The organism is Nonomuraea sp. NPDC050783 (genome assembly GCF_040802095.1).
Classification (GTDB): Bacteria; Actinomycetota; Actinomycetes; order Streptosporangiales; family Streptosporangiaceae; genus Nonomuraea.
Genome location: NZ_JBFAHK010000001.1, coordinates 392496 through 504817, shown reverse-complemented (window position 1 = coordinate 504817; position 112322 = coordinate 392496). Strand labels below are relative to the sequence as shown.

General features: G+C 72.2%; 107 protein-coding genes and 1 other RNA gene (2 of these 108 cut by a window edge). 56 read left to right on the top strand and 52 right to left on the bottom strand.

Going from position 1 to position 112322, the window contains the following annotated elements; genetic code table 11:
• Both AB0H75_RS02345 and AB0H75_RS02340 read left to right on the top strand, forming a co-directional pair.
• A protein-coding gene (locus AB0H75_RS02345; RefSeq protein ID WP_367788464.1) for an NAD(P)-dependent oxidoreductase crosses the window boundary here: on the top strand, positions 1 to 326 show its final stretch. It extends 550 nt beyond the left edge of the window; only the last 326 of its 876 coding nucleotides appear in the window; its start codon lies beyond the left edge, outside the window; it ends in the stop codon at positions 324 to 326.
• The gene (locus AB0H75_RS02340; protein WP_367788462.1) at positions 323 to 1804 is read left to right on the top strand and encodes a peptide MFS transporter; all 1482 of its coding nucleotides are present in this window, start codon (positions 323 to 325) and stop codon (positions 1802 to 1804) included. Before AB0H75_RS02345 ends, AB0H75_RS02340 begins: the two co-directional genes overlap by 4 nt.
• A 126-nt stretch (positions 1805 to 1930) precedes the next feature.
• Here AB0H75_RS02340 and AB0H75_RS02335 read toward each other — a convergent pair whose 3' ends face one another.
• Positions 1931 to 2797 (bottom strand): PEP/pyruvate-binding domain-containing protein, encoded by an 867-nt coding sequence (locus tag AB0H75_RS02335; RefSeq protein WP_367788460.1) that lies wholly within the window; start codon positions 2795 to 2797, stop codon positions 1931 to 1933.
• A gap of 931 nt (positions 2798 to 3728) precedes the next feature.
• On the opposite strand from AB0H75_RS02335, the gene AB0H75_RS02330 reads away from it, so the two are divergent.
• The 4 genes from AB0H75_RS02330 (at position 3729) to AB0H75_RS02315 (ending at position 7720) form a co-directional block, all read left to right on the top strand.
• Positions 3729 to 4505: a BTAD domain-containing putative transcriptional regulator gene (locus AB0H75_RS02330; protein WP_367788458.1), complete on the top strand. Its 777-nt coding sequence runs from the start codon at positions 3729 to 3731 to the stop codon at positions 4503 to 4505.
• A 181-nt stretch (positions 4506 to 4686) separates the two neighbouring features.
• Entirely contained in the window at positions 4687 to 5919 is a 1233-nt protein-coding gene (locus tag AB0H75_RS02325; protein WP_367788456.1) for a cytochrome P450, read from the top strand.
• Positions 5920 to 5927: 8 nt separating this feature from the next.
• Entirely contained in the window at positions 5928 to 6935 is a 1008-nt protein-coding gene (locus tag AB0H75_RS02320; protein WP_367788454.1) for a beta-ketoacyl-ACP synthase 3, read from the top strand.
• Between the two features lie 119 nt (positions 6936 to 7054).
• The gene (locus AB0H75_RS02315; protein WP_367788452.1) at positions 7055 to 7720 is read left to right on the top strand and encodes a DUF1579 family protein; all 666 of its coding nucleotides are present in this window, start codon (positions 7055 to 7057) and stop codon (positions 7718 to 7720) included.
• Positions 7721 to 7781: 61 nt separating this feature from the next.
• On the opposite strand, the gene AB0H75_RS02310 is transcribed toward AB0H75_RS02315, so the two are convergent.
• Both AB0H75_RS02310 and AB0H75_RS02305 read right to left on the bottom strand, forming a co-directional pair.
• Positions 7782 to 8480, bottom strand: coding sequence for an N-acyl homoserine lactonase family protein (locus AB0H75_RS02310; protein WP_367788450.1), 699 nt, complete (start codon positions 8478 to 8480; stop codon positions 7782 to 7784).
• Positions 8481 to 8506: 26 nt separating this feature from the next.
• A complete protein-coding gene (locus AB0H75_RS02305; RefSeq protein ID WP_367788448.1) occupies positions 8507 to 10117 on the bottom strand; it encodes an FAD-dependent monooxygenase in 1611 nt (536 codons plus the stop codon).
• 172 nt (positions 10118 to 10289) lie between these two features.
• Here AB0H75_RS02305 and fabI point away from each other — a divergent pair, with 172 nt between their 5' ends.
• The 6 genes from fabI to AB0H75_RS02275 all read left to right on the top strand — a co-directional run bounded on the left by fabI (position 10290) and on the right by AB0H75_RS02275 (position 15760).
• The gene (gene fabI / locus AB0H75_RS02300; protein WP_367788446.1) at positions 10290 to 11054 is read left to right on the top strand and encodes an enoyl-ACP reductase FabI; all 765 of its coding nucleotides are present in this window, start codon (positions 10290 to 10292) and stop codon (positions 11052 to 11054) included.
• 7 nt (positions 11055 to 11061) lie between these two features.
• Complete coding sequence (locus AB0H75_RS02295) at positions 11062 to 11820, top strand: polyprenol monophosphomannose synthase (RefSeq protein WP_367788444.1); 759 nt, start codon at positions 11062 to 11064, stop codon at positions 11818 to 11820.
• A gap of 162 nt (positions 11821 to 11982) precedes the next feature.
• Complete coding sequence (locus AB0H75_RS02290; RefSeq protein WP_367788442.1) at positions 11983 to 12207, top strand: hypothetical protein; 225 nt, start codon at positions 11983 to 11985, stop codon at positions 12205 to 12207.
• A gap of 64 nt (positions 12208 to 12271) precedes the next feature.
• Positions 12272 to 13792: a multicopper oxidase family protein gene (locus AB0H75_RS02285; protein ID WP_367788440.1), complete on the top strand. Its 1521-nt coding sequence runs from the start codon at positions 12272 to 12274 to the stop codon at positions 13790 to 13792.
• Between the two features lie 89 nt (positions 13793 to 13881).
• Entirely contained in the window at positions 13882 to 15069 is a 1188-nt protein-coding gene (locus AB0H75_RS02280; RefSeq protein WP_367788438.1) for a sensor histidine kinase, read from the top strand.
• Positions 15070 to 15085: 16 nt separating this feature from the next.
• On the top strand, positions 15086 to 15760 hold the full coding sequence (locus tag AB0H75_RS02275) for a response regulator (RefSeq protein WP_367788436.1): 675 nt from the start codon (positions 15086 to 15088) through the stop codon (positions 15758 to 15760).
• Here AB0H75_RS02275 and AB0H75_RS02270 read toward each other — a convergent pair.
• From AB0H75_RS02270 to AB0H75_RS02245, 6 genes are read right to left on the bottom strand one after another with little or no spacing between them, the layout of a single operon-like run.
• Positions 15724 to 16104, bottom strand: coding sequence for a hypothetical protein (locus AB0H75_RS02270; RefSeq protein WP_367788434.1), 381 nt, complete (start codon positions 16102 to 16104; stop codon positions 15724 to 15726). The genes AB0H75_RS02275 and AB0H75_RS02270 overlap by 37 nt on opposite strands.
• Positions 16105 to 16110: 6 nt before the next feature.
• On the bottom strand, positions 16111 to 17391 hold the full coding sequence (locus AB0H75_RS02265) for a lysine N(6)-hydroxylase/L-ornithine N(5)-oxygenase family protein (RefSeq protein WP_367788432.1): 1281 nt from the start codon (positions 17389 to 17391) through the stop codon (positions 16111 to 16113).
• On the bottom strand, positions 17388 to 18782 hold the full coding sequence (locus tag AB0H75_RS02260) for an FAD-binding oxidoreductase (protein WP_367788430.1): 1395 nt from the start codon (positions 18780 to 18782) through the stop codon (positions 17388 to 17390). The genes AB0H75_RS02265 and AB0H75_RS02260 overlap by 4 nt, the downstream gene beginning before the upstream one ends.
• Positions 18779 to 19930, bottom strand: a complete 1152-nt coding sequence (locus AB0H75_RS02255; RefSeq protein ID WP_367788428.1) for an FAD-dependent oxidoreductase — start codon at positions 19928 to 19930, stop codon at positions 18779 to 18781. The genes AB0H75_RS02260 and AB0H75_RS02255 overlap by 4 nt, the downstream gene beginning before the upstream one ends.
• Positions 19931 to 19939: 9 nt before the next feature.
• The gene (locus AB0H75_RS02250) at positions 19940 to 21382 is read right to left on the bottom strand and encodes a class I tRNA ligase family protein (protein WP_367788426.1); all 1443 of its coding nucleotides are present in this window, start codon (positions 21380 to 21382) and stop codon (positions 19940 to 19942) included.
• A complete protein-coding gene (locus AB0H75_RS02245) occupies positions 21372 to 21722 on the bottom strand; it encodes a cupin domain-containing protein (RefSeq protein WP_367788424.1) in 351 nt (116 codons plus the stop codon). The genes AB0H75_RS02250 and AB0H75_RS02245 overlap by 11 nt, the downstream gene beginning before the upstream one ends.
• Positions 21723 to 21906: 184 nt before the next feature.
• Between AB0H75_RS02245 and AB0H75_RS02240 the strand changes: the two genes are divergently transcribed.
• Both AB0H75_RS02240 and AB0H75_RS02235 read left to right on the top strand, forming a co-directional pair.
• On the top strand, positions 21907 to 22374 hold the full coding sequence (locus tag AB0H75_RS02240) for a hypothetical protein (protein WP_367788422.1): 468 nt from the start codon (positions 21907 to 21909) through the stop codon (positions 22372 to 22374).
• Between the two features lie 10 nt (positions 22375 to 22384).
• Positions 22385 to 24103: an MFS transporter gene (locus AB0H75_RS02235; protein ID WP_367788420.1), complete on the top strand. Its 1719-nt coding sequence runs from the start codon at positions 22385 to 22387 to the stop codon at positions 24101 to 24103.
• A gap of 88 nt (positions 24104 to 24191) precedes the next feature.
• Here AB0H75_RS02235 and AB0H75_RS02230 read toward each other — a convergent pair whose 3' ends face one another.
• Both AB0H75_RS02230 and AB0H75_RS02225 read right to left on the bottom strand, forming a co-directional pair.
• A complete protein-coding gene (locus tag AB0H75_RS02230; RefSeq protein WP_367788418.1) occupies positions 24192 to 24905 on the bottom strand; it encodes a hypothetical protein in 714 nt (237 codons plus the stop codon).
• Positions 24902 to 25726: a hypothetical protein gene (locus AB0H75_RS02225; RefSeq protein ID WP_367788416.1), complete on the bottom strand. Its 825-nt coding sequence runs from the start codon at positions 25724 to 25726 to the stop codon at positions 24902 to 24904. The genes AB0H75_RS02230 and AB0H75_RS02225 overlap by 4 nt, the downstream gene beginning before the upstream one ends.
• A 171-nt stretch (positions 25727 to 25897) precedes the next feature.
• On the opposite strand from AB0H75_RS02225, the gene AB0H75_RS02220 reads away from it, so the two are divergent.
• On the top strand, positions 25898 to 26683 hold the full coding sequence (locus tag AB0H75_RS02220; protein ID WP_367788414.1) for a trypsin-like serine protease: 786 nt from the start codon (positions 25898 to 25900) through the stop codon (positions 26681 to 26683).
• Positions 26684 to 26710: 27 nt separating this feature from the next.
• A complete protein-coding gene (locus AB0H75_RS02215) occupies positions 26711 to 27331 on the top strand; it encodes a hypothetical protein (RefSeq protein ID WP_367788412.1) in 621 nt (206 codons plus the stop codon).
• A gap of 49 nt (positions 27332 to 27380) precedes the next feature.
• Here the strand turns inward: AB0H75_RS02215 and AB0H75_RS02210 are convergent, their stop codons facing one another.
• Positions 27381 to 28352, bottom strand: coding sequence for a CU044_5270 family protein (locus tag AB0H75_RS02210; RefSeq protein ID WP_367788410.1), 972 nt, complete (start codon positions 28350 to 28352; stop codon positions 27381 to 27383).
• Positions 28345 to 28935, bottom strand: coding sequence for an RNA polymerase sigma factor (locus AB0H75_RS02205; protein WP_367788408.1), 591 nt, complete (start codon positions 28933 to 28935; stop codon positions 28345 to 28347). Before AB0H75_RS02205 ends, AB0H75_RS02210 begins: the two co-directional genes overlap by 8 nt.
• 153 nt (positions 28936 to 29088) lie before the next feature.
• Here AB0H75_RS02205 and AB0H75_RS02200 point away from each other — a divergent pair, with 153 nt between their 5' ends.
• Positions 29089 to 30432, top strand: coding sequence for a hypothetical protein (locus tag AB0H75_RS02200; RefSeq protein ID WP_367788406.1), 1344 nt, complete (start codon positions 29089 to 29091; stop codon positions 30430 to 30432).
• A gap of 70 nt (positions 30433 to 30502) precedes the next feature.
• Here AB0H75_RS02200 and ssrA read toward each other — a convergent pair.
• From ssrA to ftsE, 5 genes are all read right to left on the bottom strand, one after another.
• Positions 30503 to 30886, bottom strand: a transfer-messenger RNA (tmRNA) gene (gene ssrA / locus AB0H75_RS02195).
• 304 nt (positions 30887 to 31190) lie between these two features.
• Entirely contained in the window at positions 31191 to 33044 is a 1854-nt protein-coding gene (locus tag AB0H75_RS02190; RefSeq protein WP_367788404.1) for a penicillin-binding transpeptidase domain-containing protein, read from the bottom strand.
• A gap of 19 nt (positions 33045 to 33063) precedes the next feature.
• Positions 33064 to 33531 (bottom strand): SsrA-binding protein SmpB, encoded by a 468-nt coding sequence (gene smpB, locus AB0H75_RS02185; protein ID WP_367788402.1) that lies wholly within the window; start codon positions 33529 to 33531, stop codon positions 33064 to 33066.
• A gap of 23 nt (positions 33532 to 33554) precedes the next feature.
• Positions 33555 to 34457 (bottom strand): permease-like cell division protein FtsX, encoded by a 903-nt coding sequence (gene ftsX / locus AB0H75_RS02180; protein ID WP_367788400.1) that lies wholly within the window; start codon positions 34455 to 34457, stop codon positions 33555 to 33557.
• Between the two features lie 20 nt (positions 34458 to 34477).
• Positions 34478 to 35167 carry a cell division ATP-binding protein FtsE gene (gene ftsE / locus AB0H75_RS02175; protein ID WP_020541427.1) on the bottom strand — a complete coding sequence of 230 codons (690 nt, stop codon included), beginning with the start codon at positions 35165 to 35167 and terminating at the stop codon, positions 34478 to 34480.
• A 203-nt stretch (positions 35168 to 35370) separates the two neighbouring features.
• Between ftsE and AB0H75_RS02170 the strand changes: the two genes are divergently transcribed.
• Entirely contained in the window at positions 35371 to 35562 is a 192-nt protein-coding gene (locus AB0H75_RS02170; protein WP_367788398.1) for a hypothetical protein, read from the top strand.
• 45 nt (positions 35563 to 35607) lie between these two features.
• Here AB0H75_RS02170 and prfB read toward each other — a convergent pair whose 3' ends face one another.
• Complete coding sequence (prfB, locus tag AB0H75_RS02165; protein WP_367788396.1) at positions 35608 to 36726, bottom strand: peptide chain release factor 2; 1119 nt, start codon at positions 36724 to 36726, stop codon at positions 35608 to 35610.
• A gap of 47 nt (positions 36727 to 36773) precedes the next feature.
• Between prfB and AB0H75_RS02160 the strand changes: the two genes are divergently transcribed.
• The 5 genes from AB0H75_RS02160 to AB0H75_RS02140 all read left to right on the top strand — a co-directional run bounded on the left by AB0H75_RS02160 (position 36774) and on the right by AB0H75_RS02140 (position 40567).
• Positions 36774 to 37811 (top strand): hypothetical protein, encoded by a 1038-nt coding sequence (locus AB0H75_RS02160; protein ID WP_367788394.1) that lies wholly within the window; start codon positions 36774 to 36776, stop codon positions 37809 to 37811.
• A 58-nt stretch (positions 37812 to 37869) separates the two neighbouring features.
• Positions 37870 to 38103: a hypothetical protein gene (locus AB0H75_RS02155; protein ID WP_367788392.1), complete on the top strand. Its 234-nt coding sequence runs from the start codon at positions 37870 to 37872 to the stop codon at positions 38101 to 38103.
• A 38-nt stretch (positions 38104 to 38141) separates the two neighbouring features.
• The gene (locus tag AB0H75_RS02150) at positions 38142 to 38624 is read left to right on the top strand and encodes a Clp protease N-terminal domain-containing protein (RefSeq protein WP_367788390.1); all 483 of its coding nucleotides are present in this window, start codon (positions 38142 to 38144) and stop codon (positions 38622 to 38624) included.
• Positions 38625 to 38831: 207 nt separating this feature from the next.
• Positions 38832 to 39734, top strand: coding sequence for an ABC transporter ATP-binding protein (locus tag AB0H75_RS02145; RefSeq protein ID WP_367788388.1), 903 nt, complete (start codon positions 38832 to 38834; stop codon positions 39732 to 39734).
• Positions 39731 to 40567 (top strand): ABC transporter permease, encoded by an 837-nt coding sequence (locus AB0H75_RS02140; RefSeq protein WP_367788386.1) that lies wholly within the window; start codon positions 39731 to 39733, stop codon positions 40565 to 40567. Before AB0H75_RS02145 ends, AB0H75_RS02140 begins: the two co-directional genes overlap by 4 nt.
• A gap of 115 nt (positions 40568 to 40682) precedes the next feature.
• On the opposite strand, the gene AB0H75_RS02135 is transcribed toward AB0H75_RS02140, so the two are convergent.
• From AB0H75_RS02135 to AB0H75_RS02120, 4 genes are all read right to left on the bottom strand, one after another.
• Complete coding sequence (locus tag AB0H75_RS02135) at positions 40683 to 45557, bottom strand: NAD-glutamate dehydrogenase (RefSeq protein WP_367788384.1); 4875 nt, start codon at positions 45555 to 45557, stop codon at positions 40683 to 40685.
• Between the two features lie 39 nt (positions 45558 to 45596).
• Entirely contained in the window at positions 45597 to 46400 is an 804-nt protein-coding gene (locus AB0H75_RS02130; RefSeq protein WP_367788382.1) for a tryptophan 2,3-dioxygenase, read from the bottom strand.
• Between the two features lie 86 nt (positions 46401 to 46486).
• Positions 46487 to 46684: a zf-HC2 domain-containing protein gene (locus tag AB0H75_RS02125; protein WP_367788380.1), complete on the bottom strand. Its 198-nt coding sequence runs from the start codon at positions 46682 to 46684 to the stop codon at positions 46487 to 46489.
• Positions 46684 to 47238, bottom strand: coding sequence for a sigma-70 family RNA polymerase sigma factor (locus AB0H75_RS02120; protein ID WP_367788378.1), 555 nt, complete (start codon positions 47236 to 47238; stop codon positions 46684 to 46686). Before AB0H75_RS02120 ends, AB0H75_RS02125 begins: the two co-directional genes overlap by 1 nt.
• A 108-nt stretch (positions 47239 to 47346) precedes the next feature.
• On the opposite strand from AB0H75_RS02120, the gene AB0H75_RS02115 reads away from it, so the two are divergent.
• The 4 genes from AB0H75_RS02115 to AB0H75_RS02100 all read left to right on the top strand — a co-directional run bounded on the left by AB0H75_RS02115 (position 47347) and on the right by AB0H75_RS02100 (position 52003).
• Positions 47347 to 47988 (top strand): DUF4142 domain-containing protein, encoded by a 642-nt coding sequence (locus tag AB0H75_RS02115; RefSeq protein WP_367788376.1) that lies wholly within the window; start codon positions 47347 to 47349, stop codon positions 47986 to 47988.
• Complete coding sequence (locus AB0H75_RS02110; RefSeq protein WP_367788374.1) at positions 47989 to 49437, top strand: DUF1996 domain-containing protein; 1449 nt, start codon at positions 47989 to 47991, stop codon at positions 49435 to 49437.
• Positions 49438 to 49509: 72 nt separating this feature from the next.
• Positions 49510 to 50358 (top strand): hypothetical protein, encoded by an 849-nt coding sequence (locus AB0H75_RS02105; RefSeq protein ID WP_367788372.1) that lies wholly within the window; start codon positions 49510 to 49512, stop codon positions 50356 to 50358.
• 31 nt (positions 50359 to 50389) lie between these two features.
• On the top strand, positions 50390 to 52003 hold the full coding sequence (locus AB0H75_RS02100; RefSeq protein ID WP_367788370.1) for an NADH-ubiquinone oxidoreductase-F iron-sulfur binding region domain-containing protein: 1614 nt from the start codon (positions 50390 to 50392) through the stop codon (positions 52001 to 52003).
• A gap of 74 nt (positions 52004 to 52077) precedes the next feature.
• Here the strand turns inward: AB0H75_RS02100 and AB0H75_RS02095 are convergent, their stop codons facing one another.
• Positions 52078 to 52758 carry a L,D-transpeptidase family protein gene (locus AB0H75_RS02095; protein WP_367788368.1) on the bottom strand — a complete coding sequence of 227 codons (681 nt, stop codon included), beginning with the start codon at positions 52756 to 52758 and terminating at the stop codon, positions 52078 to 52080.
• Between the two features lie 201 nt (positions 52759 to 52959).
• Between AB0H75_RS02095 and AB0H75_RS02090 the strand changes: the two genes are divergently transcribed.
• From AB0H75_RS02090 to AB0H75_RS02065, 6 genes are all read left to right on the top strand, one after another.
• Entirely contained in the window at positions 52960 to 53628 is a 669-nt protein-coding gene (locus tag AB0H75_RS02090; protein ID WP_367788366.1) for a GNAT family N-acetyltransferase, read from the top strand.
• A 76-nt stretch (positions 53629 to 53704) separates the two neighbouring features.
• Complete coding sequence (locus tag AB0H75_RS02085; protein ID WP_367788364.1) at positions 53705 to 54355, top strand: HAD family hydrolase; 651 nt, start codon at positions 53705 to 53707, stop codon at positions 54353 to 54355.
• A 54-nt stretch (positions 54356 to 54409) separates the two neighbouring features.
• Positions 54410 to 54919 carry a hypothetical protein gene (locus AB0H75_RS02080; RefSeq protein WP_367788362.1) on the top strand — a complete coding sequence of 170 codons (510 nt, stop codon included), beginning with the start codon at positions 54410 to 54412 and terminating at the stop codon, positions 54917 to 54919.
• A 90-nt stretch (positions 54920 to 55009) separates the two neighbouring features.
• Complete coding sequence (locus AB0H75_RS02075) at positions 55010 to 55456, top strand: DUF2690 domain-containing protein (protein ID WP_367788360.1); 447 nt, start codon at positions 55010 to 55012, stop codon at positions 55454 to 55456.
• 85 nt (positions 55457 to 55541) lie between these two features.
• Positions 55542 to 56168 carry an HAD family hydrolase gene (locus AB0H75_RS02070; RefSeq protein ID WP_367788358.1) on the top strand — a complete coding sequence of 209 codons (627 nt, stop codon included), beginning with the start codon at positions 55542 to 55544 and terminating at the stop codon, positions 56166 to 56168.
• A gap of 135 nt (positions 56169 to 56303) precedes the next feature.
• Positions 56304 to 57011 carry an HAD family hydrolase gene (locus AB0H75_RS02065; RefSeq protein WP_367788356.1) on the top strand — a complete coding sequence of 236 codons (708 nt, stop codon included), beginning with the start codon at positions 56304 to 56306 and terminating at the stop codon, positions 57009 to 57011.
• Positions 57012 to 57028: 17 nt separating this feature from the next.
• Here AB0H75_RS02065 and AB0H75_RS02060 read toward each other — a convergent pair whose 3' ends face one another.
• The gene (locus tag AB0H75_RS02060; RefSeq protein WP_367788354.1) at positions 57029 to 58630 is read right to left on the bottom strand and encodes a penicillin-binding transpeptidase domain-containing protein; all 1602 of its coding nucleotides are present in this window, start codon (positions 58628 to 58630) and stop codon (positions 57029 to 57031) included.
• Between the two features lie 88 nt (positions 58631 to 58718).
• Between AB0H75_RS02060 and AB0H75_RS02055 the strand changes: the two genes are divergently transcribed.
• From AB0H75_RS02055 to AB0H75_RS02020, 8 genes are all read left to right on the top strand, one after another.
• The gene (locus AB0H75_RS02055; RefSeq protein WP_367788352.1) at positions 58719 to 59636 is read left to right on the top strand and encodes a LysR family transcriptional regulator; all 918 of its coding nucleotides are present in this window, start codon (positions 58719 to 58721) and stop codon (positions 59634 to 59636) included.
• On the top strand, positions 59633 to 60490 hold the full coding sequence (locus tag AB0H75_RS02050) for a serine hydrolase (RefSeq protein WP_367788350.1): 858 nt from the start codon (positions 59633 to 59635) through the stop codon (positions 60488 to 60490). The genes AB0H75_RS02055 and AB0H75_RS02050 overlap by 4 nt, the downstream gene beginning before the upstream one ends.
• Positions 60491 to 60549: 59 nt before the next feature.
• Positions 60550 to 62520, top strand: coding sequence for an acetoacetate--CoA ligase (locus tag AB0H75_RS02045; RefSeq protein WP_367788348.1), 1971 nt, complete (start codon positions 60550 to 60552; stop codon positions 62518 to 62520).
• Positions 62521 to 62683: 163 nt separating this feature from the next.
• Complete coding sequence (locus tag AB0H75_RS02040; RefSeq protein ID WP_367788347.1) at positions 62684 to 64180, top strand: sugar ABC transporter ATP-binding protein; 1497 nt, start codon at positions 62684 to 62686, stop codon at positions 64178 to 64180.
• A 40-nt stretch (positions 64181 to 64220) separates the two neighbouring features.
• Complete coding sequence (locus AB0H75_RS02035; protein ID WP_367788345.1) at positions 64221 to 65273, top strand: ABC transporter permease; 1053 nt, start codon at positions 64221 to 64223, stop codon at positions 65271 to 65273.
• Positions 65263 to 66237, top strand: a complete 975-nt coding sequence (locus AB0H75_RS02030; RefSeq protein WP_367788343.1) for an ABC transporter permease — start codon at positions 65263 to 65265, stop codon at positions 66235 to 66237. The genes AB0H75_RS02035 and AB0H75_RS02030 overlap by 11 nt, the downstream gene beginning before the upstream one ends.
• 11 nt (positions 66238 to 66248) lie before the next feature.
• Positions 66249 to 67331, top strand: coding sequence for a rhamnose ABC transporter substrate-binding protein (gene rhaS, locus AB0H75_RS02025; RefSeq protein WP_367788341.1), 1083 nt, complete (start codon positions 66249 to 66251; stop codon positions 67329 to 67331).
• Between the two features lie 104 nt (positions 67332 to 67435).
• A complete protein-coding gene (locus AB0H75_RS02020) occupies positions 67436 to 68263 on the top strand; it encodes a F0F1 ATP synthase subunit A (protein WP_367788339.1) in 828 nt (275 codons plus the stop codon).
• 7 nt (positions 68264 to 68270) lie between these two features.
• Here the strand turns inward: AB0H75_RS02020 and nagZ are convergent, their stop codons facing one another.
• The 6 genes from nagZ to AB0H75_RS01990 all read right to left on the bottom strand — a co-directional run bounded on the left by nagZ (position 68271) and on the right by AB0H75_RS01990 (position 73374).
• A complete protein-coding gene (gene nagZ, locus AB0H75_RS02015; protein ID WP_367788337.1) occupies positions 68271 to 69557 on the bottom strand; it encodes a beta-N-acetylhexosaminidase in 1287 nt (428 codons plus the stop codon).
• A 21-nt stretch (positions 69558 to 69578) separates the two neighbouring features.
• A complete protein-coding gene (ptsP, locus tag AB0H75_RS02010; RefSeq protein WP_367788335.1) occupies positions 69579 to 71240 on the bottom strand; it encodes a phosphoenolpyruvate--protein phosphotransferase in 1662 nt (553 codons plus the stop codon).
• Positions 71237 to 71500: an HPr family phosphocarrier protein gene (locus AB0H75_RS02005; RefSeq protein WP_367788333.1), complete on the bottom strand. Its 264-nt coding sequence runs from the start codon at positions 71498 to 71500 to the stop codon at positions 71237 to 71239. The genes ptsP and AB0H75_RS02005 overlap by 4 nt, the downstream gene beginning before the upstream one ends.
• Positions 71501 to 71612: 112 nt before the next feature.
• Positions 71613 to 72059 (bottom strand): PTS glucose transporter subunit IIA, encoded by a 447-nt coding sequence (locus tag AB0H75_RS02000; RefSeq protein WP_367788331.1) that lies wholly within the window; start codon positions 72057 to 72059, stop codon positions 71613 to 71615.
• An 11-nt stretch (positions 72060 to 72070) separates the two neighbouring features.
• A complete protein-coding gene (locus AB0H75_RS01995) occupies positions 72071 to 72307 on the bottom strand; it encodes a glucose PTS transporter subunit EIIB (protein WP_367788329.1) in 237 nt (78 codons plus the stop codon).
• Between the two features lie 32 nt (positions 72308 to 72339).
• Positions 72340 to 73374: an SIS domain-containing protein gene (locus AB0H75_RS01990; RefSeq protein WP_367788327.1), complete on the bottom strand. Its 1035-nt coding sequence runs from the start codon at positions 73372 to 73374 to the stop codon at positions 72340 to 72342.
• A 125-nt stretch (positions 73375 to 73499) separates the two neighbouring features.
• Between AB0H75_RS01990 and AB0H75_RS01985 the strand changes: the two genes are divergently transcribed.
• The 4 genes from AB0H75_RS01985 (at position 73500) to AB0H75_RS01970 (ending at position 77721) form a co-directional block, all read left to right on the top strand.
• Positions 73500 to 74240 (top strand): GntR family transcriptional regulator, encoded by a 741-nt coding sequence (locus tag AB0H75_RS01985; RefSeq protein WP_367788325.1) that lies wholly within the window; start codon positions 73500 to 73502, stop codon positions 74238 to 74240.
• Between the two features lie 100 nt (positions 74241 to 74340).
• A complete protein-coding gene (locus tag AB0H75_RS01980) occupies positions 74341 to 75657 on the top strand; it encodes a PTS transporter subunit EIIC (RefSeq protein WP_367788323.1) in 1317 nt (438 codons plus the stop codon).
• 165 nt (positions 75658 to 75822) lie between these two features.
• Entirely contained in the window at positions 75823 to 77136 is a 1314-nt protein-coding gene (locus AB0H75_RS01975; RefSeq protein ID WP_367788321.1) for a PTS transporter subunit EIIC, read from the top strand.
• A gap of 168 nt (positions 77137 to 77304) precedes the next feature.
• Positions 77305 to 77721, top strand: a complete 417-nt coding sequence (locus AB0H75_RS01970; RefSeq protein WP_367788319.1) for an Rv3235 family protein — start codon at positions 77305 to 77307, stop codon at positions 77719 to 77721.
• Between the two features lie 80 nt (positions 77722 to 77801).
• On the opposite strand, the gene secA is transcribed toward AB0H75_RS01970, so the two are convergent.
• Positions 77802 to 80591, bottom strand: a complete 2790-nt coding sequence (secA, locus tag AB0H75_RS01965; RefSeq protein ID WP_367788317.1) for a preprotein translocase subunit SecA — start codon at positions 80589 to 80591, stop codon at positions 77802 to 77804.
• Between the two features lie 224 nt (positions 80592 to 80815).
• Between secA and AB0H75_RS01960 the strand changes: the two genes are divergently transcribed.
• Together AB0H75_RS01960 and AB0H75_RS01955 are read left to right on the top strand one after the other, a co-directional pair.
• On the top strand, positions 80816 to 81076 hold the full coding sequence (locus AB0H75_RS01960) for an HGxxPAAW family protein (protein WP_367788315.1): 261 nt from the start codon (positions 80816 to 80818) through the stop codon (positions 81074 to 81076).
• 208 nt (positions 81077 to 81284) lie between these two features.
• Entirely contained in the window at positions 81285 to 82478 is a 1194-nt protein-coding gene (locus tag AB0H75_RS01955) for a winged helix-turn-helix domain-containing protein (protein ID WP_367788313.1), read from the top strand.
• A gap of 67 nt (positions 82479 to 82545) precedes the next feature.
• On the opposite strand, the gene AB0H75_RS01950 is transcribed toward AB0H75_RS01955, so the two are convergent.
• From AB0H75_RS01950 to mtrA, 9 genes are all read right to left on the bottom strand, one after another.
• On the bottom strand, positions 82546 to 82803 hold the full coding sequence (locus AB0H75_RS01950; RefSeq protein ID WP_367788311.1) for a DUF3817 domain-containing protein: 258 nt from the start codon (positions 82801 to 82803) through the stop codon (positions 82546 to 82548).
• A gap of 5 nt (positions 82804 to 82808) precedes the next feature.
• The gene (locus AB0H75_RS01945) at positions 82809 to 83252 is read right to left on the bottom strand and encodes a hypothetical protein (protein WP_367788309.1); all 444 of its coding nucleotides are present in this window, start codon (positions 83250 to 83252) and stop codon (positions 82809 to 82811) included.
• Between the two features lie 243 nt (positions 83253 to 83495).
• Positions 83496 to 83939 (bottom strand): MarR family winged helix-turn-helix transcriptional regulator, encoded by a 444-nt coding sequence (locus tag AB0H75_RS01940; RefSeq protein ID WP_367788307.1) that lies wholly within the window; start codon positions 83937 to 83939, stop codon positions 83496 to 83498.
• Positions 83940 to 84063: 124 nt separating this feature from the next.
• Complete coding sequence (locus AB0H75_RS01935) at positions 84064 to 84762, bottom strand: response regulator (protein WP_367788305.1); 699 nt, start codon at positions 84760 to 84762, stop codon at positions 84064 to 84066.
• A gap of 169 nt (positions 84763 to 84931) precedes the next feature.
• Entirely contained in the window at positions 84932 to 85618 is a 687-nt protein-coding gene (raiA, locus tag AB0H75_RS01930) for a ribosome-associated translation inhibitor RaiA (RefSeq protein WP_367788303.1), read from the bottom strand.
• 627 nt (positions 85619 to 86245) lie between these two features.
• Positions 86246 to 86974: a ComF family protein gene (locus tag AB0H75_RS01925; RefSeq protein ID WP_367788301.1), complete on the bottom strand. Its 729-nt coding sequence runs from the start codon at positions 86972 to 86974 to the stop codon at positions 86246 to 86248.
• A gap of 53 nt (positions 86975 to 87027) precedes the next feature.
• On the bottom strand, positions 87028 to 88776 hold the full coding sequence (locus tag AB0H75_RS01920) for an LpqB family beta-propeller domain-containing protein (protein WP_367788299.1): 1749 nt from the start codon (positions 88774 to 88776) through the stop codon (positions 87028 to 87030).
• Positions 88763 to 90508, bottom strand: a complete 1746-nt coding sequence (gene mtrB / locus AB0H75_RS01915) for an MtrAB system histidine kinase MtrB (RefSeq protein WP_367788297.1) — start codon at positions 90506 to 90508, stop codon at positions 88763 to 88765. Before mtrB ends, AB0H75_RS01920 begins: the two co-directional genes overlap by 14 nt.
• Before the next feature lie 21 nt (positions 90509 to 90529).
• Positions 90530 to 91207, bottom strand: a complete 678-nt coding sequence (gene mtrA, locus AB0H75_RS01910) for an MtrAB system response regulator MtrA (protein WP_043620615.1) — start codon at positions 91205 to 91207, stop codon at positions 90530 to 90532.
• A 268-nt stretch (positions 91208 to 91475) separates the two neighbouring features.
• On the opposite strand from mtrA, the gene AB0H75_RS01905 reads away from it, so the two are divergent.
• Genes AB0H75_RS01905 through AB0H75_RS01885 form a run of 5 tightly spaced genes read left to right on the top strand, consistent with a single transcriptional unit; the run spans position 91476 to position 96936 of the window.
• Positions 91476 to 92714 (top strand): glycerophosphoryl diester phosphodiesterase membrane domain-containing protein, encoded by a 1239-nt coding sequence (locus AB0H75_RS01905; protein WP_367788294.1) that lies wholly within the window; start codon positions 91476 to 91478, stop codon positions 92712 to 92714.
• A complete protein-coding gene (locus AB0H75_RS01900; RefSeq protein WP_367788292.1) occupies positions 92711 to 93346 on the top strand; it encodes a DUF4129 domain-containing protein in 636 nt (211 codons plus the stop codon). Before AB0H75_RS01905 ends, AB0H75_RS01900 begins: the two co-directional genes overlap by 4 nt.
• A complete protein-coding gene (locus tag AB0H75_RS01895; RefSeq protein ID WP_367788290.1) occupies positions 93343 to 94593 on the top strand; it encodes a DUF4350 domain-containing protein in 1251 nt (416 codons plus the stop codon). The genes AB0H75_RS01900 and AB0H75_RS01895 overlap by 4 nt, the downstream gene beginning before the upstream one ends.
• A complete protein-coding gene (locus AB0H75_RS01890) occupies positions 94583 to 95563 on the top strand; it encodes an AAA family ATPase (protein ID WP_367788288.1) in 981 nt (326 codons plus the stop codon). The genes AB0H75_RS01895 and AB0H75_RS01890 overlap by 11 nt, the downstream gene beginning before the upstream one ends.
• On the top strand, positions 95563 to 96936 hold the full coding sequence (locus tag AB0H75_RS01885) for a DUF58 domain-containing protein (RefSeq protein WP_367788286.1): 1374 nt from the start codon (positions 95563 to 95565) through the stop codon (positions 96934 to 96936). The genes AB0H75_RS01890 and AB0H75_RS01885 overlap by 1 nt, the downstream gene beginning before the upstream one ends.
• Here the strand turns inward: AB0H75_RS01885 and AB0H75_RS01880 are convergent.
• Positions 96933 to 97925, bottom strand: a complete 993-nt coding sequence (locus AB0H75_RS01880) for a stage II sporulation protein M (RefSeq protein WP_367788284.1) — start codon at positions 97923 to 97925, stop codon at positions 96933 to 96935. The two genes, AB0H75_RS01885 and AB0H75_RS01880, sit on opposite strands and share 4 nt — an antisense overlap.
• 51 nt (positions 97926 to 97976) lie before the next feature.
• On the opposite strand from AB0H75_RS01880, the gene AB0H75_RS01875 reads away from it, so the two are divergent.
• The gene (locus tag AB0H75_RS01875) at positions 97977 to 98957 is read left to right on the top strand and encodes an RDD family protein (protein WP_367788282.1); all 981 of its coding nucleotides are present in this window, start codon (positions 97977 to 97979) and stop codon (positions 98955 to 98957) included.
• Positions 98958 to 99006: 49 nt separating this feature from the next.
• Here AB0H75_RS01875 and AB0H75_RS01870 read toward each other — a convergent pair whose 3' ends face one another.
• Together AB0H75_RS01870 and AB0H75_RS01865 are read right to left on the bottom strand one after the other, a co-directional pair.
• On the bottom strand, positions 99007 to 100389 hold the full coding sequence (locus tag AB0H75_RS01870) for an LVIVD repeat-containing protein (RefSeq protein WP_367788280.1): 1383 nt from the start codon (positions 100387 to 100389) through the stop codon (positions 99007 to 99009).
• Between the two features lie 25 nt (positions 100390 to 100414).
• Positions 100415 to 101815: an LVIVD repeat-containing protein gene (locus AB0H75_RS01865; RefSeq protein WP_367788278.1), complete on the bottom strand. Its 1401-nt coding sequence runs from the start codon at positions 101813 to 101815 to the stop codon at positions 100415 to 100417.
• A 166-nt stretch (positions 101816 to 101981) separates the two neighbouring features.
• Between AB0H75_RS01865 and AB0H75_RS01860 the strand changes: the two genes are divergently transcribed.
• Positions 101982 to 102629: a DUF305 domain-containing protein gene (locus tag AB0H75_RS01860; RefSeq protein ID WP_367788276.1), complete on the top strand. Its 648-nt coding sequence runs from the start codon at positions 101982 to 101984 to the stop codon at positions 102627 to 102629.
• Here AB0H75_RS01860 and AB0H75_RS01855 read toward each other — a convergent pair.
• Together AB0H75_RS01855 and ahcY are read right to left on the bottom strand one after the other, a co-directional pair.
• On the bottom strand, positions 102626 to 103861 hold the full coding sequence (locus AB0H75_RS01855) for an adenosylhomocysteinase (protein WP_367790467.1): 1236 nt from the start codon (positions 103859 to 103861) through the stop codon (positions 102626 to 102628). The two genes, AB0H75_RS01860 and AB0H75_RS01855, sit on opposite strands and share 4 nt — an antisense overlap.
• Positions 103861 to 105288 (bottom strand): adenosylhomocysteinase, encoded by a 1428-nt coding sequence (gene ahcY / locus AB0H75_RS01850; protein WP_367788274.1) that lies wholly within the window; start codon positions 105286 to 105288, stop codon positions 103861 to 103863. Before ahcY ends, AB0H75_RS01855 begins: the two co-directional genes overlap by 1 nt.
• 104 nt (positions 105289 to 105392) lie before the next feature.
• Here ahcY and AB0H75_RS01845 point away from each other — a divergent pair, with 104 nt between their 5' ends.
• Positions 105393 to 105737 carry a MerR family transcriptional regulator gene (locus AB0H75_RS01845; protein ID WP_367788272.1) on the top strand — a complete coding sequence of 115 codons (345 nt, stop codon included), beginning with the start codon at positions 105393 to 105395 and terminating at the stop codon, positions 105735 to 105737.
• Between the two features lie 8 nt (positions 105738 to 105745).
• Here the strand turns inward: AB0H75_RS01845 and AB0H75_RS01840 are convergent, their stop codons facing one another.
• Entirely contained in the window at positions 105746 to 106831 is a 1086-nt protein-coding gene (locus AB0H75_RS01840; protein WP_367788270.1) for an alpha/beta hydrolase, read from the bottom strand.
• A gap of 75 nt (positions 106832 to 106906) precedes the next feature.
• Between AB0H75_RS01840 and AB0H75_RS01835 the strand changes: the two genes are divergently transcribed.
• On the top strand, positions 106907 to 108631 hold the full coding sequence (locus AB0H75_RS01835; RefSeq protein ID WP_367788268.1) for a phosphatidylglycerol lysyltransferase domain-containing protein: 1725 nt from the start codon (positions 106907 to 106909) through the stop codon (positions 108629 to 108631).
• Positions 108632 to 108675: 44 nt separating this feature from the next.
• On the opposite strand, the gene AB0H75_RS01830 is transcribed toward AB0H75_RS01835, so the two are convergent.
• From AB0H75_RS01830 to AB0H75_RS01810, 5 genes are all read right to left on the bottom strand, one after another.
• Positions 108676 to 109623, bottom strand: a complete 948-nt coding sequence (locus tag AB0H75_RS01830) for a cation diffusion facilitator family transporter (RefSeq protein ID WP_367788266.1) — start codon at positions 109621 to 109623, stop codon at positions 108676 to 108678.
• A gap of 49 nt (positions 109624 to 109672) precedes the next feature.
• On the bottom strand, positions 109673 to 110779 hold the full coding sequence (locus tag AB0H75_RS01825; RefSeq protein WP_367788264.1) for an SIS domain-containing protein: 1107 nt from the start codon (positions 110777 to 110779) through the stop codon (positions 109673 to 109675).
• Positions 110776 to 110943 (bottom strand): Trm112 family protein, encoded by a 168-nt coding sequence (locus tag AB0H75_RS01820; protein ID WP_347643246.1) that lies wholly within the window; start codon positions 110941 to 110943, stop codon positions 110776 to 110778. The genes AB0H75_RS01825 and AB0H75_RS01820 overlap by 4 nt, the downstream gene beginning before the upstream one ends.
• Before the next feature lie 200 nt (positions 110944 to 111143).
• Positions 111144 to 111941 carry an HAD-IIB family hydrolase gene (locus AB0H75_RS01815; protein ID WP_367788262.1) on the bottom strand — a complete coding sequence of 266 codons (798 nt, stop codon included), beginning with the start codon at positions 111939 to 111941 and terminating at the stop codon, positions 111144 to 111146.
• A 50-nt stretch (positions 111942 to 111991) separates the two neighbouring features.
• A protein-coding gene (locus AB0H75_RS01810; protein ID WP_367788260.1) for a DUF3499 domain-containing protein crosses the window boundary here: on the bottom strand, positions 111992 to 112322 show its 3' portion. 38 nt of this gene lie beyond the right edge of the window; the window shows 331 of its 369 coding nt (coding positions 39-369); its start codon lies beyond the right edge, outside the window; it ends in the stop codon at positions 111992 to 111994.

The following is a 112322-nucleotide window of genomic DNA, read 5'->3' as shown; positions in this document are numbered from 1 at the left end:
CCTCGCTCGCCGAGGCGGTGACCCTCGGCGTCGGGGCCGGGCTGGACCGCGAGGAGCTGCTGACCGCGATCAAGGAGAGCGGGTTCAGCTCCATGGTCATGAGCTTCCGCGCCGAGATCATGCAGCGGCGCGACTACGTGCCCGCCGCGTTCCGCACCCGGCTCATGGCCAAGGACCTGCGCTTCGCGCTCGCCGAGGCCGAGCGGGCCGGCGTGGCGCTGCCGGTCACCCAGCGCGCGGCCGAGCGGTTCGAGCGGGTGATCGGCGCGGGTGCCGGCGACGCGGACGCCGCCGTCCTGGTCGAGCACCCCGAGGCCGCCCCATGAGCGCCACGGCGGAGAGCACCCCGGGGGTCGTCCCTCCGCCGCCGGCGAAGCGGTTCTTCGGCCAGCCGGGCTGGTTCGGCACGCTGTTCATGGTGGACATGTGGGAGCGGTTCAGCTTCTACGGCATGCGCGCCATCCTCATCCTCTACCTCGTCGCGCCGCCCGGGCGCGGCGGGCTCGGCCTCCCGGTCGGCACGGCCGCGCCGCTGTTCGGCCTCTACATGTCGGCGGTGTTCCTGGCCGCGCTGCCCGGCGGCTGGGTCTCCGACCGGCTGCTCGGCCCCCGGCGTACGGTCCTGGTGGGCGCCGTGACCATCGCCTGCGGGCACTACGCGATGGTGGTGCCGGCCGTGCCGTTCGTCTGCGCCGGGCTGGTGCTCATCGCGGCCGGCACCGGGCTGGTCAAACCCGGCATGGGCGCCCTGGTCAGCCACCTCTACCCGCACGAGACCGGCAGGCGGGACGCCGCCTGGTCGGTCTTCTACATGAGCATCCAGGTCAGCGCGCTGCTCGCGCCGCTGGTCACCGGCCTGCTGGGCGAGCGGGTGAACTGGCACCTCGGCTTCATGGCGGCCGGCGTGGGCATGACGTTCGGCGCCGTCCAGTACGTGGCCGGCATGCGGCGCTTCGGCGACCTCGGGGCCGCGCCGCCCCGGCCGATGGCCCCGGGCGAGCTGCGGCCCGTCCTGCGCAGGACCGGCCTGGCCGGCGGGGGCGTGGCCGCGCTGCTGGCGCTCGACGTGCTGGCCGGCGCCTTCACGGTCGAGCACGTCCTGGCGCTCGTGGCGGTCGCCGTCGTGGTCGTGCCCGCCGCCGCCTACCGGTCGATCCTGCGGGCCAGGGAGCTGAGCGGCGACGAGCGGCGCCGGGTCAGGGCGTTCCTGTGGCTGCTGCTGGCCTCGGCGGTGTTCTGGATGCCGTACGACCAGGGCGGCTCGCTGCTCAACCTGTTCGCCGAGCGCGACACCGACCGGACGCTGGCCGGCTTCGAGCTGCCCGCGAGCTGGCTCCAGTCGTTGCACCCGGCCTTCATCCTGCTGCTGGCCCCGCTGTTCGCCTGGTTCTGGGTGCGCAGGGGCGAGGGGTTCAGCACCTCGGCCAAGTTCGCGGCCGGGCTGGTCCTGATGGGGTCGAGCTTCGTCGTCATGGTGTTCGCGGCGCTCGGCGCGCAGGGCGGCGCCCGGGTGTCGATGGTGTTCCTGGTGGTCGTCTACCTGCTCCAGGTGGCCGGGGAGCTGGCGCTGGCCCCGCCCGGGCTGAGCGCGCTCTCGCGGACGGCCCCGAAGGCGTACGTCAGCCGGATGATGGGGGTCTGGTGGTTGTTCGCCGCGCTGGGGGTCGGGCTCGGCGGGCAGCTCGCGCGGCTCAGCACGGTGGTGCCGCCGCCGGTCTACTTCGCGGCGCTCGGCCTGCTGGTGCTGGCCGTCGGCGTCGCCGTCGCGGCGTTCGCCCGCCGCATCGACCGTGCCCTGAGCTGAACCGTCCCTTCCCCGCGTGCCCTTCTCCGCGTGCCCTTCCGCGCGTGCCCTTCTCCGCGTGCCCTTCCGCGCGTGCCCTTCCGCGCGCCCCCGGACCCCTCGCCGGTCCGGGGACGCGCGGCGCTCTCATGCCCGCAGGGCCTCGCCGCAGGGCCGGCAGGAGACGGTCGCGACCTGGTTCTCGGCCACCGCCATGCCCAGCCGTACCCGCTGCCCGAGCAGGTCGCAGGCCCTCAGGAGCTGCCGGGCGATGCGCCGCGACACCTCGTTGGTCAGGCAGGGCTGCCGCCGCAGCTTCTGCATGACGGGCACCTCGACCACCCCTCCGGCGGCCGGGCAGATCATGCGCTCCTTGACCGCCACCTGGCGGGTCTGCAGCCGCAGCGCCATGTCGTAGACGAAGACGTCGGCCGGCTCGTCGTCCGCGGCCAGGTTCTCGCCCAGGCCCCACGTGGCCCGTACGACGATCTCGCTGTCCGGGCGGGCGAGGTCGGCGAAGTAGACCCGCGCCGAGCTGTCCGCGGCGACCAGCGTCTGGATCAGCACGGCTCTCCTGCCGAGGCCGCCCAGGCCGTGCTCGGGCATGCCGGGCGCCCAGATCGCGCTCGGCATCGGCCTGGCGAGCAGTTCGAGCACGCACGCCGACAGCGCCTCGTCGCCGCTGATGTTGAGGAAGGTCGGCACGCTGGCGCTCCTGAGCCCGCGCGGCGGTGACGGCCGCACCGCGACCGCGACGTGCTCGGCCCGTTCCGCCCGGCTCAGCTCGTGATAGGCGGCGAGGGTCGCGTTCAGCACGGCCTCGCGCTCCTGGTCGGGCAGGTCGAGATAGGACAACGCGGTCACGCTGAAGCCGCGCGGCACCGTCAGCTGGCGCCCCAGCCGGTTGAGGTAGGCGGCTTTCTCGCCGACCAGCTCGACGCTCTGGCCCTGCGGCTCACGGCCCCAATAAAGGCGAAAAGCGCGGCCGAAACCATGAACATTGTCATCGTCCACTTCGACTTCCATCCCTCTCCGGGCCTGAATCGCGGCGAGACGCGGTGGCCGCGAAATGCCGTCGGATGTCCGACAGAATTACCTGGACTCCTTCCGCCGTCCGGGCCGACGCCTCAAAAAGGCCCGCCGGCGAATATCTCGGGCGTTTTCCGGAGAAGCCGAAGGCCGGAGGCGGCGTGCGACCTCCGGTCGAAGGATCCGTCCAGCTCAGGCCCTGGATCCGCGCGACGGCGCGGCGGCTAGGGAGAGCCTCCGCAAGGCCGGGTGCCGCGGACCGGGACCGTGGCACGCCGGCCGGCTTGGAGCACCGTCCGAACCATCAGGCCTCCCCCCTCTGCACCTCAGACGCCTTCCTGGCTCGATCCCCGGCCGTGCGCGGCCGGGGGCCGGGGTGCCCGGGGAACGCCGCGGGCCCGCCGGCCGGGTGAATTCAGGAATTCACCGCACAAAGAACCTGGAGCCAGCCTACCGATTCCGCGCCCCCGGTCGAATACTCGGCTCGCAGCCCACCTTCTTACGGCGGGAGGAGTAGGCCGCTCCCGGGGTACTCCATTTGGAGGACGTGGGCACTGTCCGTGCCCACCCGGCTACGACCTACCAGCACATACGTTCCCATCTGGGAGGACGCGCGAAGGTCCGCTTATCGGCCGCACCCTAAGGAGATGACTTAAGTCCTGACCGATACACCGATGGCAAGTCAGGATCATGACAATCGACTTCGCCGGCTGTTCGGATCGCCAGGTCATGCGGGACTTGGCCGCTTCCGAGGAAGCCACGAGCCACCCATAAGGCATTCCATGTGCAGAGGTATAGACAAACGAGTAGTGACACCCGAACAGGGGTGGCAGATAATAACTCCGTATGGCGGCCGAGCAGCAATAGGCACAGGCAAGATACGCAGCCAAGCACACCATCAGATTAGGGGGCAGCCATGCTGCAATTCCGCATCCTGGGCACGCTAGAGGTGATGAACGACGAAGGAGATTGCACGCCGACCGCGCCGAAGCTACGTGAAGTCCTCTCGCTCCTGCTCGTCCAGCCTAATCGCGTCGTGCCCACAGAGATCCTGCTGGAGGAATTGTGGCGGGGTAAGTTACCCCGCAGTGCCGTGGCCACTCTGCAGACCTACGTCTATCAGCTCAGGAAGACGCTGAGCGGCGGCCACGCGGCCGACGACTGCGAGATTCTCGTCACCCGGCCGCCGGGCTACATGATCCGGCTCGACCGCGACCACCTCGACGCGGCGCAGTTCGAGCGCCTGGTGGACGAGGGCCAGGCCGCGCTCAGCCGTGACGACCCGCAGACCGCCAGCCGCAAGCTGCACCAGGCGCTGGCCCTGTGGCGCGAGCGCGCGCTGGCCGACGTCGAGCCGGGTCCCCGCCTGGCGGCGCACGTGGCGTGGCTGGAGGAGAGCCACCTGTCCGCCCTTGAGTTGCGTATCGAGGCCGACATGCGGCTGGGCAAGCACCGCCAGCTCGTGGGCGAGCTGCGAGCCCTCGCCGCGGCTCATCCCCTGCACGAGTGGTACCACCTGCAGCTCATGGTCTCGTTGCACCGGTCGGGCCGGCGGGCCGACGCGCTTGACGTCTACCAGCGGCTGCGGGCGGTCGTGCGGGCCGAGATCGGTTTGGAGCCCTCGGCCGAGCTCCGCCACGCGCAGCAGGTGATCCTGGAGGGCTCGCCCTTCGACGTCCTCATCCAGACCTGACGGGCTTCCCTGGCCCGGCGGATCTCCGCCCGAAGGCGCACCCATGCTCATGGGTGCGCCTTCCGCCGTTCACGCCCTGGCCCGGGCCCGTGAGCGGCTTCCTAACGTCTTCCGACCGGCGCTCGACGCCTCCTCGCGACCATGGACTGCCTGAAGGCGATCCAGCGACGGGAGGCCGCTCGTGCCCAGCAAGGCGACACCGAGATACCGATTCCCCTTCCAGGCGGCGAGGCCGTCGGAGCCGCCCCCGGAGTTCGCGCGGCTGCGCCAGGAGGAGCCCGTCGCCCTGGTGGAGCTGCCGACGGGTGACCGGGCCTGGCTCGTCACCGGCTACCACGAGGTCCGCCAGGTGCTGTCGGACCTCCGCTTCAGCAGGGCGGCCGCGGCCGCTCCCGGCGCGCCGCGGCTGCGTCCCGTGCCGCCCGACCTGACGTCGATCCTCTCGCTCGACCCGCCGCGGCACACCCGGCTGCGCTCCCTCGTCGCCTACGCGTTCACCGGGCGGCGCGTGGCCGGCCTGCGCCCGCGCATCCAGGCCAGGACCGACGCCCTGCTGGACGACCTGGTGGCGCAGGGCCCGCCGGGCGACCTCGCCGCGGGGCTGGCCACCCCGCTGGCGATGGCGGTGATCTGCGAGATCCTCGGCGTCCCCGAGGAGGGCCGCGAGCAGTTCCGCCAGTGGACCGACACCGTGCTCAACCTGGTGCCGGCGGAGGCCGGCAGGCTGGTGGCGGCCCGGTCCGCCCTGCACGAGTACCTGGGCGCCCTCGTCGCGGACAAGCGCCGCTCGTTCCAGGGCGACCTGCTGAGCGTGCTCGCCTCGGACCACGACGGCGACCGCCTCACGCACGAGGAGCTGCTGACGTTCGGCGCCACGCTGCTGACCGCCGGCTACCACACCGTCGCCGCCGCGATCGTCAACGGGACGCTGGCGCTGCTGCTGCACCCCCAGGAGCTGACCCGGCTGCGCGCGCAGCCGCCGCTGATCGCCACGGCGGTGGAGGAGCTGCTGCGGTTCACGCCGGGGGCCGTCAGCGGCGGGACGATCCGCGTCGCGACCGAGGACGTCGAGCTCGGCGGGGTGACCATCCGCCGGGGCGAGGCCGTCATCCCCTCCACCACCTCCGCCAACCGGGACGGCTGCGCCTTCGCCGACCCCGACGTCCTGGCCGTGGACCGGCCCGTGGAGCGCGGCAAGCCCTCCCACCTCGCCTTCGGCCACGGCGTCCACCACTGCCTGGGCGCGAGCCTGGCCCGCCTGGAGCTGCGCGTCGCGATCGGCACGCTGGTACGCCGCCTGCCCGGGCTGCGCCTGGCCGTGCCCGCGCGGGAGCTGGTGTGGAGCACGAACACGATGATCCGGACCCTGACCGCGCTGCCGGTCACCTGGCAGCACGGCCGTACCGAGGAATGAGACGAGCGATGACCATCGAGCTGCCCGCTGCCGGGCGCGTCACCGGCAGCCGCATCCTGGGGCTGGGCGTCTACCGCCCGGCCAACGTGATCACGAACGACGAGATCGCCGAGCGCGTCGGGCGTACGGCGGCGTGGATCGAGTCCCGCTCCGGGGTCAGGGAGCGGCGCTTCGCCGGTCCCGGCGAGACGCTGCCCATGATGTCGGCCGCCGCCGCCGAGAAGGCGCTCGCGGCGGCCGGCGTGGCGCCCGGGCGGATCGGCTGCGTGATCGCCGCGACGACGACGCACCTGACCCAGATGCCCTCGCTGGCCTCGGAGGTGGCCCACCGCGTCGGCGCGGCGGGGGCGGGGGCGTTCGACGTCTCGGCCGCCTGCGCGGGCTTCCCGTACGGGCTGGCGCTCGCCGGCGACCTGGTGAGGTGCGGCAGCGCCGAGTACGTGCTGATGATCGGCGCCGAGCGCGTCTCCGACATCCTCGACCACGAGGACCCCAGCACCGCCTTCCTGTTCGCCGACGGCGCGGGAGCCGTCGTGGTCGGGCCCTCGGACAGGCCGGGCATCGGCCCCGTCGTGTGGGGCTCGGACGGCTCGCGCGCCGCGGCCGTCGGGATGAGCGGCTTCTGGGTGCCCGAGCTGCAACGGCAGCCGGAGCTGAAGTGGCCGGTGCTGACGATGTCGGGCTGGCGCGTCTACCGCTGGGCCACCTCGGAGCTGATCCCGGTCGCGGCGCGGGCCGTCGAGCGGGCCGGGCTCACCCCCGCCGACCTGGAGGCGTTCATCCCGCACCAGGCGAACAGGCTCATCACCGAGGCCCTGTCCGCGGGCCTCGGCCTCGGCGAGCACGTCGCGGTCGCGACGGACATCGAGCGCAGCGGCAACACCTCCGCCGCCTCCATCCCGCTGGCCATGGACACGCTGCTGGCCGCGAACACGGTACGGAGCGGCGCGCCGGCCCTGCTCATCGGCTTCGGCTCGGGGCTGGTCTACGCGGCCCAGGTCGTGGAGCTGCCGTGAGCCGTTCTCTAGGGCGCGACGAGTAACCGTCTAAAACGCGAACCTATGGTCTTCGCATAAAGGCCGGAAAAAACAATTCCTGTCGGCTTCGACCTGGTCGGCCGGGGAGAGGGAGACACATGTTGACCACACGACAAAGAGCCGCCATCCGCTGGACGGCCCTCCTCGCGGTGCTTCCGCTGACCGGCTGCGCGGGCGCGGCCCAGTCCAGCACCGCGGCCGGCCCCCGGCAGGACGCCGCCCAGGCGCCGGCCCAAGCACCGGCCCAGGCGCCGGCCGCCGCGGTGGAGCCGCCACGCAACGGCGCGACCACCAAGGGCGCCACCCCCGAGCTCAAGCTGCTGGAGTGGTTCGCGGGGAGCTGGACCTGCAAGTCGAAGAACAACCCGCCCGTGGGCAAGCCCTACACCAGCACGCTCAAGGCCACCGGCGCCTTCGAGCTGAGCGGCAACTGGTTCGTCTGGAACAGCCAGGAGCAGCCCGGCCCGCAGGTGCCGCACCCGGTGGCGTTCAAGGGCGTCTGGGGCTACGACGCCCCCAACAAGCGCTACGTGACCAGCCACTTCGACAGCACGGGCATCAGGGCCCTGCAGTACGGCGCCGGCTGGAAGGGCGACGTGCTCGACCTCACCGAGGGCACGCTCTTCCTCAGGGAGGGCCGCCCGCAGCCGTTCAGGGAGATCTTCACCAAGACCGGCCCGGACAGCTTCACCGACGACATGCGTTTCCAGATGGGCGGCACATGGCACACGATCATCGTTGCCGACTGCAAGCGCGACCGCTGAGCGGGAGAAGAAGAATTCCCGGCCCGCTGGAAAGGGCCGGGAATTCCTTTTTACCCGCCTTCTACGCGTAGTGGCCGGGCGAGACGCGCAGCCCCGCCCACTGCACCGGGTCGTGGCCGTAGACCGTCAGCGCGCCCTCGCGCCCGGCCAGCTCGGCGAGCTTGCGCGTGCTCACCCTGGTGGCCTCCTCGTCCAGGTCGAACGGCAGGATCGGCCGCTCGTCGGGGTCGGCCGCGAGGCCCATCGGGATCGCGTCGGCGGCCAGCAGCACGGCGCCGGTCTCCGGCAGCCGCACGAGCACCGACTGGTGTCCCGGCACGTGCCCGCCGGACTCGACCAGCTCGATCCCCGGCAGCAGCCGCACGTCGCCCTCGACCTGGCGGTAACGCAGCTCGGGGCGGTCCCAGCGCTTCCTCGCCTCCTCCAGCCGCGCCACCCGCCCCGAGCGGGCCGTCTCCAGGCAGGCGCCCTGGATGACGAACTCCGCGCCGGGGAACCGGTCGTGGTTGCCGGCGTGGTCCGGGTCGAGGTGCGTGCAGATCACCACGTGCACGTCCGCCGGGGTCAGGCCGAGCTCGCCGAGCCGGTGGCCGACGTCGTCCTCGGCCGTCACCTCGATCGGGCCGCCCGCGGTCGCCAGGTCCGCCGGGTAGCCGGTGTCCACCAGGACGTTCGTGCCGTCGTCCAGCCGGATCAGGTAGCCGGGCACGGGGGCGCCGAGCGCGCGGATCGTGCCGAGTCTCAACAGGTACAGCCGCATGGTGCTCCGCCTTCCTCCGCCGCGGCTCATCGCCGGTCCAGCACGGTGCGCAGCGCCGACTCCAGCACCGCGGCCGGGTCCGGCGCGGGCCGGTCGCTCCGCCAGGCCACGAACCCGTCGGGACGCACCAGGGTCGCGGTGGCCGCGCCGCCGTAGACGGCCGCGCAGCGCTCGTCGGGCTCGCTCAGCTCGGCGCCGAGCCGGTACACCCGCACGGCGAGGCCCAGCCGCGCGGCGGCCTCCGTCATGGCGGGCGCCCAGGGGCCGGGCGATCCGGTGACGAGCACCCAGGAGCCGTCGAACAGGTCGATCGTGGAGATCCGCCGGCCCGCCAGCGACACCCGGGCGTGCGGGGCGCGGGTGCCCGGCCGCCCGTCGCACTCCGCGGCCCAGGGCGGGCTGCCGTCCGGGCCGCCGAGCACCGCGCCGGAGCGGTAGAGCTGGCGGAAGTGCACGGTGTGGTCCGGCTCGATGCCCTCCGCGCCGTCCGTCTCCTCGCCCAGCATCGACGGGCGGTCCTGGGAGCGGAGCACGGCCTGCTCGACGGTGGCCACCGCGATCGGCCGCCGCTCGGCCTCGTAGCTGTCCAGCAGGGCGGGCCCCGCCGCGCCGGCGCTCACCGCGGCCAGCTTCCAGGCCAGGTTGTGGGCGTCCTGGATGCCGGTGTTGGAGCCGAAGGCGCCGCTCGGCGGCATGACGTGGGCGGCGTCCCCGACGAGGAGGACCCGGCCCGCGCGGTAGGAGGCGGCGGTCAGCCCCGCCGCCTCCCACGGCAGGACGCTGTTGATCTTGACGTCCAGGCCGGGCAGGCCGGCGGCGGCGCGGACCAGCTCGGCGCAGCGCTCCTCGGGGAAGTCGTCCGGGCCCTGGCCGGCGTCCGGGTCGTACATCACGTGCAGCAGCCAGTTGACGGCGTTGTCCACCGGCACCAGGGCGCCCATGAGGTGGGAGTTGACCACGTACGACAGGATGAACCTGCGCTCGCCCAGCGCCTCGCGCAGGTCGGCGTGGAAGTGGATGTTCAGGTAGTGCGCGAGCGTGCCGGGGCCGTCGCGGCCCACGCCGAGGGCCTGCCGCACCGGGCTGCCCGCGCCGTCGGCCGCCACCAGGTAGCCGGCCTCCACCTGGTAGACCTCGTCCGTCGAGCGGTCGCGCAGCAGCGCGGTCACGCCGTCCCCGTCCTGGGTGAAGGACTCCAAGGAGGTGCTGAACCGCGCGTCGGCGCCCAGCTCGACCGCGCGCTCCAGCAGGATCGGCTCCAGCTCGTCCTGGTCGCACAGGCACCACCCGGCCGGGCTGATGCCCTCCAGGCTCACCGTCGGATCGACGAAGTACGGCGCGTGCATCACGCCGTACTCCTGGCCGGCCAGCGTCTCCATCGCCCGGATGCCGCTGTTGCCCGCCAGCGCCCGCGCCGAGTCCGCCGCCCGCACCCGGCCGGCGACGCCGAGCGTGGCGAGCAGCTCCATCGTCCGCGCGTTGACCCCCCGGGCCTTCGGATGGGCCGAGGTGGACGAATGCCGCTCCACGAGCACGGACGGCAGGCCCCAAAAAGCCAGGAAGGCGGCGGCGGAAATACCCGCGACGCCGCCCCCGACCACCAGGGCCGGTGTTTTCTCTTTCCGCAGGTCTGACAATTCTCCTCCTCCGGCCGATACGCCTGCCGCCAGGCTAGTTAGCGCGTTTCCCGTCGTCCAGCGGCCGGGAAGCCGCTCCGAGCGGCCTTCTTGACGGCTCCGAGCGGCTCTCTAGCAACCGTCCAAGACGACCGTGGAAGATAGCGGGAAATAATATGAGCGAGGTAATTCCATGGGACTGTTAAGTGGCAAGAGAATCCTGGTCACGGGAGTTCTCACCGAATCCTCCATCGCTTTTCACGTCGCGCGGCTCGCCCAGCTCGAAGGCGCCTCGGTCGTGCTCACCGGCTACGGCCGGCTCGGCCTGGTGGAGCGCATCGCGGCCCGGCTGCCGCAGCCGCCGCCGGTGCTGGAGCTGGACGTCACCGACGACGCCCAGCTCGCCTCGCTGGCCGAGCGCGTCCGGCCGCACGCCGAGCGGATCGACGGCGTGCTGCACTCGATCGGGTTCGCCCCGCGCGGCGCGCTCGGCGGCGCGTTCCTGTCCACCCCGTGGGCGGACGTGGCCACCGCCGTCCACGTCTCCACGTACTCGCTCAAGGCGCTGGCCACGGCCGTCGTCCCGCTCATGGGCGAGGGGGGCTCGATCGTCGGCCTCGACTTCGACGCGTCCGTGGCCTGGCCCGGCTACGACTGGATGGGCGTGGCCAAGGCGGGCCTGGAGTCCTGCTCCCGCTACCTCGCGCGCTACCTCGCGCCGCGCGACATCAGGGTGAACCTGGTCTGCGCCGGCCCGCTGCGCACGATCGCCGCCCGGGGCATCCCGGGGTTCGGCGACTTCGAGGACACCTGGAAGGCCAGGGCGCCGCTGGGCTGGGACAGCTCCGACTGCGAGCCGGTCGCCAGGACCTGCGTGGCGCTGCTGTCCGACTGGCTGCCGGCCACCACCGGGGAGATCGTCCACGCCGACGGCGGCCTGCACGCGATCGGCGGGTGAGCGGGCCGTGGACACCTACCAGGAGCTGGGGCGCGTCCTCGTGGTCGTGCCGACGTACAACGAGCGCGACAACCTGGCGGACGTCGTCACCCGGATACGCCGCTCCGTGCCCGGGGCCGACCTGCTGGTGGCCGACGACGCCAGCCCGGACGGCACCGGCGAGCTGGCCGACGAGCTGGCCGCCCGGGACCCGCACGTGCACGTCCTGCACCGGCCGGGCAAGGCGGGCCTCGGCGCGGCCTACCTCGGCGGCTTCGGATGGGGGCTCGACCGGGCCTACGACGTCCTGGTGGAGCTGGACGCCGACGGCTCGCACCGGCCCGAGGAGCTGCCCGCCCTGCTGGCCGCGCTGCGCGCCGCCGACCTCGTCATCGGCTCCCGCTGGGTGCCGGGCGGCCGGGTGGTGAACTGGCCGAGGTCGCGCGAGCTGCTCTCCCGGGCCGGCAACGCCTACACCAGGACCCTGCTGCGCCTGCCGGTCAGGGACGCCACCGGCGGCTACCGGGCCTACCGCGCCACCACGCTCAAGGAGATCGGCCTGGACGACGTGGAGTCGCAGGGCTACTGCTTCCAGGTGGACCTGACCCTGCGGACCGTCCGCGCCGGGCTGCGGGTGCGTGAGGTGCCGATCACCTTCGTCGAGCGCACCCGGGGCGCCAGCAAGATGAGCCGGGCCATCGTCCTGGAGGCCCTGCGCAGGGTGACCTGGTGGGCCGTGTCCGGCGAGAAGGCGCGTCCCGGGCGTAGGGCCAGGTCAGCGCGCTGACGGACCCGGCCGCGTACTCCGTCGCGATTACGCGGCTCCCGCGCCTACTGCCAAAGGCGCACAAGATCGACTCCCCTCGGCCGATGCCTCCCGACCTGCGGATTCGTAGCGTGGAAGGGGTGCCGAATGTGCCGAACCCGACGACAGAACCCTGGAGGAACCATGAGTACCGCCACACGCCGCCCGCTGACGCGCCGCCCCCGCTTCTGGATCGGCCTCGTCGTCGCGCTCGCCGGGCTGCTGTTCAACCTGGGCGTCCTCTTCGTGCCGATCAGCGAGATCATCAAGAACCCGCGGTTCGTCCCCATGCCCGAGGTGCTGCTCGGCTGGTGGTTCATCCTCATCGGCCTGGCCCTGATGGTGCCCTGGCCGTCGCGTCGTGCCTGACCTCCCTCTTCAGGGACGCGAGGCGCACAGACGGCACCCGACCACGCGTGACAAGGACACCATCATGACATCAGCAAGCCGCCGGACGGTCCTTCGCTGGCTGACCGGCATCGGCGTCGTCACCGTGGCGCCCGTCGGCGGGTTCGCCGGCTGGTTGTGGGCGGACGCGGCCCGGAGCAACGTGGGCGACCTGTCGTTCACGACCCCGCTGCGGATCCCGCCGCTCGCCCCGGCCGTGAGCAAGGGCAGGTTCGCCAAGCAGTTCACGCTGACCCTCCAGCGGGGCGTCTCCGAGCTGGTGCCGGGCAAGCGCACCCCGACCTGGGGGGTCAACGGGGCGTACCTGGGCCCCACCGTCCGCGCGCGGCGCGGCGAGCAGGTCACCATGCGCGTGGTCAACAACCTGGGGCAGACCACGACCATCCACTGGCACGGCATGCACCTGCCCGCCGCGATGGACGGCGGGCCGCACCAGCCCATCGCGGCCGGCGGGACGTGGTCGCCGCAGTGGACGATCGACCAGCCGGCCAGCACCCTCTGGTACCACCCCCATCTGCACTCCGTCACCGCGGAGCACGTGTACCGGGGGGTCGCCGGCCTGTTCCTCGTCGACGACGGCGACACCCGGCTGCCGCACACGTACGGCGTGGACGACGTCCCGCTGATCATCCAGGACAAGAACTTCAACGACGACGGGTCCCTCGACAGCAGCGGCATCAAGTTCGGCGGGATCAACGTGACGGGCCTGCTCGGCGACACCATCCTCGTCAACGGCACCTACAACCCGTTCTTCCGGGTCACCACGTCGCTGGTCCGCTTCCGGCTGCTGAACGGCTCCAACGCCCGCGTCTACGACGTCGGGTTCGTGGACGGGCGCGGCTTCCACCTGGTGGGCACCGACAGCGGCCCGCTGCCCGCCCCCCTCCCGCTGCGGCGCCTGATGGTGTCGCCGGGCGAGCGCGCGGAGATCGTCGTCGCGTTCAAGCCGGGCGAGCGGGCGCTGCTGCGCAGCTTCGCGCCCGACCTGGAGTCCAACATCCTGTACGAGCAGCTCGCCGGCGGCGGCGACGAGATGGACCTGCTGCGCCTGGTCGCGGCGCCGCGGCTCGCGCCGTCGCCCCCGCTGCCGCCCGCGCTCTCGTCGGCGCCGCCGATCCGGCCGGCGGCGAACGCCGCGGTCACCCGGATCGTGATGGGCGACTTCACCTTCAACGACAAGACCATGGACATGAAGCGCGTGGACCACGTCGCCACGGCGGGCGCGGTGGACGTCTGGGAGGTCAGGAACGACCAGGACATCCCCCACAACTTCCACATGCACGGGGTGACGTTCCAGGTGCTCTCCCTCGACGGGCGGCAGCCGCCCCCGCACATGCGCGGCTTCAAGGACACCGTGATCGTCCCGCCGGACCGCACGGTACGGCTGGCGGTCCAGTACCTGAGGTACTCCGACCCGCTGCGGCCCTACATGTTCCACTGCCACATCCTGGCCCACGAGGACGCCGGGATGATGGGCCAGTTCGTCACGGTCTCCCCGGCCGACCGGCCCCGCGTGCCCCGGGTGCTCGGGCACGCCCACGGCTGAGCCGATCACCGCCTGGGACGACGGCTGGATCGACGTGACCGGCCACGCTACCGTGAGAGGGGAGCCTGCCGGTGACGCTCGGAGGACTCATGAGACTGCTGCGCCCTGGCGACGCGGTGCACGCGCAGCAGCAGCTCGACACGGCGTGGCTCCGCTGGCTCATCGACGTGCTGCTGGCGGGGTTGTCCTCGGTCAGCGTCATGATCAGCGTCTCGGTGTCGGCCGAGCCGTCGGAGCGCCCGGCCTCCAGCATCGCCGCCTACATCCTCGGCGTGATCCTGGGCGGGTTGTTGCTGCTGCGGCGGCGCTGGCCCGGGGCGGTGCTGCTCGGCAGCTTCGTCGCGGTCTCGATCTACAACCTGACCGACTTCCCGAGCATCGCGCCGGTCTGGCCGCTGATCATCCCGCTGTGCACGATGGCCGCCGCCGGCCGCCTGCTGTTCGCCACCGTCGTCGCCCTGCTGGCCCTGGCCAGCTCGTCGGTGTGGCTGACCTACCAGAACGTCACGCTCACGCTCAGCCTCATCGACGGCATCTTCCGCGAGGTGCTCCTCGTCATCGGCGCCCTCGTGCTCGGCGACAGCCTGCACAGCCGCAGCCGCTGGTCGGGCGAGGTGCGCCGGCGCCTGCAACGCGAGGCCGACCAGCGGCTGACCGACGAGCGGCTGCGCATCGCCCACGAGCTGCACGACGTCACCGCCCACACGCTGGCGGTGGTCGGCATCCAGATCGGCGTGGCCCACGACCTCGTGGCCCGCGACCTGGAGAAGGGGCGCGAGGCCCTGCGCACCGCCCGCGACGTCAACAACGAGGCGATCGCCGAGCTGCAGGCCGCCGTCCACGTGCTGCGCGCCGGCGAGGAGAAGCCGCCCGAGCTGGCGCCGCTGCCCGGCGTGGCCGACATCGCCACGCTGGTCGAGCGGGCCGGGCTGCCCCGGTTGAAGATCGAGCTGGTCGAGGAGGGCGATCCCGCCAGGGTGCGGCCCGCCGTGGGGCTGGCGATCTACCGTATCGTTCAGGAGTCCCTGACGAATGTCCTGAAGCACTCCAACGCCACCTCCGCGCGCGTGGAGCTGGAGTACCGCAACGACGGGGTGGGCGTCACGGTGACGGACAACGGCACCAGCGCCGCGCCCGCGCGGGAGCCGGCGACGGTCAAGGGCGGCCACGGCCTGGCGGGCATGCGCGAGCGGGCCACCAGCCTGGGCGGCCGGCTCACGGCGGGCGTCGGCGACGACGGCCACTACACCGTCACCGGCTGGATACCCATGCCCTGAGACGAAGGAGTGCTCCATGCCGATCCGGGTCCTGCTCGCCGACGACCAGCAGCTCGTCCGCGCGGGGTTCCGCAGCCTGCTGGAGATGGACCCCGACATCACCGTGGTCGCCGAGGCCGAGGACGGCGTCGAGGCGGTCGCGCTGACCCGGCGGGAGCGGCCCGACATCCTGCTGATCGACATCCGCATGCCGCGGCTCGACGGCCTCGCCGCCACCCGGCAGATCATCGCCGACCCCGACCTGGAGGCGGTCAAGGTCATCGTCCTGACCACGTTCGAGGTCAACGAGTACATCTTCGACGCGCTCAAGGCCGGCGCCAGCGGCTTCCTCACCAAGACCGTCGACTCGGAGGAGCTGCGCAGGGCCGTGCGCGTGGTCGCCGACGGGGAGGCGCTGCTCACGCCGAGCGTCACCCGCCGGGTCATCTCGGAGTTCTCCCAGCGTCCCGTCAACGACCTGCTCAACAAGTCGGCCCAGCGGCTCGGCGTGCTCACCGACCGCGAGCGCGAGGTGATGGCGATGGTGGCGGCCGGCATGAACAACACCGAGGTGGGCGCGGCCCTGCACATGAGCCCGCTGACGGCCAAGACGCACATCAGCCGCATCATCGCCAAGCTCGGCATCCGCGACCGCACCCAGCTCGTGGTGCTGGCCTACGAGAGCGGGCTGGTGAGCCCGAGCCGGTCGTAGACGACCTCCTCGATGAACGAGACGCCGGCCGAGCCGGCCTCGTCGTGGCGCCGCCACTCCTCGCGCAGCCGCAGCCGCCCGTCGGACATGACCTCCGGCCTGCTCGTGCAGGTGCCCGTGACGACCCGGCCGTTCGTCATCACCTGCGTGTAGCCGAAGTGCAGGGTGCCGTCGGGGTCGCAGGTGCCGACGAGCCGGCCGGCCATCACCTGGCCGCCGCGGATCTCCGCCCACACCACGTGGTCGCACTGGTGGTAGTGGCCGACGGGGACGTCCCGGGAGCGGGCCTGCGGGCCCGCCGAGACGAACACCTTGTTGTCGTAGTTCATGGTGTGGTCGTTCATGTTTCCTCACCTCGGGACGTGGGGATCGGGCCAGTGCGTGAAGGTGTGCTCGTCGCGGATCCGGTACGCCTCCCGCTCGAACAGCGCGTTGACGATGCACGCCGCCCGCACCGACAGCAGGCTGAGGTTGGGGTCGTTGATCCCGTGCGTGAACCTGGCGCGGTTCTGGACGAAGATCCGGTGCTGGTCGCCGTGCTTCCACAGCAGCGAGTAGTGCTGCTCGACGACCGGCTCGCCCGTCTCGTCCAGCTCCACCATCTCGGCCAGCTCCCCGTCGAGCGGCAGCGGGGCGGCCTCCCGGCCGGCGGCGAGCACGACGTACCTGGCCTCGCGGAACTCCTGCCCGCCGGTCGAGAGCCGGCAGCGCATGGTGATCGCGCCGCCCCGGCCCGCGACCGCCACGACGTCGCGGCCGGGCAGCAGGCTCAGCGGGCGGGCGCCGCTCTGCAGGCGCTCCTCGTACTCGGCCCGGTAGATCTCCTGGAGGCTGGACATGGAGACGCCGTCGCTGGTGGTGGCCTGCTCGCTGACGAACCGCCGCCGTGTCGTCTCCGGCAGGCCGGAGAAGAAGCTCAGGTACGAGGGCCGGTAGAAGTCGTTGGCCGGCGGCGAGTCGTCGAGCGGGGCGAACCAGTGGCGGCGGCCCAGCCACTGCACGTCGGTGAAGCCGGCCCGCAGCAACGCCAGCACGCACTCGGCGCCCGTCTGCCCGCCGCCGACCACCACCGCCGGGTCCGCCCGGCCGGTCAGACCCGGCAGGCGGCTCATGAGCTGCTCGGCCAGGATGACGCCGGGCAGCGGCCGGCCCGCGAAGCAGGCGGGCACGTGCGGCCTGGTGCCCAGGCCGAAGACCACGTGCCGGGCCCTGCCGAGCAGCCGGCCGCCGCCGTACAGCGCGAAGCCGTCATCGTAGGCGACCCGGTCCACGGCGGTGCCGTACCTGACGTCCAGGTGCCCGGCCGCCCAGCCGAGGTAGCGGGCGTACTCCAGGCGCGGGATCGCGTCGAACTGGGCGTTGAGGAAAGCGTAGACGCGCCCCGAGGTCACGATGTAGTTGAGGAAGGACAGCTCGTGCCGCGGGTCCACCAGCGACACCAGGTCCTTCACCCAGGACGTCTGGAGCCGGGCGCCCGGCAACATCAGCCCCTCGTGCCAGGCGGGCCCGGCGTTGCGCTCGAAGACCGGCAGGCGGGTGCCGCAGGCGCCCTCGTACAGGGCGGCGAGGCTGAGGTTGGCCGGCCCCGCGCCGATCGCGACGGTGTCGAAGTCGAACGTGCGCGTGCTCATGTCGTCACCGATTCGTAGGCGGCCGGGTCGAGGTCGTACGTGGACCTAAAGACGTTGCCGGGGTCCACCCGGCGCTTGACGCGCAGCAGCCGGGCCAGCCCCTCGTCGCCGAACGTGCGCCGGGCCCGCTCGCGCAGGCCGCGCCCGCCGGTGTCGGAGACGTAGTTGACGTAGCCGTCGCCGTGGACGGCCCACGGGGCCGCGGCGGCGGAGACCGAGCGCGCCCAGGCGATCTGCTCCTCGTCCGCCTCCGGCGGCTGCCAGATGGCCATGCCGGTGACGTTGAAGCGGGCGTCGCGGAACGGCACCGCCGACCCGCCGGGCGGGACCCGGCGCACCGCGCCGTGGAACTCCTCCAGGTAGACGGTGTCGTTGAAGGGGTCGCGCGAGCGGCCGGCGCGGAAGCGGGCGACCAGCTCGTCGATCAGCTCGTCGGGCAGCGCGCTCGTGCACTGCGCGCTCCAGTAGTGCCGCAGGCCGTACGGCAGGCGGCCGAGGATCTGCTGCATGCTGAGGTAGTCGCGCCGCTCGATCCGCCACTCCAGCACCTCGGGGCCGCGCAGCCGCCGCTCCAGGGTGCGCCGGTAGTCCTCGTCGGCACCGCTGTAGCACACGCTCATGACGGCGGCGGGCTCCTGCCGCGGGCCGTGGCGCTCCAGCAGCATGATGCAGACCAGCTCGTCGGGGGCGTCCCCGGCCAGGTCGCGGAACAGGCGGGTCGCGGCGGCCATCTCGCGCTCGGGGTAGGCCACGACGCCGCCGTAGACGTGGGCGACCGGATGCAGCCGGAAGGTGAACTCCGCGACGACGCCGAAGGCGTGCCCCGCGCCGCGCAGCGCCCAGTCCAGCTCGGGGTCGGTGGCCGGATCGACCGTGCGGTGCCCGCCCGCGGCGTCCACCAGCTCGTACGACACCACGTTGTCGCAGGACAGCCCGTACCTGCCCATGAGGTGCCCGATGCCGCCGCCCAGGGTGAGGCCGCCGACCCCGGTGGTGTCGAAGGTGCCGCCGGTGACCGCCAGGCCGTGCCGCGAGGCGGCGGCGTCGAAGGCCGCCCAGGTCGCGCCGCCCTGCACGCGGGCCAGGCGGGCGGCCGGGTCCACGCTGACCCGGTTGAGGAAGCGCAGGTCGATGACCAGGCCGTCGTCGAGGGAGGCGGCGCCGGCGACGTTGTGGCCGCTGCCGCGCACCGCCACGGGCACGCCGGCCCGCGCGGCCTCGCGGATCACCAGGCCCAGCTCGGTGCGGTTGTAGGGCAGCGCGATGAGGGCGGGACGGCGGTCGTGCATGCCGTTGAAGAGCTGGCGGATCTCGTCGTAGCGGGGATGCCGGGGGCCGACCAGCCGCTCGGGGCAGACCGGGTCGAGGGTCCGGCGCAGTTTCTCGATCATTGTGGCTCCGTCCGGCGAGGGGCGTCGAGCGGGGGCAGGGACGCGGCGAGGAGGTGGCGGGCGGCCCGGGCGCTCGCCGCGAGCGCGAGCTTCGCCGCGCCGCCGCTGCCGCCGGTGAAGGTGTGCAGACCGGGGCCGAGGCCGGCCAGGCCGAGCAGGCCCGTCCCGGCGTAGGCGTCGCAGGCCGTGACGGTCCGCGCCAGGCGCAGCAGCCGCAGGCCGGGCAGCCGCTCCCGGGCGGCCGCCTCGGTGTCGCGCCGGCCCCGCGGGCAGCGCGGCACCGCGCCGGGATCGACGTCCCTGGCCTGGCTGGGCACGCCCAGCAGCATGGCGGAGCGCCCGTACGGGCGGCCGTACAGGCCGGTGGTCTCGTCCACGAAGGCCGGCGGGCGGCGGCCGGACACCTCGTAGATCTGGTACTGGATGCGCTTGGTCCACAGGGCGGGCCCGGCGAGGCCGCTGCGCGCGAGCAGGCCCGGCGTCCACGCGCCGGCGGCGACGACGGCGAGGTCGAACCGCCGCCGGACACCACCGGCCACGCACACCACCGCACCTCCCGGCCCGACGCCCGGCCCGACGTCCAGCCCGCCGCCCGGCCCAACGTCCAGCCCAACGTCCAGCCCGACGCCCGGCCCGACGCGCTCGACCGGGGTGGTCACCGTCTCGCCGCCGCGCCGGCGGAAGTCGCGCAGGGCGAGCACCCGCAGCCGGTGCGGCGCGATGTGGCCCGCGTGCCGCTCCACGACCGCGCTCGCCCCGTCCGGCACTCCGCGGATGCCCAGCGCGGCGAGCCCCGGCCCGGCGACGACCTCCGCCGACGGCGGCACCGACGCGGGGTCGGGCGGCGCGGCGCAGACGTGGACGGAGCCGATCTCGCGGTAGTCCGCCCAGTCGCAGAGGACGGGGCTCGCGCGCAGCTCGGCCAGGCTCTCGGCGGCCAGCCGGGCGGCCGCCGGGTCGGGCTCGAACCCGCGCACCAGCCCGCCCGAGGCCGCGGTGGCGTCCGCCGGGCGAGCGGCGCGTTCCGGCGAGGGGCCCGGCGGCGGGCCGCCCGTGTAGAGGCAGACCTCGGCCTCCGGCGCGGCTGCCTTGAGCCGCCAGGCCAGCAGCGTCCCCGCCAGCCCTCCTCCGATGACGCAGGCACGCATGGCGGCCCGCTATCCGGCGATCAGGCCGAGCAGCCGCGCGGCCTCGGCGTCACCGCGCTCGGCGGCGGGCAGCAGGCAGCGGACGGTCAGCGCGGGGTCGAAGTGCTCCGGCCGCAGCGCCTCCCGCGCCCGCGACACCTCGCCCGGCTCCTCCTGCGCCCGCGACACCTCGCCCGGCTCCTCCCGGGCTCGCGACACCTCGCCCGGCTCCTCCCCCTCGCCCGGCTCCTCCCCCGCGGCCGGGCCCTCCCCCGCGGCCGGGCCCGCCTCGGGCAGGCGCTCGACGACGGGCCGCCAGCGCGCGGCGAACTCCTCGAACGCGGCCGCGGTGAAGTTGCTGGAGTGCGGCGCGGGCCGGTCCCAGCAGAGGAACAGCCGGATCAGGCCGGGGTCGGCGCGGTCGAGCAGCTCGTGCCCCCAGATCGCGTGGTTCCTGCTGGTGGAGAACTTCAGCCCGTCCAGGCGGTAGAACTCGTTGACCACCAGCCCGCCGAGCGCCGCGCGGGGCGGCACGCCCGCCGCGGACCAGATCGCCGGGAACAGCACCGCGTAGTAGAAGGCGTTGTCCACCCCGAGGAACGTCCACGGCCCGGAGACCTCGCGCCAGGCGGCGGTGTACTCCGCCAGGGTCCGCGCCCGCGGGTCCACGGCCCTGCCCACCACGTGGAGGTAGGCCAGGGCCATCTCCACCCAGACGTCGAGGCGCCGCCCGTCCCCGATCTCGATCCCCCAGTCCGTGGGGTAGCCGACGGGGACGTCCGGGAGGCCCTGGTCGAGGTAGCGGGCCAGCAGCGCGCGGCAGCGGGCGGGGACGACCGCGCGCGACCAGATCTCGGTGAGCCGGTCGCGGAAGGACTCCAGGCGGATGACGTCCCGCCTCCCGGTGACGGCCTCCGGCGTCCGGCCGCACGCCGTGCAGACCGGGTCCACCAGGTCGGCCGCCGCCGCGTAGCCGCCGCAGCCCTCGCAGGTGCCGCCGCCCATCGCGGCCCCGCAGCCGGGGCAGCCGCCGGTGACGTAGGCGTGGTGGAGGGTCCGGCGGCAGCCGGGGCACACCATCAGCGTGTGCCCGCGCGAGACGACGACGCCCGCGTCCACCAGCTCCGCCAGCAGGTCCCGCACCGCGCGCCGGTACTCGGGGTCGCGGGCGGGCGAGGTGAAGACGTCGTGGTCCACGCGGACGGCCTTGAGCACCTCCGCGATGCGGGCGGCGTGCTCGGCGCCGACCCTGTCCGGGTCTCGGCCGAGAGCCGCCGCCTTGGCCGGCACGTAGTTCTGGTGGTCGTCGGTGCCGCAGACCGTCAGCACCCGCCCGCCCCGGTCCCTGGCCGCCCTGGCCGCGAGGTCGGCGGCGACGTACGGGCCCGACAGGTGGCCGACGTGCAGCGGGCCGTTGGGCGTGGGGGGCGGCGAGAGGAAGACGTCCAGCCCGGGCCGCCGCTCAGCCGGCATCGCGGGCTCCTTCGGGCAGCCAGTACATGCTCAGCAGGACGAGCCGGTCGTCGGCGGACCGGTTGTGGACGACGTGGCCCTCCTCGGAGCCGAGCAGGATCGCCGAGCCGGCCGGCGCGTGCTCGCGGCGGCCGGCCACGTCAAAATCCGCATCGCCCTCCACGACCACCGCCAGCTCGATCTCCGGGTGCTGGTCCGGCTGGCTGGACGAATTCGGCGGAATAACGCACCACATCGCGCCGAAAGGCAGATAGTCCGTCCCGCTGTATTGCGTCCAGCGGCCTATTTCGATGCCGTACTCCGGGCTGAGGCTCGCTGTCGAACTGCTGAACTTCTGCATGCCTTTCATCTCCCCTACCTGCGGATAAGGGTCCCCGGCAGCGCATATCCGGGGGCAGATGCCGCGATGCCGGGGACCGTTGCCGACAATGTTCGCAACGCGTTCTGGACGCTCACTAGAGAATCGCTTGTGCCGCGCGAGAGGCCATCTTTCCCGGGCCCGTTCCGTTGGTTAGTCTCCGGCCATGACCGTAGGCGAGAGACCCCTTGTTTACGCGCCGCGCGCAATGGTGGCGCTGGCGCCCTATTCGCTGCGCGGGTGGACGGTGAAGGGTTACGGAATCTCGGCCGGCCGGCCCCGCCCGCCGCGGCGGGTGCTCGACGCGGCCCGGGTGGCCGTGGAGCACACGCTGCCCGCCGCGTACGACCACGAGCCCTCCTGCGCCTTCAGCGTGGTGCACGAGGACGACGACGGCTGCTACGTCGTCGTCGCCTGGTGGAGCCGCAACAAGGTGATCCTGCACTCCCGGACCTGGCTGTGCGGCTGGGACGACCTGCCCGCCTGGACGCCTGCCCCGGCGCACGCGACGGCCTGCGTGTGGGAGCTGGCGGCCATCGCCCACGAGCGGGACGCCTGGGTACGCCACGTCGCCGCCCCCGCGACGCCCGACCTGGACGCCTACCTCGCCTCTTCCCGTGCCGGAGTCTTCTAGGAGCGACGCCGTGACCACGACCACCCGCCCGCCGGACTCCGGCACCCCGGACTCCGGCATCCCGGCCACGCCCGCCGGCCGCCGCGCGCTGCTCGCCGTGGGCGTCACCCTGCTGGCCACGTTCATGGACCTGCTGGACGCGACCATCGTCGGCGTGGCCATCCCGCGCATGCAGCGCGACCTGTTCGCGGGGAACGCCGCGATGCAGTGGGTGGTGGCCGCGTACGTGCTGGCCTTCGCCGTGCTGCTGGTCATCGGCGGGCGGCTGGGCGACATCCACGGGCGCAAGAAGCTGTTCCTGGGCGGCGTCGCGGGCTTCACCCTGGCCTCGGTCGCCTGCGCGCTGGCGATGAGCCCCGCCATGCTGATCGGCGCGCGGGCGTTCCAGGGCGCCGCCGCGGCGATCATGATCCCGCAGGTGCTGTCGATGATCAGGGTGGACCTCTCGCCCGCCCAGCGCGGCCCCGCCTACGCCCTGTACGGCGCCGTCACCAGCCTGGCCACCGTCATGGGCCCGATCGTGGGCGGCCTGCTGGTCGAGGCCGACCTGTTCGGCCAGGGCTGGCGCACGATCTTCCTCATCAACGTGCCCGCCGGGCTGTTCACCTTCGTCGCGGCGGCCGTGCTGCTGCGCGACTCGCGGGAGCGGGAGCGGCCCCGGCTGGACCTGGTCGGGGTCGTGCTGCTGGCCGCCGCGCTGATGTCGTTGCTCTACCCGCTGGTGCAGGGACACGAGACGGGCTGGCCGCTGCTCGGGTTCGTGGCGATGGCCTGCTCGGTGCCGCTGTTCGCGGCCTTCGCCCGGTACGAGCGGCACCGCACCGCCAGGGACGGCTTCCCGCTCGTGGCGCTCACGCTCTTCCGCCGGCCCGCCTTCACCGGCGGCCTGCTGCTGTCGTTCCTGCTGTTCTCCCAGGTGTCGTCGTTCTTCTTCGTCTTCGTCATCCACCTGCAGACCGGGCTGGGGTTCTCGCCGCTGCGCACGGGCGTGACGCTGCTGTGGTGGTCGGCGGGGGTGATAGCGGCGGGGGCCCTGTCCGTCCGCCTGGCACCCCGGCTCGGCCGGCGGCTGATCGGGGCGGGGTCGGCGCTGACGGCGGCCGGCATGGCGGCGATGAGCCTGACCCTGCACCTGGCCGGCCCCGGGATCACCTCCTGGGTGGTCGGGCCGGCCATGATCCTCACCGCGCTGGGGGTGGGGGCCGTCACGCCCGTGCTCCTCGACACCGTCATCGTCGGCGTGCCCGAGCGGGACGCCGGCGCCGCCTCCGGCGTGATCAACACGATGATGCAGGTGGGCGCCGCGGCCGGCGTGGCGGTGGTGGGCGCGGTCTTCTTCACGGTCCTGTCCGCGCAGGCCACCGGGTACGCCGACGCGCTGGTCCCCCGGCTGCGGGCCGAGGTCGCCGCGGCGGAGGTCGTGCCCGCCCGCACCCGGGCGGCGGCCGTCGCCGCGCTGCGCGACTGCGTGGACGAGCGGGTGGACACGCGCAACTCGTTCCTGCCGCCGCCGGCGTGCTTCGCGGCCATGGGCGCGGCGGAGACGATCCCGCCGGGCACCGCGGTCAGGGTGCTGGAGAGCGTGGACGCGGAGATCACCCGGGCGCGGGAGGAGGCGTTCACGTTCGCGCTGAAGGTGGCCGTCTGGTACCACGTGCTCGCCTCGCTGCTCGGGCTGGCCCTGATCCGCCTGCTGCCCGCCGGCCCCGCGCCCGGCGACCCCGGCTGAGCGGGACCAATTGAGCGGGACCGATCGAGCGGGACCGATCGAGCGGGACCGATCGAGCGGGACCGCCGCCGTGTGGGACCGCGGCTCCTCACAGGTCGAGCGGGCTCCTGTCGCGGCGGACGCGGCGGGGGCGCGGCTCGCCCGCACGCCAGGAAGCCCCCTCCGCCCGGATCTCCGCCAGCCGGGCCCGCCCCGCCCGGATGTCGGTGACCAGCACGTACGCCACCAGCAGCAGCCCCAGGCACAGCGCGTCGGCCGCCCACCAGGGGATCTCGGCGAGCAGCAGGTCGCCGTCCCCGTCGCCGAGCGACCGGATCGCCACCGTGACCGCCGCCACCACCGCCGTCACCAGCAGCCAGCTCCGCAGCCGCGGCAGGCCGCCGTCCCGCCAGAGCCGGATCCGCCAGCTCACGAGCACGGCCAGCACCCCCAGCAGCGCGCAGAGCCCGACCAGCCACCACGGCAGCGCGAACGCCGTCCGGCCGGCGGCGTCCGCCTCCAGCACACGCAGCTCGGCCTCGGCCTCTCGCCGGGCCCGCACGGCGGCGTCGAGCCGCCGCTGGAGCTGGGCGACGGTCCGCTGCCGGTCGGCTCTCTGGGCGGTGTCCCGCTGGGCCGTGTCCTGCCGGGCCGTGTCCTGCCGGGCGGGCGCCGGAGCGGCGGGAGGCTCGGCGGGCAACATCCGGGCCACCACGGTCAGCATGATCGCCACGAACGACAGCGCCAGCACGATGGCCATGAACAGGTCGATGAAGCGCAGGTCCAGCGGCGGCGCGAACGGCCTGGCGGCCTGCTTCCTCACGGCTCCCTCACCAGGGTGTACCGCCGGGGCCCGCTCTCGGCGTCGGCCAGCCGCTCGACCGCGGTCCGCAGCGCGTCCAGACCCTTGACCAGCTCCTCGGTACGGCCCCTGGAGCGGGCCAGCTCCTCGGCGAGCCCGGCCAGGGCGGGCGCCGCCTCCTTGCCCGGCAGGCGCGCGAGGTGGGCGAGGAACACCTCGTCGGCCGCCGCCACGGCGGCCCGCTCGGCCCGCTCGACCACGGCCATCGTGCCGAACGCGAGCACGCTCAGGAACAGCGCGATGAGGGTGACCCCGAACGCGGAGGCCAGCTCGGGAAGCACGTGCTGCTTGAGCGCGCTGATCAGCACGCCGGGGTCGCCCTGGCGGTCGAGGGCGCCGGAGAACGAGGTCACCATCCCGGCCATGGTCAGCGCGGTGCCGATGAACCCGAAGACCGGCAGCGCCCAGATGAGCGCGTGGTCGAGGTGGTGCTTGCCGGCCATCTCGCCGTCGTCCAGCGCGGAGCGGGCGCTCAGCACGGCCTCGCAGTCGTTGCCTGCCTCGGCCGCGTCCCTGAACAGCCGCAGCCGCCGCGCCACCAGCGTGTCCCCGCCCGGCGGCACGGCGTGCAGGCCGGTGCGGGCGCGGGCGGTGGCGGCGGCCTCCCGCCTGAGGTCCGGCACGGCCCGGACGATCCGGAGCACCACGGTCAGGAACACCGCGAAGATCAACGTGACCACCAGCGCCGCGCCGGCCGGCGCGGTGGTGGCCCCCACGGCCTTCAGCAGCGCCGCCACCGCCCCGGACGCGAGCAGCAGCGCGGAGACCGCGATCCCGGTCACGGGCGCCACTGCCGAGTGTCGCCAATCATACCTTGACACTCTCTAACCCCATCTAGCCACAGAAGTTGTCAAAGTGCCACCTAAGCACACGTAGCGCAATCATTAGCACTCTTTGCGTGGCGAACGTCGCGCCGTTACCACTTTGAGCCCATCACTGGCTACCCTTTGTGGATGCGTTATGTCCCATTTGTCGTGGTTGCTGCCGCTTTGACGGTCAGCGTGCACGCCACGCCCGCGGCGGCCATCACCAACGGCACGGCCGACGGTAACGCACACCCCGAGGTAGGGGCGCTCGTCGCGGACCGGCCGCATTCCGACGGCACCTGGACGTACTGCACCGGCACCCTGGTCTCCCCGACGGTCTTCCTCACCGCCGCCCACTGCGGCGACAAGGGCCAGAAGACCGCCCGGGTCACCTTCGCCGACCAGTACAGGCCCGGCGGCACCCTCCACAGCGGCCGCTACATCCCCGACCCCCGCTTCAAGGACAAGTCGGACCTGCATGACATGGCGGTCGTCGTCTTCGACAAGCCCGTCACCGGCATCCAACCCGCCCGGCTCCCGGCCCCGGGCCTGCTCGACCGCCTCAAGGCCGAGGGCAGGCTGGCGCGCTTCACCCCCGTCGGGTACGGCTCCCTCGCGCCCAGCAGGAAGGCGCACGAGGAGGTCTACCGCTACACCGACACCCGGCGGCAGGCGTCCATCACGTACAAGAAGATGTCACGCCGCTGGCTGGACCTCTCCCTGGCCTCCAAGGGCGACGGCAGCACCTGCTTCGGCGACTCCGGCGGCCCGAACTTCCTCGGCGGCCCCGGCTCGCACCTGCTGGTGGCCACGTCCATCAGCGGCGCCGACGACGCCTGCGAGGGCACCAACTACGACTACCGCCTCGACAGCCCATCGGCCCGCCGCTTCCTCGGCGAGTACGTCACCCTCCCGGCCACCGACAGGCGCTGACGCCGGGAACCGCCGCACAATGGTCGCATGATCGACTACTACCGCGACCTCCTGCGGCGCCACGCCTGGCTGCAGAACGGCCTGTGCTGGCTCGTCGTCCAGCCGCTCGGCGAGGAACCGGCCCCGGACGACCTCCTGTGGCGCCTCAACGGCGGCCGCGACCCCGAGCAGCGCGTCGTGGAGCATCCGGTCGAGGCGAGCATCGACGAGCACGGCCTGCTCTTCGTCTTCGAGGGCGACGGCGCCCGGGGCTACCTCAACCTCAGCGGCCTCCGGCCGTCCGACCACGTCCTGGCCGGGCTCAGCGAGGGCTCGCGCGTATGGATGACGACCTGGCACTTCAAGGGCGGCCACACCGTCCTCTACGCCGCCGGCGGGCGGGTCAGGGCGTCCCTCGGGAACTTCGTCTTCGCCGGCCACCTCACCGAGGAAGGCGACCCGGCCGCCCTGGCGGACCTGCGGGCCACGCTCGGCACCCTCGCCCCGGACGACCACACGGGCAAGTGCGCCGCCGCCCTCGCCTTCGTCGAGGCCGCCACCGGCGTCGCCGTCGAGGGCGCCTGCTTCGAGGAGGAGGCGGTCCCGGTCGTCATCCTCGACCGCTTTCCCCCCGAGGACGAGCCAGCGGCGGGCGGCCGGCGGCGGTAGCCGCGCCTGAGCCGGGCGCGCGGCCGCCGGTGGCGGGTGCCGGCGAGCGTCAGCCCCGCCGGCCGGGACGATCGACGATCGCCGAGGACAGCAGGGCCGTGCTCCACACCGCGCCCTTGCGGAACGCCGGCTCGCTGTCGCCGCCGATGAACTCGTCGCGCAGCCAGACCATCCGCGTCCCCAGGTAGCGGTAGGTGTCCCGGTCGAGGATGTAGTAGTTGCGGAAGACCGTGTCGGTTCCCTCCATCCAGACGCCCAGGCCGCTGCGGCCCGCCGCGTCGCTCACGCCCTGCTCGACGCGGACGCCGGGAACGAGCGCCAGGGCGCGGAACATGGCCGCCTCCAGCCGCGGCGGCATCGTGCCGTACCTGCTCAGATAGAGCATGATCACCCGGTAGGCGCGGTCGGCGTCGGGCTCGGCGGCCTCGGGGACGCCCTCCTCCTTGGGGTAGTCGATCCAGTGCCGGTCGGCGGTGACCTTGGCCAGCAGCTTCTTCGGATCGGTCGGCAGCTCGCGCAGCTTGGCGTCGTACTGCTGCGGCGACAGGTCGTCGTCACCCGGATCCGGGGGGACGTCGCTGACGACCATCTTCCCGCCCTCGTCGAAGGCGGCGCTCTGCCTGCCGTCGTAGCGGATCCATGCCTCGCTGGCCGTGACCGTGCCCGAGTTCGCCTGCTTGTCGAGGGTTTTGGTGTAGTGCCACTGCGTCGGCAGGGGCACGCGGTCGCCTTTGCGCCTGCCCGCCACCTCGGCGGCGTGGGCGAGCACCACGCCGGAGTCGAGCCGGGCGACCGGCGGCGCGCTCGCCGGGCTCGGGGCGGGCGCTTCGGGCCGCAGGGTGGCCACGGCGAGTGCGGTGGCGGCTCCCAGCGCTCCGACCAGGAGCAGGCGGCGCCCCAGTGCCCGCCCGCGTCCCCGGATCCGGGCCAGCATCCGCCGGCGCTGCGGAATGATCCACTCCTGGCCCGGCTCGGGGATCTCCGCGCGCCACTCGCGCAGCAGCCGCAGGTCCTCATCCATCGAAGGACTCCTCTCGGGTGGTCGCCGGGTGAGATCCGCCGAGCGCCTGGCGCGTCTTCGCCCTGGCCCGGTGCAAGCGGGATGCGACGGTTCCGGCGGGGATGTCCAGCGCGCGGGCCACGTCGTCGTACGACATGTCGGCCCACGCCACGAGTAACAGCACCTCCCGGTCGCCGGGTGACAGCTCCGCCAGCGCCCCCGCCAGCCCGGCCTGCTGGGCGGCGATCCGGTCGTCGACGCGCTCGGTGTACGGCTCGGCGATCTCGTCGGCGCCGCTGCGGACCAGCGCCCGGTAGAGGCGGACCTCCACCCGCCGGTGCCGGCTGATGAGCCGGGCGGCGATGCCGTACAGCCAGGGACGCGCGTCGGGGTGGCTCGCGTCGTAGCGGTGGCGGCGCCGGAAGGCGGCCAGGAAGGCGTCGGAGACGATGTCGTCGGCCAGCGCGGGCCCCAGCCGCCGGGCGACGTAGCGCCGCAGCGCGGGCGCGTGCCGGTCGAAGAGGTCGGCGAACACCTCCGGAGCGCGTTCCGAGCGCCGTATCACCTCGGCGTCGTCGAGCCTGCCGGGTTCGTCAGCGGTCACATGGTGCTCCCGTCCTCGCGCGGTCGTTCGTCGGCTTTCGCCCGGACGGCGGCCACGCGTTCACGTTCTCACGTGTGATATGCGTCACATCGTGCCATCCGGCCGGCTCGGGCCCGACACGCGACCCCGGGGCCGGCCGGGCATTCTGGAGGGGTGTTCGAACGGGGAACCTCGCGGCCGGCGACCGCCGCGGCCCAGTTGCTCGCGGTCTGGGCCGTGGGCGCGGTCGCGCCGCTGCTGGCGTGGCAGGCGCTGCTGGTGGCGGCCTTCTCCGGCCGGATGGAGGCGCTGGCCGCCGTCGTGCTGGTGGCCGCGTCGCTCGTCCTGGCCTGCCTGATCCTGGTGGTCTCGCGCACCCGTACGGCCTCGCGCCTCGGCGCGGGCGGCGGGCGGCGGGTGGTGTGGGCGCTGCTGGTCCTGTGCGGCGGCACCGCCGGTTGGGCGCTGGGGTGGGCGGCGACCGACGTCGCCGGGCTCGGGGTGAGCCGGAGCCCGCTCCTGGCGGCCCTGCTCGGCGGGGTCCCGTTCGCGCTGGTGGCCGGGATGTTGCTGCGCGGCCGGCGGTTCGGCCTCACCGCGCTCGCGCTGAGCGTGGCGCTGGCCGGCGTCGCGGTGGTGCTGTTGCGCCGCGAGTCGCCGGACGAGTTCCCCGCGCGGCTGGCGGCCGCCGGCGTCCGCGGGGAGACCGCTTACGTGGTCGCGATCCCCGGCTACCGGCCGGTCGACGACCGCGGCTACGGCAAGGGCCTGGGCAGCGGCGGGTTCCTCCCGGCGGACCCGAAGGCGATCCCGCCCGACCGGCACGTCACGATCACTGCGCACGACCGCCTCGTCCCGGGCGAGCGGATGTGCGGGCAGCGCAACGCCCAGGACTCCCTCCTGACGTGGGGCTCCTGCGAGGTCGAGCCGGACGGCCTGGTGTACCGGCACAACGAGATCCAGCACGGCTACCAGGTACGGGCCGGCCGCCGGCACGTGACGGTCATCGGGACCCCGGCCGTCGATCGCGGCCTGCTGCGGGCCGCCGCCCGCGGCCTCCACCTGGCGACCGCCCGCGAGCTGGGCGGCAGCGGCCTGGAGCAGACCGGCGACTACTACGCCGCGCGGATCCCCGGCTACCGGGGGCAGCCGGCCGGCGCCCCGCCGGGCATGATCTACGCGCCGGCCGACCGCACCGGCAACGGCGCGCGGACCGTGATGGTCACGCTGTACGTCACGTACGCGGCCGGCGAGGACGTCTGCTTCGACACCGTCGCGTGCGCGCCGGACGCCGGCGGCCTCACGTACGTCCGCCGGCGGGACACGCACGGCTACGTGATCCGCCGCGGCCAGGTGAACGTCCGGGTCGAGGGCGGCCTCCGCACCGGCAGGGCCCTGCTCCGGCAGGCCGCGCTGGACGCCCGGCCGGCCACCGAGGAGGAGCTGCGCCGCGCCCTGCCGCCGCCGGAGCCGCACGGCCCCGTGGAGCGCTTCCGCCACTGGCTGCGCTCGTTCTGAGCGCGCCCGCCACGGGGGCGGAACGCAAAAACGGCGGTGTCCGCGAGGACACCGCCGTCGATGGTCACACGAGTGGAGGTGGCGGGAATCGAACCCGCGTCCTTCAACCCCAAGTCAGGGCTTCTCCGGGCGCAGCCTGCTGTGCTTTTCTCAGCCCCGGCGATCACGCAGGCGAGTCGCCGACGGGCTCAGCCACTGTTTGGTTTCCCGATCTCCCCCGTGGCCGGGTCGATCGGTTGAGCCTTCTGACGATGCCAGACACCGGGCCGAAGGCGCTCCCGGGCTGACAGTGGTTTCGCTACTTAGGCAGCGAGGGCCAGGGAATCCTGGCCGACCACAGTGCGCTTGGAATTGGCACTTGTTGTTTGCGGTCACAGGATTAACGAGGTTATGTCCGCAGTCCTCGGCCCGCTTCACCTGGCTTGCAAAGCCGAAGTCGAAGCCAGTCACCCCCTGTGCAGTTGTCAACACACCCCGCGGACGAGGTGCGCAACACGAATCTACACGGGACAACGCCCCTGACGCCAACTCCATTCCCGCGCGCGTCCGGACATGCCGAAACCCCCGGAGGCGTGGCACTGAAGCACGCGCCCCCGGGGGCCGACCGGCAGGGTCGAGCCGGTCCGGACGGCAGGGCTTCCCCCGAGATGAAGCCCTGATCCCATCACGGCGACTGAGACCGCAACCCCCCGAGCGGGCTCAGTCATACAGTAAGACGCCAGGCGGGTCGCCGATGGTTGCTCGGCGTGACGACAATTTCACGAAGAGGTGCGGAGGGCGGAGAAGAAGCCCCCCGCGACGGCCCCGGCGTTGTAGTTCTTCGACAGCACCGCGATCGCCAGATCGCCCTGCCAGCCGACGAACCAGGTCATCTGGTTGCCCGCCGTCGCCGTCACACCGTGGACCCTGGCCCGGCCCGCCTGGGCGGCCGTGCCGGCCGCTCCGGCCCGCATCATCGCGGTCAGCGCCGTGCGGACCTTCGGGTCCACCGGCACGGGGTCGGGCTGGGCGAGCGGCGCGGTCTCGGCGGCCGGGTCGGGCGACTTGGGGTCGGTGACGAGCACGGGCGGATGCCAGGTGCCCGAGGCCACCGCCGCGCCGACCAGCGCCATGCCCAGCGGACTGACCTGGACGTTCTGGCCCGCGATGGCCCTGGCCTTGTCGGCGTCGCCGGACAGCTCGGGGAACGAGCCGTTGAACGACTTCAGCGGCAGCCGCCACGGCTGCCCCAACCCGAACGCCTTGGCGCTCTTCTCCAGGTCCTCGGCCTTGACGCGGCGGGCCAGCGAGGCCAGCGCGGTGACGCAGCCCCTGGCGAAGTGCGACTGGAAGGTGCCCGACGAGCCGGCGCTCGCCTGCCCGGACTGGACGAACCTCGCCCCACCGACCGTGCGCTCCGCCGGGCAGGTGAGCCGCTGCTTGGGGCTCACCCCGGCCTTGAGCAGCGCGTCGGCCGCCACGATCGAGAACGCCGTGCCCGCGGGGAACTTGCCGGCCAGCGCGTCCTTCTCCTGGTGCATGCCCTTGGTGGCGACCGCGCGGATCTCTCCGGTGCCCTTGTCGACCACGACGAGGGAGCTGGTGTCGGAGTCGGCCACGGCCTGCTCGGCCGCCGCCTGGATGCCCCGGTCGAGGGTGGTCTTGACCGAGACGTTCTGCCGGCCGGGCCACTCCTTGAGCTGGGCGACCTCCTCGCCGGTCTTGAGGTCGAGCGTGATGACCTTGGTCTCCGTGGAGCCGGTCAGGTAGTTCTGGTAAGCCTGCTGCAGGCCGCTCTTGCCGACCGAGTCGCCGGCCCGCTGCGGGCCGCCGAGCTTCTGCTCGGTCTCGGGGGTCAGCGCGCTGACGCTGCCGACGATCTGCCGGGGAGCGTCGGGGTTGACCGGCTGGTCCTGGGGATCGACCTTGATGCCGGTGATGGCGTTGAGCTTGGCCTGCAACGCCTGGTAGCGCGAGCGCCCGAAGGTCACCAGCGGCACGAACTTGTCCGGCGGGGACGACCTGATGCGGCTCAGCAGCCGGTCCTGGGCGTAGTCGGTGATCTCCGACAGCTTGGCGACGACCTCCTCGGCCCGGTCGCCGAGCTGGGCGGGGTAGACGCCGGCGACGTAGAGCACGGTGTCGGTCTGCAGCGGGTCGTTGTTGCGGTCGACGACGGGCTGGCGCGGGTTGGGGCCGATGTCGACGGCGAAGCGCTCCCCCTCCTTGAGCTGGGGGTGCAGCACGGACGGCGACCAGCGCACCTTCCACTCGCCGTCCACCAGGTGGAGCGGCAGCACGCCGTCGTACTCCCAGAGCGGGTTGTTCTCGCCCAGGTCGACCTCGGCGCGGAAGTCGGCCTTGGACTCCTCGCCGTTGACCGAGAGAGCCTTGATCTTGAAGCGGAACGAGGCGGCGTCGAGCTCCAGCTTGGCGTCCGACAGCGCCTTGCTCACGGCCGCCCGGTCGCCGTCGGTGCGGCCGGCGGCCAGGTCGTAGTCCTCGGTCTGCCAGCCCACGAGGAAGTCGCGCACCGCGTCGTGCGGCGACGACTCCTCGAAGCAGCCGGTCAGCATGGTGGACGCGACCGCCAGCGTGACGGTCGCGGAAAGGGTGCGGCGGGCGCGTCTCATCGCTTGCGGTGCGCGCCTCTCATCGGCTGCGGTAGCGCAGGGCCCGGGCCATCTCCCGCTTGGCCTGCTGCTCCGCCAGCGACTGCCGCTTGTCCCAGTCCTTCTTGCCGCGGGCCAGGCCGATCTCGACCTTGGCCCGGCCGTCCTTGAAGTACAGCGACAGCGGGACGATCGTCAGCCCGCCCTCCTTGGTCTTGACGGCGAGCTTGTCGATCTCCTTGCGATGGAGCAGCAGCTTGCGCTTGCGGCGCGCGGCGTGGTTGGTCCACGTGCCCTGCGCGTACTCGGGGATGTGCACGTTGAGCAGCCACGCCTCGTCGCCGTCGATGCTGGCGTAGCCGTCGACGAGCGAGGCGCGGCCCTCGCGGAGCGACTTCACCTCGGTGCCCTGCAGCACGAGCCCCGCCTCGAAGGTGTCCTCGATGTGGTAATCGTGCCGAGCGCGTTTGTTCTGGGCGATGACCTTCCGCCCGGTCTCACGTGGCATGGTTCGACTTTACCGGCGTCCGGTCACACTCTGAGGTAGCGGCGGAGCGTGACGAACGAGGCGAGCACACAGATCACCACACCGATGATCATGGTGAACGTGATCGTCTGCGCCACCGCGTCCCAGCCGAGCTGCGCCCCGTTGAAGAAGGTGGCCAGCTCCTCGAACAGGAGGACCTTCGTGGCGATGAGGATGACCGCCGCGAACACGCCGCCGATGAGGCCCGCGATCACGCCCTCCATGATGAAGGGGAGCTGGATGTAGAGGTTGGAGGCGCCGACCAGGCGCATGATGCCGGTCTCCCGCCGCCGGTTGAACGCCGACAGCCGGACGGTGTTGCCGATGAGCAACGCCGCCGCCAGCACCAGGATGATCGCGACCGAGAGCGCGTAGTAGGCGAGCTTGTCGAGCATCTGGAAGAAGGGGCCGACGAGCTGCTTCTGGTCGGTCACCTGGGAGACGCCGGGCTGGCCCTGGATGGCCTGGATGACGGACTGGTAGTTGTCGGGGTTGGCCACCTTGACCCGGAACGACGTCGGCATGTCCTCGACCTTGGTGGCTTTCAGCAGGGCCGAGTTGGAGGCGAAGGCCTGCTGGAAGTTCTGGTAGGCCATCGCCTGGTTCTCGTAGAAGACCTCCTTGACACCCGAGATGCCCTTGAGGTGCTCCTCGAGTGCCTTGGTCTGGGTCTGGGTGATCGCCTTGCCGTTGCACGCCTCGACGGCCGACCCCTTGGTGCACAGGAAGACCGAGACCTCGACTTTGTCGTCCCAATAACCTCTGATCAGGCCGACCTGGGCGTTGATCATCAAGCCGACGCCCAGCATCGCCATACCGACGGCAACGGTGATGACCACCGCGATCGTCATGGTCAGGTTGCGACGGAGGCCGATCCAGACCTCGGAGAAGATGAAGTTCGCCCGCATGTTATGTCTGCAGCTCCCTGTCAGTACGCCTGGCCGTAAACGCCACGCGACTGGTCACGGACGATCTTGCCGTCCTCCAGCTCCACGACACGCTTGCGCATGGAGTCGACGATGGCCGCGTCGTGCGTGGCCATGACGACCGTGGTGCCAGTCCTGTTGATGCGGTCGAGCACCTTCATGATGCCGATGCTCGTCGCGGGGTCGATGTTGCCCGTGGGCTCGTCGGCCAGCAGGATCATCGGCCGATTGACGAACGCGCGGGCCATGGCGACGCGCTGCTGCTCGCCGCCGGACAGCTCGTCGGGCATGCGGTGCGCCTTGCCCTCCAGGCCGACCAGCTCGATCACCTCGGGCACCACCTTGCGGATGAAGCGCCGGGGCTTGCCGATGACCTCGAGCGCGAACGCCACGTTCTCGTAGACGTTCTTGTTGGGCAGCAGCCGGAAGTCCTGGAAGACGCAGCCGATGCGGCGGCGCAGGTGCGGCACCTTGAAGTTGGACAGGCGGGCCAGGTCCTTGCCGGCGACGTGGATCGCGCCGGAGTTGGGCCGCTCCTCCTTGAGGACCAGGCGCAGGAACGTGGACTTGCCTGACCCCGAGGGGCCGACGAGGAACACGAACTCACCCTTGTCCACGTCAACGGATACGTGGTCCAGGGCGGGCCGGTTCTGGTTCGCGTAGACCTTGGTGACATTATCGAAATGGATCACGAGAGCATCACGGCATGCCAGTCTAGGGGTCAGGACGGAAGCGAGGGTGGCACATGCCCACTTCCCGCCACCGGCCACTCGGCGGCCGTCGCCTTTACCGATGATCGACGTTCCGATTGGCCAGACGACAGTCTAGGGGGAAGACTGGCATGGAACGTCCATAACGGAAACAAAACGATTGTGCGGCTAGACTTGGGACTGCCATGAGTTGCGAACACCTCGTATGCGCGCAGTGCGCCCACCCTGTCATCGAGGGCCGCTGCCCCCTCTGCCGCGCCAACCGCGAGCGGATGCACCAGCACGGCTTCGCCGGGCTGCCACCCGCCGCGATCGCCGTCCTGCTGATCGTCCTGCTCTTCGCGAGCCTGGCGCTCAAGCACCTCAGCGGCCTCTGACGACCTCCGCGGGCCTGCCTCCGGCGGCCCCCGGCGGCGCGGCCGTCACTCCGCCGCGCCCGACTCCTGCCGGCGCATCCAGCGGATCTCCGACTCGATGAACTCGTCGAGGTCGCCGTCGAGCACCGCCGTCGGGTTGCCCGCCTCCGTGCCCGTGCGCAGGTCCTTCACGATCTGGTAAGGGTGCAGGACGTAGTTGCGGATCTGCGTGCCCCACGACGTGGTCGTGGCCCCCCGCAGCTCCGACATCTTCTCCGCCTCCTCCTGGCGCTTGCGCTCCAGCAGCTTGGCCTGCAGGACCGCCATGGCGGTGGCGCGGTTCTGCAGCTGGGAGCGCTCGTTCTGGCAGGAGACGACGATGTTGGTGGGCAGGTGGGTGATGCGCACCGCCGAGTCGGTGGTGTTGACGCCCTGGCCGCCGGGGCCGCTGGAGCGGTAGACGTCGACGCGGATCTCGTCCTCGTTGATGTCGATGTGGTCGGTCTGCTCCACGACCGGCACGATGTCGACCCCGGCGAACGAGGTCTGCCGGCGCCCCTGGTTGTCGAACGGGCTGATGCGGACCAGGCGGTGCGTGCCGTGCTCGCCGCGCAGCGTGCCGTACGCGTAGGGCGCCTTGATCGTGAACGTGGCCGACTTGATGCCGGCCTCCTCCGCGTAGGAGGTGTCGTAGACCTCGGTCGGGTAGTTCTTGCGCTCGGCCCACCGCAGGTACATGCGCAGCAGCATCTCGGCCCAGTCGGCGGCGTCGACGCCGCCCGCCTGCGCGTTGATGGTGACCAGGGCCTCGCGGGCGTCGTACTCGCCCGACAGCAGCGTGCGCACCTCCAGCGCGCCGATGTCGGACTTGAGCGTCTCCAGCTCCTTGTCGGCCTCGGCGCGCGTGTCGTCGTCGCCCTCCTCGGAGGCCAGCTCGTAGAGGACGCTCAGGTCGTCGAGGCGGCGCGCCACGCCATCGACGCGGTTGAGCTCGCCCTGGAGGTGGGAGAGCTTGCTGGTGACCTTCTGGGCCTGCTCGGGGTCGTCCCAGAGGTCGGGCGCGGCGACCTGCTGTTCCAGCTCCTCGATCTGCTTGCGCATAGCGTCGAGGTCGAGCACGTCCTGGATGCTGCGGAGCGTGCCCGCGAGCTCGTTGATCTCTTCTGCCGGATCGATGCCTGCCACGTCTCCCTAGGGTACGCGACCCTCGCGGGCCCGAATAACATGGCGAGGTGCGTGCATACGGGCGGCGGTGGCTCCTGGCGCTCGCCGCCGGCATGCTGGCCGGGGCGACCGCCTGCACCGGCGATGCCGCACCGCCCGCCACCACCCGGCCGGCCGCGGCGACGACGGCCACGCCCACCCCCACGGCCACGCCGTCGCCCAGCCTCGTGGCGATCACCAGGGCCGAGGCGGCCGAGGTGTTCACCGGCGTCACGCTCGCCGACGACCGGCTGCGCGCGCGGAGCAGGCTGCAGGAGGGGCGCCTGCGCCTGGCGATCGAGGGCCTGACGACCGGCGGGCAGTCGTCGCTGGTCGCGGCCGCCTATCTGTCCACCGGCTACGCGCCGCCCCGCTACCGGTGGGGCACGCCCACCTTCTACGTGCCCAGGTTCGGCCCGCAGGAGCCGGCGCCCTGGTTCAGCGCGCTGGTGACGCGCGACGGGCAGCCGACGCTGCTGACGTTCACCAAGTCCGACCTGTGGCGGCTCAGCTCGGTGGCGCAGCTCCTGCCCGGGCAGAAGATGCCGGAGATCGCCCTCGACGCCGAGGGCTACGCCACGGCGCTGGCCGCCGACGACAAGAGCGTGACGATCAGCCCCCAGTTCATGCAGCCGGTGCACGCCAGCGTGGCCGAGACCGGGTCGTCGGGCGTGACGGCCGGGCTGGTCGCGGCGGGGCCCTACACGACCGAGGTGGCCGAGCAGATCGCCGAGCTGCGGGAGAAGGCGAAGGCCGACGGCTTCAGCTACGACTCCATCTTCAGCGCCGACAACTTCCCGGTCTACGCGCTGCGCACCGCCGACGGCGGGGCGCTGATCCAATACTCCCTGTCGCGGACCACGACCACGACCACCAAGACGGCCGAGGACGACTACATCCCGGTGCCCGACGCGGCGCGCTGGTCGGTCGGCTCCACGGTGCTGCGCCGCACGCTGCGCCTGGTCGAGACCCACCAGTTCGCCACCGCGGTGCCGCCCATCGCCAAGGCGGGGGCCGCCGCCGTCATCGCCCACGACGGGGCCCTGACGCGCGCCTACGGGACGTGACCCCGGTTTAAGCAACTCCGGTTGACTATCACCGGAACAGTCAACTACGGTTGCTCGCATGCCGGCAGAAGACCCCATCGTTCCCCAGGACCCCGCCGACGCGCTGGCCGCGGTCGCCGCCCTGCGGCGCCTGGCCGACCGGCTGGAGGACGCCGCCGTCGAGCAGGCCATGCGCGCGGGCTGGAGCTGGCCCGACGTCGCCGAGGCGCTCGGCGTCACCCGCCAGGCGGTCCACAAGAAGCACGCCCCGCGCCTGACCGCGGCCGGCGTGGCCCTGCGGCGACGGCGTTGAGAAGACGACGTTGAGAAGACGACGTTCAGGAGACGACAGTGAGCGCGATCGACCATTACATCAACGCGATCATCGTGCGCGGCATGGCCGAGGCGCGGGACGACGGCTCGTCCGCCGTCGAGGCCCACCACCTGCTGATGGGGATCGCCGCCCACGAGGGCACCGCCGCGCACCGCGTCCTGGCCGCGGCGGGCCTCGGCCCCGAGGCCGTCCGGCGGGCCCTGGACCGGGAGTTCGAGCACAGCCTGAGCACCGTCGGCGTCTCCCCCGCCGCCTACGACCTCCCGCGCCCCACGCCCGACCCCAAGCGCAGCCTCAAGCTCGGCGCCTCGGCCCGGCTCGCGCTCGACCGCGCCTTCGCCGCCGCCACCGGCAAGAGGGACCTGCGCCCGGCCCACCTGCTGATGGGCGTCCTGGAAGCCGAGGTGGGCACGGTCCCGCGCGCCCTCGCGCTGGCCGGCCTGGACCGCACCGAGCTGCACACCCGCGCCCGCGCCACCCTCGCCACCGAGACCTGGTAACCCCTCCCCCGCAGAGCCGGGCAAACCCGGCGCCTCTCTCGCCCCACCCTCGTCACACCACGGCCGCGCGACGGCCCGCGCCGCGCCATGCCGGGGCAGCGCCATGCCCTCATGCACCGGCACCGGCCGATCCCCCTCCACACCCCGCGCCGGGCCCGCCGGCCGTGCGGGCACGCGCGCGTGCCTCCTTCGACAGAAAGGACCCCCATGACCACGACCACGGACGACGGCGGGACGGCGCTCGACGTCGCCGGCCTGCGCATGCGCTACGGCGACACCGACGTCCTGCACGACGTCACCTTCCAGGCCCGCCACGGCGAGGTGCTGGCCCTGCTGGGCCCCAACGGGGCGGGCAAGACCACCACGATCGAGATCCTGGAGGGCTTCCGCCTGCGCTCCGAGGGCCGGGTCGCGGTGCTGGGCACCGATCCCGCGCACGGCGACGAGCGGTGGCGGGCCCGGCTCGGGATCGTGCTGCAGTCGTGGCGCGACCACGGCAAGTGGCGGGTCCGCGAGCTGCTGGCCCACCTCGGCACCTACTACGCCGCGCACTCCACGCCCGGCGTCCGGCGGCCGTGGGACGCCGACGAGCTGATCGCCGCCGTCGGCCTGACCGCGCAGGCGGGCAAGAAGGTCAGGACCCTGTCGGGCGGCCAGCGGCGCCGGCTGGACGTGGCCATCGGGCTGGTCGGGCGGCCCGAGGTGCTGTTCCTCGACGAGCCGACGACCGGGTTCGACCCGCGGGCCAGGCACGAGTTCCACGGGCTGGTCCGCGGCCTGGTGGAGGGCGGCGCGACCACCGTCCTGCTCACCACGCACGACCTGGACGAGGCCGAGAGGCTGGCCGACCGCATCCTCGTCCTGGACGGCGGCCGGATCGTCGCCGAGGGGACGGCCGCCGAGCTGGCCCGCCGCATCGCGGGCGAGGACGAGGTGCGCTGGCTGCACGACGGGCAGCGGCACGTCGCGCGGACCGCCGACTCGACCGCGTTCGCCAGGGAGCTGTTCGCCCGGCACGGCACCGGGATCCGGGAGCTGGAGATCCGGCGGGCCTCGCTGGAGCAGTCGTACCTGGCGCTGGTGCGGCAGGCGGAAGGAGCGGGCCGATGAACGCGACGGCGCTGCGCGCGGGCTGGACCCGTGGCCTGATCGAGCTGCGGCAGTCGTTCACCAACGGGGCCGAGCTGCTGTCGCACTTCCTGTGGCCGGCGCTGATGGTGGCCGCCCTGTTCTTCCTGCGGGACCGGTCGTTCGGCGGCGTCCCGCTGGGCGTCCTGGCGCTGCCGGGCATCCTCGGCATGAACGCCGCCACCGGCCTGATCAGCATGGCCCAGCAGCTCACCGCCGACCGCGAGGACGGCACCCTGCTGCGGGCCAAGGCCACCCCGCACGGGATGCCCGCCTACCTGATCGGCAAGGTGATCGCGGTCGCCGGCGGGCTGCTCGCCGACCTGGTGATCTTCCTGGTGCCCGCCCTGCTGATCGCCGGTGACGGATTGGCGGTCGGGCCGGGGTCGTGGCCGGTCCTGGCCTGGGTGCTGGTGCTGGGGCTGGTGGCCACGTTGCCGGTGGGGGCGGTGCTGGGCTCGGTGTTCACCAGTGCCCGCGCGCAAGGGCTGATCCAGTTGCCGTTCCTGGCGGTGATCGGGATCTCCGGGGTCTTCTATCCGGTCACCGTGCTGCCGGGGTGGTTGCAGGCGCTCGCGCAGGTCTTCCCGGTCTACTGGATGGGGCTGGGCATGCGTTCCGCGCTGCTGCCGGACGCGGCGGCCGCGGTCGAGATCGGCGGCTCGTGGCGGCCGCTGGGGACCGCCGCCGTGCTGGCCGCCTGGGCGGTGCTGGGCCTGCTGCTCGCGCCGGGCGTGCTGCGCCGGATGGCGCGCGGCGAGTCGGGCGCGAGCGTGGCCGCCCGCCGCGAGCGCGCGCTGCGGCGGGTCGGGTGACGCCGTCACGGGCGGACAGCACGGGCGCCGCGGCGAGTCGGGTGACGCCGTCACGGGCGGACACCACGGGCGCCGCGGCGGGCCGGAGGACGGCCCCGCCGCGGCGCCCGCGACGCTACGCCTCCGTGTGGGGGAGGTTGCTCGCGGCGACCAGGGTGCGGATGGCGCGCAGCGCGACCGACAGCGTGGCCAGGTCGAAGTTGTCGCTCTCCCAGATCTCCGACAACGTCTGCCGGGCCCGCGAGACGGCCGCCGAGTTCGCCTCCGACCAGCGGGCCAGCCGCTCCTCCGGCGGCAGGCCCGGCTTGCTGTGGGCCAGCACGTCGCGGGTGAGCGAGGCGTGCGCGGCGTACAGGTCGTCGCGCAGGGCCTGGCGGGCCATCGAGTTCCACCGGTTGTCGCGGGGCAGCGCGATGACGCGCTCACGCAGGCGGGCGAGCTGGAGCCGTTCGGCCAGGTCGAAGTAGACCTCGCCGACCTCGCTGACCGGCCGCTCCGTGAGCGAGGCGATCTCCACCAGGTCGAGCGTCGAGTACGCGGGCACCATCGCGGCCACCCGCTCGGCCAGCTCCTGCGGCACGCCCCTGGCCAGGAACGAGTCGCGGCGCTCCTCGTAGGCGGCCTGGTCGGGCCCGGTGAGCAGCTTCGGGAAGTGGGCCATGAGCCCGTTGACGCCCTTGACGAAGAAGCTCACCGATCCGGCCAGGTCCAGCGGCGGCCGGCGGTTGGCCAGCAGCCAGCGGGTGCCGCGCTCGGCCAGCTTGCGGGCCTCCAGCCGCATGGCGGTCTGGGTGGCGGTGTCGACCTGGTTGTCCAGGGCCTCGACCGCGCGGTAGAAGCTCGGCAGGTCGAAGACCTCCCGCGCGACCAGCCAGGCCCGGACGATGTCGGGGGCGGAGGCGCCGGTCTCCTCGCCGAAGCGGTGCATGAACGTGGTGCCCATGGAGTTGACCAGGTCGTTCACCACGCCGGTGGTGATGATCTCGCGGCGCAGCGGGTGCGCGTCCATGTACGGGCGGAACCGCTCCCGCAGCGCCGACGGGAAGTACGACACCAGCCACGACTCCAGGTAGGGCTCGTCGGGCAGGTCGGAGTTGAGCAGCTCGGCGTCCAGCACCAGCTTGGTGTAGGCCAGCAGCACGGAGAACTCCGGACCGGTCAGCCCGAGCCGGGCCTGGCGGCGCTCGGCCAGCGTCTTGTCCGAGGGCAGGAACTCCAGCTCCCGGTTGACCAGGCCCTCGCGCTCCATCCGCCGCAGGTAGCGGGCGTGGATGTGCAACATCTCGACGGCCTGGGCGCGGGCCGCGTCGAGGACCACGTTCTGGGCGTAGTTGTCGCGCAGCACCAGGTCGGCGACCTCGTCGGTCATCGAGGTGAAGACCTGGTTGCGCTGCTTGTCGGTCAGCTCGCCGTCGCGGACGACCTGGTCGAGCAGGATCTTGATGTTGACCTCGTGGTCGGAGGTGTCGACCCCGGCCGAGTTGTCGATGAAGTCGGTGTTGACCAGCCCGCCGTTGAGCGCGAACTCGATGCGGGCGAGCTGGGTCAGCCCGAGGTTGCCGCCCTCGCCGATCACCTTGCAGCGCAGCTCGGCGGCGTCCACGCGGAGCGCGTCGTTGGCCTTGTCGCCGACGTCGGCGTGGGACTCGGAGCCGGCCTTGACGTAGGTGCCGATGCCGCCGTTCCACAGCAGGTCCACCGGGGCCTTGAGGATGGCGTTGATCAGGTCGTTGGGGGCGAGCGAGGTGACGCCGGAGGGGATGCCGAGCGCCTCCCGCATCTGCGGCGTGATCTGGACGGACTTCGCCGAGCGGGAGAAGACGCCGCCGCCGGGCGAGATCAGCTTGGCGTCGTAGTCCTCCCAGGAGCTGCGCGGCAGCTCGTACAGGCGCTGCCGCTCGGCGAAGGAGCGTTCGGCGTCCGGGGAGGGGTCGACGAAGATGTGCCGGTGGTCGAAGGCGGCCACGAGGCGGATGTGCCGGGACAGCAGCATGCCGTTGCCGAACACGTCGCCCGACATGTCGCCGACGCCGACCACGGTGAAGTCGGTGGTCTGGGTGTCCACGCCCATCGTGCGGAAGTGGTACTTGACCGACTCCCAGGCGCCGCGGGCGGTGATGCCCATCGCCTTGTGGTCGTAGCCGATGGAGCCGCCGGAGGCGAAGGCGTCGCCCAGCCAGAAGCCGTACTCCTTGGCCACCGCGTTGGCGATGTCGGAGAAGGTCGCGGTGCCCTTGTCGGCCGCGACGACCAGGTAGGGGTCGTCGCCGTCGTGCCGGACGACGTCGGCGGGCGGCACGACCTTGCCGTCCACGAGGTTGTCGGTGACGTCCAGCAGGCCCGAGATGAAGGTGCGGTAGCAGGCCACGCCCGCGGCCATCAGCTCCTCGCGGGTGCCGTCCACCGGAGGACGCTTGACGACAAATCCGCCTTTAGACCCAGTCGGGACAATAACGGTGTTTTTCACCATCTGTGCCTTGACCAGGCCCAGGATCTCCGTCCGGAAGTCCTCCATGCGGTCCGACCAACGCAGACCGCCGCGCGCCACCTTCCCGAAGCGGAGGTGCACGCCCTCCACCCGCGGCGAGTACACGAATATCTCGAACTTCGGCCGCGGCAGCGGCAGCACGCTGATGGCCTGCGAGTTGAATTTGAGAGAAATGTACGGTTTGCGGGCCCCATTCACCCTTTGGAAGTAATTGGTGCGCAAGGTCGCCTGGATCATCTCCAGGTACGCCCGCAGGATCCGGTCCTCGTCCAGCGAGGCCACCTCGTCCAGCGCGCCCAGGATCTCCTCGTTCAGCGCGTCCACCAGGTCGCACCGCACGTCCTCGCCCCGCCGCGGGTCGAGCCTGGCCTCGAACAGGCTGACCAGCAGCCGCGCCAGCCGCACGTTCCTGGTGAGCACCTTCTCCATGTAGAGCTGGGAGAACGTGCTGCCCGCCTGGCGCAGGTACTTGGCGTACACCCGCAGGATCTCGACCTGCTCCCAGGTCAGCCCGGCCCGCAGGATGAGCGCGTTGAGGTTGTCGGCCTGCACGCGCCCCTTCCACAGGGCCCGCAGGCCGTCCTGGAACAGGCGCTTGAAGTCGTTCCTGTCCACCTCGGCCGACGGCGTGTAGCGCAGGCCGAAGTCGTAGATCCAGGCGTTCTTGGTGCTGGGGTCGTTGTCCCGGTCGATCTCGTACGGCCGCTCGTCCACGACCTCGACGCCGAGCCGCTGGATGAGGGGCAGCACGTGGGAGAGCGAGATGGGCGAGCCGACCTTGTAGATCTTGAGCCGCCGCTCCCCCTCGGCCGCGTCGTACGGCTCGTAGAGGTTGATCCCGACCTCCTCGTCGTCGCCCGCGGCGACCAGCTCCTCCAGGCGGCGCAGGTCCATCACGGCCACCTTGGGCGGGAAGTCGGCCTTGTAGCCCTCGGGGAACGCGGCGGCGTAGCGGCGGGTCAGCGCCGGCGCCTCCTCCTCGGAGGTCGTCTCACTCAGCGCGGCGGCCAGGTCGTCCTCCCAGGAGCGGGTGAGGGCGGCCAGGCGGGCCTCCAGCTCCTCCACGTCCACGCTCGGCGGCGGGAGCTGCCGGCCGCGCTCGCCCCGCACCACCACGTGCAGGCGGGCCAGCACGGACTCGCCGATCATCGCGCTGTAGTCGAGCGACCTGCCGCCCAGGGCCTTGAGCAGCAGCTCCTGCATCTTCAACCGGATCTTGGTGGTGTAGCGGTCGCGCGGCAGGTAGATGAGGCAGGAGATGTAGCGGCCGTAGTCGTCGCGCCGCAGGAACAGCTTGACCTGCTTGCGCTCGCGCAGCCGCAGCACGCCGAGCGCGATCGGCAGCAGCTGCTCGACGGAGGTCTGGAACAGCTCGTCGCGCGGGAACGTCTCCAGGATCTCGATGAGGTCCTTGCCGTCGTGGCTGTCGGGGGCGAGGCCGGCCCGGTCGAGCACGTCGGCCAGCTTGCGGCGCAGCACCGGGATGCGGGAGATCGACTCGTTGTAGGCCACGTGCGTGAACAGGCCGAGGAAGCGCCGCTCGCCGATCACCTCGCCCTCGGGCGAGAACGTCTTGACCCCGATGTAGTCGAGGTAGGCCGCCCGGTGCACGGTGGCCCGCGAGTTGGCCTTGGTGATGATCATGAGCTGCTTCTCGCGCGCCTTGGCCCGCACCTCGGCGGGCAGCGTGGAGAAGCTCTCCGAGCCGATCCTGTCGTCGCGCAGGATGCCCAGCGCCGCGCCCGGCAGGGCCAGCAGCGCCTCGCCCTGCTCGGTGTCCGTCAGGCGGTACTCGCGGTAGCCGAGAAAGGTGAAGTGCCCGTCGGCGAGCCAGCGCAGCAGGTCGATGCTGTCCTCGACCTCGGCGGGCTCCAGCGGCGGCGGGCTCATGCCGAGGTCCTCGGCGGTCTGGACGGCCACCGCCCGCATCTTCCTGAAGTCCTCGACCGCGTGCCGCACGTCGCCGAGCACCCGCTGCAGGTCGGCCTCCAGCGCCTTCAGCGCCTCCGGGTCGGCCTGCCGGTCGATCTCGATGTGGATCCAGGACTCGACCAGCATCTGGCCGGTGACGTCCTCCTGGCCGCGGCCCAGCATGCGGCCGGTCATGTCCCTGCGCACCCGCATCTGCGGGTGGACCACCAGGTGGATGCCGAGATCGTGCCGGTCCAGCTCCATCGTCACCGAGTCGACCAGGAACGGCATGTCGTCGGTGACCACCTCCACCACCGAGTGCCCCGGGTCCCACCCGTTCTCCTCCAGGGTGGGGGTGAAGGCGCGGATCACCGGCCGGCCCTGGGGGCGCTGCTCGGCGAGCTGCCGCTGCGACATCGCGGGGCCGTACACGTCCACGGGGTTGCGGTCGAGCAGGTCCTCGGGGGCCACGTGCCGGTAGTACAGCCGCAGGAAGGACAGCGCTTCCTCGGCGGTCACGTGTTCGCTGCTGGTCACGCAGCTTTCCGCGGCTCGCTGGAGCAGCTCGTCCTTGGCCTCGTCGAGGGGCATGTCAGGTCTCACTCCTTTGTGAGGTTTCGGCGTGGCCGTTCACAGCCAGGCCCTTAGTTCCCACAGCAGCGGGAAGTAGTGCAGGCGCGTTCTGTCGCGCAGATAGGGGGCGCCCGTCGAGCCTCCGGTGCCCGACTTGGTGCCGATCTGGCGTTCGACCATCTGGACGTGGCGCATCCGCCACAACGCGGCGGTCTCGTCGTGCGTCAGGAGGTCTTCGGCCAGCTGCCACAGGTCGTCGTGGGACCGCCGGTCTCTGGCCACGGCCAGCAGCGAGCCCATGATCTCGTCGTCGGAGACCGGCAGGCCCCGCTGGGACAGGGCGGCCAGGTAAGCATCCCACAGGGTGGGCTCGGTGAGCCTCCTGCGCAGCCTGGCCAGCTCGGCGTCGCCGGCGTGCCGGAAGCTGGTGAGATAGCGCTCGTCCTTCAGGCCGGACAGGAACTCCATCTCGCGGAACTGCACCGACTGGAACCCGCTGGCCGGAGCCAGCTTCGACCGGAACGCCAGGAAGTCCTGGGGCGTCATCGTCTCCAGGACCTCGACCTGCTCGACCAGCACCCGCTCGACCGCGTGCACCCGCTGGAACAGGTGCCGGGCCCGCCACAGCTCGCCGCCGAACATGGCGGCGCGCGCGGCCTCCAGCTCGTGGAGCAGCAGCTTGAACCACAGCTCGTAGACCTGGTGAATGGTGATGAACAGCAGCTCGTCGGGCGCCTCGGACTCGGGCCGCTGCTGGTCGAGCAGCTCGGGCAGGCGGAGGTAGCCGCCGTAGGACAGCCGGCCGCCTTCCTCCCCGAACTGCCGACGCGGGGGACCGGGCGCATCACCGTCGATGCCCACCGAACACCTCCCCCTGAACCGCCCGGCCGTGGCGCGCCGGGCGCAATGTCGTGCTGTACCGATACCACCCGAAAAGGGGATGGACGTCAACGTGACATCGACATAGGGGGATCGTCGTCGGAGGCCGATGCGGTGTTCTTGAGCTCGTCGAGCTGGTCGGGCAGCTCGGCGAACTCGACCAGCTCCCGCTGGCACTGCTCGCACCCGTCGAGGTGGCGCTCGAACGCCTCGTGCTCCTCTTCATCGAGGACACCGAGGACATAGGCGGCCACCCCGTCGTGCATCAGCCGGCTACCCCCTTGTCCCGCAGCAGCTCGCGGAGAGCCCGGATCCCGTAGTAGAGCCGGGACTTCACCGTGCCCGGCGGGATCCCCAGAATCTCCGCCGCCTCACTTATCGTACGGTCTCTGAGGTAGGTCTGCTCAATGACTTCGCGGTGTTCTTCGGACAGACTGCGTAGCGCGTCGGCGACGACGATCGCCGACAGGGCCCGCTCCGAGCCGTCCGGCACCGCCATCATGTCGACTTCCGGCGGCTCGACCTCGTGAGGCCGCACGCTCTTCCGTCGACGTCCGTCGATGACAATCCTGCGGGCTACCGTCAGTAGCCACGCCCATAAGAGGCTTGGTTCCCATTGCAGTCTTGCCGAGTTACGCCAGGCTCGGACGAGCGTCTCCTGCACGACGTCTTCGGCCCATTGGAGGTCGTTACCAGTACTTTTGCGCACGTGGCGCAGCAGAGGGCCGCCGAACTCCTGGTAAAGCACCGCGATGCGGTGCTCCGCCTCGGCATCAGCACTCTCGAACCTGCCGTCGAGGTGACCTAGCACGGGGCACATCTTTACACCTTTGTTATCGGTCCGGTAGCCACTCCGATAACTCCAGTCATTTCTAACTATTCCCGGCCATAGCTGAACCTGACCCGCCGGCCCAGCGTACCTCCGACCATGCACAGGGTTTTGCGAGGCGAGCTGTTCATGCTCGGCGGCTTCGTCCTGGCCGCCGCCGTGACGATCGTGCTGGTCATGCCCCCGTCGATCGATCCGGCGGCAGCCCAGTTCACGCAGACGTCCGCGGGGCCGCTCACCGCCGCCGACCGGGATCTGGTGATCAAGGTACGGCAGGCCGGGCTCTGGGAGATGCCCGCGGGCGACATGGCCCAGACCCGCGCCGAGTCGCAGCGGGTCAAGGAGGTCGGCCGGCTGATCATGGAAGATCACAAGAAGCTGGACGCCATCACCGTCCAGGTCGCCAAGAAGCTGGGCGTGGCCATCCCCGACGAGCCCAACCCCGACCAGCAGCGCTGGCTGGCCCAGCTCGCGGCGGAGAGCGGCCCCGCCTTCGACAAGGACTTCGCGAACCTGCTGCGTGCCGCGCACGGCAAGGTCTTCACCGTCGTGGCGGGCGTACGGGCCGGGACCCGCAACTCGGAGATCAGGAAGTTCGCCCAGGAAGGCAACAACTTCGTCATGCGCCACATGACGCTCCTGGAGTCCACCGGCCTGGTCGACTTCGGGCAGCTCCCCGAGGCCCCCACGCCCTCCCCTGCACCACCCGTCGCTCTGGCGGTCGATCCGAGGAGACAGTAAATGAGGAGATCCAGACGCATGGCCGCGGCCATGTCCGCCTTGGCCGTGGCGGCTAGCGGGCTGGTGTCCGCGGCCGTGATCGGCGTCGGCCCCGCCCGGGCCGACCACTGCGACCCGGCCGAGCAGGCGTCACAGGGCCAGCAGCAGAACAACCGGCGCAACGCGGACCAGCAGGGTCAGGACGACCAGCAGGCCCAGGACCAGAACAACCAGCAGGACCAGAACGACCAGGACCAGAACGGCCAGCAGCAGAACGACCAGCAGGGCCAGGACAACCAGCAGGGCCAGAACGACCAGCAGAACGGCGACCAGCAGCAGGGCCAGGGCCAGAACGACGACCAGCAGGCCGCCCAGGGCGGCGGCCGCGCGCTGCTGGACCCGGCCGCCTCGCCGGAGTCGTCCCCCGAGGCGTCCCCCGAGGCGTCCTCCGAGACCGCCCCCGAGGCGTCGCCCACCGAGGAGCAGACCGCCTCGACCTTCTCCCGCCGCCGCAACAACCGCGGCCGGACCGCCACCCCCGTCCCCAGCCGGAGCGCGACCCCCACGGCGACCGCCACGAACGACCCCGACGAGGCCGAGTGCGCCGACCTGGGCCCGTTCGTCGAGGACTTCGTCGACATCCGCCAGGTCCCGCCGCAGCGGATCAACGCGCGCTTCAACAGGAACGGCTCCCGCGGCACCTTCGTCTCCCAGTGCGGCAGGAACGAGAACAAGCACAACAACCCGGACAACTTCATCGTGGCCCCCGGCGTGAGCAACGGGGCGCACCACATCCACGACTACGTGGGCAACCTGTCGACGGACGCCTTCTCCACCGACGAGAGCCTGGCCGCGGCGGGGACCACCTGCCGGCTGGGCGACAAGTCCACCTACTTCTGGCCGGTGCTCAGGGACCGCCGCTCGGACGCCAACGCCGGGGACGCCGACGGCAACGTCGGCCAGCAGCTCACCGCCCGCTCGGTGCAGCTCCAGTTCCGCGGCAACGCCACCTCGCGGGTGGTCGCCATGCCGAGGTTCCTGCGGATCATCACCGGTGACGCCAAGGCCGCGACCAACGGCCCGGCCAACGCCAAGGCCGCCTACACCTGCACGGGATTCCAAAATCGCATAACGACCGACAAATACCCGCTTTGCCCGCGCGGCAGCCTCGTCGTTCGTATCCTGGACTTCCCGAGCTGCTGGGACGGGCAGAACACCGACAGCGCCAACCACCGCACGCACGTGGTCTTCCCCGACCAGAGTGGTGCCTGTCCTCAGGGCACCCGGGCGATCCCCCAGCTACGCATGACCCTCACCTACGCGGTGCCACAGGGCCCGTCGTACGCGCTGGACGCCTTCCCTGAGCAGAAGCACAACCCGGTCACCGACCACGCGGACTTCGCCAACGTCATGCCCGACCGGCTGATGCAGACCGTCGTCTCCTGCATCAACCGGGGCCGCCGTTGCTGACCTGAGAACGCGCCCGCGAAGGGGCCTTCCGCCTTCCGAGTCGCACCCTCACCCGACCTTGGAGGGAAAGAGATGCTCCACAGACGACACCCCCGGCATCACGCCACCCAGCTGGACACCCGCAGCGTCCGGCTGGGGGCCAGTGCCACGATCATGGCTCTCCTGCTGTCGGCGTTCGCGCTGACCAGGACCGAGCGCGGCATCGAGCTGCTGGGCCGTGGGGTCGGCTTCCTCGAGTTCTACGCGGGCGTCTTCGCCCTGGTGCTGCTGACCGCGACCGTCGCGCTCGGCATCGTCACCACCGAGCGGGTCTTCCTGTCCCCGGCCAACCGGGTCAGGGCGCAGCTCGCGCACCGGGCCACCGCCCTCATCGGGCTGGCCTACCTGATCACGCACATCTCCCTCATGATCAGCCTCGGGCACGTACCGCTGGGAGCGGCGTTCGTGCCCGTGGCCGGGATCCGCGTGGCCTTCGGCGCGCTGGCCCTGGACCTGATGGTCCTGGCCGTGGTCACGGGGATGGTCCGGGGGCGGTTCGCCGTGAAGAACCGGCCGTGGATGTGGCGGGTCATGCACTCCGCCGCGTACCTGGCCTGGCCGATCGGCATCATGCACGGGCTCACGGCCGGGCGCCCGCCGGCCGGCTGGGTGGCCTGGTCGTACGTGGCCAGCCTGGCGGCGGTCGGCGCGGCGCTGATCGTACGCGTGCTGGCCTCGCTGCGCCGCCCGCCCGTGGCGACCGAAAGGGTCCAGGGGCCCGCGGTGACCGCTCCGGTCGCCGTCGGCGTGCCCGCCGAGCGGCCGCAGAAGGTCGCCGCGGGCAACAACAGCGCAGGAAGGGCCGCCGCCGTCGCGGGGGCCCGGCAGAACGCTCCGGTGAGCCTCGCCGAGGCCCGCCGCAGATACCGGGAGGCCGGTTGAGTACGTCGATTGCCGTCGCGAAGGAGCGAATGTGATCCCGGCCCGCGTGCCCAGGGTGCTACGGATGGGTCCGGCCCGGCTGACCGCCGGGCTGGACCATTGCCGTCGTCTCGACCTGCCCGCCCACCGCACGCTCCACGGCCTGGTGGAGCCGCGCGAGCTGGGCGAGCTGATCTCGTACGCCAACGAGGTGGACATGCGCGGGCGGGGCGGGGCGGCCTTCCCGTTCGCGCGCAAGCTGCGGGCGGTGGCCGACGCGGCCGGCTCCCGCGGCGAGAGCGTCGTGCTGGTCAACGGCGCCGAGGGCGAGCCCGCCAGCTCGAAGGACGCCATGCTGCTGACCCGCAACCCGCATCTCGTCCTGGACGGCGCGGTGCTGGCCGCCGAGGCGCTGGGCGCCAGGGAGGTGGTGGTGGCCACGGCCGGGGGCGAGGTGGCCGAGGCGTCCGTCGCCGCCGCCGTGGCCGAGCGCAGGGCCGCCAACGTCTCCGGCGGAGCGGAGAGCCGGGTGCCGATCCGGGTGGTCGGCATCAAGGAGCGCTTCATCTCCGGCGAGGGCGGCGCGCTGGTCAAGGCCGTCAACGGCGAGGAGGGCATCCCGCCGGGCCGCAAGAAGCGGGCCGCGACCAGCGGCGTGGACGGGCTGCCGACGCTGCTGTCCAACACCGAGACCTACGCCCAGCTCGCGCTGCTGGCCGAGTACGGGCCGGAGAAGTACGCCGCGGTCGGCACCAGCAAGGAGCCCGGCACGATCCTGCTCACCGTCAGCGGCGGCGCCGCCCACGGCGCGGTCATCGAGACCCCGACCGGCGCCCTGCTGGCCGACGTGCTGGCCCTGTGCGAGGCCGACGTCGGCGACGGGGTGCTGATCGGCGGCTACCACGGCGCGTGGTTGTCGGCGCGGGCGGCCGAGACGGCCGTGATCTCGCGCGAGGGCATGAAGGCGGCCGGCGCCACCCTGGGGGCCGGGATCATCGTGCCGCTGGGCGAGTCCACGTGCGCGCTGGGCGAGGCCGCCCGGGTCGCCTCCTATCTGGCGAGCGAGTCCGCGGGCCAGTGCGGCCCCTGCCGGCTCGGCCTGCCGGACGTGGCCAAGCTCATGTGCGCGCTGGTCGAGGGCACCGGCTCGGTGGACGCGGTCCGCCGGGCCGTGCGGCTGGTCGAGCGGCGCGGCGCGTGCTTCCACCCCGACGGCACCGCCACGTTCGTGTTGTCGGCGCTGGACGCGTTCGAGGACGAGATCGCGCTCCACCTGGAGCACGGCTCGTGCGGGCGGCCGGTGCGCGGCGTGATGCCGATGCCCGAGCGCGCGGCCGAGCTGGAGTACCGCCTGGAGGTGGACTGGTCGCGCTGCCAGGGGCACGGGTTGTGCGCGCACCTGCTGCCCGAGTTCGTGGAGCTGGACGACTACGGCTTCCCGTCGTTCCGCAACGTGCCCGCGTGGATGGTCAAGGAGGCGCGGCGGGCCGTGGACATGTGCCCGGCGCTGGCCCTGCGGCTGGCCCAGAGCAGCGGCGACGGGCACGGGCCCGGGCCGTCCAAGCCGAACGGCTCGCCGCTGCGGCTGGTCAAGGACGGCATGATGCGGGCCGCGAGCGTGCCCCGGCTGGCGCGGGCCGGCGCCGGAGGCGGATCGGCCGGGTGAGGAATGGTCCGGGCATGGTGGCGCGATATTCGCACCATCATGTCCGGATATTTCGCGAATAAGGCGTCAATGCATTACCGGCGGCCATCCCGTCGGCCCCTTCCGGATTTCTCCGAGCCGCCCCCTATCGGCAGCTTGCGGAGCTTGCCGCGCACGTACACCGGATCGCCGATCCTGACGATCTCGTACAGCCGCTTGGAGACCGCCATCGGCACGCGCACGCACCCGTGCGAGGCCGGCCGCAGCGGCACCTGCGTCGAGCCGTGCAGGGCGATGCCGCCGACGAAGTAGAGCGAGTTGTACATCGAGCCGAGCGCCCCGGTCGTCCAGCCGGGCGCCCGCTTGCTGACGCGGAAGTCCCCCACCGGCGTGATCGCGTTGCCGCAGTGCCCCTTGTCGCAGTAGTGGACCTCGGCGCCCGAGGAGATGTGCGAGGTCAGCACCGGGTGGCGGTCGCGGTAGACGGTGAGGAGCTGGTCACGCAGGTTCACCTCGACCCGCCGCGCGCCGCCCCCGGGCACCAGGGGGTGCCGGCGCGAGCGCCGGTCGAACGCCTTCCACACCTCCGGCCCGACCGCACCCTGGGGCATGAGCCCGCGGCTCTTCTGGAAGGCCCAGACCGCGAACCTGGTCTGGTCGTCGTAGACGCCGTTGAGCCTGCCGAAGTAGAAGCCTCCGGTGTGGAGGCGGCGTTGCAGCGTCCTCACCTGCTCGCCCCGGTCGCCGGGCCGGAGGACGACCACCGGTGCCGCCACCGGAGCCGCTTCCGTTCCCGCTTCCGTGTCCGCCTCGGCAGGCGTGCTCGCCCACCACGAAATGCCGCATCCTATGACGAGAGCGACAATTCCCCGTGCTTTTGTCGTCATATACCGCGCGTACCCGAATTATCGAATAGGCACCTCTCGGTTCGGAAAACAAGTCGCGATCCCCCGGGCCTCCTGGGAAGATGTGGCGGTATGCGTAACTGGCCGCTTTTCGGACTGTCCATCACGACCCCGCGCCTCGTGCTGCGTATCCCGTCCCTCCAGGACCTCGACGAGGTGGGCGACCGCGCCGCCGAGGGCGTCCACGACGAGGGCTTCATGCCGTTCCTGTTCCCCTGGACGGACGGCACGCCGGCCGAGCGGGCCAGGAACACCGTCCAGTACCACTTCCGCCGGTGGGCCACCTTCACGGCCGACGACTGGGCGCTGGAGTTCGCCGTGCTGCACGAGGGCCGGGCGGTCGGCACCCAGGGGATCATGGGCAAGGGCTTCTCCGTCACCCGCCAGGTCTCCACCGGCTCCTGGCTGGGCCGGCGCTTCCAAGGGCAGGGCATCGGCACCGAGATGCGGGCGGCCGTCCTACACCTGGCCTTCACCGGCCTGGGGGCGCGGCACGCGGTGACGGAGGCGTTCGCGGACAACCACGCCTCGCTCGCGGTCACGCGCAAGCTCGGCTACCGCGAGGACGGCATCGCCCTGCACGTCCGCAAGGGCGAGCCGGCCGTCATGCAGCGCTTCCGCCTCACCGCCGAGGACTGGGCCGCCGGCGACTGGAGCGGGACGCCCGGCTTCGAGATCCACGGCCTCGGCCCGTGCCTGCCGCTGCTGGGCCTCGGCGAAGCCGGACCTCGCGAAGCCTGATCTCCGCGAAGCCTGATTTATCAGCATTTATCAGGACGGCTTACTCTGGAACGACATGTGAGCCTGGAGGTGAGTCGTGGTCGCGGGTGTGCTGATCGACTGGGGCGGGGTGCTCACCACCAGCCTCACCGACTCCCTCGCCAGGTGGATCGAGGCGGACCGGATCGACGCCGCCCTCTACCGCGCGGTCATGCGCGAGCTGGTGGACCACGCCTACGGCGACCACGGCGCGGGCGGGAGCATCATCCACGCGCTGGAGCGCGGCGAGCTGGACGGCCCCGCCTTCGAACGCGACCTCGCCGCCCGCCTGCTGACCCTCGACGGGGTGCCCCCGGTCGCCGAAGGGCTGCTGGAGCGGATGTTCGCCGGGTTCGAGCGGGTCGAGGCGATGTACGACATGCTGCGCGCGGCCCGCTCCCAGGGCGTCAGGACCTGCCTGGTCTCCAACTCCTGGTCCAACACCTACCCGCGCGACGACTGGGACGAGGTCTTCGACGCCGTGGTCATCTCCGGCGAGGTCGGCATGCGCAAGCCCGAGCCGCGCATCTTCCACCACGCGCTCGGCCAGGTGGGGCTGCCCGGCCCGGAGTGCGTGTTCATCGACGACATCGAGGCCAACATCGCGGCCGCCCGCGCCCTCGGCATGGCCGGGATCCACCACCGCGACGCGGACACGACCATCGCGGAGCTGGAGTCTCTCCTCCGGCTCACGCTGCGCCGGGCATGATAGGTGCCCTGCACGCCGGGCCGTCCCCGGCGGCTTGAGCACGAAAGGTTCGTCATGCGCGTCTATCTGCCGTGCACCCTCCCGGCCCTGGCCACGGTGGTCAAGCTGGGAGAGCTGGGTCCGGCTCCCCTGACCGGCTACGCGGTGACCCCCGCGCTGATCGAGTGGTACGCCTCCGGGGACACCGAGGAGCTGGAGTACGTGGCGCTGACCGAGGCCGCCCGCGCCTCGCTGCGCATGCTGGCCGCCGACCGCGCCGACGGCGTGGAGGCGCCGCCGCGCCGGGTCGTGATCGCCGCCGAGGTGCCGGAGGGCTCGGCCAAGGCCGGGGCCGACCTGGAGGAACGCGCCCGGGTCCGGCTCTCGGCGCCGGTCCCGCTGGCCAAGGTGGCCGCCGTGCACGTGGACGACGAGGACGCCGCGGCCGACGTCGAGGCCGCGATCGCCGCGCTGCCCGCCGCCGACGAGGGCGACGACGACGCCCGCTTCACCGTGGACGGGGCCGAGGCCCACGAGCTGATGTGGTACGCCACTCAGGAGATCCCCGACCTGCTGGCACCATGACAAAGATCACAGTTCCTTGACCGGCCAGAGCCGATCATCGCTAAGGTCGCCACCCGGCACTGTTGTTCTGACACGAGGAGTCGGTTCCAAGTGAAGCTTCGCGTTGTGGCCACCGCGGTCGGGGCCGCGGCGGTCACCCTCCTGGCGGGTTCGCCGGCCCATGCCGCGATGAAGCCGTACGACCACAAGGACCCGTACCGCAGCGGCTGCGGCAACTCCGCCCGGGTGGTGCGCACCGCCGCGATCACCAGCCGGGCCAACGGCAAGGTCGGCACCGTCAAGCTCATGTGGTCGGGCAAGTGCAAGACCAACTGGGTCGAGATCAGCACGGGCACCTCCATGAGCGGCACGATCAACGTCTACACCGCCGACGGCCGGTACGACGCCTTCAGCTTCAAGAAGGGCAACGGCGGCCGCCACTGGGGCGACATGCTCTGGGCCAACAACATGTGCGCCTGGGGCGGCGCCTCGGTCCAGTGGAACGGCGGCCGGGGCGGCCAGAACGGCGCCGGCACCACGGGCAAGGCCTGCCGCTGACCCGCCGTGCGGGCCGCGACCGGCCGGCCGCGGCCCGCACGCCGTTCACGGGAATGTCATCGTGGGCGAATAAGCTGCTTATGAGATGACGAAGCACATCATTTGGGACTGGAACGGCACGCTGTTCCACGACATCGACGCCGTGGTGGGCGCCACCAACGAGGTCTTCAAGCCGTACGCGCTGCCCGTCCTCACCGCCGACGGCTTCCGCGCCGTCTACACCCGGCCGATCTGGCTCGCCTACGAGCGCATGCTCGGCCGCCCGCTCGACGAGGGCGAGTGGGAGCTGCTCGACGACGGCTTCCACGAGCACTACTTCCGGCTCAGCGAGCTGTGCGGGCTGGCCGCCGACGCCGAGGCGGTGCTCACCGGCTGGACCGGCACGCAGTCGCTCTGCTCCATGGCCCCGCACGCGCACCTGGTGCCGAAGGTGGACTCGTTCGGCATCACCCGGTACTTCACCCGCGTGGACGGCCTGCTCGGCACCACCGGCGGCGAGAAGGCCGCCCACATGGCCGCGCACATCCAGGCGCTCGGGGTGGACCCCCGCGAGGTCCTGGTGATCGGCGACAGCGTGGACGACGGCATGGCCGCGCGGCACGTCGGCGCCAGGGCGGTGCTCTACACGGGCGGGATGACCACCCGCGCCGACCTGGAGAGCACGGGGCTGCCGGTGGTGGACACGCTCACCGCCGCCCTCGAACACCTCTGATCCCCCGGACGGCATGCCCGAATCGTGCGGGCGGCGAGCCCGCACGCGCCGCCGCCCTTACTCTTGCAGTGTCCTCACTCTCGCAGTGTCCTCGCCGTAGCAGTGTCCCTTCAGGAGGCTGCCATCAACCGCCTTGTGCTGTGGAACATCGACCTGACGCTGGTCGACGTCGCCATCGTGTCCAGAGACGCCTACGCCGAGGCGTTCCGGGCCGTGACCGGGCGCCCGCTGGTCAAGCTCGTCCCGCCGATGGGCCGTCCCGACTCCGAGATCGTCTTCGAGACGCTCGCCGTCAACGGGGTGCGGGCCGAGGACGACGACCTGCCCCGGTTCCTGTCCGCGCTGGCCGCGGCCTTCGCCGAGCGGAAGGGACGGCTGGCGAAGGAAGGGCGGGCGATGGCCGGGGCCAAGGACGCGCTGAAGGCCGTCTCGCGGCTGGACGGCGTGGTGCAGACCGTCCTGACCGGCACGATCAGGAGCAACGCCGTGCTGAAGCTGAAGGCGTTCGGGCTGGACAGGTTCGTCGACTTCGGGCTCGGTGGCTACGGCGAGGAGCCCTACCCCAAGGCGACGCTGCTGCAGGTCGCCCAGGGGCGGGCCGGGCAGCGGTTGGGCACGTCCTTCACCGCGGCCAACACCGTGGTGATCGGCGACTCGGCGCGCGACGCCCAGGCCGCCAGGATCGGCGGGGCGGCGATGATCGGCGTCGCCTCGGGGCGCTCGACGGCCGGTGAGCTGCGGGCGGCCGGGGCCGATCTGGTGCTGCCCGACCTGTCGGACGCCTCGGAGGTCGTCGCGGCCGTGGCCTCCCTCACCACCCCGGCCACCCGCAAGGCGGGCTGATCCCGGCCCGGGAGCGGTCAGGGCAGGGCGGCGAGGAAGCGGGCGGCCGCCGGGGCGGCCACGGCCGAGCCCGCGCCGCCGCCCTCGACGAGCACCGCGAAGGCCACGTCCCCCTTGTAGCCGATGAACCACGAGTGGGCGGGCGGCTCGGCGCCGGAGCCGTACTCGGCGGTGCCGGTCTTGCCGGCCGTGCCGGACGGGAAGCGGACGGCGGCGGCGGTGCCGTCGGTGACGACGGCGGGCATGAGCCGGCGCAGGGCGGCCACCACGCCGGGCTCCAGCGGCCGGGGCGGGTCGCCGGGGCCGCCGGCCAGGATCCGGGGCGGGATCCAGGCGCCCGAGGCGATGGCGGCGGCCACCGAGGCCATGTTGAGCGGGCTCGCCAGCACGCGTCCCTGCCCGATCGAGGCGGAGGCGAGGTCGGTGTCGTCCTTGGGAGCCGGGAACTCGGCGCGCACGGCGGGCACCCCCGGCCTGATCGGCACGCCGAACCCGAAGGCGGCGGCGACCTCGCCCAGCCGCCCGCCGCCGAGCGAGGCCACGCTCATCTCGCCGAAGGTCGTGTTGCACGAGTGCGCGAACGCCTCCTGGAAGGTGAGCGTCCCGTAGTCCTTGAACCCGGCGTTGTGGAACGGGAACCCGCCGATGTTCTTCTCCGCCGGGCAGGTGACCCGCTGCTGGGGCGAGACCCCGTCCGCGACCAGCGCCGACGCGGTCACGACCTTGAACGTCGAGCCCGGCGGGTACGTGCCGAGCAGCGCCCGGTTGAACCCGCCCGGCTTGTTGACCACGGCCAGGATCTCGCCCGTCGAGGACCGCAGCGCCACCAGCGAGGCGGGCTTGGTCACCTTCTCCAGCGCCGCCGCCCCGGCCCGGTGCACGGCGAGGTCGAGGGTGGTCTTCAGCGGCTCCCTGCGCTGCGCGGGCACGACGGTCGTGACCACCTGATCGCCCCGGTAGAGGTCGATGCGGGCGTTGCCGAAGGTGGCGAACAGGTCGGGGTGGGTCTGCTTGACGCCCTCGACGAGCTGCTGCACGGAGCCGGGCGCGTCGGGGGTGTTGACGGGGGTGCCGTCGGCGGCCAGGACCTTCAGCGGGTCGCCCTTCTCGGTCACCAGCCGCAGTGAGCGGTCGGCGGTGGTGAGGAGCGGGTGCAGTGTGGCGGGGGTCCAGGCGACCTTCCACGTGCGGTCGCGCTCGACGAGCCGGAGCCGGCCGGTGTAGTCCCAGTCGCGCGCCCCGGTCAGCCTGGCCTGGAAGAACAGGTATCCGTCGTCGTCGGGGCCGTTGTCGGCGAACGGCCCGCCGGAGACCGAGCGGCGGAAGGTGGCCTCCTCGGCCTTGAGGCCGGCGAGGAAGCGCTTGTGGCGGGCCTCGAAGCCGGTGGGCGGGTCGGCGGTCAGCGCCCGCATGGTGGCGTAGTCCTGGGAGCTCCAGGCGGCGAGGTAGCGGTCGGCGGTCTGCTCGGCCGTGCCCTCGGTGCGCTGCGCCCAGATCACGCCGCCCGCGACGACGACCGGGACCAGGATCGCGGCCAGCAGCCACAGCAGCCGGCGGCGTCGCCCGGGCGGGCGCTCCGGCCGAAGGTAGGCGTAGGTTGTCCCCGTTTGCGGTGCCATGAGACCCGAGCAGACCAGAACCACGACGAGGGTGTCCAATATTGATATGAGGTCACCATGATGAATGTTCTGGATATAGTTGCTGTTCATGGACCTCGTACGGCATCTGCGTTACTTCATCGCGGTGGCCGAGGAGCTCCATTTCGGCAACGCCGCGATCCGGCTCGGCATGGCCCAGCCGCCGCTCAGCCAGCGCATCAAACGCCTGGAGGAGGAGCTCGGCACCCGCCTGTTCGACCGCTCGGCCCGCCAGGTACGCCTCACCGAGACGGGCCGGCTGCTGCTGGACGAGGCCCGCGAGATCGTGGCCAGGGTCGACCGGCTGCACGAGCTGGCCCGGCAGGGCCGGGGCACGGTGCTCAGGGTCGGCGTCCCGCCCGACCTGGCCGCCACCGTGATCGCGGCCCTGGTCGCCGGCTTCCGCGAGACCAGCCCCGAGGTACGCCTCGCGCCCGCCGAGATCTGGACCGCCGACCAGGTGAGCGCCCTGGCCGAGGGCACGATCGACGTGGGCCTGGTCCGGCACCCGGTCTCGGCTCCCGGGCTGCGCTTCGGCGAGGTCCTGGTGCAGGTCCAGGGCGTGCTGCTGCCGGCCGGCGACCCGCTGGCCGGGGCGGGCGAGGTGCACCTGGCCGACCTGGCCGGGCGGGAGCTGCTGATGCCGCCGAAGGAGGGCGAGCCCGGCCTGTACGCCGAGGTGCTGGCCGAGTGCCGCCGCCACGGCTACGTGCCGCCGCAGGTGCACCAGGGCGCCGGGCTGGGGCTGGTGCTGGCCGGCGCGGCGGTGGCCTTCGGGCCGCGCACCAGGGAGCCGGGGCTGGCGTGGCGGCCGCTGCTAGGCTCGCCGATCGTGTCCCGGGTCTCGACGGCCTGGCGCGTGGAGACGGCCCCGGCCGGTGATTTCGCGGCCGTCGCCGTACGGACGTTGAGGGAGAGCGCCGGAATGACCGACGAGGGCGCCGCGCCCGCGCGGCGCGTCAGCCGCAGGCCCGGGATGTGGGCATGAGCGGGCCCGACTTCGCGGCGGTGTTCCGGGCGGCCGGGGTGGCCGGCTGGATCCACGCGACCGACCTCGACACCGGGCGTGAGGTCGGGCACGGCTCCGACGAGCCGCTGCCGACGGCCTCGATGTTCAAGGTGGCGCTGCTGGTGGAGCTGTGCCGGCAGGCCGACGCCGGGCTGCTCGACCCCGCCGAGAGGGTGACGGTGACGGCGGCCGACCGCTCGCCGGGGCCGACCGGGATCGCGGTCATGCTCGACGACGTGACGATCTCGCTGCGCGACCTGGCGTACCTGATGATCGCGGTGAGCGACAACGCCTCGGCGGACGTGCTGCTGCGGCGGGTCGGCAGGGACGCGGTCAACGCCACGATGCGGGCGCACGGCCTCGCGGCGACGCGGGTGCGGCTGAGCGCCAGGGAGACCGACGCGACCATGGTGGAGGACGCCGGGCACGGCTGGCCGTACCTCGACCTTGAGGACGTGGCGCGGATGCGCGCGCTCGACCCGGCGCGGGGCAACGCGAGCACGCCCCGGGAGATGACCCGGCTGTTCGCGATGGTCTGGCGCGACGAGATCGCCTCGCCCGCCTCCTGCGCCTGGATGCGGGAGCTGTTCACCATGCAGGTGTGGCCGCACCGGCTGGCCTCCGGCTTCCCGTACGACGACGTGGCCGTGGGCGGCAAGACCGGCACGCTGCCGACGCTGCGCGCCGAGTCGGGCGTGGTCGAGTACCCCGACGGCGGGCGCTACGCGGTGTCGGTCTTCACCCGCTCCTTCGCCACCGCACTCAACCAGCCGCGTGCCGACGCGGTGATCGGCACCGCCGCCCATATGGCGGTGGACCACCTGAGGCGCTAGCTAGTTATGTGGAGGGTAGAGGTAGGACTCTCCATGGAACGGGCGACAGGATGGGGCACATGGTTGCTGAGGGCGAGCTTCTCTGGGAGCCGGGCGAAGAGGTGGTCGCGCGGGCGAGGCTGACCCGCTACCTGGAGTGGCTGGGCAGGCCGGGCGAGAGCTACGAGAGCGTGTGGCGCTGGTCGGTGGAGCGGCCGGCCGAGTTCTGGGCCTCGATCTGGGACCACTTCGACGTGGTCGGCGAGCGCGGCGACGGGCCGGTGCTGTCCGGGGCGATGCCGGCCGCCCGCTGGTTCGAGGGCGCGCGGCTCAACTACGCCGAGAACGCGCTGCGCCGCGCCGAGGGCACCGCCCTGATCTTCGTCTCCGAGGACGGCGCCCGCCAGGAGCTGACCTTCGCCGAGCTGCGCGAGGAGGTCGCCCGGGTGCGGGCCGGGCTGGTCCGCCTGGGCGTGACGCGCGGCGACCGGGTGGCCGGCTACCTGCCGAACATCCCGCAGGCCCTCATCGCCTTCCTGGCCACCGCCTCGCTGGGGGCGATCTGGTCGGCCGGCTCGCCCGACTTCGGGGTGCCGAGCATCGTCGACCGGTTCAGGCAGATCGAGCCCAAGGTGCTCATCGCGGTGGACGGCTACCACTACAACGGCAAGAGCTACGACCGCTCGGCCGCGGTCAACGAGATCGCCGCCGCGCTGCCCTCGCTGCGCGCCACCGTGTGGATCCCCTACCTGGCGGCGGCCGAGGAGGGGCGGGCCCCGATGCAGGCCGAGCCGACCCCCCTGCACACGCGGGAGGTGCCGCACGGCGAGGTGGTCGGCTGGCAGGGGCTGCGGGCCGAGCCGGGGCCGCTGGAGTTCGAGCGGGTGCCGTTCGACCATCCCCTGTGGATCCTCTACTCCAGCGGCACGACCGGGCTGCCCAAGCCCATCGTGCACGGCCACGGCGGCGTCGTGCTGGAGCACCTGAAGTCGCTCTCCTTCCACCAGGACCTGGGCGAGGGGGACGTGTTCTTCTGGTACACCACCACGGGCTGGATGATGTGGAACTACCTCGTCGGCGCCCTGCTGGTGGGGGCCACGCCCGTCCTGTACGACGGCTCGGCCACCCACCCCTCCCCCGCCACGCTGTGGCGGATCGCCGCCTCGGAGGGGGTGACGTACTTCGGGACCGGGGCGCCGTACATCATGGCCTCGCTCAAGGCCGGTATCCGGCCCACCGGGCTGGAGCGGCTGCGCGGGGTCGGCTCGACGGGGTCGCCGCTGCCGCCCGAGGGGTTCGCGTGGGTGGCGGAGACGCTGCCGGGGGTGCCGGTGGGGTCGTTCTCCGGCGGCACGGACGTGTGCACCGGCTTCGTCGGGGCGACCGTGCTGCACCCGATCCGGGCGGGGATCATCCCGTGCCGGTCGCTGGGGGCGAGGGTGGAGGCGTACGATCCGGCGGGCAAGCCGGTCGTGGGCGAGGTGGGCGAGCTGGTGATCACGCGGCCCATGCCGTCGATGCCGGTGATGTTCTGGAACGACCCCGGCGGCGAGCGGTACGCCGAGAGCTACTTCGACGTCTACCCGGGCGTGTGGCGGCACGGCGACTGGATCAGGATCGACGAGGACGGAAGCTGCGTCATCTACGGCCGCTCCGACTCCACGCTCAACCGGGGCGGCGTGCGGATGGGCACCAGCGAGTTCTACCGGGTGGTCGAGCGGTTCGAGGAGGTCGCCGACAGCCTGGTGATCGACACCGGGCAGCTCGGCCAGGACGGCCGGCTGCTGCTGTACGTGACGCTCGCCGAGGGCGCGGAGTTCGGCGAGGAGCTGGAGCGGGCGCTGTGCGACGCGCTGCGCCGCGAGCTGTCGCCGCGCCACGTGCCCGACGAGATCCGGGTGGTGCCCGGCATCCCGCGCACGCTGTCGGGCAAGAAGCTGGAGGTCCCGGTCCGCAAGATCCTGCTGGGCACGCCGGTGGAGCAGGCGGCCAACCGGGACGCCCTGGCCAACCCCGAGGTGCTGCGGCACTTCACCCCGGAGGGACCGTGACGGCCTTTCCCCTCAGCCCGAGGGCTTAAAACGTAACAATTTGCATACACGCCGGACAAGGAGACCACGCGGAAATCTGCGGGTAAGGGACCATTGACGCGCCGGCATTTCCTGAAATACCGTCCTCCCACCGCTTAAAACGATTTTGCCGGGAGTGCGGCCGATGGAGGAAACTCCCGTCCTGTCCCTCTCACAGGTCAGCAAGGCGTTCGGCGCGGTCCGCGCCGTCCGCGAGGTCTCGCTGGAGCTGCGCGCCGGCGAGATCCACGCCCTCGCCGGCGAGAACGGCGCGGGGAAGTCCACGCTCGTGAAGATCCTCTCGGGCGTGCACCGCCCGGACTCCGGGCGCGTCCTGCTGGACGGCCGGCCGGTGGAGTTCGCCGGACCGGCCGACGCCCAGCGGGCCGGGGTCGCGGTCATCTACCAGGAGCCGACCCTGTTCCCCGACCTGTCGGTCATGGAGAACATCTTCATGGGCCGCCAGCCGCGCGCCCGCCTCGGCCTGGACCGGCGGGCCATGCGCGCGGCCACGGCCGAGCTGTTCGGCCGCCTCGGCGTGCACCTCGACCCCGGCCGGCCGGCCCGCGGCCTGTCCATCGCCGACCAGCAGCTCGTGGAGATCGCCAAGGCCCTGTCCCTGCGGGCCCGCGTCCTGGTCATGGACGAGCCGACCGCCGCCCTGTCCGGGCAGGAGGCCGAGCGGCTGTTCGGCGTGGCCGAGGCGCTGCGCGAGCAGGGGGCCGCGCTGCTGTTCATCTCCCACCGGCTGGAGGAGATCTTCCGGCTGTGCCGGCGGGTGACGACCCTGCGCGACGGCGCGCTGGTCGCCGCCGACCTGGTCGCCGACCTCACCCCCGACGACCTGGTACGCCGCATGGTCGGCCGGGAGCTGGAGGCGCTGTTCCCCAAGCAGGACACCCGGGCGGGCGCGGTCGCGCTGCGCGTGCGCCGGCTCACCCGCGAGGGCGTGTTCACCGACGTGTCGTTCGAGGTGCGGCGCGGCGAGATCGTCGCGCTGGCCGGGCTGGTCGGCGCCGGCCGCAGCGAGGTCGCCCGCGCCGTGTTCGGCATCGACCGCTGGGACGCCGGGAGCGTCGAGGTGGACGGCAGGCGGCTGCGCCCGGCCAGCCCCACGGCGGCCATGGCGGCCGGGCTGGCCCTGGTGCCGGAGGACCGCCGCCAGCAGGGCCTGGTCATGGACCTGTCGATCGAGCGCAACGTCGGCCTGGCCGGGCTGGCCGCCCTGCGCAGGGGGCCGCTGATCTCGCGCCTGGCCGAGCGGGAGCGGGCCAGGGACTGGGCGGTGCGGCTGCGGCTGAAGTTCGCCCGGCTGAGCGATCCGGTGGGCGTGCTGTCCGGCGGCAACCAGCAGAAGGTGGTGCTGGCCAAGTGGCTGGCCCGCGGGCCGTCGGTGCTCATCGTGGACGAGCCCACCCGGGGCATCGACGTCGGCACCAAGGCCGAGGTGCACCGGCTGCTGTCGGAGCTGGCCGCGAGCGGGGTGGCGGTGCTGATGATCTCCTCGGAGCTGCCCGAGGTGCTCGGCATGGCCGACCGGGTGCTGGTCATGCACGAGGGGCGGCTGGTCGCCGAGCTGGACCGGGCGTCCGCCACCGAGGAGAGCGTGATGGCCGCCGCCACCGGAAGGAGCGCCGCGTGAGCGCCGCACAGCCCCGCCCCACCACCGGAAGGAGCGCCGCGTGAAGGCCGCCGGGCCCCTGGCCGCCGCCGCTTCCGCGCCCGCCCGCCAGGGCGGGGCCCGGCGGCTGGTGGACCGGGTGGCGCGGGTGCGCGAGCTGGGCATCGTGGCCGCGCTCGCCGTGCTGTTCGGCGTCACGGGCGCGGCGAACCCGAGCTTCCTCAGCTACGGCAGCATCCGCGACATCCTGCTCAACTCAGCCATCATCGCGCTGCTCGCCGTCGGCCAGACGCTCGTCGTCGTCACCAGGAACGTGGACCTGTCGGTCAGCTCCGTCGTGGGCCTGTCGGCCTTCGGTGGCGCGCTGGTCCTGGCCGACCGCCCCGGCGTGCCGGTCCCGCTGGTCATCGCCGGATGCGTGCTGCTCGGCGCCGCCTGCGGCGCGGTCAACGGCCTGCTGGTCGGCGTGGCCGGCGTCCCGGCCCTGGTGGCCACGCTCGGCACCCTGTACGCCTTCCGCGGCGTCGACTACGCCTGGGCCGGCGGCCGCCAGGTCAACGCCGCCGACATGCCGGAGGGCTTCCTCACCCTCGGCACCCGCTCGGTCCTCGGCGTCCCGCTGCCCGCGCTGGTGGCCCTGGCCGTGCTGCTGGCGGTCGGCTGGATGCTGCGCAACCTGCGCTCCGGCCGCGAGCTGTACGCCATCGGCTCCAGCCCCGAGGCCGCCGTGCTGGCCGGCATCCGGGTGCGCCGGCGGGTGCTGACCGCGTTCGTCGCGAGCGGCGCGCTGGCCGGCCTGGCCGGGGTGATGTGGGCGGCCCGCTTCGGCACCGTGGACGCCACCGTCGCCACCGGCAAGGAGCTCGACGTCATCGCCGCGGTCGTGGTGGGCGGCGTGGCCATCTTCGGCGGCAGCGGCTCCGTCTACGGGGCCGCGCTGGGCGCCCTCCTGCTGGCCTCCATCACCAGCGCGCTGGCCGTGCTGCGGGTGGACGCCCTGGCCCAGACCGCCGTCAACGGCGCCCTGCTGCTCGCCGCCATCGTCCTCGACCGCCTGCTCGCGCTGCGCGTGGCCGCGGCCCTGCGCCGAGGGAGGTTCCGCGATGACCGCTGAGGCGCTCCGCCGCTGGGAGACGCTGATCGTCGTGCTGCTGGCCGGGGTCGCGGTGTGGGCCTCGCTCGGCGTGGACGGCTTCGCCAACGCCTCGAACGTGTCGTTCCTGCTGCTCGACACCACCGAGATCGCCCTCATGGCGCTGACCATGACGCTGGTGGTCGTGGCGGCCGAGATCGACCTGTCCGTGGCCTCCACGCTGGGCCTGTCCTGCGCGGTGCTGGGCCGGCTGTGGGACGCGGGGCTGCCGATCGAGGCCATCATGCCGATCTGCCTGCTGGTGGGCGCGGCCTGCGGAGCGGTCAACGGGCTGCTCGTCACCCGGCTCGGGCTGCCCTCGCTGGCGGTCACCATCGGCACGTTCGCGCTGTTCCGCGGCCTGGCGTACGTGCTGCTGGGCAGCCAGGCGGTGGCCGACCTGCCGCCCGCGTACACGGGCCTGGCGACCTCCTCGATCGGGCCGGTGCCGCTGGCGACCGTGCTGGTCGCGGTGCTGGCCGTGGTGGCGGGCCTGGTGCTGCACGCGACCGGGCTCGGCCGCTCGATCGTGGCGCTCGGCTCGAACGCCGAGGCCGCCTGGTTCTCCGGCGTCCGGGTCAGGCGGATCAAGCTCTGGTTGTTCGTGGCCTCCGGGGTCATGGCCTCGCTGGCGTCGCTGGTCTACACCTTCCGCTACGCCAGCGCCCGCGCCGACAACGGCATGGGCCTGGAGCTGGCGGTGGTGGCCGCCGTGCTGCTGGGCGGGGTGTCGATCTTCGGCGGGAAGGGCACACTGCCCGGCGTCCTGGTGGCGGTGCTGCTGCTCGGCGTCGTGCGCAACGCGCTGATCCTGGCGGACGTGGCCAACGAGGTCCTCAACTTCGTGACGGGCCTGCTGCTCGTCGCCTCCGTGCTGGCGCCGAACGTGGGGGCGGTCCGGCGACGGCGCACACCATCACCAGTGGAAGGGAAGTCGGTCTCATGACAACGGGTCCCATGACCACGCGCGCCCTCTGGCGTCCCGTGGCGCTCCTGGCCGGTCTCGTCCTGCTCACCAGCGCGTGCGGCGGCACCACCAAGAGCGACGTGCGGCAGCAGCAGTCCTCCGCCCCGGCCGGCGCCGCCTCGTCGGCCGCGGCGAACCCGGACGCCCCGCTCAAGCGGGGGCTGAAGATCGCCTTCCTGCCGAAGCAGGTCAACAACCCGTACTTCACGATCGCCGACCAGGGCGGGGTGGCGGCGGCGAAGGAGTTCGGCGGCACGGGCAAGGAGGTCGGCCCGTCCGACGCCAGCGCGTCCTCGCAGGTGTCCTACATCAACACGCTCATCCAGCAGAAGCAGGACGCCATCGTCATCTCCGCCAACGACCCGGACGCCGTCGTGCCCGCGCTCAAGCAGGCCAGGGCCGCCGGGATCAAGGTCGTCAGCTACGACTCCGACACCGCGCCCGAGGGCCGCGACGTCTTCGTCAACCAGGCCGGCGCCGAGGACCTGGGCCGTACCGAGGTGCAGCTCCTGGCCAAGCAGCTCGGCAACAAGGGCAAGATCGCGATCCTGTCCGCCACGCCGAACGCGACCAACCAGAACACCTGGATCGAGTTCATGAAGGACGAGCTCAAGAAGCCCGAGTACAAGGACATGGAGCTGGTCAAGGTCGCCTACGGCAACGACGACGACCAGAAGTCCTTCACCGAGACCCAGGGGCTGCTGCGCTCGTACCCGGACCTGGCGGGCATCATCTCGCCGACCACCGTGGGGATCGCGGCGGCGGCCCGGTACCTGTCGGACTCGCCGTACAAGGGGAAGGTGAAGCTGACCGGGCTCGGCACGCCGAACCAGCTCCGCAAGTTCGTCAAGGACGGCACGATCGAGGCGTTCGAGCTGTGGAACCCGGCCGACCTGGGTTACCTGGCCTCGTACGCGGCCGCCGCGCTGGCCTCCGGGCAGATCACCGGCGGCGAGGGCGAGACGTTCAAGGCGGGCAGGCTGGGCGACTACACGGTGGGGGCCAAGGGCGAGGTGCTGCTCGGCAAGCCGACCGTGTTCGACACGTCCAACATCGACGACTTCGACTTCTGACCGGAGCCCCTGAAATATCCCTCCATAAACCACCAAAAGGGACTGGACAAATCGCTCGTTAAGGTGATCCTCCGGCGCAAAGAAGCGACCAAGAAAGGACCGCCGTGCGGACGACGATCCTGATCACCTCCGGCCTGACCACCTCCTCCGGCCCGGCCCACTCCCCCGGCCGGTGGCAGGCCCCCGGCCTCGACCTGTTCCAGTTCCCCCCGATCATCCCCGGTGGACCCGAATGGTTCACCAAGCCGGTGCTGACCGCGCTGCTCGCCTCGGCCGTCGCCATAGCCCTGTGCTGGGCGGCCTTCGCCAGGCCGAAGCTCGTGCCGCGCGGTTGGCAGGGCGTCGGCGAGTACGCGTACCTGTTCGTCCGCGACCAGATCGCCCGCCCCTCCCTCGGCAAGGACGCCGACCGGTGGATGGGCCTGCTCCTGACGATCTTCCTGACCGTCCTGCTCTGGAACCTGATGGGCGTGATCCCGCTCATCCAGTTCCCCGTCGCCGCGCACATCGCCTTCCCCGCGGTGCTGGCGATCACCGTGTACGGCATCAAGGTCTACCTCGGCGTACGGCACCACGGCGTGCGCGGCTACCTCAGGGGCATCGTGCACCTGCCCGGCCTGCCCGGCTGGGCCTACGGCATCTACGCCCCGCTGATCCTCGCCGAGGTCTTCGTCACGTCGCTGTTCACCCACTTCATCCGGCTGTTCGCCAACATGTTCGCCGGCCACATCCTGGTGGCCTTCTTCAGCTCGGTCGGCTTCTGGTTCCTGTTCGAGCGGCTGACCCCGCTCGGCGCGGGGCTGGGCGTGCTCGGCGTGGCGATGACGATCGTGATCACCGCGCTGGAGCTGCTCATCCAGTTCCTGCAGGCGTTCCTGTTCGGCGTGCTGGCCGCGATGTACATCGCCAGCGGCCTGCACGGCGAGCACTAGCCACCGCTCAGTCGGCGGCCGACTCCACCCGGGCGGCCAGCTTGCGGTGCTCCGCCGAGCGCAGCACGCCGGCCGCCTTCGCCGCGGACGCCGCTGGCGCCCCGGTCAGGAAACCCCTGGCGTGCTTGAGCCTGAGCAGCCGGGTGACCGACTGGTCGAGGCGCTTGCCGCTGATCCGGCCCGACTTCACCGCCGACAGCACCGCCCGGTACGCCTTCGGCAGGTCGTTGGGCATGAGCAGCAGGTCGGCGCCGGCCAGCACGGCCCGCACGGCGATCTCGCCGTCGTCGTACTTCTGGCGCACCCCGGCCATGTTGAGCGCGTCGGTGGAGATCACGCCGTCGAAGCCGAGCTTCTGCCGCAGCAGCCCGGTCAGGATCGGCTTGGACAGCGTCGCCGGGTCGCCGGACGGGTCGAGCTTGGGGAAGACGATGTGGGCGCTCATCACGGCGTCCACCCCGGCGCCGATCGCGGCCTTGAACGGCGGCGCGTCAATGCGCTCCCACTGGGCCCTGGTGTGCTTGATCACCGGCAGCCCGGTGTGGCTGTCGACCGAGGTGTCACCGTGCCCCGGGAAGTGCTTGGCGGTGGCCGCCACGCCCGCGTCGGCGAACCCCTTGACCGCCGCCGCCACCATCGTCGACACCCGCCGCGGGTCGTCGCCGTACGCGCGCCGCCCGATGACCGGGTTCTTCGGGTTGACGTTGACGTCGGCCACCGGCGCGAAGTCGAGGTTGACGCCGAGCGCGCGCAGCTCCTCGCCGGTCGCCCTGGCCACCGCCCGCGCCAGGGCGGGGTCCTTGGTGGCGCCGATGGCGGCGGCCCCCGGCAGGTCGGTCATGAGCGCCGACATGCGCGCGACCAGGCCGTTCTCCTGGTCGGTGCCGATGAGCAGCGGCACCTTCTTCGAGGCGCGCTGCAGGCCGTTGGTCAGGCCGACGACCTGGGAGGTGCTCTTGACGTTGGCCGGGAAGAGGATCACGCCGCCCAGGTGGTAGCGGGCGATCACCTTGGCCGGGGTCGGGGCGCCGTAGCGGGCCTGGTTCTCGCCCGAGGACGAGCCGGCCGTGGTGCCGTACAGGACCGGCATGAAGAGCTGGCCGACCTTCTCCTCGACGCTGAGCCCGGCCAGGGCCCTGGCCACCGGATCGACCTGCGACGGCGAGGAGTCGGGGGTCGGGGCGGGCGGGGCGGCCTTGCCTCCCGTCGGGGTCGCGCCCGCCGCGCCGCCGTTCCCGGCGCACGCGGTCAGGGCGATCACGAGCAGGCCCGCCGTACCGATCCGTCGCAGCATGACTCCAAAGGTATCCAGAATCTACATCCCCAGACGTGCGAGAGCGGGCAGGTACGCCCGCGCGGCGGCACGGGCCTCGGCCGCCGTGGTCGCGTCGCGGGCGGCGTCGGCCGCCAGGCGGCACTCGTCGAGCGTGTGCGCGGCCAGCGCGGCCCGCACGGCGGGCAGCGCCCCGGCCCCCATGGACAGCGTGGTGGCGCCGAGCCCGGCGAGCACGCAGGCCATGACCGGGTCGGCGGCCGACTCGCCGCAGATCCCGCACGGCTTGCCCGCCTCCCTGGCGGCGGCCGCGGTCATGGCGACCAGGTCCAGCAGCGCGGGCTGCCACGGGTCCTGCAACGCGCGCGTCGCGCCGAGCCGGCGGTCGGCGGCGAAGGCGTACTGGGCGAGGTCGTTGGTGCCGACGGAGACGAAGTCCGCCGAGGCCAGCAGGTCCCCGGCGCGCAGCGCGGCCGACGGGATCTCGATCATCACGCCGGCCTCCGCCAGGCCCCGGGAGCGGCACTCGCCGACGAACCAGCCGGCCTCCTCGGCGGTGGCCACCATCGGCGCCATCACCGCCACGTCCCCGGCCGCGCGCAGCGCGTCGAGCTGCGCGGCCATCACGCCGGGAAAGCGGCGGAAGGCCCGCAGGCCGCGCTCCCCCAGCGCCGGGTTGGGCTCGGGCGGCGACGGCAGGAACGCCAGCGCCTTGTCCGCCCCCCCGTCGAGGGTGCGCACGACCACCTTGCCGCCGGGGAACGCCTCGGCCGCCGCCCGGTAGGCCCGCGTCTGCTCCGCCACCCCGGGCGGCTCCGAGCGTCCCAGGAACAGGAACTCGCTGCGGTAGAGCCCGACGCCCTCGGCGCCCGCGGCCAGCGCGGCGTCCAGCTCGGCCGGGCCGCCCACGTTGGCCAGCAGCGGGACCGGATGCCCGTCGGCGGTGCGCCCCGGCCCCTCGGCCCGCGCGTACGCGGCCCGCCGGTCGGCGTGCGCGCGGGCCGCGTCGGCCACCTCGGACGCGACCGGCTCCACCCGCACCTCGCCGGAGGTGCCGTCGGCCAGCACGCGGGCGCCCTGCCTGATGCCGGTCGCCCCGGGGCAGGCCACCACGGCGGGCACGCCGAGCGCCCTGGCCAGGATCGCGGTGTGGCTGGTGGGGCCGCCCTCCTCGGTGACGAAGGCGGCCACCTGCTCGCGCGAGAGCAGCGCCGTGTCGGCCGGCGCGAGATCGCGGGCGACCAGCACGTACGGCTCCGCCGGCGTGCCCTGCAACCCCGGCATGGGGATGCCGTAGAGCACCGCGATCACGCGGTCCCTGACGTCGTCGAGATCGGCGGCCCGCTCGCCGAGGTAGCCGCCGGACCCGGCGAGCACGTCCCGGTAGCGCAGGAAGGCTTCGTAGACGGCCCTGGGAGCCGCCAGGCCCCGGTCGATCAGCGAGCGCACCCGCACGACCAGGCCCGGGTCCTCGGCCATCAGCGCCTGTGCCTTGAGTATCTCCTCGGCCTCGCCGCCCGCCCGGTGGCCGCGGGACTCCAGCTCGCCCGCGACCTGCGTGAGCGCGGTCATCGCGCGCTCCTTCTCCTGCTCCGCCTCGCCGGTGTACGTCATGCCCTCGGGGGGTTCGGGCACCGAGACGGAGAGCACATGTGCGGGGCCGTGCCCGATGCCCGGGCTGACCCCTACCCCCCGCAGGTTCACGGCGTACCGGCGATCTCGGCCAGCTCGTCGAGGACCTCCTCCGAGCCCTCGCCCTCCGCGCTGATCACCACGGTCTCGCCCTGGCGCACGTCCAGCGCCATGATGGCGAGGATGCTCTTGCCGCTGACCGGAGCCTTGGCGCTGTTCATCTTCGTCACCGTGATGTCCATCGGGGCCTTCATGGCCCGCTGGACGAACGTCGCCGCGGGACGGGAGTGCAGCCCCACCTCCGCCGCCACGGTGACCTTGCGCTCACCCATCGAATCCTCCTTCTGTGCCGGTCCGGACCAGTGATCCGGACGCGCGTACGTGCGACCCGCCGATCGGGGGGCGAAATCAGCGGCCGTGCCTATTGTGGCGTCTTCGCGGAGGTCAGTCCCACCGGAAGAGCTCGTCACCCACCTGCACTGCCCCTTCGGCGACGCCGGTCACCGCCCCGGACAGGGCGTCCAGCGCCACCACCGGGCAGACCGGCGAGCGGCCGCCCGCTTCGACGGCCGCCGGGTCCCACGCGACGACCGGCTGGCCCGCGCTCACCCGGTCCCCCTCCGCAGCCAGCAGCCGGAACCCCCGCCCCTTGAGCTGGACCGTGTCGATGCCCAGGTGGACCAGCACGCCCTTGCCGTCGTCCCCCACGATGACATACGCGTGCGGATGCAGCTTCATGATCTTGCCCGCGATGGGGGCCACGGCCTTGCCGGGCCCCCGCAGCGGGTCGATGGCCGTCCCCGGGCCGACCAGGCCCGCGGAGAACACCGGATCGGGCACGGCTGCCAGCCCCACGGCCGCCCCCTCGACCGGGGCGAGAACAGTCGTCATGGTCCTCGCCCTTAGCCGATGATGTCCTCGATGTCGCTGGCTATCGTGTCCGCCTCCGGCCCGACGACGACCTGGACCACGTTGCCCGTGGCCATGACGCCGTGCGCGCCCGCCGCCCGCAGCGCGGCCTGGTCGACCTTGGACGCGTCGTGCACCTCCGTACGCAACCGGGTGATGCAGGGCTCGATCTCGATGATGTTGTCGGCCCCGCCGAGCCCGGCGATGATCGCGTTCGCATCAGCCGCCATCCGGCCTCCCTAGCTCTCGTGACCAGGCTAGATCAGTCCGTCTGGGTGACCTTGTTCAAACCGCGCGGCGCGTCGGGGTCGATGCCGAGCCGGCGGGCCAGCGCCTCGGTGAGGAGCTGCCCCGGCACGATGAGCCCCATGGGGGCCACCCATTCGGGCAGGTCCGGGCCGTTGAGCGCGGCCGTGCCGGCCCGCGCCAGGCTCCCGCCGCCGCCGATCGTGTACGCCGCCGCCCCCGCGGCCACCACCCGCTCGGCCAGCGCCACCGTGCCGGGCAGCATGGGGCTGTTCTCGGCGGCGACCAGCAGCGCCGGGGTGTCGGCGTCCACCACGGCGATGGGGCCGTGCAGCAGGTCGGCGTAGGACAGGCCCATCGCGTGCAGGTAGCACGCCTCCTTGAGCTTGAGCGCGCTCTCCAGCGCGGTCGAGAACGCCAGGCCGCGCCCGGAGACCACGACGCCCGGCTTGTCCGCCAGGCCCTCGACCACGGCCTCCAGGTCGCCGGGCTCGGCGATCAGCTTCTCCACGGCCTCCGGGACCCGGCGCAGGTCGTCGGCGTCCACGTCCGCGCCCAGGCCGAGCGCCAGCACCGCCAGCGCGGCGAGCTGAGTCGTGTACGTCTTCGTCGCCGGGACCGCCTTCTCCTCCCCGGCCTCCGTGCACAGGGCCACGTCGGCGGCCCGGGCGAGCGGGCTGTCGGCGCCTCCGTTGGTGATGCCGACGGTCGCCGCCCCGCACTCCTTGGCCCAGGCCAGCGTCTCCACGATCTCCTCGGTGCGGCCCGACTGGGAGATGGCCACGGCCAGCACGCCGTCGAGGTCCAGCCTGCGCCTGTACGTGGTCGCGATGGACGGCGCGGCCAGGGCGGACAGCCGTCCCGCGTGTGATTCCACCAGGTAACGGCCGTACACTGCTGCGTTGTCGGAGGTGCCACGCGCGATGAACAACAGCTGGCGAGTGCGCTCGCCCACCGCTCTCACCTCGCCGATCCTGGGGAGCAGGGAGTCCAGTGTGGCCCGCAGCGCGGCCGGCTGCTCGGCGATCTCGCTGCGCATCTTCGTGGTCATCGTGGGCTCATCCTTCACATGGGGGCGGATCGGGCTTGACCGCCTTTTGCGACCTGTGGTCTAGTCCGGACTAGACCAGTACGAACCATAACCCATCGCATGGCCCTGAACGAGGGGAGGATCCCGTGGCCCACATCGACCCGGACAGCCCGGTGCCCAAATACTTCCAGCTCCGCGAGATCCTGCTGGACCTCATCGACAGCGACGAGCTGAGCATCGGCGCCGCCATCCCGTCCGAGCGTGAGCTGTGCCAGCGGTTCGGCCTGTCCAGGATGACCGTCCGGCAGGCCGTCGACCACCTGGTCTCCGAGGGGCGGCTGCACCGGGTGCCGGGCAAGGGCACCTTCGTCGCGCGGCCGAAGATCGAGCTGGCGCTGCAGCTCACGTCGTTCACCGACGACATGCGGGCGCGCGGCATGGTGCCCGGCTCGCGCGACCTCGACCGGCGGATCGTGCGCGCCAGCGCCCACCTGGCCAAGGAGCTGGGCATCCAGCCGGGCGAGGAGGTGCACTTCATCGAGCGCCTGCGCACCGCCGACGGGGAGCCGCTGTCCATCGAGCGGGCGCACATCCCGGTCAAGCTCGCCCCCGACCTGGCCGAGCACGACCTGTCCGGCAGATCGCTGTACGAGCTGCTGGAGCGCCGCTACGGCCTCGTCATGGACGCCGGCGAGCTCACCATCGACGGCGGCATCGCCGACCCCAGCGACGCCGACCTGCTGAAGCTGCCGCGCGGTGGGGCCGTGTTGCTGCTCCAGCGCCGCTCGTTCTCCGGTGGCGTCTGCGCGGAGCTGGGCGTGTCCACCTACCGCGCCGACCGCTACCAGCTCCGCACCCTGCTCGAAATGCCCGTACGGCGGGGCTGACCGCCCCCCGACCGCCCCCGGCGCTCCCCCTGGAGGCGCCGGGGCTCCGGCGCTCCCAGAGGCCGGAAGCCTGGCGCTTGCACCCCCGGAGGAACGCCCGGTGAACGAGACCGCCGCCGCCCGGCCCTCGCCCCTCGCACGCGTCATGACCGTGCTGCAGCGGCTGGGCCGCTCCCTGATGCTGCCCATCGCCGCGCTGCCCTCCGCCGCGCTGCTGCTGCGTTTCGGCCAGCCCGACATGCTCGGCTCGAACGGCGCCGATCCCGGCGGCCTGGCCGACGTCGCGGGCTTCGCCTGGATGGGCGAGGTCGCCGAGGTGCTGGCCGCGGCCGGCGGCGCGCTGCTGGAGAACCTGCCCCTGCTGTTCGCCGTCGGGGTGGCGATCGGCTTCGCCCGCAAGTCCGACGGCTCCACCGCGCTCGCCGCCGTGGTCGGCTACCTGGTCTTCGACCGGGTCACCAAGGTCATGTTCTTCGGCTCCGGCATCCGGGACACCGTCTCCATCAGGGAGGTCCAGGAGCAGGGCGGCATCCGGGAGATCATCAACTACGGCATGCAGAACCCCACCAAGGTGCTCGGCGGCATCGTGATGGGCCTGGTCGCCGCCCTGCTCTGGCAGCGGTTCCACCGGATCAAGCTGCCCTCCTGGCTGGCCTTCTTCGGCGGGCGCCGCTTCGTGCCGATCGTCACCTCCATCGTGGCGCTGCTCCTCGGCGTGCTGTTCGGCTGGTTGTGGCCGGTCATCGGCGAGTGGATCCGCCACGCCGGCGAGGCCCTGACCGCCCTCGGCCCGGTCGGCACCGGCGTCTACGGCGTGATCAACCGCCTGCTCATCCCCTTCGGCCTGCACCACTTCGTCAACTCGGTCGTCTGGTACGTCGTCCCGCAGTGCGAGGTCGGCGGCCGGGTGCTCGGCGGCGACTGGAACTGCTACTTCGGCGGCGCCGCGCACTCCGGCCAGTTCATGGCCGGGTTCTTCCCGGTCATGATGTTCGCGCTGCCCGCCGCCGCCCTGGCCATGTGGCGGGCCGCGCCCAAGCACCGCCGGGCCGCGGTGGGCGGCATCATGCTGTCGGCGGCGCTGGCGTCGTTCGTCACCGGCATCACCGAGCCCATCGAGTTCGCCTTCATCTTCGTGGCCCCGCTCCTGCTCGTGGTCCACGCGCTGCTGACCGGCCTGGCCATGGCGCTGACCACGCTCGTCGGCGGGCAGCTCGGCTTCGGCTTCTCCGCCGGCCTGCTCGACATGCTGCTGAACGCCAGCAAGTCCAACACCGAGAACCTGCCCGGCATCCTGTTGCTGGGCGCGGTCTACGGCGTGGTCTACTACGCCGTCTTCACGTTCCTGATCCGCAGGCTCGACATCATGACCCCCGGCCGCGAGCCCGAGCCGGACCTCGACTCGGGCGAGACCTAGCATCCGCTTCGCCTTCTCCCCGCGGGCACGTCCCCGAGCGCCTCCCGACCCTGACCTCGTGAGCCGTTTTCTCCCGATGCCGGAGTGGTAGGAACACACCATTCCCCCGCGAACGGATCAGCGAAAGATCAGCGGACGGATCAGCGGGCGGGGGGAAGCGCGGCGATGACAGCCGACGGCTCGGGCGGCCCGCGTGGCTCGGGCGGCTCGGGCGGCTGGGCGGCAGGGTGGACGGCGGGGTGGGCGGCGACGTTCGCCGTGTTGCAGCGCATCGGTCGCTCGCTCATGCTGCCCATCGCCGTCCTGCCCGCCGCCGGCCTGCTCTTCCGCTTCGGCCAGGACGACCTGCTCGGCGCGGTGCCCGGGCTGGTCCCGCTCGCCCGGGTGCTGGCGGCCGCCGGTGGCGCCCTCTTCGAGAACCTGCCCGTCCTGTTCGCCATCGGCGTGGCCATCGGCTTCGCCCGCAAGTCCGACGGCTCCACCGCCCTGGCCGCCCTGGCCGGCTACCTGGTCTTCGACCGCGTCACCAAGACCCTGTTCCTCGACGCGGGCGAGGGCGCCGTCCACGAGAGGGTCCTGCTCGTCCTGCGCGACGGCACCCGTACGCTCAACACCGGCGCGCAGAACCCGACCGGCGTCCTCGGCGGCATCGTCATCGGCCTCACCGCCGCCCTGCTCTGGCAGCGCTTCCACCGCACCAGGCTGCCCTCCTGGCTGGCCTTCTTCGGCGGGCGCCGCTCGGTGCCCATCCTCACCGCCGTCGCCGCCCTGCTCCTCGGCATCGTCTTCGGCCTGCTGTGGCGGCCGGTGGGCGACTGGCTGGGCGGGGCCGGCGACTGGCTGTCGGCGCACGGCCCCGCCGGAGCCGGCATCTACGGCGTCGCCAACCGCCTGCTGATCCCCCTCGGCCTGCACCACTTCCTCAACACCATCGTCTGGTTCACGCTGCCGGACTGCCACGCCGGCGTGCACGGCGCCACCCGCGACGCCACCGGCGACCTCAACTGCTACTTCGCCGGCGAGCAGGGCGCCGGCATCTTCATGACCGGCTTCTTCCCCGTCATGATGTTCGGCCTGCTCGGCGCGGCCATCGCCATGTGGCGCGCGGCCCCGCCCGACCACCGCTCCGGGGTCGGGGGCATCCTGCTGTCGGCCGGGCTGACGGCCTTCGTCACCGGGATCACCGAGCCGCTGGAGTTCGCGTTCATCTTCGTGGCGCCCGCGCTCTTCGCCGCGCACGCGCTGCTGACCGGCCTGTCGATGGCGCTCATGGCCGCGCTCGGGGCCAGGCTGGGCTTCACGTTCTCCGGCGGCGCGATCGACCTGCTCCTGAACGCCGGCAAGTCGAACACGCACGGCCTCGGGCTGATCCTCGGGTTCGGCGTGGTGTACCTGGTCGTCTACTACGCCGTCTTCTCCGTCCTCATCCGCGCCCTGAACCTGCCCACCCCGGGCCGCGAGGTTACGGCCGGTCTCTAGCCCGCGCCGCTCGCCGGCCGGAACGGCCGCCCAGCGCTCCAGCTCCCGCCGCCCTTTCCCGGACAGAAGCGGAGGATGAGCGGCGGGAGCCGGGGAAGCTGGCGGAGCACGTACCGCCCTGCCGGGCCGAAAACTCCTAAAGGCATTTCCCGGCGAAGAGGAGGACCCGTGTCGGCAGCCCCCCACATCTCGCTCACCGGCCCGTTCACCGGCCCGCTGACCGACGGCGCCCTGGCGCTGGACAGCCCTCCCCCCATGATCTGGGGGCCGCCGGGCTCGACCCCCGACGAGCGCCGGCTGCGCCATCTCGGCCAGGCCCTGGCCGAGGTGCTGGCCGGCCACCGCGCTCCGGAGACCCTGGCCGACCGGCTCACCATCGGCGCCTACCGCCATCTTCTCGGCACGGGGCCGATGTTCCGCAGCCCGGCCGTGCCGTTCGTCGGCAGCGTCCACGTGACCGAGCCGCGCGACGGCGTGATCGAGATGTGCGTACGGGTCTCCTGCGGCGAGCGCGACCGCGTCCTGGCCGTCCGCCTCGAACGCCGCGGCCTCCACTGGCTGTGCACCGACATCGAGACCGCCTGACCCCCGGCAGGAGCCCGCCCGTGAACGCCGGAGGGACCCCCGCCCAACGGGCGGAGGCCCCTCCGGTCATGCTTCTTCGATCAGGCGGCGTGCTTGGGGTCGCCGTGGCAGCGCTTGTACTTCTTGCCGGACCCGCACGGGCACGGCGCGTTGCGCTCCACGTTGCCGTACGCGGCCCGCTCCGCCGCGGTCGTGCGCACCCGGGTGTGCTCGACCTCGCCCTGCTCGCCCGGCGCGCTGTATTCCAGCTCGGCCGGCCGCTCGGGGCCGCGCAGCCCGCGGGCGATGATCGAGCGGGTCTCCGCGATGGCCGCGTCCTCCTCCTCCACGATCGGGTTCTGCTGAACCTCGACCTCAAGGTTGAACAGGAAGCCGACGGAGTCCTCCTTGATGCCCTCCAGCATCGCGGCGAACATCTCGAAACCCTCGCGCTGGTACTCGATCTGCGGGTCCTTCTGCGCGTAGGCCCGCATGCCGATGCCCTCGCGCAGGTAGTCCATCTCGTAGAGGTGCTCGCGCCACTTGCGGTCGAGGACGGACAGGATGACCCGGCGCTCCAGATCGCGCATGGTCTCCGGGCCGATCTCGTCCTCCCGCCTGGCGTACGCCTCCAGCGCGTTGGTCTTGACCTTCTCGCTGATCAGCTCGGCGGTGAGCTCCTCGCGCCCGCCGGCCTCCTCGACGACGTCGTCGACGCTGAGCGAGATCGGGAACAGCTCGCTGAAGGCCCGCCACAGCTTGTCGAGGTCCCACTCCTCGGCGAAGCCCTCGGAGGTGGCACCCTGGACGTAGCCGTCGATGACCTCGCCGATGAAGCCCTGCACCTGGTCGTGCAGGTCGGCGCCCTCCAGCACGCGCCGGCGCTCGGAGTAGATGACCTTGCGCTGGCGGTTCATCACCTCGTCGTACTTCAGAACTTCCTTGCGGATCTCGAAGTTCTGCTGCTCGACCTGGTGCTGGGCGGAGGCGATGGCCTTGGAGACGATGCCGGACTCGATCGGCTGGTCGTCCGGGATGTTGAGCCGGGTCATGATGACCTCGACCCTGGCCGAGTTGAACAGGCGCATCAGGTCGTCGCCGAGCGAGAGGTAGAAGCGCGACTCGCCGGGGTCGCCCTGACGGCCGGACCGGCCGCGGAGCTGGTTGTCGATGCGGCGCGACTCGTGGCGCTCGGTGCCCAGCACGTAGAGGCCGCCGAGCTGGGTGACCTCGTCGTGCTCGGCCTTGACGGCAGCCCGGGCCTTCTCCAGCGCCTCGGGGTAGGCCTTCTCGTACTCCTCCGGCGTCTCGACCGGGTCGAGGCCGCGCTGGCGCAGCTCCAGGTCGGCGCGGAACTCGGAGTTGCCGCCGAGCATGATGTCGGTGCCTCGACCGGCCATGTTGGTGGCGACGGTGACGGCGCCCTTGCGGCCCGCCTCGGCGATGATCGTGGCCTCACGCGCGTGGTTCTTGGCGTTGAGCACCTCGTGCGGCACGCCGCGGCGCTTGAGCGCCTTCGACAGCCGCTCGGACTTCTCCACCGAGGTGGTGCCGACGAGCACCGGCTGGCCGCGCTCGTAGCGCTCCTTGATGTCCTCGACCACCGCGTTGAACTTGGCGTCCTCGGTCTTGTAGACCACGTCGGGCTGGTCCTTGCGGATCATCGGCCGGTTGGTCGGGATCGGGACCACACCGAGCTTGTAGGTCTGGTGGAACTCGTTGGCCTCGGTGGCGGCCGTACCGGTCATGCCGGCCAGCTTGTCGTAGAGGCGGAAGTAGTTCTGGAGGGTGACCGTGGCGAGCGTCTGGTTCTCGTCCTTGACCTTCACGCCCTCTTTGGCCTCGATGGCCTGGTGCATGCCCTCGTTGTAGCGGCGGCCGTGCAGGATGCGGCCGGTGAACTCGTCGACGATCAGGACCTCGCCCTCGGAGACGATGTAGTCCTTGTCGCGCTTGAACAGCTCCTTGGCCTTGAGCGCGTTGTTGAGGAAGCCGACGAGGTGGGTGTGCTCGGGCTTGTAGAGGTTGTCGATGCCGAGCCAGTCCTCGACCTTCTCGACGCCGGACTCCAGGATGCCGACCGTGCGCTTCTTCTCGTCGACGATGTAGTCGCCGGTGCTCTCCTCGCCGGGGTTCTTCGCCTCGACGCCCCTGCGCAGCCGCGGGACGATCTTGGCGAACTCCTGGTACCACTTGCCGGACTGCTCGCCGGGACCGGAGATGATCAGCGGCGTCCTGGCCTCGTCGATGAGGATCGAGTCGACCTCGTCCACGATCGCGTAGTAGTGGCCGCGCTGCACGCACTCCTCCAGCGACCACGCCATGTTGTCGCGGAGGTAGTCGAAGCCGAACTCGTTGTTGGTGCCGTAGGTGATGTCGGCTTCGTACTGCTTGCGGCGCTCGTCGGGCTCCTGGCCGGAGATGATGCAGCCGACCTCCAGGCCCAGGAAGCGGTGGATGCGGCCCATCGTCTCGGCGTCACGCTTGGCGAGGTAGTCGTTGACGGTGACGATGTGGACGCCCTTGCCGGACAGCGCGTTGAGATAGGAGGGCAACGTACAGGTGAGGGTCTTGCCCTCACCCGTCTTCATCTCGGAGATGTTGCCCATGTGGAGGTTGGCGCCACCCATGATCTGCACGTCGTAGGGGCGCTGGCCGAGCACGCGGCGGGCCGCCTCGCGCACGGTCGCGAACGCCTCGGGAAGCAGATCGTCGAGTGTTTCGCCGTCCGCGTAGCGCTGCTTGAACTCGTCCGTCAGCGCGCGCAACTCCGCGTCGGACAGGCTCGTGAAGTCGTCCTCGATGGAGTTGACCTGGTCTGCGATCCGCTTGAGCTTGCGCAGGGTCTTACCTTCGCCGGCACGCAGGATCTTGTCGAGAATGGCTGCCACTTTATGTAAAGCTCCTCGCAGGTCTACCCCGGCGGCGCCGCCAGGAGGAGAGGCCGAGACAAACTTCCCCGACTGCCATCGTAGGCGCTTCCGCAACCAGACACAGCCACCGTGCCGACGAGGGCGCGGGACTGGTCTGGGAGAATGGGGGCAAGGCAGAGGGTACGCCGGTTGACCGCCGGCCCGCACGTATAGCGGTATAACCGGTAAAGAGAGGATTAAGCATGGTTGAGGGCAAGAAGTCGGAGCAAACGGAGAATCTCGGCAGCCACGGCGGACGGGCGTCATCGTGGCTGGCGGTGACGGTCATGCTGGCCGGGTTCATCGTCGCCGGCTTCGGGCTGACCGCCACGAGCTGGACGCTGATCTGGATCGGCGCGGGGGTGTTCGTCGTGGGCGGCATCCTCGCCCTCGTCTTCGACATCTTCACCGACGTCGTGATCGACGCGCCGCGCGTGGGCATGCGCGCCGAGGACCACCGCTGAGGATCCATCGACGATCACTGCCAACGCGATCTCCCCGGCGGGCCCGCCCAAGCGGCGGCCCGCCTTTCTTCTCGCCCCGCCCGGTCTCCCTCCCCTCTCCTCCCCGCCCGCGTGCGTACAGGCCGGGCCGTTTTGTCGGTGACCGGCGCTAAATTGCTCACATGTGCCACCCCGTAGCCGCCTCTCCGTACGCCGAAGCACCGCAGACATGACCGGCAGCCCGATCGACCTGACCCTCGACGAAGCACGCCGGATCATCCTGCGCTCCCAGGGCCTCATCGGCGCCGACGCGCGCAAGGGCGGGGCGCACGGCATGCTGCGCAGGCTGGGCGCCGTGCAGCTCGACACGATCTCGGTCCTCGCCCGCTCCCACGAGCTGGTCGCCTACGCCCGCCTGGGCTCCGTGGGCCGGCCCACGGTCGAGCGGGCCTACTGGCACGACCCGGCCCGGAGCTTCGAGTACTGGTGTCACGCGGCCTGCATCCTGCCGATCGAGCACTGGCCCCTCTACTCCTTCCGCCGCCGCGCCTTCCGTGAGCGCAAGTTCCGCTGGCACGAGGTCCCCGACAACGTCGACAAGCTCCTCGACCAGGTGCGCGGCTCGGGCCCGGTGATGACCACCGACGTGGGCGGCGCGAAGAACGGCGGCCCCTGGTGGGACTGGTCCGACTCCAAGATCGGCCTGGAGTGGCTGCTCGACATCGGCGAGCTCGTCTGCACCCGCCGCGTCGGCTGGCGGCGCGTCTACGACCTGGCCGAACGCGCCGTCCCCGCCGACCTCCTGGCCCAGGACCTCCCCGACGAGGAGTGCGTGATCCGGCTGGCCGGCATCGCCGGGCGCTCGCTGGGCGTGGCCAACCGCACCGACCTGATCGACTTCCTCCGCCTCAAGGGCCGGTTCGCGGCGATCCTGGACGAGGCCCTGCTCAGCGGAGCGGCGGGCCTGACGCCGGTGCGGGTGTCGGGCTGGCCGGGCAAGAAGGGCCAGGCCAACGCCTGGGCGGACCCGGTGGCGCTCGGGTCGGAGCCGCGCGGCCGCCACCGCACCACGCTCGTCTCGCCGTTCGACTCCCTGATCTGGCACCGCGGCCGTACGGAGCGGGTGTTCGGCTTCACGTACACGCTGGAGCTCTACGTCCCCAAGCACAAGCGCGTGCACGGCTACTTCACGATGCCGGTCCTGGCGGGAGGCCGGCTGATCGGGCGCGTGGACCCGGCGCGCGAGGGCAAGACCCTGGTCGCCCGGCGGGTCCACCTGGAGCCCGGCCTGTCCCCCGCCAAGTGGGCCGGCGCGCTGGCCGACGCCCTGTGGTCGGCGGCCGGGTGGGTCGGCTGCGACTCCGTCCGCGTCGAGTACGCCGACCCCCCGGAGCTCGTCCCGATCCTGAACACCCCGCGCTGACGGCCGGGGGCGGGCCGGACCGGCGCCGCCCCCGGGGAGCGGCGGCCGCTCCCGCCGCCACGAGTGCTCAGCTCTCCTGGGGGCGGGATCGGCCGCGCAGGGCACGCAGGGCGAGCAGCCCGCCGATCCCCGGCACGAGCGCCCGCCACCGGGCACCGGCGGCCGACGGGTTCGACGAGACGGCCAGGACGACGGCCAGGTAGGCGATGCCGTGCAGCGGCCCGCCGTACGTCGTGATCGCCTTCGCGTGCACGGTGAGGAGGTTCGCCAGCAGCACGGCCAGCGAGGCGGCCTCGACCACGGACATCACTCGCAACAGCCGCATCCCGCTCACCCCTCCGCCCCGGGCCGCGCGATCATCAGGACCACCACGACCGCCCAGGCCAGGTTGTACAGGCCGGCGAGCATGGCCAGCGTACGCAGCCGCGCCACCGGGCCGGGCGAGTCGAGCGCCGCCCGCTGGCGCGGCACGATCTGCGCGGCCAGCAGGACCGCCGCGCCGGCGGTGAGCACCATCGACAGGGTGATCCAGATCTCCCCCATCCGCCCCTGCACCCCCGCCAGGACGATCCCGGCCAGCGGCACGATGAGGGCGGCGACGGCGTAGCCGCGGCTGACGCGGTGCAGCGCGGCCGCGACGGCGGGGTTGCGCTCGCCTCCCTCCGGCGGCTCCGTGGGGGCGTAGCGGGGAAACAGGCTCGTCGCGACGGCCGACCCGCCGACGAACACGACGGCGGCCAACACGTGCACCGACAACAGGACGACTTCCATCATGTGCGCCTCCTCCAACCTTCAGGTTCCCTGAAGCCTATCCAAAGCTTCAGCCCCCCTGAAGATCGGGCCCCGCCAGGCCACCCGCCCTTGGAATGGAGCCGGCTCGGAAGCCCTCATCCCCCCGACCACACGCCCCCGGGATCGCCGGCCGGCCGGGCTCCGTAGACCCAGCGAACAGCGGAGAACCCCAGGAGCAGCGAGAGCGAGGCGCCAAGGGGCAAAGGGGCGGCGGCGGGGAGGGGGTCAGCCGGTGGGATTGCCGGGGAAGGCCGCTTGGATGGCTGTGCCCACCTGGCGGCGGATCGGGTCGGCTTCGGGGCCGAACAGGCGTTCGTCCACCCCGGACACCGCCTCCATCGCCGCCCGCATCAGGCGCTTGCCCTCGGGCGTCACCTCGATGACCGACGCCGCGCCCGCGCGGGCGCGGCTGTCGTTCACCAGACCGGCCCGCTCCAGCACCTTCACCGCCGCGTGCGCGCTCTGCACGGTGATCCCGGACATGCGTGCCAGGTCGCTGAACGACGCCCCCGGCATGGCGGCGATGTGCCCCAGCAGCCCCAGCCGGCTGACCGTCAGGTCGAGCGGTGCCAGTGCCGCGTTCAGCTCGGCCTCGACCTGGCGGGCCAGCGTCAGCACCACGATCGAGGTGCTGGTGGCGGGCGGCGCGGGACGAGCGTTCTCGGGCACCGTCCCAGTGTCCCGCACGCACGGGCACGCGGCGCACCGCAGGTGGCGTGGCGCACCGCGGGTCGCACCGCGGGTCCCGCCGGTGCCGGCGCCGAAACCGTCGGCGCCGGCGTCGGCGGAACGGTCAGGTGATCTCCAGCATGCGTTCGCGCACCGCGTAGACCACGGCCTCCATCCGCGAGTGCAACTGCAGCTTGTCGAGGATGTTGCGGACGTGGTTCTTCACGGTGTTCTCGGAGATGAACAGCTGCTTGGCGATCTCGCGGTTGTTCATGCCCTTGGCCACCAGCCGCAGGACCTCCATCTCGCGCTCGGTCAGCCGGGGCACGGGCAGCTGGGGCGGGCGTTCGGCCCCCTTGCGGCTCATGTTCGCGAACTCGCTGATGAGCTTGGCCGCCATCGCCGGGTTGATCAGCGACTGGCCTTCGTACACGCCGCGCACGGCGGCCGGGACGTCGTTGATCTGGACGTCCTTCAGCAGGTAGCCGGTCGCCCCTGCCTTGATGGCCTCGAAGAGGTCCTCCTCCTCGTCGCTCACGGTCAGCATGATGATGCGGGTGCTGGGGACCGAGGCCTTGATGCCCTTCGTCGCCTCGATCCCGTCCTGCCGCGGCATGCGTACGTCCATGAGCGCGACGTCGGGCATGAGGCGATCGGCCAGTTCGACCGCCTCCTGCCCGTCGCTCGCCTCACCGACCACCTCGATGTCGGGCTCAGCCGCCAGCGCCAACGCCAGGCTCCGCCTGATCAGCTCGTGATCGTCCACGATCAGCACGCGAATGGGCTCGCTCGCTGACGTGCGGGCCTCGCCGGACTCGCTCACGAGGCCTCCTCGGTCCGCCTCGCGACTGCGTTTCCCTCGCGGCGCTCGCTCACCTGAACCTGACTGAGCTCGCTCACGTCTCCTCCTCGTCGGGGGCCAGAGCCGTAACCGCCATGATGGCACGTGTGCCGCGGTCACCGGGTGGTCGAGAAGATCTTTTAGCGCACGATCAGGGCTCTACGAGCCGCAACACGCCGTAGTTGTACCCGCGTCTGTTGTAGACGACGCTCGGCTGGCCGCTCTCCTTGTCACGGAACAGGTAGAAGTCGTGGCCCACGAGCTCCATCTCCAGCAGCGCCTGGTCGATGGTCATGGGTTCGGCTCGGTGGAACTTCTCCCGGACGATGAGCGGCCCGTCGCCGTCCATCTCGATCGGGACGATGTCGTCATCCTGCTTGTCGTCGTTGTAGCGATCGTCGGCGTGCTGGAACAGCTCGTCCTCGCTGGGCGCGGCCGGCTCCGGCACGGCGCGCTCCTGCCGGGGCGCCAGGTCGGCGACGTCCGGGAGGGTCGCGGTGATCTCCGCCACCGAGGGCGGGCAGTGGTTTCCGTGATGGACCTTGCGCCGGTCGGCCAGCCGCCTGAGCCGGCCCTCCAGCTTGTCGAGGGCTATGTCGAGGGCGGCGAACCGGTCGTCGGCCGAGGCTTCGGCGCGGATGGCCGGCCCCCGGGAGTGAATGGTCAGCTCGACGCGCTCCCGCTGTCCGGCGAGGCGCGGATTGCGCTCCTTCGACACCTCCACATCGACTCGGATGAGTTTGTTGTCCAGACGTTCGATCCTGGCCAGCTTGGTGGTCACGTGGTCGCGGAACCGGTCACTCACACCTGTGTGCCGGCCCTTGACGATGATCTCCATGCAAAAGCCCCCCTTCCGTCTAACGACTGTGCAAGAGCGCCCGAGAACCTGCACACCGGGCGGGGTCTTCTGTCTGCCTTTCTGTCACCCTTACCCTCTTCCGAATCGCGGTCGCCGGGAACTCGGAAGGCACCCGTCCGGCCGACCTGGTCTTCGACCCCACATCCGCCTGCTGAGGGTCTCGCAGCTCTGTTGCCACTACTGCCCTTCTCTTCTGGCGAGAAGCATCTGGCTTCTCGGGAAGGCAGGACTTACCTCTAAGCCGCACCGTGATCGGTCGACAAAGAGTCGCCTTACGTGGACCGTTTTGCCTGCGGCTGGCATCGGCTAGCAGAGCCGGGAGCCCCGGCTCTGCGCAACCACGGACCCGAACGGGTGCCATGTCAGAACGCTATCCGCATCCTGGGCGGATGTCAGCCGGAGGATCGACCGAACGATCACGGTGCGTGATATCAGCGAGGTCGGAATGGGCGGTTTGGTGTCCTGTTTAATCGGTCGGCGACCCGTATGGTCGGGTGCTGACCGCCCGTTGATCTGCGCCGCCGCGACCCCCGAGGAAGCGACATGTGACCTCCCGGTGAGGGGTGCGGATGCCGGACTCTTTACTCACCGTCACCGTAATGGTTTTTAAGATCTTCGGCGTGTCGCGGCGACGGTGATCGCCATCGGGACCAGCATTCCCGCTGATCGGAGGGCTCGCGCGGCCTCGGCGAGGGTGGCGCCGGTCGTGACGATGTCGTCCACGAGCAACGCACAGGGCGCTGGAGGGCCGCCCGCGGCGCGGACGACCTGGAGTGACCCGGCGAGGTTGGCGGCCCGCTCGGCGCGGCTCAGGCCCGCCTGGTCGGCCACCGGGCGGACCTGCGCGAGGGCCGCCCACGGGCGCGCGGGCAGGCCGAGCGCGCTCATGGCGCGGGCGGCCGGCCGGGCCAGACGGGCGATCGGGTCGTGGCCCCTCGCGCCGACGCTGGCCCGGCTGCTGGGCACGGGGACGACGGCGAACCCCCCGGCCCCGGCCGCCCAGGAGGACGACGGGGCGCGGGAGAGTGCCGTGAGCGCGGTGAACGCCAGCGCCTGCGCCAGGACGGCCGCCAGCGCCACCGCGCCCCGCTCCTTGTAGGCGAGGAGCGCCCGGCGGGCCGGGCCCTCGTACGGCCCGGCCGACCAGCAGTCGGGGAGGCCGGGCGGGCAGGGGTGCGGCAGGCGCCTGGCCGGGCGGGCGGTCAGCTCCGCCACGCAGGCCGCGCAGCAGCGCGCCCCCTTGGCTCCGCAGGCGGCGCAGGCGGGAGGCAGGACCAGGTCGAGCACGGCGGTCAGCACGCGGCCCAGCATGCCGCCCGCCACCGACAGTTCCACCCCCGCAGGCCCGGGTCCCGGGGGCCGTCCTGCGCCGGAAAGCGAGGGGCGGGTCAGCCCAGGGGGAACAGAGGGGTGCCGGCGTCGGGTTCGATCTTGGTGGTCCAGCTCTGGTCCTGCGACAGCTCCAGGATCTCCGAGCCCCTCCCCTTGTCGGCCTCCGCCTGCGCCAGCACGTGCTCGTTCAGCGCCGCCACGCGTTGCAGCCGGTTCTTCAGCGGGATCTCGGTGATGTCGCCGTCACCGATGTCGATCTCGTTCAGTATCTGCCCGGCCGTGCTCTTGACCAGCACGAGCACGTGCTCGTCGTCGCGCCACGCGAGGTCCTCGATCTCGCCGCCCGGGCCCCTGGCGGTCGGCACCCGGACGTTGCTCAGCATCAGCCCGCCCGCCTGGGTCAGCGCGCCGATGTGGACGAGGTTCTCGCCGTCCTCGCCGGTGGTCAGCGCCACCCGCACGCCGTCCCTGGCGATGCGCAGGCGGGTGACGTCCCAGCCCTTGAGACCCGGCGCGGCGATCCGCTCGGCCGGGCGGCCCGAGGCGGGGTCGTAGCGCAGCACGACGCCGTTCTTGCGGTCGAACGTCCACAACGAGCCGTCGCGGTGCCACGACGGCGCCGTGAGGTCCTGCGGGCCGCCGTGGATGACCTCCCGCCACTGCGCGTCCTGGCTGACGGCGGTCACCGAGATGCCGGTGGAGGTCCGCGCGGCCACGAAGTCGCCCTGCTTGGAGACGGCGAAGTCGGAGTAGCCCTCGCGCGGCTGCCCGGCCGGGCCCGCGACGGGGTTGCCCGGCCCCTCGCTGGTCAGGTCGCGGACGGCGCCCTTGCTGACGTAGAAGTCGGCGTTGACGCCGTTGTCCAGCCAGCCCTGGTCGACGTTGGGCTGCGAGACGGAGTACGGCTCCCCGTCCACCTGCACCTCGATGACGCGGCCCTTGGCCACGTCGTTGTTGGTGAGGCTGTAGCGGATCTGGGCCATGAGGCCGTGCTCGCCGCTCAGGTCGAAGGGGTCGATCGGGCCGGACAGGTTGACCACCACCCGCTCGTCCTCGCCCGAGCGCACCGACTCGACCCTCGTGCCGAGCGGGAAGCTGGTGCCCACCGCGCCCTCCAGGGCCGCGCTGGGGCTCTTGAGCAGCCGCTCCAGGATGATCTGCGCGTAGGTCTCGGTGGGGCGCAGCCGCAGCGGCACGCTGTCGACGACGAGCCGGTCCTGCGTGCCGCCGCCCAGGTAGTAGAGCTTGGTCGGCCGGTACGCCCGGTCGACGTCGGACTTGGTCAGGATGAGCCCCGGCGGCAGGCCGCTCACCCGGTAGCCGCCCTCCTTCACCTTGACCAGCTCGAACGAGCGCACCCAGTTCCCGGCCAGCGGGACGTAGGTGTCGTCCTCCTCGATCCTGGCGATCTGCGGCACCTTGACCGTCACCTTCTGCGCCGTCTCGGTGCCGTCCTGGTCGCCGAGGTCGAAGCTCCAGTGCCAGGCGTCGTCGAGCACGGTCACCGCGCCCGACGGGCTCCAGCTCTTGAGCGCCTCGGGGGTGAGGTACTGCGGCAGGATCGTCGGGTCGTCGGCGTAGGCGGCCATGGCCGCCTGGAGGCCCTTGATGGTCTCCTGGGGGCCCCAGCCGGGCTGCGGGAGGGTGGCGATCATGCGCTGGAACGGCTTGCTCAGCGGGTCGCCGCTGCCGGAGTCGTCCACCATGTAGGGCCCGGTGACCGGGATCACCGTGCAGCCCGAGCTCGCCAGCACCACGGCCGCCGCGGCCGTGACGAGCGTCCAGAAGCGGCTAGTCCTCCTCATCGACCGCTCCGTCCCCCGTGGCGGGCAGCAGCACGGGCGTCATGGCCCCGCGCCAGGTGCGCCGCATCTCGATCTCCGGCGGCACCAGCGGCAGCGGCGACCCCTTGAGGTCGGCCCCGGCCGTCCTGGGCAGCGTCAGCCTGAACTGCGAGCCCTCGCCCGGCTGGCCCCACGCCTGGAGCCAGCCGCCGTGCAGCGTGGCGTCCTCGCGGCTGATGGCCAGGCCGAGGCCGGTGCCGCCGATGGTCCGCGCGCGCGAGGGGTCGGCCCGCCAGAAGCGGTCGAAGACCATCGTGTCCTCGCCCGGCTTGAGGCCGATGCCGTGGTCGCGTACGGCGACCGCCACGGCGTCCCGGTCGGCGCCGACGGTGACCACGATCTCCCGGCCCTCGCCGTGCTCGATGGCGTTGAACAGCAGGTTGCGCAGGATGCGCTCGACTCTGCGGTTGTCGATCTCGGCCATGCAGGGCTCGGGCGGCAGGCGCAGCTCGAAGCGGGTGCCGTGCCGCTCGGCCAGCGCCTCGGAGTCCTCGATCGCGCGCAGCACGACCTTGGTGACGTCCACGGGCTCCAGGTCGAGGGTGGCGGCGCCCGCGTCGTAGCGGCTGATCTCCAGCAGGTCGCCCAGCATGGACTCGAAGCGTTCGAGCTGGGCCTGCATGAGCTCGGCCGAGCGGGCGGCCATCGGGTCGAAGTCTTCGCGGGCGTCGTACAGCAGGTCGGCGGCCATGCGGACGGTGGTCAGCGGGGTGCGCAGCTCGTGGGAGACGTCGGAGACGAACTGCCGCTGGACCTGCGACAGCTCCTCGAGCTGGTGGATCTTGAGCGCCAGGTTGGCGGCCATCTCGTTGAACGAGTTCGCCAGGCGGGCCAGGTCGTCCTCGCCGCGTACCTTCAGCCGCTCGTCGAGCTTGCCGGCGGCCAGGCGCTCGGCGGCCTGGCGGGCCAGCCGGACCGGGGTGACGACCTGCCTGGCCACCAGATACGCGATCGCCGCCAGCAGCAGCACCAGGCCGAGGCCCACCACCACGATGGCGAGGCGGACGTTGGTCAGCAGCGCCTCTTCCTCGTCGAGCGGGAAGAAATGGTAGACCTCGTAGTTCTGGCCGGTGAACGGCTCGTGGACGACGCCGCCGACGATGTACATGAGCCGGGCCTGGCTCTGGCCGGTCAGCGCGACCCGCGCGATGGAGACGATGGGCTTGTCGTACTCCAGCTTGTCGACGTTGCGCCGCAGCCCGGCGCGCAGGGCGAGCGGCACGTTGGCGGGCACGAGGCGGCCGGAGGCACGCGACTGGCCGGGGCTGGCGACGTTGAGGATGAGCACGTCGTAGCGCTTCTTGGAGCCGCCGTCACCGGAGCCGGTGACGGTGCTCATCACCTCGTCGAGCGGGTTGGCCGTGGACTTGCCCGCGTCGACGGCCTTGGCCTGGTCGTCGTCGGGAGGGGCCAGCGCGTCGGCGATCTGCAACCGGTCGGCGTTGGCCTCGCTGACCGAGGACTGCTGGCTGCTCTGGATGACGGCGTTGTTGATCTGCTGGAACAGGAACGCGCCGAGCACCACCACCACGATGACGGAGATCACCAGCGTGCTGGTGACCACCTGGAGCTGGAGCGAGCGCCGCCAGACGCTGCGTGCCCTGCCCGCCGCACGGCGCACCCGCCGGCGGACGCCGCCGAGGATCTGGCGGAGCGTCCGCCGGCGCGGGCGCCTGTTCTTCGTCGGGGGCATGGCGGAGCGGCGTGGGGCAGGTCAGGCGGGGCCGGCTTTGTAGCCCACGCCGCGGACCGTGACCACGATCTCGGGGTGCTCGGGGTCCTTCTCGATCTTGGCCCGGAGCCGCTGGACGTGCACGTTGACCAGCCGGGTGTCGGCCGCGTGCCGGTAGCCCCAGACTTGCTCCAGCAGGACCTCGCGGGTGAAGACCTGGCGCGGCTTGCGGGCCAGCGCGACGAGCAGGTCGAACTCGAGCGGCGTGAGGTTGATGGTCTCCTCGCCCCGCTTGACCGAGTGACCGGCCACGTCGATGGTGATGTCGCCGATCTGGAGGATCTCCGGGGTCGGCTCGTCGGTACGGCGAAGGCGCGCCCGCACCCGCGCGACCAGCTCCTTCGGCTTGAACGGCTTGACGATGTAGTCGTCGGCACCGGACTCCAGCCCGAGGACGACGTCGATCGTGTCGCTCTTGGCCGTGAGCATGACGATCGGAACCCCCGACTCAGCCCGGATCCTGCGCGCCACGTCGATGCCGTCGGCCCCCGGCAGCATCAGGTCGAGCAGGACCAGGTCCGGGCGCGTGTCCCGGAACGCGTCGAGGGCCTTGTCGCCGTCGGAGACGAAAGATGGTTCGAAACCCTCGCCCCGAAGCACGATCCCCAGCATCTCGGCGAGAGCGGCGTCGTCGTCGACGACCAGCACGCGACCTTTCATGGCCCCTCATTCGTTCTACGCATTGTGGGACATACCCGCACGATCGCTGAAGGTTACCCTCGGTGGACCCATGAGTGTGACCTGAGCCCTACAAAAGGCGAATTTTAGGTCCGCCCCCGCGACCGCAACCTCAGTCTGAGGTAACAGAGCGACTTTCGGCCATCCCCGGAGGGGAAGCTCGCCAGATTCGCCCAGGAATGCGGGCTTAATACCTCAGCGAATCCGCTCTGCGACACCACCGCCCCGCCCAGCATGCCAGGATTGGGATATGTCAGACGGTCACGGTCCCTCGCCCGAGACGCCCCCCGGCTGGTCGGCCGCAGAGCCCCCGCCCTACAGCGCCCCGCCGGCCTCCCCGTGGACCGCGCCCGGCTCCCCCGAGCAGGTGCCCTACGGGCAGCCGTACGGGCAGGCTCCGCAGCCCGCCGGGCCGCCCCACGGGCCCGGCCCGCAGCCACCCTATCCCGCCCAGCAGCCACCGGCGTACGGCCACCTGCCGCCGCCCGCGCTGCGGCCGGGCATCATCCCGCTGCGCCCGCTGGGCGTGGGCGACATCCTCGACGGCACCATCAAGCTCATCCGCTCCAACCCCAAGGCCGTGCTGGGCCTGTCGGTCCTGGCCGCGCTGCTCACCTCCGTGCCGCTGGCCGTGGGGCAGGCGTTCGTGCTCGACACGGTGGCCGACAACCTGGACGAGCCCGGCACGGCCTCCGCGGGCACGCCGCTCACCGGCCTGGCCGCCCAGTACGGCGGCACGCTGGTGTCCTACGCCGTCCAGTTCGTCGTGGTCACGCTGCTGACCGGCGTGCTGACCCGCATCCTCGGCCGGGCCGTCTTCGGCGGCCACCTCGGCGCCGGCGAGGCGTGGCGGCTGGTCAAGGGCCGCGTCCCGGCGCTGTTCGGCGTCGTCGGGCTCATGGTCGTGATCATGGTGGTGCCGCTGGCCGCCTTCGTGCTGATCGGCGTGGCGCTGGCCGTCAACGGCGCCGGCGTCGGCGCCGTGCTCGGGGTGACGGTGTTGTTCATCGTCCTCTACCTCGCCTACTACCTGTACTTCCGCACCCGCTTCGCGTTCGCCTCGCCGGCCGTGGTGCTGGAGGGCCGCGGGCCGCTCGACGCCATGCGCCGCTCCTGGCACCTGGTGACCGGCGACTTCTGGCGGGTGTTCGGCATCCTGCTGCTCACCTCGCTGCTGGTGGGCCTGGTGTCGAGCATCCTGTCGCTGCCGTTCACGCTCGCCGGCACGCTGTTCGGCATGTTCGGCGCGGGCTCGGTGGCCAACGCGGTCGTCTCGGCCGTGCTGATCGCGATCGGCGGCACGCTCGCCGCGATGCTCACCTATCCCTTCGAGGCGGGGGTGGCCGGCCTCCTGTACGCCGACCGGCGGATGCGCGGCGAGGCCTTCGACCTCGTGCTCCAGACCGCGGCCATCGAGCAGCAGCGCCAGGGCTGGGTGCACGCCTCGGCCGACGAGCTCTGGCACCCGTCCCACTCCGCCAGGTCGTGAGCCCGGCCGGCAGGGAGGAGGCGGCGCGGCGGGCCGCGGAGGAGCTCCTCAAGCCCCAGTACGAGCACGAGTCGCTGCCCGACCTGCTCAGGCGCCGCTTCGAGCAGTTCCTCGGCGACCTGATCGACGCCGTCACGGGTGACGGCCCGGCGGGCGGGCTCATCGCCGCCGTCGTCATCCTGGTGATCATCATCGCGGCGATCGTGCTGGTCTCGTGGTACCTGCGCCGCACCCGCCGCGACCGGGCGCCCGAGGCCGGCGGCCTGTACGGCGAGCGCGCCATGACCGCCGACGAGCACCGCCGCGCCGCCGAGCGCCTGGCCGGCGAGGGGCGCTGGAGCGAGGCCGTCCAGGAACGGCTCCGGGCCATCGCCCGCGACCTGGAGGAACGCGCCCTGGTGGACGGCATGCCGGGCCGCACCGCCGACGAGCTGGCGGCCGAGGCCGCGGCGGCGCTGCCCGCCTTCGCCGAGGAGCTGGCGGCGGCGGCCCGCTCGTTCGACGAGGTGACCTACGGCGGCGTGCCCGGCACCCCCGGCGCCTACGCCGCCATGACCGGCCTCGACGAGCGCCTGCGCCAGGCCCGCCCGGTCCCGCTGCCCGCCGCGGCCCCCGCCGGAGGAACTCCGTGAGCGCGCCCCCCGACTCGTCCCTCGCCCCCGGCGGCCCGGCGCTCGGCGAGCCCGCCGTCACCCCCGACGGCGTGGTGCCCGCCGATCCGCCGGGCGGCTCCGAGCCGACCTCTCCCACGATCCGCTCCACCTGGAACGCCGGCCGCCTGTTCGTGCTCCTGGGGGCCCTCGTCGTCCTGATGGCGGTGCTCGGCGTGCTGCTCTCCCCGCAGCGCGGGCCCTCCCGCCCGCTCGACCCCGCCGACACCTCGCTGGCCGGCTCCAGGGCCCTGGCGGAGCTGCTGCGCGCCCGCGGCGTCCAGGTCGACCGGGTGGACTCCGCCGAGGCGGCCGCCCAGCGGGCCGCGGCGGGCGGCGACCGGCTGCTGCTGATCACCGACACCACCTACGTCAACGAGTACGCCCTGGCCAGGATCCAGGGCGACCGCCTGGTCGTCGGCGCGGTGCCCGGCCTCGAAGCCCTGGCCCCGGGCGTGCGCACCGACGCGGTGCCGGCCCGCACCCGCTCCCGCGAGCCCGGGTGCGCCCTGCCCGCGGCGCGGGCGGCGGGCAGCGCCTACATGGGCGGCGCGGCGCTCCACGGCCCCGCCGGGGCGGTCCGCTGCTACCCGGCCACCGGGGGCGGCCACACGCTGGTCTCCTACCGCAACGCGGGCGGCACGACCACGGTCGTCGGCGACGGCTCGTTCATGACGAACCTGCGCCTCGGCGAGGACGGCAACGCCGCGCTCGCCCTCAACCTCATCGGCACCGGCCGGCCGGTGACCTGGCTGGTCCGCCCCGACCACCCGCCCGTGACGGAGCTGCCCGGCGAGCGCGGCAAGTCGATCTACGACCTCATGCCCGACAACGTGCGCTGGACCGTCTACATGGCGATCATCGCCGTGGCCCTGACCGCGTTCTGGCGCGGGCGGCGGCTCGGCCCCGTCGTGGCCGAGCGCCTGCCGGTCATCGTGCGCGCGGCCGAGACGGTCGAGGGCCGCGGCCGCCTCTACCGCGCCCGCCGCGCCCGGCAGCGGGCCGCCGACGCCCTGCGCGCGGGCACGATCGACCGCCTGACCCCCAGGCTGGGCCTGGCCACAGGAGCGGGCCGGCAGGAGGTCGTCGCCGCCCTCGCCGCGCGCACCGGCCAGGACGCCCACCAGATCGGCGCGGCCCTGTACGGCCCGCCGCCCACCGACGACGCGGCCCTCGTCGATCTGGCCGCATACTTGGACCTCATGGAAAGGCAGGTCAGTGAGCTTTGAGGAGAGTTACCGCGCCACGACGTCCGCCGACGCGGCCAGGGACGCGCTCGCCGCGCTGCGCGCCGAGGTGGCCAAGGCCGTCGTGGGCCAGGACGCGGTGGTGACGGGGCTGGTCATCGCGCTGCTGTGCAAGGGGCACGTGCTGCTGGAGGGCGTGCCCGGCGTGGCCAAGACGCTGATGGTCCGCACGCTGTCCGCCGCCCTGTCGCTGGACTTCAAGCGGGTGCAGTTCACCCCTGACCTGATGCCGGGCGACGTGACCGGGTCGCTGATCTACGACACGAGGACCGCGGAGTTCGAGTTCCGCGAGGGTCCCGTCTTCACGAACCTGCTGCTGGCCGACGAGATCAACCGCACCCCGCCGAAGACGCAGGCCGCGCTGCTGGAGGCGATGGAGGAGCGGCAGGTCAGCGTGGAGGGGGCGGCCAGGCGGTTGCCCGACCCGTTCGTGGTGTGCGCGACCCAGAACCCGGTCGAGTACGAGGGCACCTACCAGCTCCCCGAGGCGCAGCTCGACCGGTTCCTGCTGAAGCTGACCGTGCCGCTGCCGCCGCGCGAGCAGGAGGTCGCGGTGCTGGAGCGGCACGCGCGCGGGTTCGACCCGCGCGACCTGTCGGAGGTCAAGGCCGTCGCCACCGCCGACGACCTCGCGGCCGGGCGGCAGGCCGCCGCCCAGGTGCACGTGGCGCCCGAGGTGCTCGGCTACATCGTGGACGTCGCGCGCGCCACCCGCAGCTCGCCCTCGCTTCAGCTCGGCGTCTCGCCGCGTGGCGCGACGGCGCTGCTGGCCGCGTCCCGGGCGTGGGCGTGGCTGTCCGGGCGCTCCTACGTCACGCCGGACGACGTCAAGGCGCTGGCCAGGCCCGCGCTGCGGCACCGCGTGCAGCTCCGGCCCGAGGCGGAGCTGGAGGGCGCCACCGCCGACGGCCTGCTCGACGGCATCCTGGCCTCGGTCCCGGTCCCGCGCTGATGGTGCTGACGGGGCGGGCCGCGCTGGTCGCGGCGCTCGGGACCGTGGTGGTGATGGTCGCGCCGCGGCCCGCGGCGGCGCTGGCCGGGGTGTGCCTGCTGCTGGCCGCCGCGGTCGTCGTGGACCTGACGTTCGCCGGGTCGGTGCGGGCGCTGCGCCTGCGCCGGTCCGGGGACACGCTGGTGCGGCTCGGACAGCGGGCCACGGTCGAGCTGGTCGTGGAGAACCCCGGGCCGCGGCGGGTGCGGGGCGTGCTGCGCGACGCCTGGCCGCCGTCGGCCGGGGCCACGCCGCGCGTCGCGCCCCTCGACGTGCCCAAGGGCGAGCGCCGCAGGATCGTGGTCACGCTCGCTCCCACGCGGCGCGGCGACCGGTCGCCGGTGGCGGTCACGGTGCGCTCGCTAGGGCCGCTCGGGCTGGCCGGCCGGCAGGGGAATCACCGCGTGCCGTGGACGGTGCGGGTGCTGCCGCCGTTCCTGTCGCGCAAGCACCTGCCCGCGCGGCTGGCCCGGCTGCGCGAGCTGGACGGGCGGCACCCGGCGCTGGTGCGCGGGCAGGGCACCGAGTTCGACTCGCTGCGCGAGTACGTGGTCGGCGACGACGTGCGCTCGATCGACTGGCGGGCCACGGCGCGCAGGCACGACGTGGTGGTGCGCACCTGGCGGCCCGAGCGCGACCGGCGGGTGCTGATCGTGCTCGACACCGGGCGCACGTCGGCGGGCCGCGTCGGCGACGCGCCGATCCCCCTGGCCGGGGCGGCGGCGGGCGGCGGCGGGCTGCTGGCACGGCCGGACCCGCGGCCGGTGGCGGGGTGGCCGCGGCTCGACTGGTCGATGGACGCGGCGCTGCTGCTGGCCGCGCTCGCCGCCCGCGCCGGCGACCGGGTCGACTTCCTGGCCCACGACCGGGCCGTACGGGCCTGGGTGAGCGGAGCGTCCCGCACCGAGCTGCTGTCGTCGCTGGTCAACGTCATGGCGCCGATCGAGGCCGAGCTGGTCGAGGCCGACGCGCAGGGCATGGTGGCGGCCGTCCTGTCGCGGGCCAAGCGGCGCTGCCTGGTGGTGCTGCTGACCGACCTCAACGGGGCGGCCATGGACGAGGGGCTGATGCCGGTGCTGCCGCAGCTGTCGTCGCGGCACCTGGTGCTGGTGGCCGGGGTGTCCGATCCGCGGGTGGCCGCGATGGCGGCCCGGCGCGGGACGGCCGAGGAGGTCTACGACGCGGCGGCGGCCGAGCACGCCCGGCTCGAACGGCGGCGCATCACGGCCCGGCTGCGGCGCGCCGGGGTCGAGGTCGTGGACGCGCCGCCGGAGGACATCGCGCCGGCGCTGGCGGACGCGTACCTGGCGCTGAAGGCCGCGGGCCGCCTCTAGGCGGTGGGGGCGGTGTCGGGGGCGCGTTCGATGTCGCCGGTCTCGTGCGCCCGCAGGGCGCGCCGGCCGAAGGCGATGACGTAGCCGAGGAAGGCCACCTCCGCCAGCACGCCGATGCCCACCCGAGCCCAGGTCGGCAGCCCCGACGGGGTGACGAACGCCTCGATCAGCCCCGACGCGAACAACACCGCCACCAGCCCCAGCGCCACGCTCATCACGGCCCGCCCCTGCTCGGCCAGGACCTCGGTGCGCCGGCGCGGCCCCGGGTCGATGACCGTCCAGCCCAGGCGCAGGCCGACGGCCGCCGCCAGGAAGACGGCGGTCAGCTCCAGCAGCCCGTGCGGGGTGATCAGGCCGAAGAAGATGTCCAGCTTGCCGCGGGAGGCCATGAGGCCGCCGGAGATGCCGACGTTCGCGGCGTTCTGGAACAGCGCGTACGGAATGGGCAGCCCCAGCAGCACCGAGTAGATGATCATCTGGGCGGACACCCACGCGTTGTTGAGCCACACCCGGCTGGCGAAGGAGGCGGCCGGGTTCTCGGAGTAGTAGTCGGCGAAGTCGTGCTCGACGAGCCGGGTGATCTCGTCGGGCGTGCCGATCGTGGCCTGCACCTCGGGGTTGGCCGCCACCCACGCGCCCAGCACCCAGGCCACGGCCGTGCAGGCCAGCGCGCTGGCCAGCCACCACCACCGCGCCCGGTAGGCCACCACGGGGAACGACACCGTGAAGAAGCGGCCGAACTCCCGCCACGCGGGCGTGCGCGCCCCCGTCACCGCGGACCGGGCCCGCGCCACCAGCGCGGACAGCCGGCCGACGAGCATCGGGTCGCGGGCGGCGGAGCGGACGATGGACAGGTGCGTCGCCACCCGCTGGTAGAGGTCGACCAGCTCGTCCACCTCGGCGCCGGTCAGCGACGAGCGGTGCTTGACCAGATGGTCGAGCCGGTCCCAGGCCGGGCGGTGCGCGGCGATGAACGCGTCGATGTCCACCCGAACATTCTGGCCGCTCGGTCACCCGCGCACAGCCGTTAGGCTCCACATATGTCAGAGGTTGTGACGGGGGACGCGGTCGTCGTCGAGGTGCGGGTGGCGCAGATGCCCTCCCGCGCGGTGGCGATCGTCATCGACGTGGCGGTGCAGCTCGTCGTGCTGGTGCTGGCGTACGCGGCCGTCGGGACGTTCGCCACGATCTCGGACGTGGCCATGCTCGCGGCCGTCATGATCGTGCTGGTCGTCCTGGTCATGGTCGGCTATCCGGTGATCTTCGAGACGCTCAGCCGGGGGCGCAGCCTCGGCAAGCTGGCGCTCGGCCTGCGGGTGGTGAGCGACGACGGCGGGCCGGTGCGGTTCCGGCAGGCGCTGTTCCGCGGGCTGGCAGGCGTGGTGGAGTTCTGGATGTTCCTCGGCGCGCCCGCGCTGATCGCCTCGCTGGTCTCGCAGCGGGGCAAGCGGCTGGGGGACGTCTTCGCGGGCACGATCGTCATCTCCGACCGCGCGCCGCGCGGGAGCGGGCAGGCCATCGTGATGCCGCCGCCGCTGGCGGCCTGGGCCGCGACGCTGGAGCTGTCGCGGCTCCCCGACGAGGTGGCGCAGGCGGCCCGCCAGTACCTCCTGCGCTGGCACGACCTGTCGCCGCGGCTCCAGCACGAGATGGGGGTGCGGATCGCCACCCAGACGGCGGCGTTCGTGTCGCCGTCGGCACCGGCCGGGGTGCCGCCGTACGCGTACCTGAGCGCCGTGCTGGCCGAGCGCCGCAGGCGCGAGGAGGCCCGGCTGGCCCGCATGGCCGGCACCGCGGGCGTCCCCGCGCCGCCGCACCTGCCACCGTCACCGCCACCGCCTCCGCCGCCGCACCTGCCGCCGTCACCGCCACCGCCTCCGCCGCCGCCGGGCCCTCACGCCCAGCCCGGTCCGTACGCGCCCCCGCCGCCCTCCTCCCCGCCGCCTCCCCCGCCGTCTTCGCAGCCGCCCGCGCCGCAGCCGCCGCGCACCACGCCGGGCGGGTTCGCGCCCCCGCAATGAGGAACGGCGGCCGCCCCCGCCAGGGGGACGGCCGCCGTCGCCGGAAGGGTCAGTGCCCCCGTCCGGCCCGGTACGACTCCTGGCTCTGCACGTTCAGCCGGTCGGTCCTGACGTGCCGGGCGCTGTCGGTCAGCCGGTCGTCGATCCTGACGATGTCGAGGCCGTGGTGGAAGTCGGCCCCGTAGATGTAGCCGTTGTAGTAGTAGGCGGACCAGATCCCGCCGCCGGTCCCGTCCGCGCGGGGACCACGCTCGAAGTAGCCGATCTCCCTCGGGTGGGCCGCGTCGGTGAAGTCCCAGACGGACAGGCCGCCCATGTACCACGCCTGCACCATGATGTCGCGGCCCTTGACCGGGATCAGCGAGCCGTTGTGCGCCACGCAGTTCTCGCTGTCGGCCTGGTAGCGCGGGATCTTGAAGTAGCTCTTGAAGACGAGCTGCCCGCGCACGATCTCGTAGATGGCGTCCGCGCCACGGTTCGGCCCCGTGGCCTCGTTGCAGGTGGCCTGGCCGCCGCCGCCGAGCTCGTCGGTGAAGACGACCTTCCTGGCGTCGTTGCTGAACGTGGCCGAGTGCCAGAAGGCGAAGTTCGGGTCCGTGGTGCGGGCGGTCACCACCGGGTTGAGCCGGTCGCGGATGTCGAACAACACGCCGTCACCCATGCACGCGCCCGCCGCGATGTCCTTCTCGGCGTAGGCGGTGATGTCGTGGCAGCCGCTGGTGGGCACCAGCAGGCCGGGCTGGGTCTCGTTGCCGCCGTCGGGGAAGACGACCGGGGTGGCCGCCACGGCCGCCTCGGCGGGATTCCTCAGCGGCACCTTGATGATCGAGATCTTGTCGTGCGGCGGCTGGCAGTCGGGGAAGGTGCTGCTCGGGTTGTAGGAGGAGACGTAGATGTAGACGTTCCTGTTCCGGTCGTGGCCCCTGCCCGGCACCAGGGTCAGGGTGTGGGAGCCGCAGTTCGTCTCGACCGACTTGATGTACTTCGGATTGGCCTTGTCGGAGACGTCGAAGATGCGGACGCCCTCCCACGCCTCCTTGTGGTCGGCGGTCAGGGCCGTGCTGTTGCAGGAGTCGTCGCTGCGCGAGGAGTCCACGGCGGTGAACAGCAGGTCGCCGTACACGCTGACGTCCATCTGCGAGCCCGGGCAGACGACGGAGCTGACGGGCGTGGCCCGCTTCGGGTCGCGGACGTCGTAGATGGAGAAGCCGCCGTAGTTGCCGACGTAGGCGTAGCCGTCCTGGAAGGCGATGTCGGTGTTGATGGTGGTGGCGAGCGGGGCGGGCTTGGGGATGTTCAGCACGTGGGTCACGTTGGGGCTGGTGACCACGGTGTCGGCGGGCGGGATGTCTGCGGCGGACGCGGGTATCGCGGTCAGCGGTAACGCCAGGGCCGCCGCGACCGCCACGAGGGCGCGGCGCGGGATGGACACTCGGGGAGCCTCCTTGCGGGGATGGTCAGTGATCGTGGCCGTGGCCGCGGTCCGGGTAGGACGCCTGCGACTGGACGTTCAGCCGCCGTGTCTTGACGCTGTTCGCCTGGTTCGTCCGCCAGTCGTTGATCTTGAGCACGTCCAGGCCCAGGTTGAAGTCGGAGCCGTAGATGTAGCCGTTGTAGTAGTACGCCGACCAGAAGCCGCCGCTCAGCGCCGGGGCGGTGTTGTCCGGGCCCCGCTCGAAGAAGGCGATCTCCTGCGGGTGGGCCGAGTCGGTGAAGTCGATCACCGAGATGCCGCCCTGGTACCACGCCTGCACCATGATGTCGCGGCCCTTGACGGGGATGAGCGAGCCGTTGTGCGCCACGCAGTTCTCGGTGTCGGCCTGGTAGCGGGAGATCTTGAAGTAGCTCTTGAAGACGAGCTGCCCGCGCACGATGTCGTAGTAGGCGTTGGCGCCCCTGTTCGGGCCGATGGCCTCGTTGCAGGTGGCTCTGGTGCCGCCGCCGAGCTCGTCGGTGAAGATCACTTTGGTGCCGTCGTTGTTGAACGTGGCCGAGTGCCAGAAGGCGAAGTTCGTCTCGTCGCGTACCTGGGCGGTGACCCGGGGCCGCTCGGGGTCGCGGATGTCGAGCAGGATGCCGTCACCCATGCACGCGCCCGCGGCGATGCCCTTCTCCGGGTAGGCGGTGATGTCGTGGCATCCGGTCGTGGCCGACTTGCCGTCGGGGTAGCTGCCCGGCACGCCGCCGAAGCCGCCGTCGGGGAACAGGTTGGGCGTGGCCACCACGGACGCGGCCGCCGGGTCGCGCAGCGGGACCTTGATGATGGAGATCAGGTCGTGCGGCGGCCGGCAGTCGGGGAAGGTGTCGCTCGGGTTGTAGGAGGAGACATAGATGTAGACGTTCTCGCCCCTGCGGTCGGGCACCAGGGTGTGAGTGTGCGAGCCGCAGTTCGTCTCGACCGACTTGATGTACTTGGGGCTGGCCTTGTCGGAGACGTCGAAGATGCGCATGCCCTCCCACGACTCCTTGACCGTGGCGGGCTGCGAGGTGCTGGCGCACGAGTCGTCGTTGCGGGAGGAGTCCACGGAGCCGAACAGCAGGTTGCCGTAGACCGAGACGTCCATCTGACCGCCGGGGCAGACCACCGAGCTGACCAGGGAGGTCTTCCGCGGGTTCCTGATGTCGTAGATCGAGAAGCCGGAGTAGTTGCCGACGTAGGCGTAGTCGCCCTGGAAGGCCATGTCGGTGTGGATGTCGGCGAGCGCGGCCGGCTTCGGCACGTTCGTGACGTGCTTGATGTTGGGGCTCATGACGATCTCGCCCGGAGCCGGGATGTCCGTGGCCTGGGCGGGCAGGGTGATGCCTGCCAGGGCCACGACCGCCGCGAGCAGGGTGAGCGCCCTGCGGGGGGATGACAACGGTCAACCTCCTGTAAAGGGGGCATAAATCTACGTCATCTTCGCCTGTCAGCCCCCTGCGGGCCAGCGGCCAAGTTGTCAATTTTTGTTCCGATTTGCCCTCTTTTAATCCCCTGACTTATCACTTAGAGTGCGCATGCTCGACAACGTCGGTCAGGGAGGCCGGGTGCGCTCAGCACTCCTCGTCATCGCAGGCACACTCGTCGTCCTCGCCACCGGCTGCACCTCCTCCGGCGCCCCGCAGGCCCCGCGCGCCGACTCCACCGCGCCCGTGATCGCCCCCGGCCGCCCCGGCGAGCAGGCCAGGACGCTCGCCCCCGCCGAGGCCGCCACCGCCGTGCCCTCGCCGACCGCGAACGCCGCCGACGTCACCTACGTCCAGGACATGATCGTCCACCACCGCCAGGCGCTCGACCTGGCGCTGCTGGCGCCGAACCGGGCCCGGTCGGCGAAGGTGAAGAGCATGGCCGACCGGGTCAGGGCCGCCCAGGGCCCGGAGATCCAGTTCATGACGGGCTGGCTGCGCGAGCAGGACCAGAAGGTCCCCGACCACCACGCCGCGCACGAGGGCATGCCGGGCATGGCCACGCCGGAGCAGATCGAGGCGCTGAAGGCGGCCCAGGGCACCGCCTTCGACCGGATGTTCCTGCAACTCATGATCAACCACCACCTGGGCGCGATCAGGATGAGCGAGCAGGTGCTGGGCAGCGGCTCCCACCAGCGCATCGAGGAGCTGGCCGGCGAGGTCAGCGTCGAGCAGAGCGCGGAGATCCGCCGCATGCAGCAGATCGAACGCGAGCTGCCCGCGAGCTAGGAGCCCGCTCGCCAGGAGTGCAGGTAGTCCTCCTGCTCGCCGGTCAGCCGGTCGATGCCGATGCCGGCCGCGGCCAGCTTGAGCCGGGCCACCTCGTGGTCGATCTCCTCCGGCACGTCGTACACGCCGGGCGCGAGGCCCGCCCGCTCGCCGGCCAGCCACTCCACGGCGAGGGCCTGCGCCGAGAACGACATGTCCATGACGGCCGCCGGATGCCCCTCGGCGGCGGTGAGGTTGACCAGGCGCCCCTCGGCCAGCAGCAGCAGGCGGCGGCCGTCGGGCATGACGTACTGGTCGGTGTTGGGGCGCACGCCGCGGTGCACCTCGGCGGCCAGCTCGTCCAGCGCCCGTACGTCGATCTCGACGTCGAAGTGCCCGGCGTTGGCCAGGATCGCCCCGTCCTTCATGGCCGACAGGTGCTCGGCCCTGATCACGTCGCGGTTGCCGGTGACGGTGATGAACAGGTCGCCGACCAGCGCCGCCTGCGCCATCGGCCGCACCTCGTAGCCCTGGAGGGTGGCGTCGAGCGCCTTGACCGCGTCGATCTCGGTCACGATCACCCGCGCCCCGAACCCCTTGGCCCGCTCGGCCACGCCCCGGCCGCAGTAGCCGAAGCCGGCCACGACCACCGTGCGCCCGGCCAGCAGGGTGTTGGTGGCCCGCATGATGCCGTCCAGCGTGGACTGGCCGGTGCCGTACCGGTTGTCGAACATGCGCTTGGTGCGGGTGTCGTTCACGGCCACGACGGGGAAGCGCAGCGCGCCCTCCGCGGCCATCTGGCGCAGCCGGATGATGCCGGTCGTGGTCTCCTCGCAGCCGCCGCCGACCCGCTCCAGCAGGTCGGTGCGCTCGGTGTGCAGGATGTTGACCAGGTCGCAGCCGTCGTCCAGCACGAGGTCGGGCCCGAGGTCGAGGGCCTGGTGGATGTGCCGGTAGTAGGTCGCCCGGTCCACGCCGGCGCGCGCGTGCACGCCGATCCCGTACGCCCGCAGCGCCTCGGCCACGTCGTCCTGGGTGGACAGCGGGTTGGAGGCGGCCAGGGCGATCTCCGCCCCGCCCGCCTTCAACGCTCCCATCAGCACGGCCGTCTCGGCGGTGACGTGCAGGCAGGCCGCGATGCGCAGCCCGTCCAGCGGCCTGTCGACCGCGAACCGCTCGCCGATCGCCGTCAGCACCGGCATCGAGCGCGCGGCCCACGAGATCTGCCGCTCACCGCTGTCCACGTCAGGGATCAGTAACGGTAGTGGTCGGACTTGTACGGGCCCTCGACGTGCACGCCGATGTAGGCGGCCTGCTCCTTGGTCAGCTCGGTGAGCTTGACCCCGAGCGCGTCGAGGTGCAGCCGGGCCACCTTCTCGTCGAGGTGCTTGGGCAGCGTGTAGACGCCGACAGGGTATTCGGCGGTCTTGGTGAACAGCTCGATCTGCGCGATCACCTGGTTGGTGAACGAGTTGGACATGACGAAGCTGGGGTGGCCGGTGGCGCAGCCCAGGTTCATCAGCCGGCCCTCGGCGAGCACGATGATCGAGTGGCCGTCCTCGAAGACCCACTCGTCGACCTGCGGCTTGATGGTGTTCTTGACGATGCCGGGCAGCTTGGCCAGGCCGGCCATGTCGATCTCGTTGTCGAAGTGGCCGATGTTGGAGACGATCGCCTGGTGCTTCATCCGCGCCATGTGGTCGGCGGTGATGATGTTGAAGTTGCCGGTGGCGGTGACGAAGATGTCGGCGATGCCGACGACCTCGTCGAGGGTGGTGACCTGGAAGCCGTCCATGGCGGCCTGCAGGGCGCAGATCGGGTCGATCTCGGTGACGATGACACGGGCGCCCTGGCCGCGCAGCGCGTCGGCGCAGCCCTTGCCGACGTCGCCGTAGCCGCAGACCACCGCGACCTTGCCGCCGATGAGCACGTCGGTGGCGCGGTTGAGGCCGTCGATGACGGAGTGGCGGCAGCCGTACTTGTTGTCGAACTTGGACTTGGTGACCGAGTCGTTGACGTTGATGGCCGGGAAGAGGAGCTGGCCGTTCTTGTGCATCTCGTACAGGCGGTGCACGCCGGTGGTGGTCTCCTCGGTGACGCCCTTGATGCTCTCGGCGATCCTGGTCCACCTCTTGTCGGGGCCGACCGTGCGGGTGAGCAGGTCGACGATGACGTGCCACTCCTCGGGGTCCTCGGCGGTGGCGGGCGGCACGGCGCCGGCCTTCTCGTACTCGGCGCCCTTGTGGACGAGGAGCGTGGCGTCGCCGCCGTCGTCCAGGATCATGTTGGGGGTGTCACCGCCGGGCCAGGTGAGGGCCTGCTCGGTGCACCACCAGTACTCCTCCAGCGTCTCGCCCTTCCAGGCGAACACCGGGACGCCCCGCGGGTCGTCGGGGGTGCCGTCGGGGCCGACGACCACCGCGGCGGCGGCGTGGTCCTGGGTGGAGAAGATGTTGCAGCTGACCCAGCGGACCTCCGCGCCCAGGGCGACCAGCGTCTCGATGAGGACGGCGGTCTGGATCGTCATGTGCAGGGAGCCCATGATCTTCGCGCCGCGGAGGGGCTGCGAGGCCGCGTACTCCTTGCGGACCGCCATGAGGCCGGGCATCTCGTGCTCGGCGAGCCGGATCTCCTTGCGGCCGAAGTCGGCAAGTGAAAGGTCGGCGACCTTGAAGTCCATCGGGGTTCCCCTCGCGCTGACGGATGATGTGTCGCGCAAAGTCTAGGCGGCCCAGGAGGGGGGTCGCATCCGCGGAGGGCCGAAACTGACGTAAGAATGTAAGGATGCGCATCACGGAAGCGGCCAGGCGGCTCGGCATGTCCCCGCGGATGCTCCGGTACCGCGAGGCCCTGGGGTTGCTGCCGCCCGTGCGGGAGCAGGGCGCGCACCGGCGGTTCGGGCCCGAGGAGCTGGCCGCGGTGGCGCAGGCGGTGGAGCTGGAGAAGCGGTTCGACGTCTCGCCGGCGGAGCTGGCGTTCGCGCTGCGGGTGCTGAGCGAGCCCGCCGTGGCCGCCGCCGTACGCGACCTCGGCGTGCGGATCGGCCGCATCCCGGTGCCGCGCAGGGCCCTCGACTTCGAGAAGGAGAAGGCCCTGCGGCTGCTGCGCTCCGGCCGGCCGGTCAGGTAGGCAGGTAGTCAGGTAGGCGAGGGCCGGTCCACGGTGAGCTGCTGGGCCAGCCACGGCAGCGCCTGCGGCAACTCCCGGTTCCAGGTGTTGAAGTTGTGACCGCCGCTCGGCAGGATCAGCGACGAGGCCCGCATCGGCGGCCTGACCGCGGCGAGGAACCTCCGCGTCGCCCGGTAGTCGGCCTCCCCGCGTCTGCTGGTGGTGACCAGCACGCTGACGGGCGGCGCGGGCAGGTGCGCGAGCCGCCACATCAGGTCCTCGCGCTCGGCCAGCCGCCCGTCGCCGTGGAAGAGGTCGCCCGTGGTGCCGTCGATGATCGTCCTGTAGTAGCCGGAGAGCGAGACCGCCGCGCTGAACGCCTCAGGATGGCTCATGGCGAGCTTGAGCGCGCAGTAGCCGCCGGTCGAGCCGCCGAGGACGCCCCACGAGTCGCGGCTCGGCGCGGCCCGGAAGTGGTCGATCACCTGCTGCCGGACGTCCCTCGCGAAGTACTCCTGCACCTGCGGCCCGTGCGGCACGTCCACGCACTCGGTGTCGCGCGGCAGCACCACGCTGGGCCGCATCATGACCAGGATCGCCGGCTCGGCCTGGCCCTGGCCGATCGCCCGCGCCATCCGGCCGGGCAGGTCCATGCGGGTGATGAGGTTGCGCGGGTCGCCGGGGTAGCCGGTCATCGCGAGGATCGCCGGGAAGCGCCGCCCCGGGTTCCTGAAGTACGCCGACGGCAGGTAGACATAAGCCTCCTCGCTCAGCCGGGTGCTCGCCCCCGGGATGATCACCTGCTCGATCCGCCCGCCCAGCACGTCGCGCGTGCCCAGCACCTGGAGGCCCGCGCCGGCCAGCGTGATCGTCGCGGTGGAGGTGTCGGTGCCCAGCAGGTCGCTCCAGGAGCCGTAGAAGCCGAAGTACGCATTCCCCGCCAGGCCCAGCGCGGCCAGCGTCAGCGCCTGGCACGCGACCAGCACGCCCACCCGGCCCGTGACCGCCCGCCGGCTCGCCCCGCCGAGCCGTGGCCACCACCACACCGTCGCCACCAGGGCCGCCAGGGCGAGCCCCGCCACGGTCAGCGTCAGTCCCGCCGAGGTGAGTCCCATGACTTCCGGCTTACCCGTCCGCCGGTAAGCCGGAAGTTAACGCGCCGATTAGCCGCGCGGGGGTTCACTGGCGGTGTGAGGCGCTCCTGGATCCCCGCCGCCGCGGGGTACGCCGCTACGGCCATCGGCCTGCTCGACATCGGCAAGGCCGTCTTCCCCCGCTTCGGGCACAGCCGCATGGGCGAGTGGTCCGACCTGCTTCCCGGCATCGTCACCACCGTGGCCGGGGCCTCCTCGCTGGTCATCGGCGTGATGCTGGTGATGATCGCGCACGCGCTGCGGCGCGGGAAGGTGCGTGCCTGGCGGGCGGTCGTGGCCCTGCTGCCGGCCGGCGCCGCCATGAGCGTGATCCACCTGCACCTCGCCGCCGCGGCCGTCTCGCTGGCGCTGCTGGCCGCGCTGGTGGCCGGTCGCCGCGAGTTCTCCGCGCTGCCCGACCCGCGCTCGCGCTGGCGCGCCCTGGGCAACCTGCTCGTGCTCGGGGCCTTCGACGTCGGGCTCGGCTACCTGATCGTCAGCGCCCGGCCGCGGGCGCTGACCGGCGCTCCCGGCCCGTTCGACCGCCTGGAGCACGTGGTGCTCGGGCTGGCCGGGGTGGAGGGACCGGTCGCCTTCACCTCCGCGCGGGTGTCCGGCCTGGTCTACTTCTCGCTGCTGGCGCTCGGCACGCTCACCGCCGTGAGCACGCTCTACCTGGCGCTGCGCCCGTCCCGGCCGGTCGCCGAGCTGAGCGAGGAGGACGAGGCGCGGCTGCGCGCCCTGCTGGCCCGGCACGGCGAGCGGGACTCGCTCGGCTACTTCGCGCTGCGGCGGGACAAGAGCGTGTTGTTCTCCCCTTCGGGGAAGGCGGCCGTCGCCTACCGGGTGGTGTCCGGGGTGATGCTGGCCAGCGGCGACCCCATCGGCGACCGGGAGGCGTGGCCGGCGGCGATCAGGGCGTTCATGACCGAGGCGCGGCGGCACGCCTGGGTGCCCGCCGTCATCGGCTGCGGCGAGACGGCCGGCGAGGTGTGGACGCGCGAGGCCGGCATGTCGGCACTGGAGATCGGCGACGAGGCCGTCGTCGAGGTGGCCGGCTTCACGCTGGAGGGCCGGGCCATGCGCAACGTCCGGCAGATGGTCAACCGGGTCGAGCGGCTCGGCTACACCTGCCGGGTCGGCCGCGCCGCCGAGCTGACCGACGAGGAGCGGGAGCGCGTCAAGCAGGCGGCCGACGCCTGGCGCGGCACGCAGACCGAGCGCGGCTACTCCATGGCGCTCGGCCGCTTCGGCGATCCGGCGGACGCCGGCTGCCTGGTGACCACCGCCCACAAGGACGGCGAACTGAAGGCCGTGCTGCACTTCGTCCCCTGGGGGCCGCACGGCATCTCCCTGGACCTCATGCGCCGCGACCGGGCCGCCGATCCCGGGCTCAACGAGCTGCTGATCGTCAGGACGCTCCAGGCCGCGCCCGCGCTCGGCATCACGCAGGTGTCGCTGAACTTCGCCATGTTCCGCGCCGCGCTGGCGCGGGGCGAGCGCCTGGGGGCGGGACCGGTGCTGCGGGCCTGGCGCGGCCTGCTGGTCTTCCTGTCGCACTGGTTCCAGATCGAGTCGCTGTACCGGTTCAACGCCAAGTTCCGGCCGATCTGGGAGCCGCGTTTCGTGGTCTACCCGAACGCCAGGGACCTGCCCAGGATCGGACTGTCCGCGCTGCAGGCGGAGGCGTTCATCACGCTGGGGCGGCGGCGGGGCGAGCGGGTGTCCCGGCCGTGGTGGCCGGGACCGCTCGGCAAGCCCCTCGCGCTGTGGCGCTCCTGAGCGGGCTCAGCGCTCCTGACGGGGCTCAGCGCTCGTGTGCGGGCTCAGCGCTCCTGGGCGGGCTCAGCCGACGCGGACGAACGCAGCCGGTCGAGGTCGGGCTCCAGGTAGATGACGCGGGCGATCGGCACCGCCTCGCGGATGCGCCGCTCGGCCTCGTCGATGCCGCGGGCCACCTCGGCCGCCGTGTCGTTGTGCTCGACCGCGATCTTGGCCGCCACCAGCAGCTCCTCCGGGCCGAGGTGCAGCGTGCGCATGTGGATGATCCGCGCCACCTCGGGCGCGCTCTCCAGCGCGCCGCGGATGCGGGACTCCACCTCCGGCGAGGCGCCCTCGCCGACCAGCAGCGACTTGGTCTCCACGGCCAGCACGATCGCGATGACGGCCAGCAGCACGCCGATCATGAGGGTGCCGATGCCGTCCCAGATGCCGTCGCCGGTGATGACCGCCATCGTCACGCCGAACAGCGCGAAGATGAGGCCGAGCAGCGCGCCCAGGTCCTCCAGCAGGATGACGGGCAGCTCCGGCGCCTTCGAGCGGCGCACGAACGCCACCCACGACTGGTCGCCGCGGATCTGGTTCGATTCCTTGATCGCGGTACGGAACGAGAAACCCTCCGCGATGATCGCGAAGATCAGCACCGCGAACGCCCAGATCGGCGCCTCCACGGCCTGCGGATCGGAGATCTTGTGGACGCCCTCGTAGATCGAGAACGCGGCGCCGATCGTGAACAGCACGACGGCCACCACGAACGCGTAGAAATAGCGCTCACGCCCGTAGCCGAAGGGATGCTGCTTGGTGCTGGCGCGCGCCGCCCGCTTGCCGCCGATCAGCAGCAACACCTGGTTGCCCGAGTCGGCGACGGAGTGAATGCCCTCCGCCAGCATCGACGACGATCCGGTGAACGCCGCCGCCACGAATTTGGACGCGGCGATGGCCAAGTTCGCGGACAGGGCCGCAATGATCGCTTTTGTTCCGCCGCTCGCGCTCACCGGTCTTCTCCACTCATAGAGATCACGTAATAAGGACTGAAAAGGGATCCTATTGGGAGATTCTGGCCTTAAGCTCAGTGATCGCTGACACGGGGGTCGGATCGATGCCGTACCCCAGCGCGAGATAGGTGCTGGCGTAGTCGCCCAGCCCGATCAGCGAGGCCATCCGCTCCAGCGGATGCGTTCCTTCGGCGGCCAGCTCGGTGACGGGCACGCCACGGTCGCGCGCCAGCCGCAGCACCGTCTCGCGCTGCCGCGTCACCTGCGGATGCTCCTCGACGTCGCGCAGCAGGACGAGCCGCAGCGTCCAGCCGGCGGAGTCGGCGAAGATGTCGCGCTCGGCCAGCGGGCCGTCGAGGACGGCCACCTGGTTGTGCCCGGCCTCGGGCAGCTCGCCGCAGAGCGCGGGATACTTGGCGTTCGTGTTGAGCTGGCCGGCCAGGCGGACGGCCGCCACCCGCGTCACCGCGGACGTCCCCCAGATCACCGGCACGCTCTCGGCCAGGTCGAGCGCGAGGGACTTGCCCGGGTTGATGAAGGAGTCGCTGGACGGGCGGCACCGGTGCGCCATGTCCTCCAGCACCCCGGCCACCCGCTCGAACAGGTCGGCCTCGGCCGGCACCAGCCGCAGCGCGGCCGCGGCCACGATCGGCGGGACCGCCAGCAGCCACAGGCCGGCCCGGGACTCCCCGCCGACGGGCACCGCCACGTAGGGCGCCGACGCCTGCACCGCGATCGCCTCCAGCGGCGAGCGCGCGGGCCCCACGCCGAGCAGGGCGCAGCCGCGCCGCACGGCCTGCGTGGCGATCGACAGCGTCTCCTCGGTGTCTCCCGAGCCGGACACGGCGATGACGAGATCGGTCGCGCCCACCCAGCCGGGAAGCTGGTAGGAGCGCAGAGTCACGATCGGCAGCGGCACACCCGGGCCCGCCACCGCCGCCAGCATGTCGCCCGCGATGCCGGAGCCGCCCATGCCGGCCACCACGACGGCCCGCGGCCGCCCGTGGGCGGCCAGCCGGTCGAGCTGGGCCTCGGCGGCCGCGCGGTGGCCGGTGCGGACGTGGGCCGCGGAGGCCGCGACCGCGGGCAACATGCCGGAGGGGTCGGCCTCGCTCAGGTGAGCCTGGTCGTCGAGCCGGTCCGGCTCCCAGGTCACGGCTTCCTGGCCTCGTCGACGAGCAGGACGGGGATGTCATCCCGGACGGGGTAGATGAGGCCGCAACCCGTGCAGGCCAGCTCCTCGGCCTCGGCCTCGGCCCGCAGGGGCGCCTTGCACGCCGGGCAGGCCAGGATCTCCAGCAGCCAGTCGTCGATCTTCACTCGCTCACCAATCTCGCTCTCCGTCACCAGCTTGACCGTAACATCACGATGCCACTGCTCAGGGCCACTGCTCAGGTGGATTGCGCTTTGCGTATGACGGCCTGGATGTGCTGGAACACCGCTTGACTTGCGCCGCCCCATTGTCCCAGACCTTGGATGTCCGATTCAAGAAAAGCCCCGCGGGGCCGCGGTGGCCCAGCTCAGCCCGAGGACACCGCGCCGTCGAGCCCGCGCTGCCGGAGGAAGCCCTCCACGAACTCCGCGGTCTGCTCCCAGCCCTCCACGGCCACGCACTCGATGCCCATCAGCTTGACCGGGTAGTCGTTCCCGCCCTCGTCGAGGCGGTCGCCGACGAACAGCACGTCACCGATCGACAGGCCCAGGGTCTCGAGCAGGCGGCCGATGCCGTACGCCTTGTCGATGCCCTTGCGGGTGATGTCGACGGACGTCGAGCCGCCGCTGCGGACCTCCAGCGCCGGCAACTGGGCGGACACCCGCGCGCACAGCAGGCGGCGCTTGGAGCCGTCGGGGTCCCAGGCGTACTTCGCGCTCGGCGGAGCCTGCTGGCCCAGGGCGGAGAAGGTGATCTGGCTGCCGCGGTCCTCGACGATCTCGCCCCAGGTGTCCTCGGCCCACAGGCCCAGCTCCTTCGCGGAGCGCGTGAGCACCTCGATGATCTCCGCCTTCTCGGACTCGGCGAAGTCCTCGGCGTACACCAGGGACCACTCGGTGTCTTTCCAGCGGTAGTAACGGGTGCCGCAGGTGGGCATGAGGTGCAGCCTGGCGCGCTGCCCGTCGTCGACCGGCAGGTGCCTGAGCACCTGGGTCTCGAACTGGGCGAACTGCCCGCCGGAGATGACGCAGACCTCGACGGAGTCGAGCAGGCGGGCCAGGAGCCCGGCCATCCGGTCGTCGATCCGGGACTTGGAGACCGCCAGCGTGTCATCCAGATCGAAGGCGATCAGGGAGTACGTGGGATTAATCGGAGCTCCTACCAATCGACCGCGGGCACGTCCCTCGACTCTACCGGCGGGTGCGGGAGAGCGCTTCACCGATCGCGGTGCTGCTGCGCCGACCTCAGAACGCGCAGGTGCCCGCGCCGCCCGACCTCCACGCCCTGGCCGACCGGCTCGCCGCCGCCGGACGAGGCCGGCCGCGCGGCCTCCCTGACGGCGTTGGCCAGCGCCTCAAGGTCGTCGGAGCTGGGTGAGGCGCCGTCCGTGGGCAGCCGCACCACCTCCCAGCCGCGGGGGGCGGTCAGCCGCTCGGCGTGTTCGGCGCACAGGTCGTAACAGTGTGGCTCCGCGTACGTCGCCAGGGGGCCGAGAACAGCGGTCGAGTCGGCGTATACGTACGTGAGCGTGAAGACGGCAGGCTGG

What these genes read in the sequence shown, in the direction of transcription:
- AB0H75_RS02190 (WP_367788404.1), bottom strand. Translation starts at nt 33,044, where the DNA reads ATGAGACGCGCCCGCCGCACCCTTTCCGCGACCGTCACGCTGGCGGTC.
- AB0H75_RS01840 (WP_367788270.1), bottom strand. Translation starts at nt 106,831, where the DNA reads ATGGGACTCACCTCGGCGGGACTGACGCTGACCGTGGCGGGGCTCGCC.
- AB0H75_RS02045 (WP_367788348.1), top strand. Translation starts at nt 60,550, where the DNA reads ATGGTTGCTGAGGGCGAGCTTCTCTGGGAGCCGGGCGAAGAGGTGGTC.
- AB0H75_RS02155 (WP_367788392.1), top strand. Translation starts at nt 37,870, where the DNA reads ATGCCGGCAGAAGACCCCATCGTTCCCCAGGACCCCGCCGACGCGCTG.
- AB0H75_RS01950 (WP_367788311.1), bottom strand. Translation starts at nt 82,803, where the DNA reads ATGCGGCTGTTGCGAGTGATGTCCGTGGTCGAGGCCGCCTCGCTGGCC.
- mtrA (WP_043620615.1), bottom strand. Translation starts at nt 91,207, where the DNA reads ATGAAAGGTCGCGTGCTGGTCGTCGACGACGACGCCGCTCTCGCCGAG.
- AB0H75_RS02145 (WP_367788388.1), top strand. Translation starts at nt 38,832, where the DNA reads ATGACCACGACCACGGACGACGGCGGGACGGCGCTCGACGTCGCCGGC.
- AB0H75_RS02340 (WP_367788462.1), top strand. Translation starts at nt 323, where the DNA reads ATGAGCGCCACGGCGGAGAGCACCCCGGGGGTCGTCCCTCCGCCGCCG.
- AB0H75_RS01955 (WP_367788313.1), top strand. Translation starts at nt 81,285, where the DNA reads ATGACCGGCAGCCCGATCGACCTGACCCTCGACGAAGCACGCCGGATC.
- AB0H75_RS02070 (WP_367788358.1), top strand. Translation starts at nt 55,542, where the DNA reads ATGACGAAGCACATCATTTGGGACTGGAACGGCACGCTGTTCCACGAC.
- AB0H75_RS01845 (WP_367788272.1), top strand. Translation starts at nt 105,393, where the DNA reads ATGCGCATCACGGAAGCGGCCAGGCGGCTCGGCATGTCCCCGCGGATG.
- AB0H75_RS02005 (WP_367788333.1), bottom strand. Translation starts at nt 71,500, where the DNA reads ATGGGTGAGCGCAAGGTCACCGTGGCGGCGGAGGTGGGGCTGCACTCC.
- AB0H75_RS02125 (WP_367788380.1), bottom strand. Translation starts at nt 46,684, where the DNA reads ATGCACGACGGGGTGGCCGCCTATGTCCTCGGTGTCCTCGATGAAGAG.
- AB0H75_RS02110 (WP_367788374.1), top strand. Translation starts at nt 47,989, where the DNA reads ATGAGGAGATCCAGACGCATGGCCGCGGCCATGTCCGCCTTGGCCGTG.
- AB0H75_RS02090 (WP_367788366.1), top strand. Translation starts at nt 52,960, where the DNA reads ATGCGTAACTGGCCGCTTTTCGGACTGTCCATCACGACCCCGCGCCTC.
- AB0H75_RS01875 (WP_367788282.1), top strand. Translation starts at nt 97,977, where the DNA reads ATGTCAGAGGTTGTGACGGGGGACGCGGTCGTCGTCGAGGTGCGGGTG.
- ftsX (WP_367788400.1), bottom strand. Translation starts at nt 34,457, where the DNA reads ATGCGGGCGAACTTCATCTTCTCCGAGGTCTGGATCGGCCTCCGTCGC.
- raiA (WP_367788303.1), bottom strand. Translation starts at nt 85,618, where the DNA reads ATGGAGATCATCGTCAAGGGCCGGCACACAGGTGTGAGTGACCGGTTC.
- AB0H75_RS02270 (WP_367788434.1), bottom strand. Translation starts at nt 16,104, where the DNA reads ATGAACGACCACACCATGAACTACGACAACAAGGTGTTCGTCTCGGCG.
- AB0H75_RS02290 (WP_367788442.1), top strand. Translation starts at nt 11,983, where the DNA reads ATGAGTACCGCCACACGCCGCCCGCTGACGCGCCGCCCCCGCTTCTGG.
- AB0H75_RS02265 (WP_367788432.1), bottom strand. Translation starts at nt 17,391, where the DNA reads ATGAGCACGCGCACGTTCGACTTCGACACCGTCGCGATCGGCGCGGGG.
- AB0H75_RS01945 (WP_367788309.1), bottom strand. Translation starts at nt 83,252, where the DNA reads ATGATGGAAGTCGTCCTGTTGTCGGTGCACGTGTTGGCCGCCGTCGTG.
- AB0H75_RS02105 (WP_367788372.1), top strand. Translation starts at nt 49,510, where the DNA reads ATGCTCCACAGACGACACCCCCGGCATCACGCCACCCAGCTGGACACC.
- AB0H75_RS02210 (WP_367788410.1), bottom strand. Translation starts at nt 28,352, where the DNA reads ATGGATGAGGACCTGCGGCTGCTGCGCGAGTGGCGCGCGGAGATCCCC.
- AB0H75_RS02315 (WP_367788452.1), top strand. Translation starts at nt 7,055, where the DNA reads ATGTTGACCACACGACAAAGAGCCGCCATCCGCTGGACGGCCCTCCTC.
- AB0H75_RS01920 (WP_367788299.1), bottom strand. Translation starts at nt 88,776, where the DNA reads ATGAGGAGGACTAGCCGCTTCTGGACGCTCGTCACGGCCGCGGCGGCC.
- AB0H75_RS02030 (WP_367788343.1), top strand. Translation starts at nt 65,263, where the DNA reads ATGACCGCTGAGGCGCTCCGCCGCTGGGAGACGCTGATCGTCGTGCTG.
- AB0H75_RS01885 (WP_367788286.1), top strand. Translation starts at nt 95,563, where the DNA reads ATGGTGCTGACGGGGCGGGCCGCGCTGGTCGCGGCGCTCGGGACCGTG.
- AB0H75_RS02135 (WP_367788384.1), bottom strand. Translation starts at nt 45,557, where the DNA reads ATGCCCCTCGACGAGGCCAAGGACGAGCTGCTCCAGCGAGCCGCGGAA.
- AB0H75_RS01960 (WP_367788315.1), top strand. Translation starts at nt 80,816, where the DNA reads ATGGTTGAGGGCAAGAAGTCGGAGCAAACGGAGAATCTCGGCAGCCAC.
- AB0H75_RS02320 (WP_367788454.1), top strand. Translation starts at nt 5,928, where the DNA reads ATGACCATCGAGCTGCCCGCTGCCGGGCGCGTCACCGGCAGCCGCATC.
- ahcY (WP_367788274.1), bottom strand. Translation starts at nt 105,288, where the DNA reads ATGGACTTCAAGGTCGCCGACCTTTCACTTGCCGACTTCGGCCGCAAG.
- AB0H75_RS02285 (WP_367788440.1), top strand. Translation starts at nt 12,272, where the DNA reads ATGACATCAGCAAGCCGCCGGACGGTCCTTCGCTGGCTGACCGGCATC.
- AB0H75_RS02240 (WP_367788422.1), top strand. Translation starts at nt 21,907, where the DNA reads ATGACCGTAGGCGAGAGACCCCTTGTTTACGCGCCGCGCGCAATGGTG.
- AB0H75_RS02255 (WP_367788428.1), bottom strand. Translation starts at nt 19,930, where the DNA reads ATGCGTGCCTGCGTCATCGGAGGAGGGCTGGCGGGGACGCTGCTGGCC.
- nagZ (WP_367788337.1), bottom strand. Translation starts at nt 69,557, where the DNA reads ATGCTGCGACGGATCGGTACGGCGGGCCTGCTCGTGATCGCCCTGACC.
- AB0H75_RS02060 (WP_367788354.1), bottom strand. Translation starts at nt 58,630, where the DNA reads ATGGCACCGCAAACGGGGACAACCTACGCCTACCTTCGGCCGGAGCGC.
- AB0H75_RS02250 (WP_367788426.1), bottom strand. Translation starts at nt 21,382, where the DNA reads ATGCCGGCTGAGCGGCGGCCCGGGCTGGACGTCTTCCTCTCGCCGCCC.
- AB0H75_RS02115 (WP_367788376.1), top strand. Translation starts at nt 47,347, where the DNA reads ATGCACAGGGTTTTGCGAGGCGAGCTGTTCATGCTCGGCGGCTTCGTC.
- smpB (WP_367788402.1), bottom strand. Translation starts at nt 33,531, where the DNA reads ATGCCACGTGAGACCGGGCGGAAGGTCATCGCCCAGAACAAACGCGCT.
- AB0H75_RS01975 (WP_367788321.1), top strand. Translation starts at nt 75,823, where the DNA reads ATGACAGCCGACGGCTCGGGCGGCCCGCGTGGCTCGGGCGGCTCGGGC.
- AB0H75_RS02120 (WP_367788378.1), bottom strand. Translation starts at nt 47,238, where the DNA reads ATGTGCCCCGTGCTAGGTCACCTCGACGGCAGGTTCGAGAGTGCTGAT.
- AB0H75_RS02260 (WP_367788430.1), bottom strand. Translation starts at nt 18,782, where the DNA reads ATGATCGAGAAACTGCGCCGGACCCTCGACCCGGTCTGCCCCGAGCGG.
- AB0H75_RS02330 (WP_367788458.1), top strand. Translation starts at nt 3,729, where the DNA reads ATGCTGCAATTCCGCATCCTGGGCACGCTAGAGGTGATGAACGACGAA.
- AB0H75_RS02050 (WP_367788350.1), top strand. Translation starts at nt 59,633, where the DNA reads ATGAGCGGGCCCGACTTCGCGGCGGTGTTCCGGGCGGCCGGGGTGGCC.
- AB0H75_RS02080 (WP_367788362.1), top strand. Translation starts at nt 54,410, where the DNA reads ATGCGCGTCTATCTGCCGTGCACCCTCCCGGCCCTGGCCACGGTGGTC.
- rhaS (WP_367788341.1), top strand. Translation starts at nt 66,249, where the DNA reads ATGACCACGCGCGCCCTCTGGCGTCCCGTGGCGCTCCTGGCCGGTCTC.
- AB0H75_RS02275 (WP_367788436.1), top strand. Translation starts at nt 15,086, where the DNA reads ATGCCGATCCGGGTCCTGCTCGCCGACGACCAGCAGCTCGTCCGCGCG.
- AB0H75_RS02000 (WP_367788331.1), bottom strand. Translation starts at nt 72,059, where the DNA reads ATGACGACTGTTCTCGCCCCGGTCGAGGGGGCGGCCGTGGGGCTGGCA.
- mtrB (WP_367788297.1), bottom strand. Translation starts at nt 90,508, where the DNA reads ATGCCCCCGACGAAGAACAGGCGCCCGCGCCGGCGGACGCTCCGCCAG.
- AB0H75_RS02170 (WP_367788398.1), top strand. Translation starts at nt 35,371, where the DNA reads ATGAGTTGCGAACACCTCGTATGCGCGCAGTGCGCCCACCCTGTCATC.
- AB0H75_RS02280 (WP_367788438.1), top strand. Translation starts at nt 13,882, where the DNA reads ATGAGACTGCTGCGCCCTGGCGACGCGGTGCACGCGCAGCAGCAGCTC.
- AB0H75_RS02215 (WP_367788412.1), top strand. Translation starts at nt 26,711, where the DNA reads ATGATCGACTACTACCGCGACCTCCTGCGGCGCCACGCCTGGCTGCAG.
- AB0H75_RS02040 (WP_367788347.1), top strand. Translation starts at nt 62,684, where the DNA reads ATGGAGGAAACTCCCGTCCTGTCCCTCTCACAGGTCAGCAAGGCGTTC.
- AB0H75_RS02220 (WP_367788414.1), top strand. Translation starts at nt 25,898, where the DNA reads ATGCGTTATGTCCCATTTGTCGTGGTTGCTGCCGCTTTGACGGTCAGC.
- fabI (WP_367788446.1), top strand. Translation starts at nt 10,290, where the DNA reads ATGGGACTGTTAAGTGGCAAGAGAATCCTGGTCACGGGAGTTCTCACC.
- AB0H75_RS02055 (WP_367788352.1), top strand. Translation starts at nt 58,719, where the DNA reads ATGGACCTCGTACGGCATCTGCGTTACTTCATCGCGGTGGCCGAGGAG.
- AB0H75_RS01990 (WP_367788327.1), bottom strand. Translation starts at nt 73,374, where the DNA reads ATGACCACGAAGATGCGCAGCGAGATCGCCGAGCAGCCGGCCGCGCTG.
- AB0H75_RS02310 (WP_367788450.1), bottom strand. Translation starts at nt 8,480, where the DNA reads ATGCGGCTGTACCTGTTGAGACTCGGCACGATCCGCGCGCTCGGCGCC.
- AB0H75_RS01995 (WP_367788329.1), bottom strand. Translation starts at nt 72,307, where the DNA reads ATGGCGGCTGATGCGAACGCGATCATCGCCGGGCTCGGCGGGGCCGAC.
- AB0H75_RS01905 (WP_367788294.1), top strand. Translation starts at nt 91,476, where the DNA reads ATGTCAGACGGTCACGGTCCCTCGCCCGAGACGCCCCCCGGCTGGTCG.
- AB0H75_RS02140 (WP_367788386.1), top strand. Translation starts at nt 39,731, where the DNA reads ATGAACGCGACGGCGCTGCGCGCGGGCTGGACCCGTGGCCTGATCGAG.
- AB0H75_RS02245 (WP_367788424.1), bottom strand. Translation starts at nt 21,722, where the DNA reads ATGCAGAAGTTCAGCAGTTCGACAGCGAGCCTCAGCCCGGAGTACGGC.